The organism is Phycisphaerae bacterium (assembly GCA_024102815.1).
GTDB lineage: Bacteria > Planctomycetota > Phycisphaerae > UBA1845 > UBA1845 > JAGFJJ01.
The window spans coordinates 1-115,343 of sequence record JAGFJJ010000069.1 but is presented as its reverse complement, the minus strand read 5'-3'; the positions used below and the strand labels follow the sequence as shown (position 1 = coordinate 115,343).

The following is a 115,343-nucleotide window of genomic DNA, read 5'->3' as shown; positions in this document are numbered from 1 at the left end:
TGGGATGCACGGGTTATCCGGAATGTTCGACGACGATCCCCGCTGACGAAGACGGCCGACCGCTGCGCCGCGTGAAGCCCGAGGACATCAAGGAGCAGTGCCCGGAGTGCGGCGCACCGATGAACGTGAAGTTCGCACGAGGCCGCGCCTTTCTGGGGTGTTCAACCTATCCAAAGTGCAAGGCGACCAAACCCTTGCCGGCGGGCGTCTACGTGGAAAAACCCAAGCCGGCGGAGGCTGGCGCACGATGTGACAAGTGCGGCAGACCGATGGTCATCCGCAGTAGCAAGCGGGGCCCGTTCCTGAGCTGCTCGGGGTTTCCGCGTTGTCGTAACGCCATGCCACTGGACAAGCTCGAAGAGCTTCGCGCCAAAGAAGAGGCAGGCGAGATTCCCGAAGCGCCTCCCGAATCCGCAAACGGCAACGGCAAGGGGCGGAACGGCAATAATGTCCCGCGGAAGCCGGACGGAAAGATTGACATCGCCGCACTTGGTCCACCCCCGCCCGGGTTCGCCTGGACGCGCACCGGAAAGCCCGTCGTTGAGACGTGGCCGGACGAGCCGCTGACCTGCCCAGACTGTGGTCGTGAGGTCACCCTCAAGAGCGGTCGCTTCGGACCGTACTATTCGTGCTCGAATTACCCAAAGTGCAAATTCACGGCCAACTTGCGCGGGGATGCGAAGAAGAAGGCCGAGGCGGAGATGCCCGCGCCGAGCAAACCGAAGCCCATCCCGACGGACGTCGCGTGCAGCGAATGCGGCGCCAACATGGTGATCCGGCACGGCCGCACGGGACCCTTCCTGGGTTGCAGCAAGTACCCGAAGTGCCGCAACAGCCAGCCGCTTCCCGAAGGCGAGACGGTGGAGTCACTCGCGACCGCTGAAGCGTAAGCCCGCGCGCTGCTTATCGGACAGGCCCCCCGCGATAAGCCAATTCCACAACTGCCTCGCTTTTCGCTACAATCGCCGCGATCGGGCCGACGCCGACGCCAGACGCCGGCGATTTCCACGAGCAGGAGAAAACTGTCATGTTGAGCATTCCCTACGCTGCGCGGAAACTGCGCGCCGCCGCATCGGCATTGCTGCTGATCGTCCTTGCCGCCGGTTGCAGCGTGCGCCTTCCGACATCCAACGACAATGCTGAAACCGACAATGGGAACGCGAATGACAACGTCAACGATAACGGCGATGGAACGCGCGGACCTGCCGCAGCGAATATCGCCAACCCGCAAGACGTGCCCGGGTTCTTCGCAGCAGATGAACAATGGACATTGGCCGGGGCGGATACGGCCGAAACGGTCGGCGTTCTGGTCGTCGGCGTGGGCGATCTGGTCGAGTTCGCCGTGAATTTCCCCAACAGCGGTTGCTTTGCCATCCGTCCGCAGTCCTCGATTTCCTTCGACGGCGCCACGTTCTCATTCTCGACGGACTACTCAACTCGTCTGACCGGCTCGGACTGCCGTTTCTCCGTAACGGCGCCCGCGGCGCAGTGCGGTCCGGATTCGCCCCGCGATGGTGAGTCCTGCGAGCTGCCCAACGGCCAGTACACGATTGTTGACCAGGGAACCAATCGTCCGGCGATGACCGCCGGCTTCGCGTTCCCACAGGCGTGCGACGCTTTACCGCCGATTCTCGACTCCTTTGGTGACTGGTCACTCACCTCCATGCACCCCGTTGCCCTGCCGTTCGCCGCAGCAGCGGGCGATCTTGGCGAGGTGTTCGTCGCCATTGCCGGGAACGGCGGACGCCTGCTCAACGGCGGGCTTTGCGTGGATGCGGATGCATCGGGCTGTCCGGGTTGCCTGGATGTACCGGTGATCGGCACGGTCCGTCTGAACGGGACGTCACTGGAAGTGAGCGTCACTTTCTCAGATAGCGAAGACGCCTGCGGGATCCTTTTCAACGGCGAGTTGACCTCGTGCGCCGTGTTAGCCGAGCCGGGTGTAGACGGGATGCCAATTGCGCGCTTTACAGGGACGGGGATGTATTCGCTCAACGACGAGACCGGGCCGATCGAGGTGCTTTATCTTACCGGCGATCCAGATGGGAGCATCAGGCGGTAGCCCGGCGAGCAGCACTCCACCCAGGTTCATTGAAACCCCCTTGGTCGGTGGAGGTTTAATACCCCACCGCCTGGCCGTCCTTTCGGGATTCTGAAGCCGCGAAATAAACATCGCGCTCTGCGTCGTACAAGATGGCCTGGTATCCGCCGAAACCGTCGGTCTCGACGCGAACGTCGTGGCCCATTCGGGCGAGTTGGCGCTGGACGTCGGCCGAGATCCCCGATTCGAAAGCTACGTAGCCGCCGTTAACCATCCGCTCGCCAGTGGGCTCCGATGAACCAAGATGATGGAATCGGGCGGCGTCACCGGCTTCCTGGATGTTCATGCCGAAGTCGATGAGATTGCAGAGCACCTGCACCTGTCCCTGCGGCTGCATGTCGCCGCCCATCACGCCGAAGCTGAGCCAGGGACGGCCGTTCCTGGTAACAAAGCCGGGGATGATCGTGTGGAAGGGGCGCTTGTGCGGGGCGTAGACGTTGGGGTGTCCCGGCTCGAGCGCGAAGAGCTCCCCGCGATCCTGAAAAACGAATCCGAGTCCATCGGGGACTAAGCCGGAGCCGAAGCCGCGATAGTTACTTTGGATCAATGAGACCATGTTGCGGTCGGCATCGGCCACCGTGAGATAGACCGTTTCACCGGTGGAGAGGCGGGGGTCGCCCGGCCCGATATCGCGGTTGGAATGGTCCGGCTTGATCAGCTTCGCACGCTGGGCGGCATAGTCCTTGGAGATCAGGCCCACAATGGGAACATCGGCGAAATCCGGATCGGCGTAGTAGCGTGCCCGGTCTTCAAAGGCCAGCTTCTTCGCTTCAATGAGATGATGAAGGTATCGCGCAGAGTTGTGCCCCATGGAACGCAGGTCGAAGCGTTCCAGGATATTGAGCATCTGCAACACGGCCAATCCCTGCGTATTCGGGGGAAGCTGCCACACATCATAGCCGCGATAATTGGTGGATACGGGCTCAACCCATGTGGAGGAGTGATCTTCAAAATCGCGCCGCGACAGGAAACAACCCTCGCGCTTGCAGAAGCGGACCATAATGTCCGTCAGCGGACCGCGATAGAAAGCGTCGCGCCCGTCGCGAGCAAGGATTTCGAGTGTGCGGGTGAGAGCGGGATTGCGGAAGATATCGCCCTTGTCGGGTGCCTTGCCGCCAGGAAGGAACGTCTCCGCAAAGTTGGGATAGTCCTTCAGCACGCGTCCGCCCCGGGCCCAATAATGTGCAATGAGCTCGGAAACGGGAAAGCCCTCCTTCGCGTAGTCGATCGCCGGGGCCAGGATTTCGCTTATGGGCAACCGGCCAAATCGAGCGTGCAGTTCAAACCAGCCGTCAACGCACCCCGGAACGGTCATGGGCAACGGTCCAAACGGTGGGATGTGCTCCAAGCCGAGTGAATGGAGATGGTCGAGAGACAACTCATACGGACTTCGGCCGCTCGCGTTAAGGCCGTAGAGCTTCTTCGATTTGGCATCCCAGACAATCGCGAAGAGATCGCCGCCCAGACCGGAGCCGGTAGGCTCCATCAGTGCCAACGTCGCGTTGGCGGCAATGGCGGCGTCCACCGCGTTCCCGCCACGTTTGAGAATGTCGACGGCGACTTGTGTGGCCAGCGGCTGACTGGTTGCCGCCACGCCACGTCGAGCAATAACCTCGGATCGGGTGGCGAATGGCCTTCCGGTGATTCGATCGCCCCGACCGCTTTCGTCGGCGACCGCCGGTTGGCCGAACACCGCCAGGCACCATCCGATAACCACTCCGCCGATGCCGATCTTCCTGAGTGTCCCCATAGGTCCCATCACCATTCCCCTGTCGTTCGTCCGGAAGGCGCATCTTGCGACCGGTAGGCCATCGTATCGATGGAAAGAGTCGGGCGATATGCGCCGCACGGGAAATCCCCGAGTTTCTGCTATACTGAGGGCGACGGATGGGGATGGAGGCGGTGCGTGCCGGCCAATGAGATCATCGCCTGGTTTTTCAGTGCCGTGCTGGGCGGCATTCTCGTCGGAGCGCTCACCACGCTGGGCCTGGTGACGCTCGCACGGCGGACTCGATCTTCGCGCCTGCGTCGGGAAGCGATTGAGGCGGCGTGGACCTCCTGGCTTGCGGCTCATCGCACCCTGCATCGTTCCGCGCGATCCCTGGTCTGGGCGTACCGCGGCCTGCCCCTGCGGTCGGCCACCGGCGAATCCGACCAGGTCCGCGCCTGGGACTGCCTGCGCGTAAGGGAGCGATTCTTTGATGCCTGCCAGGAACTCGACCGCGCGGAGGCTGAACTCTGGCGTCACGGGCAGCTTGCGCACCATGAAGAGGGCGCGGCCCGGAATTGCGCATGCCAGGCGACGGCCCTGCGCATGGCCATAGAAGGCGATTCGAACGAGCTGGCAGGATGGTCCCGCAACGTGCAGCGTTGCGAAACACGTATGGAAGCCATGGCGCGGGAATCCCTTTCTCGCATCGAGCCGTGGCGCTGGAGGCGGAGCCGCCTGACGCGGCTGGTTCATGCTACGGGCGAAGCGCTGAACGGACTCGTGGAGCGATGGTCCGGCCGCCCCTGACCCGCGCCCGGGGTCCGCATCCTGCACTCTTGCAAAATTCGCTCTACAATGATGGCATGACGAATCACGAGGTCGGTTTGCGGGGGCTCTTTGATCTTTCCGAGGATCAACTGCGCGCTCTGCTGGAGGAATGGAATCAGCCCCGGTTTCGGGCGAAGCAACTCCTTGAGGGCATCTACACCCAAGGACATCGGACCTACGAGTCCTTATCCACGCTTCCCAAGGCCCTGCGCGGGCGGCTCGCGAAGGACCTACCTCTTCTGACCTCGACCATCGTCCAGCGCCAGGAATCCCCTGACGGTACGACGAAGCTGCTGCTCCGCTGGGCGGACGGTGCCACGTCGGAATGCGTGCTGATTCCCGATGCCGAACGCCGGACGGCGTGCATCTCCACGCAGGTGGGATGTCCGGTAGGATGCGTGTTCTGCGCAAGCGGAATCGGCGGGCTCCAACGACAGCTCCTCGCCGGTGAAATCGTCGAGCAGGTCGTCCGTGTGCGCGATCAGTGTGAAGGCGACGATCGCCTGTCCAACATCGTGTTCATGGGGCTGGGCGAGCCCCTGGCGAACTACGACGCCACCCTCCGGGCGATTCGCACGATCAACGCCGACTGGGGATTGGGCATTGGGGCACGCAAGATCACCGTCAGCACCGTGGGGCTTCCCGCACCGATGCGGCGACTGGCAGACGAAGGTCTGCAGGTCACGCTCGCGCTGTCGCTGCATGCACCGAACGACGATCTTCGGCGCAGGATCATCCCTTGGGCCGAGCGGGTCGCCATCGATACATTGGTGGATTCCTGCCGATACTATTTCGATCGCACGGGGAGGGAAGTGACGCTCGAATATATCCTGCTCGGGGGGCTGAATGATCAGCCTCAGCATGCGCGCGAGCTTGCCCAGGTCGCGAGACAGATGCGTAGCAACGTCAATCTGATTGCGTACAATCCCGTAGCAGGACTTCCCTATCTGCGTCCAACGCAGGAAGACGTCGTTCGGTTCCTTGCCTTGCTCCGTGATCGAGGCATCAATGCACATGTACGTCGCAGCCGCGGGTTGGACATCGACGCAGCCTGCGGCCAACTGCGGCGCCGTGCGGCGGAAGCGGACAAGTACGAAACCTTAAGCGAAGGAGCCGATCGATGAGCCCCGAGGACGTCGGCGTCGTCACGTGGTCAATTGATCGTCACGATGCGATTCGAGCGATGCACGTTGCTGCACGAGAGCTCGGGGCCGGCGTCGTCCAAGTGGGCTTTTTCACCGAGCATGCCGCTCAGTCCGCGGATGCGTCCGAGATCCGCGGCGCCGCGGAGTCCCTCGGCCTTCGCATTGCCGCCACGTTCGCCGCATTCGAGAACGAAGACTACGCTTCCATTGAGCGAATCGCCGAGACCGGCGGATACTTGCCGGACGCGCACTGGGAAAGTCGCTTGGCGACCACGCGCCGGGTAGCCGAAATCACCGCGGAAATCGGCGCACCCACTATGGCCGTACACATCGGCACTGTTCCGAAGGACCGCGCAAGCAAGGCATGGTCGACTTTGGTGGAACGCGGGCGCTTTGTGGCGGACATATTGGCCGATCGGGGATTATCATTGCTTCTTGAGACCGGCCGCGAGCCGGCGGAGACGTTACGTTCGTTTATCGATGAGCTGGACCGGCCGAATATCGGCGTGAACTTCGACCCGGCCAACTTCGTCGTCTATGGAACGGATGAACCGGTGTCGGCGCTGAGACCATTAAAAGGGCGGATCGGGCTCGTTCATATCAAGGATGGATTGCGATCAAGTGAGCCGGGAGAGATTTTCGGCAAGCCGGCGATGCCGGGTACGGGTGACGCAAATATACCGCGGATCGTCAGTAAACTGCGACATTCCGGCTATTCCGGTCCGCTCTTGCTTGAATACGGAGGAGGCGGAGCGGACACGGCAACGATCGCAGCAGGAATTCAGTACCTCAGGTCCATGCTGGACACGACGCATCCCTGACTTGAAGCGTCTTTCGGAAGAACGTCCTCCATCAGAGCCTATCAATCACTTTCCTGGGCTACGCCGCTCCCAACGCCGCGCTTAGACTGCAACCGCTGGAAGTACTGCACCGTCTGAACGAGGCGGTCGATGACACGCCGACCCTCCTGTGTCGTCTCAAGTCCGACGAATTGCAGGCCCAGCGAGATGCGCCCGTTGGCATTGGGCTCGTGATGGCGGAGGATGGCGTCCAGCACGACCGCCGGCGAGCCGGAGCGGGGAGTAAACACGCACTGGTAGCTGGCCTCACGCTGAACCTCACTCAGGTCCGAGACCTGCACGCGCATGCCACCCACCGAGAGGTCTTCTAGTTGTCCATGTCGCATGACGCGACGCTGGTCAGTGCTCCCGTTCACTTCCCTCCAGAAGCGAACCGGGATGACCGCGCCAGGCGGCACGTCGGCCCGCTCGAACAATCGTCGCTGAACCTGCTGAATGCGATCGGGCCATGTGAGTTCGATCAGCATACGATCGGACTCGACACGAGCGTTTTTCACGGAGCTGCAGAACATGCACTTCTTGTGTCCGAACCGAAACGCGCAGCCTACGCTGACGTCGCCGGCCGCAAACTGTGCATCGCGCGCCTCCGGCCACTCCAGCAGGCTGATGCTCACGGACTCGTTCTCTTCGCCACAAGCGCAGAATCGCCCTTTGAGCGTCTTCCAGCCGGAATCGGTTCGAAAACTGAGCGCTGCGTGCAGACGACGGCGGACCGCCTCGAGAATGATCCTGTCGCGCTGCTGATCGGTCAGGTTCTGCGTCTTGCTCATGATGCTTTCCCCTCTGGTGTACCGAGTGAGGCATCGCATGTCAGTGCGGCCCGGAGCCGCTGCCGTTCGGGGCTGGCATCGGCGCCCTCGGGAAAGGCCAGATTGACAACCAGGAAGTTCTCGTCGGCAGCCGGCGTGATCGCGGCAACCTGGGCGTCGAGGCGAAAGGCGAAGTGGTCTTCGAGATCGAAATCAGCGAAAACCTTGCCGCCCTCCGCGTGGTGTGGAACATCGAACCGACTCACCCGACAGGCCAGTCCGTCGGCGCTGACATTGAGAAGCGAGCCCGCACAGGTCCAGGTTCCATTCACCGCGGAAAGACAGACGCGGGCCGACCGGCGTAGGGCTCGCCGTGAGCTTCGACGGCGATCAACAAGGAAGATCACGCTGGGAACGCTCAGGCGAATCCAGCAGAACTGGTCGTCCACCTCTGTCACGGTCGCATGGAATCCGCAGGAAGCGCCTCGCAGAACGAGGGTGACGTCAACGCTGGCGGCCACGGGAGGAAGTACGACACCGCGTGCGTTCTCCGCTGGACGCGCCTCGAAGATCTCCTCGCCAATGGCGGCGGCGGTGAGAACGCAGACACCGGGACTGGTGACATCGTCCTGTCGTTCACCGGCATCCTCGCCGCGCGCGTTGGTGACCTCCGTACGGAGAACGGCGCGCTGCTCAACCGCGCTGTGGAGGAGCGCGGCCGCCTCCGCCCCGCGAATCAACCGAATGCCCGGGTGTTGTTTCAGCTCATGAATGGTCACGGCGCTCGATCCGTGTCAAGCAGCGGGAACAGTTTGCGACTGGTCCGGGAACCAACGGCCCGCCGATCTCGTTGGATCACCCTCCAAGCGTACAATTCGCGTGAAGGACGCGGGCCGGTTTGACCAGAATCGAGCTATGGGACGGGGTGCATTCGACTTGGACGTTCAACCGCGCGCGACCACTGCTGACTCGGGATTCGAGCTTTGTGCCGGCGACGTTGGCGCAGCGGCGGTGGTTGCCGGCGCGCCCTGCGTGTTATCGCCCTCAGCCTGGGAGGGCCGGTAAGAGCCTGTCAAAGCGACGAATAGTCCGGGAAGGGCGCACAACAGGACCATCAGGCGAATGGCGAAGGCAACGCAGACGATTTGGGCGGGACTTCCGAACGGCGCCAGAAAGAACTTGAAAGTGAGTTCAACGGTGCCCAGCCCTTGCGGCGGGCCGGGCAGCGACTGCACCAGAACGCCGGTGCTGAAATAGGTGTAATACTCCGGAAACTCGGGAAGACCCCCACGCATACCGAGCGACTTCGCCACCGTGAAATAGGCCGTGACCGCCATGGCCTGCAGAATGGCTGTCAGAACCACCGCACCAATCAGGATCGGCTTGTGACCGGCAAGCTTATGGGCGCTGCGATCGATTCGCTGGAGGTGGTCATACGCCGGCAAGCGCTGGATCCATCGGCGGGGCACGACCCAGCGGCGAAGCGGCGGTGAGAAGTAGGCGAAGATGAGCACGATGCCCAAACCAACGGCGAACAACAGGTAGGGCCGGACAATGGCCAGGCGGCTGTCCGACGGGCTGACCAGCGTGATGACGGCTACCACCGAGAGCAATGTCGCCAGGCCGATCACGCGATCCAGGAATACCGTCGTTACCGCTTCCGTCTTGCGGTCGGTGTGCAGTGAGAGGAAATACGCCTTGAACACGTCACCGGCGTTCGAACCCAGAGGCGTGGCGAAGTTGAGGAAATTTCCCGCGATGGAGAGCTTCACGGCCTGCCAGTAACGCAGGCCTATATCCTGCGCCCGCAGCACCCACTGGAATCGCCACGCCTGAAGGAAAATGATCGGGAAGTAAATTCCTACCGCCAGGAGGAACAGCCAGCCGTTCATGTCGCGCACGGCGGTGCGAAGCCCGTAAGTAATGCGCAGATCGCCCTGCTCGTCCCTGGCAACGTCTTCCAGCGGAATAGCGACAACTTCTTCGGGAGCGACGCGCACCCTGATCGGCCCGGAATCGTCCAGCACGATTCCCGCCTGCTCCCCTCCGCCGACCAGGTGGACGCGGTCATTCAGCGTTACGCCCTGTACCACGATCCACAGGGCCGCTGCGCAAAGGGTGATTCGAAGGACGTTGAATATGCGCTGTCGTGTTCGCGGCGCCATGGGCGATTTCCAATTCCAACAGGCAATCGCTATCGGCAAAGCCCGTGCCGACCCATCTGCATCCTGTCATCGGACCTAACGGGAGCGGGACTGCATCATTCTCGCGGGACCGCCCAGCCGTCGCGAACTGCCGAGCGCCACGCGGATTCCAGGTCGCCAATCGTCCATCCAGAATAGCTTTCCGCAAGCGATTCGGCGATAGTTCGGCCTTCTTTGAGCGCTCGGACAAGATCGCTCAGGGATCGTCGTCCCCGTGACTCCAGAAACGCAACGACACTGTGGACAAGAGGATATTGATGGACCTCAATCGGACCGGCATTCTTCAGCATACCCCCAAGTGACCAGTCGTAACGGGCGTATTGTCGCGCCAGCAGGTCGGCCTTGGCGGCGGCAGGACATCGTCGGCCGAGTACCCGCTGTGCAATCAACTCGGCCAGACCTTCGTTGATCCAATGGGGAATCAGCCGGTCGGAATGATAGTGGTGCATGAACGCGTGCGTGCCCTCGTGCACCAGCGTCCATGCAAACCGGTCATAGGCTCGCTGCGTCTGCCCCTGGCGAGCGATGACCACATGAACGTGTCCCTTGCCAGGAATGGAGCGCGTATATCCCAGGGCATCACCGGCATCGTAGTCATCGAACAGCCGCGCGAAGCGCTTCAGCATCACGCGCGACCGCCAGCAGAAAACCGGGCATTTGGCCGGGAAAACATTCTCGTGCGGGTCGAAATCCAACTGCGCACAAAGCGCCGCGTACATCGCCTCGCACCATGAAGCCAGGCGCGGATGGCTGGGGGGCTCCCAATCGGTCCAGATCAGGAAGTGCTCCGTCTCGACGAGTCGAACATCCCTGCCAAGCGCCTTCTGGACGCTCTCACCAAACTTACGGTAGGCGGTGAGTATCCGTCGCCGATCTTCAGGCGAGATCGCCCGCGAATGCTGATCCTTATCGGCGAACTCGATCTCGGGGAAACGACCCGGCGCCTCGCCCTCGCCGTCTGCGGCGATCGAAGGCTCGCCGGATTCCGGTTCATCCAGGGCCGGCACGGGGATCGGGGATGCACGAGACCCTGCGTTTTCGCGCTCATCCCGGTACGCGTCGAGTAACGCTCGAACGTGGGGTTCCACGCCGGGATCCAAATCCGACGCTTGGCGGAACGACCGAGTGGCCAAATCCGTTCGGCCGTTATTCAGGCAGAATTTGCCGAGATGAATGAAGTCATCAGCCTGAAGTCGGTCTGCCCCGCCACGACGCATGGCAAGCAAATCGCGCATGGCAACGAATGCGGAACCGGGGTCGATCTCATCCCACGCGAGCACTTGGGGCGTGCCGTCCGATACGAACACAATGGCCTCGTCATTGAAATCGACGACAAGTCCGGAGGCGCGTCCCCCAACTTCCAGGGAGAGATCGACGGAGGTCGTTATGGTATCGGCTTGTTGATTTGAATCGGCTGCTTCGACATCTTTCGATTGTTGCTGCAACCCCGCCGGCCGGGCCGGCTGCGCTGAACCAATCAGGACAGCACCCATAACCAACACAGGAATCGCAATGGACACGCAGCGCCTCACGGCGATGCCGATCCATCCGGAGGATTAGGCCCATCGCATTCTTGCGAAGCGGCTCGATCACCAACCTGCCCTTCAGCGCGAACCTCCTTGGCGACAAGATCATGGTAGCGGGCCCGAAGCTGCGCAAACTGATCGCGATTGATGCGAAGATCGACCTCTACCATGTCTTCAAGATAGCGACGCTCCCCAACCTCGCCGTAGCGCTGCAATTCAGCCAGCAGCTTGCCGGACGTGCTGTAGGGCATCTGCACGACCGCCGTTAGCTCGCGCCCCTGCATCCGCTGAAGGACTTCTTGCCGAAGTTCGTCCATTCCTTGCCCGGTCAAGGCCGAGATGCGCAGGCAGCATTCGCGACGATGGCGGGCAAGGAGCTCCGCCATCGACGCGTCGTCCATACAATCAACCTTGTTCAGCAAGGTAATCTGCGGGATGGTGTCGCAGCCGATGCTCTTGAGTACCTCGTCAACGGCTTGCATCTGCGCAAAAGCCACCGGCGACGAAATGTCAACGACATGAAGCAGAAGATCGGCGTGGATAGCCTCCTCGAGCGTCGCTCTGAATGACGCCACCAGCGTCGGCGGCAGATCTCGAATAAAACCGACCGTGTCGCTGAGCAGCGCGGACCGACCGTCGCCGAGATCCCACTTGGCGGTCTTGGTGTCGAGTGTCGCGAATAGCCGATCGGCGGCATAGACCCCGGCCGGCGTCAGGCGATTCATCAACGTGCTCTTACCCGCGTTCGTATATCCAACGACGGAAACGGTGTACTGATCCCGACGGGCACGCACCTCCCTGATCTTGCGCTGATCGATCTCCGCGAGCTGTTCCCGCAGATGAGAGATGCGCTTACGCACGAGCCGGCGGTCGATCTCGATCTGCCGCTCACCCGGACCACGTGTACCCACACCGCCCACCGCCCCGGCCGCCGTTCCTCCGCCGGCGCCGGCCACCCGCTCCAGGTGCTGCCACATGCCCCGCAGCCGCGGCGCCGTGTATTCAAGTTGGGCAAGTTCGACCTGCAATTGTGCCTGCCGGGATCGAGCATGGGTGGCAAAAATGTCCAGGATCAGTTCCGTACGATCGATGACCTTGACGCGCCAGGCTTCCTCCAGATTCCGAATCTGGCGGGGAAGAAGGTCATTGTCGAAAATGACCAAATTTGCCCCAACGGCCTGGATTAACTCCGCGACTTCCTCGATTTTCCCCTTGCCGATCGCGTGTCCGGCTGCGTAGGCCGTTCGCTTCTGGATGGTCTGTCCGGCGATCGCGACACCCGCGGATTCCGCAAGTGCCTTGAGCTCGCCAAGCGGGTCCCGCAGATCGGCCTTGGTGTCCGGGAGCAGTATGCCGACGAGGATCGCTCGTTCCTGGTCGCGCACATCGGGCGTGCCGGCGTTGGTCGCGGCCGGACGCGGGTCACGGTGGCCCGCGGACGCGGCGTTCGGAGTGTTCGAGCGTATGGAATGGCGCATAACCGTTCAGTCGACCCGCAAGGATCATACTTCGTGTTGTACAATCCGGTCAACGAAGGCCCCAGCCGGATCGACCGGACGCCTCCGTCTCTCGACATTCCCGCTCTGGTTCTCTACGCTCCGGGCATGGGAAACCTCCCAAGGATCGGCTCATCGAAGGACTCGGGACCGCCTCCGTTCGGCATCGATGCAGGAAACGGCCGTTCGGACCAAGAGAAGCTTGCCGCATTGACCGATATGGTCCGGGAAATGAGCCTCCAAGAGGACCCGCAGCAACTGGTGGGGGTTTTTCGGCGCGCGGCCGCGGAACTCTACCCCGGCGGCGACATGGTGGCCATCAGCCGTCGCGATGTTCAACCCCCCTACTACCGCATCACGCGCAGCACGCGTTGGAACGAGGATATCAACCCCTGGCTGCAACCGGACCGATTGCCGCTCCTTTGTGGCGGTCTCCTGGGCCATTTCCTCGAAAACGCCAGGCCCGAACGCTTGCGCGACATCTGCGTCCCTCCCGATGACCCGGCCTATGCCTACGTCGGGGATGCGCGCGCCGCGGTGGCCCTTCCCATTTACGAGCGCGGTGAGGCGCTCAACATGGTGGTGCGGACGTCACCGGACCCCGCCCATTTCGATGATCTTCGCTTGGCGGATGCGCTGCTCCAAGCCAATCTTTTCGGCCGGGCCACCAGCTCGCTCATTCTTTCGAGAAAACTGCAGGACGCCTACACCGCGCTCGATCGCGAACTCAAGCAGGTGGGCCGAATCCAACGGGCATTGCTTCCGCCCGTGCTTCCACGAATACCGGGTTTGGAGATGGCCGTCTCGTACGTGACCGCCGCCCGAGCGGGAGGCGACTACTACGACTTTTTCAATCTCGGCGGCAACCGATGGGGCTTGCTCATCGCCGACGTCAGCGGTCATGGGACGCCGGCTGCGGTGGTCATGTCAATGATTCGAACGATCCTCCATTCGTCCTGCATGTCCGACCGGACTCCGGCTGACATGCTCCGGCATGTCAACGGACAGCTCATGGCCCACGGCATGGGAGACGACGGCGCGTTCGTCACCGCGTTCTACGGCATTTACCGATCCGGCGATCGTGGTCTCACCTACGCCTCCGCGGGGCACAACCCCCCGTTGGTCGTCGATCGCCGGATCCGGGTCCGCGAGCTTGATGAAGCCCAAGCGCTGCCGCTTGGCGTTGACGCCGACCACGAGTACGTCCAGCGCGATACAACTTTGCAGCATGGCGACACCATGCTTCTCTATACCGACGGGATCACTGAAGCGATGAACGACCGGCGCGAAATGTACGGCCGGGACCGCCTCCTGAGCTGTGTCCGTGAGGACGTACCCAACGCCCAGCACATCATCGACTGCGTGACCAACAAGCTGATCGGATTTACCGGCGACGCCCAACCCGCCGACGATCAGACGCTACTGGCAGTTCGGGTAAAGTCCTAGCTTACCCACATCGACCGGGGAGGCGCCGGACAGGCACGAAGGGGCCACTTCGACGCGGTTTCCTACGTCCCCGACTGCCTCCGCACGATCATGTCGAAGTTGCGCACCAGGCCGCTGTAGACGCTCCAGACAACGAATGCGTATAGCCCGAAGGCGATAGCGCTCCCGATGACGGCCGCGGTCCGCGCCGCATGGGCGCGCTTGGCAAGCTCACTTGCTGAATCAAACAAGCCCGAAGGATCGGTCACGTACCAGAGTGAAGTAAAAGGAGTGAACGGGGCGAGAAAGGCGCCGAATTCGCCGCCGGAGTTGCGGACGATCTGGTTCCCGAGTGCCCACGAGGCACCGCACAGGAGCACGATGGCGCCGACACTGTACATCACCGCCGTGACATTCTTGCGGCTGACCAGCGAAATGCGCAGGCCGATCACGCAAGCACAGGCGGTATAGATCACCATCATGGCGGCCATGAGGGGCGCGACCTCAATCCAGGCGGCGGGGCTGGAGGTCGCTGATTCGGATTGGAACAGCCCGTAGACTCCGAACAGCATCACCACAACAACGGGCCCCAGAAGCAACGGTGCGGCGAAGCTCACCAGCCCGCGAAGCTTGCCCCACAGGATATAGCGACTCGTCACCGGCGTGGTCAGCAGAATGTCCATCGTCTTCGATTCGCGCTCCTTGGTCATGGAAGTCGCCGCGGTGTTCGTGGCAATGATAAGCGCGATGGCGAACTGGCTGACCATGAGTTTGGCGAGCCAACCGCGCACCTCATCGGCCGTGAGACTGCCGTTGACGTACATCACAAAAAGCATCAGCGACCCGCCGATACCGCCGAGAATGATGGCCCAGCGGAGCACCGCCCCCCCGCCCGCCCGGGTTCGCGCCTCCCGCCACGCCACCGGATTGGACCATACCGAACGCGGGGCGCGCTTCCGTTCGCCGTCTCCCGCGACCCGTGTGAACCGGCCCAAGATCCGATTCATCAGGGTCATCTCTCCCACCTTCGCTCCACGACGAACGAAGTACAGGCTTGCGAAATAGAGCAGTGACGCCGCCATGAGCGTCCAGGTCACATAGGCCGCCGCAGGGAACGCCAGAGCCCATGTTGCCCATCGGGGGTAATCGCCCAAATGGGCGAGCGGCGGAGCGTAGACGCGGTTGAGCGAAACGTCCAAGGCGAGAAACGGGTGCAGCGGCGTTAGCCAACTCATCCGCCGCCCATCCAGATTCGCCGCCGACTCCTCCATCCATGAGGGCTGCCAGTAGTACCCCAGCAGATACACGCTGACGAGATAGAGCGCAATGAGCAGGTAGAATGAGAAAATCGTACTCCGCGTGCCGACGCGCATCATGGCCACGAAGATCGCCAGGGATCCGGTGAGAATGGCGGTCGCGCCGGACAATGCAAAGCTCTCGATCACCTGCGAGGTCGTAACGCCACCGTAAACCATGGTGATGAGAAAAATCGGAAGCCCGGCGAGCAGCAGCACGATCACGAAGAAAAGACGGCTCATCAATGAGCCCAGCACGATTTGTCCGTTCGTAAGCGGCGTGGACAGCAGGATATTGTATGTCTGGGCGTCCCGTTCCTGCGTAATTGCCGCCGCGGTGAATACCGGGGCAAGAAAGCACATCAGCGCCAGTTGCGCCATGGATGCGAATTCGAACGTACGCGAAGCACCCTTCGCCAGTTCACTCAGTGACCCGGTTCGACCACTCATCGACGAGACCAGTGAGAACAAGACCACCACGAGCAAGGCTGCCAGATAGGCCGCTCGCAGCCAGAGATGTCGTGGGCGACGCGATGCACCGTGTACCACGCGCACCAGAATGGGATTCGCGGGCAGCAGATGCCACAACCAGACCGAGAGACGATGGAAAACGGCGTTCATTGCGGATTGCGAAAATTCAACTTCAATCCGTAAATCAGGCAGACTCTTGCCGCCGCGCGATCGACGGTCACATGGGGAAGCCAATCAATTTGAAGCTTCCCTCTCCCATCCGTTCCACATGTTCATTGCACCATGCCCTTGGTCAACCGCATGAAGGCTGTCTCGAGATTGACCTCCTCCTCCTTGATTTCCCGCACCCGGAAATTGTTCTGGACCAGCAGCTTGATCAGGGGCGTGAAGTCATGCGTTTGTCGCTCGAGTTCGACAAGTATTTGGCCATTGAGCTGCTCGACCGACTTGATCCCCCTTGTCTTCTGCAGCAATTGTGCCGCGAGGTCCTGCTGCTCGGTCACGCGGACGTGCACCTTGGTCGCCGTCCTTGCGCGATGGATGATTTCCTCCAGCGTTCCGTGGAACAGCAGCTTCCCCTGTTCGATGATGCCGACGGTCGTGCATAGCTCCGCCAATTCGTGAAGAATGTGAGAGCTGATGATGATCGTCTTGCCCATGCGGCGGAGTTCTTTAAGGAGTTCCCGAATCTCGATTCGCGCGCGGGGATCCAGTCCGCTGGCAGGCTCGTCCAGCAGCAGCACCTTCGGATCATGAAGGAGCACGCGGGCGATGCTGAGGCGCTGCTGCATTCCGCGGGAAAGTGAATCGACCAGCGCGTCCCGCTTGTACACGAGGTCGGTCAGTTCGAGTACATCGTTGACCACCTGGGTCCGCTGCTTGCCGATGATGTTGTACGCGCTGGCGAAGAACTCGAGGTATTCCTGGACGACCATGTCCTCGTAGGCACCGAAGAAGTCCGGCACATAACCGATCAGCGGGCGGATCTTTCGGGATTCATATCCGATCACATGACCGCAGATGCGGGCCTCGCCCCAGGTCGGCTGGAGCAGCGTCGCCAGAATCTTGATCGTGGTCGTCTTGCCCGCACCGTTGGGCCCGATATAGCCAAAACACTCCCCGTCCTCGATCTGCAGGTGCAGATTGTCCAGTGCGGTGAGCTTACCGTAGCGTTTGGTCAGATTGATGGTCTGTACGATCACGGTTTCGATTCCGCCGGTTTTCCGCTTAGACGATCAATGAGCGAGTCGACATCTTCGTCCGACTTGTCCTCCTCAGGCAAGGGGCCGGTACCCAGATTGTTGACGGGAATGCGAATGCGATAGGCCGTGAGCGTCTTCCGCGGGTCGGGCCCGACCGGGCGATACGGACGCCGGCCTTCGCGCATGAAGAGCCGCGCCGGACCCGGATCGTCGGCGAATCCAATCAGGTAAACCGAGTCGACATCCAGCCGATCCGAAAGATCGAGCCAGCGCAGACGGTCCCGCGAAATGGTCGCCGTACCGCCCCAATCCAGCGCGCCCTTGAAATGCACCGGGTCAAACTCACCGACGGTAGAAAGCAGCAGCAGCGCCTTGCGTTCTTCGCCGACCAGGAATGGCCGGGCACCCCGCGCCGCAGAGCCCATCCCGCCCAGCAGTCCCGTGAAGCTACGACTCCATTCGGCGTGGTAATCGTGCAACATGGAGCGGCGCAGGAAGGCGCGGAGCGTTTCGGTTGGTTTGGGCCGGTACGCGCGTTCGCTGAGTGAGACCTGCTGCGGCCCCGAGGGCAGGTCACCAATCTCGAAGACCTGGATCATCGTATCCCGGATGGCGCGGGTCCTGTTCGGCGGGACGCGCGCCTGGAGCAGGAGACACTGCGACAAGTCGACACCGAGTTGATTGACGATGTAGCTGTCTGGCGTGATCTGTCCGCGCTGGATCGTAACGTTTCCCCCCACCTTTCCGGGCAGGAATCCGGTCCATCGCCCTTCAAACTGTTTGAGCGTAGCGCGAATACGTACATCTTCCATGGAAGCCGATGCCGGAAGCACCCGGTACTCGTCCGGGTCGGCGAAGCGCGAAAGCGTCGCCAGCGGATCTCCCGTTGCGGGCATGGGCCTCAGAAAACAATCCGTCCGTTCCGGCTCGCGGGCACCCAGCACGTCCGAGGGAAGCCACACGTCCACGCGTTTATCCGTGCTGGTCTTCAGCCCAAACAGGACGGTGGCAAAAGCGCGTCCGCCATCCGCATTCGCATCTACGACGGTCACTTGGTGCAATCGCTCGCCGAAACCGCGCATCCCGTTGACCACGACAATGGCCAGCACGCTTGCCGCCACGGCAACCATGGCAAAGACCGTCCAGCTGTGCCGCTGCCAGCCGCGGCGCAGAAGTAGCGTCCAGGATCCGAATGTTGCGGCCAGGACGTAGGCCGCCGACGCCATGCCCGCCAGCAACAGGTACGCGCTCGCCCGGGTGGCGAAGGAGACGTATCCGGCCACACGATCAAAGAGCGAAGCGGTCGCCGGGTGAACTTCGTCACTGCTCCCCAGTTCTCGAAATTGGAATATCCGGGCGAAGAAGTCGATGGGCTCGCCCTCGCCGGAAAAGAGATCGCTCAGGGCCACCGCACTGAGCACAATTCGCCCGCGGCCGAGCTCTCGCTCCGTGAGTACATCCGATTGAACAAGTCGTTGCCCCTCGAGCGCCGCCGAACCTGACTCGGCGGCAACCACGAACGCCCCGCTGCGCACGGTACATCGCACAACCGGAATCGGTCTGGGAAACGGGTTGTTGTACCACTCGCCCGGATCGACGGCTTGCTCACCGAGCCGCGGTGCTCCGACGAGTTGGAGTCGCACGTCCGGCAAATTATCCACGACCACGACGTCGCCGATATCCGCCGGAAGGATCTCGGCAAGCCGGTCACTCAGCACGAGCGAACCGGCCGTGCGCGACGCTGCGATCAACAGCGTGCCCCCCTGCCGGATCCATTCGATCAGCGCCAGCAACTGCCGGTCGGAGAGGTCCTCCGGCCTGGCATCGTCCCAGACGATGCAGTCCACGGCTTCCAGACCGATCCACAGATCCGGCATTTCCTGCGGGCTGACGTGCCCGATGAATGGCGCCTGATCGAAAAACCGACTCTTGTCCGGGTCAACGAAATCGCGGACCCGGCCGATGGCCTCGCGCGAGACGGACAGGACGACCACATCATTGTCGTCCACGATTGCGGGTTGCTGGGCGGGTGTCGCACGCATGGTCAGAACACCCTGCGAGACGAACTGCTCCGCCTTGCCGTCCTGGTCATAGAGTTCCACGCTGAAGCGTGCCTCGCCTCGTCGTGGCTGGGCGAACATATACAGCTCATACCGCTGGGCACTGCCCGATTCGTTGCGCAGGTGGACCTCGACGGCGTCATATGCCGCGTCGCCGTCGGCATCCAATTGGCGCACGCGGAGGGTACCGTCGAATGTCGGTTGGTCGAGAAGGGACACCGTGACGACGACCGGCGTCCAGGTGCCGGTCCGGACGGCGTCGCCCAGGCGCATCAGCGGCCAGCCCACGCGGTCGACATTGACCTCGACGCGCGCCAAGGCGGGCGCGGGAAAGATCCCGGAAGTCAGGACTGCTCCCAGGATCATTGCGGTGACGCTGTGATGACTGCCGGACTGGAGGATGCAATTGCAGAATCGCAGAGGCAGAAATCCCGCCCTATTCGCGCGGAAGACCGGGCCGCTTTTTTGACAGCCTGCACCGGTGACCCGCTCTTTGTGAAAGCCATGTATCACGGACGCATCCCCAGGGAATGGACGCGTAACGGATGGACTGCCCGATTGTAGCCGCGTATCAGCGTTGAAACAACTACAGCGCGTGCGACTGCATTGTTCCTGTCCGCCCCTCCAGCAATGGGGGAATTACCTATGACGGTCAAGGCGGCAGATTGTTAATGTTCCAGAGCGTCGTTGCCAATGCGCCTGCCATCGAAAGCCCTCGATTGTTCTGTGGATAGTTGTCGAGCCGCCGCCCGGGACTTGTTCAAACAGCGCTGAAAAAAGGGGGCCCGAAATGCGGGCCCCCTGGGCAGGCAAAAAGTCGTCCTTCGGGAACTCGATTCCCCATGCTCCCCTGAGCTGGGGGGCCGACCTACGTACCTTCACCGTGACCGGCGCCGACGGGCTCGCCCTGCGACGTATCCGCGGCAATTCCCTCCAGCTTGAGCGTCGGTTTTTGCCCTTCCTCGCTCGGCGGCTGGAGTGTAACCAACACACGGTTCTTGCCGGCGAATTCACCGCGGAGCATGGCCTCGGACAGGGCGTCCTCCAGGTGGTGCTCGATCGCGCGGCGGAGCGGTCGGGCACCGAACTTCTCGTCCGTGCCGATGTCGATCAGGTGGTCCTTCGCCTCCGGCGTGACCTCCAGCGACACATTCTGCTCGGCCAGACGCTTGGCCAGCTTGTCCAGTTCCAGATCGAGAATATGGACCATGTCTTCGTGATTTAGCTTGTGGAACACGATGACCTCGTCCAGGCGATTGAGGAACTCCGGACGGAAGTAGTTGTCGAGCTCTGTCTTAAGAGTTTCCTTCATCTTGCCGTACGAAATCTCCTCAGTCCGCTTCTGAAAGCCGAACTCCTCCTGGTGCGTGATGCGGTGCGCGCCCACGTTGCTGGTCATAATCAGGATGGTGTTCTTGAAGTCCACGTGCCGGCCGAACGAATCCGTCAATCGGCCCTCCTCCATGATCTGAAGCAGCATGTTGAAAACGTCCGGGTGAGCCTTCTCGATCTCGTCGAGCAGGATCACCGAGTATGGACGGCGGCGGATACGTTCCGTGAGCTGCCCGCCCTCTTCGTACCCGACATACCCCGGCGGCGCACCGATCAGGCGGGAGACGTTGTGCTTCTCCATGTACTCCGACATGTCGATGACGAACAACGCATCCGGATCGCCGAACATGAACTCGGCCAGGCATTTAGCCAGGTACGTCTTACCGACGCCCGACGGACCGACGAAAATGAAGCTGCCCATCGGCCGGTTGGGGTCCTTGAGCCCACTGCGGCTACGCCGCACGGCGCGCGAGACGGCCGCGACAGCCTCCTGCTGGCTCACAATGCGCTTGTGGAGTTCGGTTTCGAGGCTCAGCAATCGGTCGGCCTCATCGCGGCCCAATCGCTTGAGCGGAATGCCCGTCATGGAGCTCACCACTTCGGCGATGACCTCGTCGTCCACGACGCCCTCAATTTCCTTGCTGCGGTCGCGCCACTCGCGCTGGAGCGTCCGCTTCTTGAGCTTGATGGAATCGATCTGGTCGCGAATCTGCGCCGCCCGTTCATAGTCGGCGTTCTTGACTGCCTCGTCCTTCTCCGCCGAGAGCTTGTCCACTTCGCGCTCGAGGTCGGTCAAGTCCGGCGGTTTGGTCATGGTCTTGAGGCGCACGCGGGCACCGGCTTCGTCCATCACGTCGATGGCCTTGTCCGGCTGAACACGCGTGATGTACCGGTTGGAGAGCTCGACGGCCGAGTCGATGGCGGTATCGGTAATCTGAACGCGATGGTGCGCCTCGTAGCGGTCTCGCAGGCCCTTGAGAATCTCGACGGTTTCACCCTTGCTGGGCGGCTCGACAATGATCTGCTGGAAGCGGCGCTCCAGGGCGCTGTCCTTTTCAATGTACTTCCGGTACTCGTCCAGCGTCGTCGCACCGATGCACTGGATTTCACCGCGAGATAGGGCAGGCTTGAGCACGTTGGAGGCATCGATCGCCCCCTCCGCTCCACCGGCGCCGACCAGCGTGTGCAGCTCGTCGATGAAAAGGATGACATTGCCCGCTCGGCGAACCTCGTTCATCACCGCCTTGATCCGCTCCTCGAATTGCCCGCGGTACTTCGTCCCGGCCACCATCATGGCCAGGTCCAGGACGACGATGCGATATTCGGCGAGAAGCTCGGGGACATCACCGGCGACAATTCGAGACGCCAGTCCCTCGACGATGGCCGTCTTACCCACGCCGGCCTCACCGAGTAGAACGGGGTTGTTCTTCTGGCGACGGCAGAGAATCTGGATGATTCGCTCGATCTCCTTGGCTCGGCCGATGACCGGATCGAGCTTGCCCTGGCGGGCGATTTCCGTGAGATCGCGTCCGAAGGAGTCCAGCGCCGGGGTCTTGCTCTTGGTTTTCTTGGTTTCGCCGCCGGGCACGGCTCCGGCCTCTTCCGCCTCTTCGCTGGCGCCGAGCAGATTGAGCACCTCCTCGCGCACATCCTCCAGACGGAGATTGAGATTCATGAGCACCTGCGCCGCAACGCCGTCTGTTTCCCGCAGAAGGCCCAGGAGCAGGTGTTCCGTGCCGACGTAGTTGTGATTCAGGTTTCGCGCTTCCTCGATGGCGTACTCGATAACCTTCTTGGCCCGCGGCGTCTGCGGAAGCTTGCCCATGGTTACGGTCTCGGGACCGCTCTTGACGAGCTTCTCCACTTCGAGGCGGACTTTACGGAGGTCGACGTCGAGGTTCTTGAGCACGTTGGCCCCGACGCCCGATCCCTCCTTGACCAAGCCGAGGAGGATGTGTTCCGTCCCGATATACTCGTGGTTGAAGCGCTGCGCTTCCTGATTCGCCAGCGCCATCACCTTGCGAGCCCGGTCGGTGAAACGTTCAAACATAGCGTCGATTCTCCCTCGGGGTCCTTGATCAACCGGGACCTCGCGGGTCCCACCCCGTTCATCGTATAATTCGCCCCTTCAACCGAGGTTTATGGGGCCGGCAACCCGGCAGGAACTGCGGCAGAAAATGCCCGCCCTGATCAGCGCGCCCGTCCCGCCAGACCCGACCTACGCGACAAAACGGCTGCAGCCCCGATAAAATTGCTTCCCGGCGCGTTTCCCGCCGGATTTTAGTCGTGTCCTCCCGCACCATCAACTTGCGTGGATCTTGCGGAAATCGACGTTTCGATTATCGACAGGCTCGCGGCATGGCATCAACCCGAGAAGTCCGAAGAAGATGAGGCTAAAGTAACGCCGCGACCCTGATGCCCGAGCCGCGGCGGGGCTGAAACGAACCGCCTGCATTGCCCTCGGAAGGAAAAGTGAAACGAACCGACACAACCTCGCGTCTCCATCCTCTTCCCGGGGACGAGCTTCGTTTGCTCTCTTCGGCTGGTGGGACACTCCGCACCGAGCGGCGATTCGATTGGCCTGAGCCCATCGTGCAGGCCGTTCACCGGATCCTGCTGGAGGACTCCTCGACGGCGCTTCCGCGTGTCGTGGCGCTGGTGGGCGGCGCGTCATCGGGCAAGAGCACGATTTTCAACAACCTGCTCGACGGCCACCTCGCGAGCCGAATTGCGGCGCGTGGGCACACGACATTCGGCCTGATCCTCGCTGTGCACGACGACGATCTCGAGCAGCTGACTCATTTGCTCACCGAACGTCGGCTGTTTCCGGAGCTTGGGCAAGCTACGGCCGGGCTGGACGGGGACGTTGCGGGGAGTCCGGACACAGTCACTGTTGTCCGCCACAGCGTGAGCGATCTCAGAGGGGTACTCCTGCTGGATACGCCTGATTTCACGTCAGACGCGGCCCGCCGGGAAGGCGACCTTACGCTGAGCCTGCTTCCTTGGTTCGACCAGTTGCTGGTCGTCATCGACCATGAACGCTGGTTCGATCGCCAGGCATTCGGTCCGCTTCGTGATGCATCCGCACAATTCGGCCAGCGACGTCTGGTTCTGTTCAACCGCTCCCGAGAGGAATCGATGGGGGCGGAGGATACCAACGCCCTCCGCGAACGGGCCGAAAGACTTGGGGCCGACGACATGGTGGTTCTGGAGTTTCGCCGGGGGCGCGGTTTCTGCCGATTTCCCCCCGATGTGCTCGATGGCGTCCGTACTTGGCTGAGGGGATCTCTCGACTCCCGCCGGAGTTCCCTGCTCACGCAGATTGCCCGCGCCGCGGAGCACGTGCTCAACCAGAATGACGAGCGCCGACATCGTCTGACACAGATGCGAGAGGCGGTGGAAGGAGCCGTCGCCCGAACAACGCCCTCGCAATGGGACACACTGACGGCCCTCCTGACGCCCGAGGAACGCACGCAATTCGATGTCGTTGCACGTGTCTTGCGCGTCCGCCAGGCGTCGGCCTGGCTCGGCGATCAGGGTCGCAGGCTGCGTTCGGCGCTTGCCGCACTGCCCGGAATTGGCTCCCTCTGGACTACAACGCGTGGGCCCGATCGCCCGCCTCAACCGTCCCATCGTTCCCGGGCCGAACTCGCCGCGAATCACGCCGGCGAAGTGCTTCGAAGGGTCGAAACAGAATTGCGCCGCGTCCACGCGTCCTCATCGTTCTGGAGCGAAATCCGCCGATGGAGCGGCACGGAGCCGCCTCCACTTGAATTTGAGAGTGCCGGAGACCATGCCGATCGTCTCCGCGAAGCCGCCACCGAATTCGATCGCGCCGTCGCCACTTGGACGCAGAAAGTCGACAAGGAATGCAGCAATGTCGGAGCCAATCTCCAGGGCGCACTGGGCGTGGGCGCGATCGGGCTGGCAGCCGTCCTGATTGCCGTGCCTGGACCGCTTGCCGTCCTTTCCCTCGCCGCGGCCAAGGGGGCTGTCGCGGGAGCGCTGGGACACCTGGCCGCCGCCAGTGGCGCGGGCTTTCTCTTGGGCCGGCCGTTGGGACGGCTCGCTTCCGTCGTCCAGGAGAAGCTTGTCGGCAGCACCGAGTTGAACGCCGTTCGTACGGCGGCCGAGGCCATTCAGCGCTTGATTGCCGCCGAAATCGCCGATCGAAAAGACCAGGTTCTTGTATTGGCTGAGTCAATGGTCCTGGCGGAAGGCGACCCCCTCCACGCCGCGCTCGAATCGGTACAGCGCATCGGAGCTTCGGGGCATGACTAGCGGAACGCTCCCGTCACTATCGCAATCTCCCTTGGCAGGGCTGAACCGGGAGTTCGCGCGCCTATTCAAGACAGAGCCATTATCGCTGGAACTTGGCGCCGATCGCAATCTCCAGGATGAACTCGTCATATGTGGGGTGATGGGGGGAAAGGATGTCGGCAAGTCCACGCTGATCAACGCACTAGCCCGGGAACGCATCGCGGTCGATCGCCAGGAGGTCGGCCGAGGAACCCACCGGCCGCTGGCATACGTGCACCGGGAGCGTGAGGTGGCGGTTCGAAATCGCCTTTCGGGCATCGCGAGCGATCTTGAGGTAGCACCACACACCGCCGACGAAATCCGCGATCTGGTCCTGGTTGACCTTCCCGACTTCGACAGCGACTTCCTGGATCACCTCACCGTGGTTCGACGAATCGTCCCCGCGCTCGACCGGGTCATCTGGGTACAGACGCCGCGAAAGATCGGCGATCGCGCCTGGGTGAGCATGTTCCGGGATTCTGTCAAAGACCCCGCCAATGTGCTGCACGTACTAAACAAGACCGACGAGCTCCTGGCGGACGCCTTTCCCGCAGCAGCCTCCACGAACCCGACAGCACGCGATTCCGCCGCCGCCTTCTGGGAATCGCAGCGACAATGGTTCCGGGAGACGCTCCAGAACGTCGTGGAGCCCGTCCCCGACGAACGGCTCTTCCTTGTGGCCGCCGTCTGCCCCGATGCCCGCTGCTTTGCGGGGCGCATCGCCCAGCGGTGGGGTGATCCGACGTGGGAGAAATTCAACGGTGATCGCGCCATGGTCGAGGGGATCGCCGCTCGCGCCGAGGCGAACCTTGACCGGCTCCGCAGCGCCGTTCTTTCCCCCCTTGACGAGCTTCGCGTGCGCCAACTCAAGGAGAGCAACCGTAGCCAGGAACACGCGGTCTGGTGCGATCGCATGAGGCGCCACTTCGACGTGGACGAAACGCTGGAGCGGCTTCGCGCGGCGACGGATGGGCAGTACTGGCAGAGCGCCGTGGAGCAATCCTTGGCGGGCGACCTGTACGAATCCCTCGTGGTCCGGACGGCATCGCGATTTCGCCGCGATACACAACTGGCCGACGAACTTCTGGAGCAACAGGTCGATCGCTGGCCGCTGCTCCGCCTGGTGTATTGGCCGCTCGGGTGGCTCTCGCGCACCGTCGGGCGGCAACTGGCTCCGTCCTCAGGTCCGTCCACGACCCAGTCCCTGCAAAACGACGAGACGGTCGTAACAAGAATCCGAATGCGAGCCGACATGCTGCGAAGCGGGGTCCTGGCCGAGCATAACGCCGTCATCGAACGGCTCGGTTTGGGCGACGAGATCCCCCAGGCAGAGTCATTGGCCGGCAGCCTCGTGGACGCACTGGATCGATCGGCGACGACATTGGAAGAAGAGCTCCTCGAACAGGTCGGTTCTCGCCGGAAGCGAGGGAACCTCTTCGGCAGACTGGGGCTCCTCTTCATCCTGCTGTGGTTTCCGATCATTCAGCCGGTCGCGGCGGGGCTTCTGGAAATCGCCGGCGAGGAGGGTGCGTGGCACACGACACGAGGCCTGTATCGCGTCGTCTCCGCTCTGAGCGCCACTCATTTGCTGGCGGGGTTCGGGGTCGTTGCCGGCGTTTACCTCGCGATTCTGAGCATCATGCACGCGCGGTGCCTGCGACGTATTCGCCGCGTCCTGGCCCCCTCCGGCGGATCGGTGCTGGCCGAAAGGGCCGTCGACATGTCCATCGCGGAAGCCTGGGTAACGCCGCTTCGCCGTCCGTTCGTGGAGCAGTTGCGTCGACTTGAAGCGCTGGAGCGGCGGCTCGCCAATGGCGAACCCTCAGGTCAGAAAAAAAGGGAGCGACAATGAAGTCGCTCCCCTTCCACCTGTCACCACGCTACCGGGGACCGCAGGCCGGCTAGGCCGCCAGATAACGGTCCTCGAGCGCGTGGCGGATTTTCTTCAGGGCGTTGTTCTGAATCTGCCGGACGCGTTCCTTGGTGACGCCGATGATGTTACCCACCTGCTCCAGCGTTTTCGGCGTTCGCGACAGACCATTGTCCGCCCGACCGATCGCGAAGCGCTCGTCGATGACCGTGCGCTCCACTTCACTCAGGCCGGCGAGATTGCTGATCAGGATTTCTTTGAGCTCGTCGACACAATCGACCTCGACATCGTCGCGACGGCGATCGACGAAATCGCTGCGCTCCATGGCCGGGTCGAATTCCGTCGGAAACGTGCCCCGGTAACGACTGGCCCGGATGGCGACCCGCGAAAAGCTCTTTAGGATCGCCCGACACGAATACGTGCTGAACTTGAACCCCCGAGAGCAGTCGAACTTCTCGACGCTGCGGAGCAGGGCCATGTTGCCTTCGCTGACCAGCTCGTTGAAATCGATATTGGCCAGTCGCGTGCGCTTGGCCATCGCCAGCACCAGCGGCATGTTCTGTCGGACAATCGCTCCCCGGGCGGAAATGACCCGCCGTCCCCACGCCAAAGCCAGACGCAGTGCGGATCGTGACAAGGTCTGCCCCGCGTTATCCAGGAGGATCTCCGTCAGCTTCATCCTCGCATAGTTGAAACGCATGAACAGATGCTGCTCGGCCTGCTGCGGCAAGGCCGGCACACGCTCGCCCGTCTTCAACGAGTCGACAATCTCGTCCTCGTACTCAACGAACCGCGTCGACGTGCGATCAAAGAACTTCGCCGGACCGCCGAACAGACGCTGCTCGCTGCCGGGCTTGTGGAAATCGGGATGGTCCACGAATTCCGCAGGCTCGGTCAGGATCTTCGTCAGCAGAACCTGATCGTCGTCCGAGAGGGATCGGATGACCGCTTCCGATGGCGGCTGTACGTTGGGCAGGGTCGCCGGTGCGTTCATCACCGCGATTTCTTTAGTTGCCGTGCCCATGATTTCCCTCCTTCCTGTTCGTTTCTTTGACGCAGACGCCCGGTCGAATGCGCGTCTCCAACGGCATCGACCCGTAATAATACGATGCGCGTCACTGTCCGGTGGCGCATCGGGCGCACAACTTCTTACAACGCAGGACGAATCGTCCAGCGCCGGACCGTTCGCTCGGCTGCGAAACCAGCCTGTTACAGGGGATTCAACTTGGGCGGGGGAACCAACTGCAAACGAAGTATACCACAAACCGGCCCGATGAACAACTGAACCGCTCTTGACCGCGCCGGACAACGCAGAATTGAGCATTCTGCGTTCTGCTCAAGCCAAGATTGACTTTATCACACCAAGTGTCCGGTCGGACCAGGCAATCGAAGTAGATTGGGGAAAACCGGGCGGAATTACTCATGGCGAAGCGCTTCGATCGGATCGAGGCGCGCGGCCGACATTGCCGGATACATGCCGAACAAAATTCCCACCAGCACCGAAAGGCTGAAGCTTACCGCCACCGACCACCCACTGACGATCGTCTGCCAGCCGGCAATGCCGGAGACGATGTGTGAGCCGCCCACGCCCAACGCAACGCCCAGCAATCCGCCCCCGGTGGACAGTACGACCGTCTCCACGAGGAACTGGACCGTAATGTCGCGTTGCTTGGCGCCCAGCGCCCGGCGGATCCCAATCTCGCGCGTCCGCTCCGTCACTGTGGCCAGCATGATGTTCATGATGCCGATGCCACCCACCAGCAGGGAGATCCCGGCGATGAACCCGAGGACGATCTGATTGTTCCGTTTCTTCCGCTTGGCCTGCTCCAGACGTTCCAGGGGAACCTTGATCTCGTAGTCGGCTTTGTCGTGGGCATGTTCGAATACGCGCTGGACCATCCGCGAAACGGGCAATACATGTTCGATCTTGTCCGCCGCCACATACACACCGGAAAACTGCATCTTGATGAATTCGCGGGAACCGGAACCGACCCGCCGAGTCGTGTCGCTGAACTGGGCGCGGGCGGTCGTGAGCGGAACAAGGACATCCCGGTTGAGGTTGCGATCCTCCACGCCCTTGGCGGGAGTTCCCGCGGTGAGGACTGAATTCAACACGCCCACGACGACGAACGGCACGGCCGACGGAAACTGATCGGCCAGGATCGTCTCGCCCAGAGGATCGCTGAAGGGGAAAAGCTCTCGGGCGATCTCTTCCCCGATGACACAGACATTCTTCTTCTCGAGCATGTCCTCGTCGGTAATCGCCCGTCCGCGGTTCACCGAGACGTTGATGGTGCCGAAAAACTCCGGCGTGGTGCCCACGACGTCGATCGGGGCCTGCCGCTCTCCGCGACGGACGCGGTACGAAACGGTCTTGAGAGGCACGACGGCAGCCACGTGGGGAACCGTTGCCTCGATGATGTCCAGATCGGCCGTGGTAATCCCATATTCGACGAGGTTGGTGTTGCCCTGGGCAACCTCGCGGGTCTGCGGCGGCTTGACCGAGTTGACAATGATGTTCTTCGTACCGAGCAGCTCGAGCATGCGGAGTTCGTCGGCCGACGCCCCCTCGCTGATCGACAACATGCAGATCACCGCGGCCACACCGAAAATGATGCCCAACGAGGTAAGAAACGAGCGCAGCTTGTGCAGCCGCAGGTTGTGCAGCCCGAGCTTGAAGGTTTCGACGGAGAGAAGACGCATGATGATCTACCGCCGCAATCTTAAGCCGGCATCCCTCTCGCCCACCAGCATCCTGTTTGCCAGAAGTTGTCGTCAGGTTATCGCGACGGTAACTATCCGACGCGTTTGAGTCGCCGCCCGTTCTTGGTTTTTGGGGCGCTTTCCACGGGATTGGCCGGCCCCTTCAGGGCATCGCCGGGCTTGATTTGAGCAAGCCGGGCTCGAGCCAGCTTGGCGTACGACTGCGATATTTCGAATCCGGCGTACCTCCGGTTGAGCTTCTTGGCAACCGCCAACGTCGTACCACTTCCCACAAACGGATCGAGCACCAGATCCCCCTCGTTCGAGCACGCCCGGATGATCCGGCCGAGGAGCTGCTCGGGCATCTGGCAGCCGTGCCAGCCGCGGCGCTCGTTAAACGTGCCTGCCACCCGGGAAAAGTACCAGGTGTCGCTTTCCGGCGGGAAGCGCTCGGGGATGTCCTGCGGGCGGAGCACAAAGCCATCCTTGGTGGGCACCTCCGGCGGGAGCACCGGGGCCATCATCCAGGTGTCGTCGGGGCTGCGGCCGCCCTCCACGGCCCGCTTGTCGCCGTAAACCAGCTCCCGCGCCGACGGCACGCGCACGTCCTTGGCGTTGAAGGTGAACTTCTTGCGATCCTTCACGAAGTGAAACAGGTGGGCGTGGCTGCGGGTGAACTTGGTCTTGCAGTGCACGCCGAAGGTATAGAACCACACGACCCAGCTTCGGCAATGAAGGCCCAAGTCGCGGGTGCAAAGCACCTTGAGCTCGGCTGCGAATTCGTCGCCGATGGCCAGCCAGAACGTGCCATTGGGCTTGAGTACGCGCTTGACACCTTCGATCCACTGCCGCGACCAGTCGAGGTATTCCTCGGCCGCGCGGCGATCGTCGTAGACGTCGTACTTGTACCCGATGTTGAACGGCGGATCGGCAAAGACGAGATCGACGCTACCCTCTTCGAGGTCGGCCATTCCCTTGATGCAGTCGCCTTGGATGATCTCGCCCGAGGAACTCATGCCTTTTGAATCCTCTCTGTTCGCTGCACCGGGGCTCGAGAGTCCGCGCCGGTCGAAGCCCCCGGCTCGCATCGCTGGCTCAATCTCCAAACTTGATGCCCTGCGCCAGGGGCAGCTCTGCGGAGTAATTGATCGTGTTTGTCTGGCGGCGCATGTAGGCCTTCCAGGAATCGGAGCCGCTCTCGCGTCCGCCGCCCGTTTCCTTTTCGCCGCCGAACGCCCCGCCGATTTCCGCGCCGCTTGTGCCGATGTTGACGTTGGCGATGCCGCAGTCGCTGCCGGCCGCGCTGAGGAAACGCTCCGCCTCCAGCAGATCGCGGGTGAAGATCGCCGAGCTTAAGCCCTGCGGAACGCCGTTGTGCAATGCGACGGCTTCGTTAATGTCGCGGTAGGGAATGATGTACAGAATTGGGGCGAAAGTCTCCTCCTGCACGATCTTGAACTCGTTCTTTGCCGCGGCGATGCAGGGCGTGACGTAGCATCCGCCGGGATACTTGTCGCCGGAGAGTTCCTCGCCGCCGTAGAGCACCTCGCCGCCCTCTTCTTTGAGCCGAACGAGAGCATTCATCATGTCGTCGACCGCCTTCTTGTTGATGAGCGGCCCCATCAGCGTGCCTTCGTCGAGCGGATTTCCGATCGGCACCTGCTTGTAGGCGGCGACCAGGCGATTCACCAGATCGTCCCGCACGGACTCATGAACAATGATACGCCGTGTTGATGTACAGCGCTGCCCCGCGGTTCCGACGGCACCGAAGAGAATCGCCCGCACAGCCATGTCCATGTCGGCCTTGGAAGAGACGATGATGGCGTTGTTGCCGCCAAGTTCGAGAATCGTCCGGCCGAGGCGCTTTCCGACCACCTCGCCGACCCGATATCCCATGCTGCAACTGCCCGTGGCCGAGACGAGCGGGATGCGGCGATCGTTGAGAAGCATTTCTCCGACCGACCGGCCCGGACCGATGGTGAGCGAGAACAAAGCCGGGTCGGCACCGGTATCCCGGCACACGCTTTCCGCGATCTTCGTACAAGCGATGGCCGTGAGAGGGGTCTGCGAGGACGGTTTCCAGATGACCGAATCGCCGCATACCGCGGCCAGCGCCGTGTTCCACGACCAGACCGCCACGGGGAAATTGAATGCGCTGATCACGCCCACCACGCCGAGCGGATGCCATTGCTCAAACATGCGGTGGAGAGGCCGTTCGGATTGCATGGTGAGCCCGTAGAGCTGCCGCGACAGCCCCACGGCAAAATCGCAAATGTCAATCATCTCCTGGACTTCGCCTTCGCCCTCAGCCCGGATCTTGCCCATCTCCAACGTGACCAACGCGCCGAGTTCCTTCTTGACATCCCGAAGAGCGTTTCCCAGTCGGCGGATGGTTTCACCGCGAACCGGGGCCGGGACAGTCCGCCACTTCAAGAAGGCCTCATGTGCCCGGGAGACGATGCGCTCAAAATCGGCCGCCGTGCATTGCCGAACGCCCCCGAGAATTGACCCGTCAATCGGGGAAGCGACCTCAAGTCGATCGCCGCTTCCGCACCACTCGCCACAGAAGCCGCCGGAATTGATATCCTCGATGCCCAGTTTTTTCAGCAGATCTTTCATGACTACCTCTCAACCATGAACGCAGAACGATGGCGCTTCCAGTCGGGCGCAAGGATAGGATGGCACGATCGGGCGTCAAGTTGCGGGTCGTGCGGACCCCTGCCTGAGGCGTCAGTGGACCGCGCGGCGCACGCTCCGGCGTCCCGGGCGGGCGAACGGTGTTCCGCATTCCGAGCAACGTCCGCTGCGGTTGCCGTACAGGTTGTAGCCACATTCGATGCAGCATCCCCGCCGAACGCGGATGAATCGCAGCACGGGACCGTAGGCCAGCGGCACCGAGCCCAACAGCGCCAGCGTCGCGGTAACGAGCCAGAGCGGGAACACGATCCATGTCGTTCGATAGGGCCCATGACGCCGCGACGTCATCAGGATGCTGGCCTTGATCGGCCGTGGATCGCGTGTCAGTGGCGCAGCGAACTCGCTCTTGCCCGCGATCGACGTGGGCATGTCCAGAATCTCGATCGTGCAGATGCCGTTGTTGAGGTAGACCCACATCGACTTGTACGGCGTGACATCCGAGCGCGACCAGGTGGGCGTGTGGCTTCGGTACCAGAGGGAGCCCGCCAGCGGCAGGAGAATCAGGCTGAGAATCGCGATCGCCTTGCCGACCCGTCCCGTCATGCCCGCCCCCTCGACCTGTGATTACCGCCCTGCTCACGCTCCCGCAGGCTGCTCGCTCAATCGCGATTCTACTGAATACCACCCTTAGAACATACCAGATGGGGCATTATTCCCGCTCGGGGCGAGGCAGTGGCGTCGGGGAGCTCATTGCAAGAGAGGCCGTATCCTGCTCCGGCGTGACCAGGGCCGCCTGCTCGGACTCGATCCAGCCACGATTACCGTCCGCAAGCTCGACGTTCCACCAGCCGGCACGGCGCTCACGCACGGTGAACTCCACACCTGGCTGCAATGGCTGCTCAAACTGGCGCTGGTAGGTCTTCCCTGGGCCCTTGTATACGGTCACGTCGTGATCGAGCACGACCCCTGCCGGGGCATGCCGATTTTCCCAGCGTGTCGCGGCGGCCGATCCCAGACTTACCAGGCAAACGAATCCGAGGATCCCGGCCGCCACCACGGTCCATCGCCACGGCACCAGTACGCGCAATGCCAGCAGGAACCAGAGGCCGACCCAGCAGAACGCCCCCGCCATCAGGCGCTCGCCGGCGCTCGTCTGGTAGTGCCAGAAGAAGATGCTGTGCAGCATCGCTGAACGCGAGGAGGGCCGGATCGTGGTCAGGCTGCGGGATTGCGCCTCGCGGAGATTCTCCATAATCAGCGGATCGCGAGGGCGGTATTCCTGCGCACGGCGGTAATGGAGAATCGCCCGGCCGATGTCCCCTGCCTGAAAATAGGCGTTCCCGAGATTGTATTCGATTCGCCCGTTATGAACCCCGGCAGCGACGATGGCCTCGAATGCCTGCGCTGCGGAGCGGAAGAGCTGGCGAGCGCGCTCCGGGTTGTCATCCTGCTCTGCCTGTGCTTGTTCGAACGCGGTGACGGCCCGGTTGAGCATGGCTTGAAGATCCGTCGAGGCGGTCGCGAGCGGCTGGGGTTCGGCGCAGGAGAACCCACCCCAAAGCAGGCTCACCAGAAGCCCGGCAACCAGCTTCCGCGGAACGTCCCCGATTGTTCCAACGTGCATCATGCCGTAGCTCGCTCGATTCGATCCACCCAGGTCCGAACCCGTTTGGCGGCGTCGGAAGGACTGGTGGAGGTCTGTCCGGGCGCGTAACGCGCCGCGTCGCACAGCTCAAGAAACCCACTGACTTCGTCAACCAGCTGCAGATCGACGCCATGTTCGACCATCGCGCAGCGCACATCTCCAGGCGTAACCTCGCCCGGCGGAAGATCCAGGCGATCGGTCACGAATCCGGTCAGCGCACCCGCCAGTCTCTGGAGTTGCTCACCGGCATGGCCGTTGTGCAAAGCCGCCTGCATGCGGCGCATCGCCGCACGCCGCGCTCGCTTCCGCCGGGCCAGTCCCGCATCCGCTTCGAGGCGCCGACGCCTTCTCACGACGAGCGCCAGACCCATCCATAACGCGGGCGGGATGATCACGCTCCCCGTCCAGACGGGCGTCCATGCGACGTCATTACTTTCGAGAAGCTCTTCCGGATCGACGTAGTTGGGAGCGATGCCGCCGGAGAGCGGCTTGAGTTCCGTCGATCCGGAATCCCGCGATGCGGGGACGGTCATCGGGGCAAGCGCTGTTGCGGACGATGCCGTCGAAGGATCCACCGTAATCGGGATCGGATCGCTTTGCAGGACCGTGTAGGTTTGAGCATCCGGGTTGAAGAACGACCAGGTTATCGACGGGATTGTCTGCTCTCCCACCTGCCTCGGAAAAACCGCCCGGCGAAAGACCTTCTGACCGGATTCGATGTCTCCGATGAGCTCGTCGCCGGTGAAGTCGAACCGGCTGGCGAGTTCAGGCTGCGATGCCAGATCGGGACCGGCAACGGATTCCAGAGGGTTCCCTTGGATTGTGATCGTGAGGGTCACGGGCTGGCCCAGTTCCACATGGGTCGGCTTCGCGTCGACCTGCATCGTGTACACGCCGATGGCGCCGTTGAACGAATCCGGACGCCCTTCATCCGGCGGCGCAAGCACCGTGACGGTCACGGCATCGGCCCGGGCTGTCTCACGCTGACTGGAAGCGACTTCCAGTCGCCCGAACCAGTCTCGCGACAGTTGTGTCGGATAGTCGGCCTTGAGGAATACCGGTCCGACCTGAAGCTCCCCGACCCGGTCGGCCGTGATCTCCTTGCGAATCCGGAATATCTCGTAGAGGCGGAGTTGCCCTTGGGAATCGCGGATTCGTGTCTCCGATTTCGTGTAGCTGCCATCCGCGAAAACACCAAGCTGCGATTCGCGCAAGGAAAGCACGTTGCGAATCAGATCCAGCGGGTAGGTGCGCCCGCCGATTTCCACCTTGCGCATGCCGATGGTCAGGGACGCTGTCACCGTCTGGGAGATGTAAACAGTCCTGGGGTGGATCGTAATGTCCGCAAACATGAAGCGATCACCGCGCATTCCCGGATCGCTTTCCGACGCCTGGACCACCACGCGTACCCGATCCGACTGGTAAGAAGCGCCCCCGGCCTGGACCTCCACCGGACCAAGCTCGTACGTGCCCTCCTTCAGCGCCGTCAGCCGCATCGCATAGGTATACGTGACTGTCGATGTCTGTCGCCCGTTCACGAAGCTCATCGACTGAAACACGGAAGGCGTGGGATTGGTCAATTCCAGGCGTAGTCCGTCTGGGACATTGGCTTTCGGGGCGGCATCGGGCTGCCCGGTGTTGCGGCAGATGAGTTGCACATCCACGGCCTCGCCCGGCTCGAGTGTCGTGGCGCCCAGACGGAGTTCAACCCCCGCCTCCTGTGCGCGAACGGTCGCCGCCCCCGCCAACGCCGTCAGGACGCAAATCGCGAAAACTCTCGACCAGCGACCGATCACCAGTCTTTCTCCACCGGACTAATCGGGACCTGCGACGGCGGCTGTCGGCGGCGCTCCTGGCGCTCCCGCTGCGCCTGCATCATCTCACGAAGCCGTCGCTCCGCCTGCTCTCGGGTAGCCTGTTCCGACTTCTCCTGCTCCGTTGCCTTCGCGGCCTGCGACTCCCGCGGCATATCCTGCTGCGCGCTCGATTCTTCTGACTGCTGCTGCGACTCCGGCGAGGGCTCTTCCTGCTGCTCCTCCCGCGATGCGGACTGCTGCTGAGATTCACTTTGCTCTTGGGAGTCCTGGGGCTGCGACTGCTGCTGTTGCTCGGACTGCTCCTCCTGCTCGGATGACTGCCCCTGTTCTTGCTCTTGCTCCTTCTGCTTCTTCTCTTGCGATTGATCGCTTTGCGCCGATTGCTGCTGCTGCTGTTCCTGCGACTCCGATTCCTGCGAATCGGAATTCTGCTGCTGTTGCTGCGGTTGTTCAAGGAGCTGTTCGCGGATCATCCGGCGGAGCTGCGCGGCCTTGCGATCCGCGTCCCGCGCCGGCTCAAAGTCCGGCCGATCCTTCAAAACCGCGCGATAACGCCGCATCGCCTCCTCTAGCTTCTCCACCGCCGCCTTGGGGTCGACCTGTGGCGCCAGGGCTTCTGCATGATAGGTCGTGCCCAGACTGTACAGCGCATCGAGGGCCACGTCCGCGTCGCTGCCCGCCGCGGCCGTTTCAAATTGCTGCCTGGCGTCTTCGTAATCGCCCTCAGCGTAATATCCCAGCCCTTTCACGAAAGGCACCTGCGGAGCATCTGGCTCCAATTCCCCGGCACGATCGTAGTATTCGAGCGCCTGAGGGGCCTCGCCCTTCTTGAGCAACTGGTTGCCTTGGCGAACGGCCTCCCGAGCAGTCAGTTCATCGGGGGGCGGCAGTGCGCCAACGCCGCCGGAAGTTGTTGAACCCGTTGCTTCAGGACCCGATGGCACCGACACGCTGCCCGGCGAGGCGGCAGGCCCCGGCTGAGCGACCGCCGCGCCCGCTCCAAGAGCCGGCAGAATCAAGCTGATCAAAGCCATTCGAAGGGTCATGCCGTACCCTCCTGCATCCAGGATCGTCGGGGCAAAGGCGCACGACCCCGGCGATGGTCGGCCATGAACGCCTCGATCACCAGGAGCAACATGGCTGCTGACAGGAAATACTGGTACCGCGGGAGATGGATGCGGCGCTCCTCCGTGGAAAGTTGCGCGGTCCAGAGGTTGGCGATCTCGCTGACCAGTCGGTAAAGCCCCTGTACGGGTGCGTAGTCCCCCCCGCCCGCCGAAGCAATTCTGCGCAGACCGTCCACGTCGAGTTTCGAGAACACGATCTGGCCGTCGTACAACAGGGGCTTGGACGATGCTCCCGGCTGCGCCGGCACTTGCGCCCCCGAGACGGATGCCGGATCGCCAATACCCACGGTGAATACCCGAATGCCGTCGTCGTCGTACGCGGCCTTGGCGGCGGCAACCGCATCGCCCTCGTGATCCTCTCCATCGGTGAACAGCAGAATGGCGCGCGTCGCCTCCGGCGGCGAAGCACGGAACAGGTCTTGCGCGGCCGTGATCGCCGTGGTAATATCAGTCCCACCTCGAGGCACGTCCCCGTAGCGAACCTGTTCGAGCTTCTCCCGAAACGCCAGGTGATCGGTCGTCAGCGGAATCCGCAGCGACGCCGTACCGGCAAAGACCACCAGGGCCAGTCGATTCGCCCTTCGAAAGATCGGACGCTCCGTCAATTGCTGACGAATCGCCTGTCGTGCATATTCGAGGCGATTCGGACTCAGATCTTCTGCGAGCATGGAGCGGGACAGATCGAGCGCCACAACAATATCGACCCCGTGTACCTGGCGCTTCTCAACGGACTCTCCCCAACGCGGCCCCAGTATCGCCGCAACCAACAGCAGCAAGGCCGTGAGAAACAGACCCGCCCGCACGGCCTGGCGTCCGGGGCTGACCCGTGCCGCAAGCAGTTCCGCCAACTCGGCCTGGCTGAAGCGCCTCAGGGCCCGGGCGCGCCGATACACCCCGAAAAGAACGAGCAGAGAACCAAGCGGAACGGCGCCACCCAGCCACCACAGACCGGGATGATCGAACGGCACATTCCCCAGGTCTGTCGACGCAACGACCACAATGGCCAGCGCCATCAGCAGCAGCGGCAACCCGAGCGCCCAGAAAACCCAGGTCCAAAAAGGATAGAGTCCCGTCCGTTTCATGGCAGTCTTCGAAAGCGCGTTTGGCTCAGGAGCAATTCAAGCAGCAACAGCGATAACCCGGTCAACATGGCGACGTTCGCGGCGAATACGTCGTCCTGGTACACACGCTCCCCGGTCTGGACGCGTTCCAGCCGATCGATTTCGTCGTAGATGGTCACCAGCGACTCCGTATCGGTGGCACGGAAATACTTGCCGCCCGTCGCATCGGCGATTCGTTGCAGCGTTACCTCGTCAACCTCGGCGGCACGCATGAACAGGCCGCGCCGCTGCGGAGCGTTGCCCGCTGCCCCGATGGTGTAAATCCGAATGCCCAACGTCGCGGCGACCCGCGCCGCCTCCACCGGATCGGGCGATGTCTCCGCGAATTGCTTGGCCGGGTTGTCCTGACCGTCCGTCAGGAGAATCATGATGCGGCTCTTGGCCGGTTCCGCGCCGGGTACGCCGGCGGCGGCCAGCTCTCCTGCACGGCGGAGATCGTCGGTCGCCTTGACAATTGCATCGCCCAGCGCCGTGTTCTCCGCCTCGGGGTCGTCCCGAACCTGTCGCCCGTTCACCCATCCGGGAATCTCCGTGGCATGCAGCAAGTCGATGAGGCTGCCGTGGTCGAGCGTGAGCGGGCATCGCGTGTCGGCGTACATCGCGAAGGTGGTCATGCCGATGAGATCATTCTCGCGCCCGGGCAGAGGCCCTCGACCCAGGACAAAATCTTCGAATACGCGTTTGACCGCGTCGAGCCGCCGCACGCGACGCTGGTCGATGACGAAGTCCTCCGTAGCCATGCTGCCCGACACATCAAGCACCATCTGGATCGCGATGCCCTCGCGCGTGGCACGATACTCTCCTCCTGCCTGAGGGCGGGCGAGAGCGACAACCAATGCGACGATTGCCAAAGTCCTCAAGAGCAGCGGCAGGCTTCGCAGACGGGTGATCCAGGTCGATCCAATCGTGCGCAGGAAGGGCGTTCCGCTGTATCGCATCGTCGCCCGCGTACGCAACCACCGGGCGCGCAGCCAGATCAGCGGGATAGCCACGAGGAACCCCACGCACAACCAGGCGAACAACGGTCCCGGTGCGAAGCGATCCTGAAGAAACTCAATCACCCTCGACCACATATCCGGTCTTTGGCCTCATCGCGCCGCCGCGATATCACGGTGTGGAGCGCGGCCGTTTCCTTCTGCAATTGGCTGGACTGCCGTTGTACGATCAACAAACTCATTCGCTGCAGAGACCAGTGCCTCGGCCTGCGCCCGACCCGGGCGATAGGCGGCATATTTCACCAGATCGCACGCTTCGAGAAACCGTCCCAACTCGTCGGAAAGCTCCATTCCGAAGCGGCCGTCCATTGCGGCCGCGGCAAGGAACTCCTCCGTGGTCATTTCCGGAGCGCTGACGTGGAACCGCCGTTCGATATACCCGCGGACGATATCGCTGAGCTCGTAGTGAAATTCGCGGAACATCTCGCGCGTGAGGTAATCGCGGGCGAGCAACTCAGCCAGCCTCTGACGTGCCCAGACGTGCGCGGGTGGAGCCGGCTCGGCGGGCGCGGCCACGCCGGTCACGCGCGTTCGCATGCCCTCCAGCCACCGCCGCAGCGCCGGAAGCCATCGCGAGAGCAGGAAAATAAGCGCTCCGCTGATCGCAACGGCACCGATCGCCAGCAACGGCCCAAGCCACCACCACCGGCTCCATCGCGGGGGTAGCTCCACGGGGTCGAGCACGAGGATCTTGCGGAGTTCAGCCTCGGCGGTTGCCGTGCCGCCGGCATCAACCACGGTGACATCGGCCGCCCCCGTCTTCAGCGTCTGCAACTCACCTTCCTCGCCCTTGCCGATCGGAGGCGCATAGTACAGCGTGGCCGCGGGCAATTCGTATTCGCCGGGCAGCAGGAATTCGATCTGGTACGTTTGTCGCCACGCAAGCCGGTCCTCTCCGACCGGCAGACTGGATTGCCGCTCCTGCCGTGTAACCCGCCAATCGTAGGCGTGCTCGCTCTGCCCCAGCGCAACGGCGTAGTCAGATAGCGTCACGACATACCGCGCGTCGGCCACAGCTTCGACCGTTACGGTTGCCGACTGTCCCGCCGTCAGCTCGGCCGGTGAAACCGTCAGGCGGAGTTCCACGGCGCCGTCCGTTGATTTCGCCGCGAGTTCCAGCGGCTTCGATTCGTTCTCAGCCGCCGGCTGCTTTCCACCGCATCCACCAATGATTGCCAGCGAACCCGCGAAACATGCCGCGAGGACCATGCGTAACCGCCAATCGGCAGGTAGACGCCCTGAATTCGGCTTGGGGCGCCGGCTGATTTGACGTGGTTGCGGCCGCACCATCATTGCACACCACCTCTACCGGCGTCGCTCTCGATCGCGGAAGAACCGAACGAGTGGTTCGACATAAGGCTGATCCGTACGAATAGGAATGGCCGTTGTGTCCATGCGTCGAAACATCGTGTCCCGTGCAGCACTGAGCCGTCTCATGCGCTCCGCGAATCGAGCGCGAACGCGCCGGCTCGACGTATCGGCCAGCAGGACTTCCCCGGACTCCGGATCCTCCAATTCAATCAGCCCGACGTTCGGAAGCTCCCACTCCCGCGGATCGCTCATGACCAATGGAATGAGATCATGGCGCCGGGCAGCGACGCGCAACGTCTGCTCATATCCGCCTGCCAGGAAGTCGCTGATCAGGAAGCACACCGACTTCCGTACCGTCACCCTGTTCAGAAACGCCATCGCTTCGGCAATATCCGTCCCACGGCCCTGGGGTTTGTGATAGAGCAGCTCGCGGATGATGCGGAGCACATGGCGTGTGCCCTTCTTCGCCGGTACGTACTGCTCAACGCGGTCGGTAAAGAGGATCAGGCCCACCTTGTCGTTGCTGCGAATGGCCGAGAACGCCAGCACGGCTCCCAGCTCCGCCGCCACATCGAGTTTGAATTGCCGCCCGCTGCCGAAAAGTCCCGAGGGACTCGCGTCGACCACGAGCATGACCGTCAACTCCCGTTCTTCACGGAATTTCTTGATGAACGGTTCGCCGTAGCGCGCCGAGACGTTCCAGTCGATGAGGCGCACGTCGTCACCGTACTGGTATGGGCTGACCTCCTCGAACTCCATCCCCCGGCCTCGAAATGCCGAGTGATACCGCCCCGCCAATACATCATTCACCGTCCGCGAGGTGCGGATCTGAATCTGGCGCACCTTCTTGAGAACTTCGCGCGGAATCATGGGACGGGAACATTTTCCAGGATGGTGCGGACCACGTCGTCCGAGGACTTCTCTTCGGCTTCGGCCTCGTAGGTCAGAATGACCCGGTGGCGAAGGACATCCATGGCCACGGTCTTGACGTCCTGCGGGGTCACGTACCCGCGACCGGACAGGAACGCCGTCGCCTTGGCACCGAGCGTCAGCGCCAGCGTCGCCCGCGGCGACGCCCCGAACTGGATCCAATCCTTGATGGAAAGCCCGAATGACTTCGGGTCGCGCGTCGCATGCACGAGATCGACCACGTAGTCCTTGATCTTGTCATCAATGTAAATCTCGTCCACCACGGCGCGGGCGTCGGCGATGTCGGAGGGGGCCATGACCGGCTCGATGTCCAGGTCCGGCGCCGTCGTGGCCATGCGGTCCAGAATCATCCGCTCTTCGTCGCGGTTCGGATAATTCACCACGACCTTCATCATGAAGCGGTCAACCTGCGCCTCCGGAAGCGGATACGTTCCTTCCTGCTCGATGGGGTTTTGTGTCGCCAGGACCAGGAAAGGCTCGTCGAGCGTGAACGTCTCTTTCCCAATCGTAACCTGCCGTTCCTGCATGGCCTCCAGCAGCGCCGACTGCACTTTCGCCGGAGCGCGGTTGATCTCGTCCGCGAGGATCAGATTCGCGAAGATCGGCCCCTTCTGCACCACGAAGTCGCCCACGTTCGGGCGATAGATCATCGTGCCGATCAGGTCCGCCGGAAGAAGGTCCGGAGTGAACTGCAATCGCTGGAAGCTCGTCCGGATTCCGCGCGCCAGGCACGCCACTGCGGTCGTTTTCGCCAGGCCCGGCACACCCTCGATCAGTAGATGACCATTGGATAGCAACCCAACGAACATGCGGTGCAATAGCTGATCCTGACCGACGATCACGCGATGCATCTGTTCGAGGAGCAACCGAAACGGCTGGCTGCGCTCCGCCACCTGAGCGCCGATCTGCTTCACATCCACTTGCGCGGTGATCATGAACCTTCGACTCCTTCGTAAGTCACGGCGACTGCCCTACGCTGCGGCGCCCCTTCGGCAGCCTGCGCAGTTCATGCATAGACCACCCTCCGATGGTAGAAGAGTCAACCCTTCACACATCACGTGATACGCAGGTGTTTCGTTAAACACTCCGGCAAATCAGCACGATCTTGAAGACGACTTACTCTAACACGAACTGTCGGCACATCCCGCGAATGTGACAGGAGCGTGACGATCATGCGCTCAGCTGCCTCGATGCGGGCGACACCTCGCGACAAGCTTCGACATCCCTTCAGGAACCGGAGAATCGACAACGCTGCTCATCGCTCCCCCCGGGAGCCGCTTGTCCGATAACGCAGTATCGCTAATTGTGTGACGCGGCCCCGTTTTGGTTTCCAGAGTGCGATCCTGCCGCCGGACCGCGACCTTGGAGTCTCCCCAGATCTTTAGCCGCGCCATTCTTGCGATGGACGCGCCTCAGCCGATACACTGGTAACCGAGGCACGGGAGCAACTGGATATGAAATTTCACAGATTCATCGGGCTCACGGCACTTGCGGTAATCGTCTGGTCGACCGCGCCCGCGCGTGCCGGCGCGGTTCGAGAAACCGCCGGCGTTCTTCGCTATTTCAACTACAGCCTCGCGGGCCGCCACAATCGCCTGAGTGGCGGGTACGATTTCCTGATCAACAACCAGTTCCAGGGCAACACGATCAGCTACGGCATCGGAAAATTCACACTCGAGGGTCCTGTCTCGCTTCAAGTCAACACGGGCACGCGCGGGCTCCGCACCCTGGACGTCTCCTTCCGCACCGCACTCAATGGCCAGCTCCCTGCCTCGCCAATCGACTACCTCATCACGAACGACGTTGGCGCGCAGGCTTCCGCAACCACCGGATCCCTGCTGATCGACGCCAACTTTTCGATCAACCAGCTCGGCTACTACGATCTCGACCTGACCTGGTCGTCTCGGCAGGACACGGCCGCGCAAGGCATACTCACGGACGCGGGAAGCATGAGCGATTTTGACCTGGGTCCGATCCGCGCGCGGGGCAATATCTACTTCGATGTCCTCGGCGTGCTGACCGATCCCTTCTTCGAGGCGGCAGGAATCGCCAATCCCTTCGAAGCGCTCTCCGGAAGGCAGACGCTCTCGTCCGTTTTTCAGAGCCTCAGCGATAGAGCGGCGAACCAACTCTCCGAGGCGGCCGCGGCGGCGTCTTCGCTGACCTCTCGAACGGCCCCTGCCGGCAACTCTCCGGCGGCGGTCGGCCCGGTGGGTGCGCGGACCGTCGTGCCGGAGCCCGCAACGATGTTACTCCTCGTACCTGGGCTGGCTTTGGTCGGCTTTGCTTACCGGAGGATAAGAGCGGCCTAGGTCGACCGCGAACGCACCTTTCCAATCAGGCTGGTGTGGGCGGCCTTGATACCCTTCACTGCGGAAGCCAGCGATTCCCTGCTCGGGGCATAGTCCATCGCCGTGTCGTAATGGACGAGCTCTTTTTCCACGAGTTCACATAGCGACAGCGTGAAATTGTGCATGCCGTCGTCCACGCTCTGGGCGATGATGGCGGGCAGGTCTCCGTCTTCCTCACGAACGATCTTGTCTTTCACGATGGGGTTGCTCAACAGCACCTCGGTCGCCGGGAATCGCGTTCCCTTGTCGATACCCGGAAGGAGGCGCTGGCAGAAGATCGCCTTGAGACTGTTGGCCAGTGAAGACCGGATGAAGTGGTGCTCTTCACGGGGAAAGAACTCCAGGATGCGGGCGAACGTCTGCTGCACATCGGAAACGTGCAACGAGCCCAGCACGAGGTGTCCCGTTTCCGCAGCCTGGAGCGCCGCGCGCATGGTGTTCTTGTCTCGCAGCTCGCCGATCAGAATGCAGTCCGGATCCTGCCGCACGACAAAGCGCATCGCTTCCTCGTAGTTGGGCACGTCAATGCCGATTTCGCGCTGGGCGATGATGGACTTTCGCGGCGTGAAGGCATACTCGATCGGGTCTTCCACCGTAATCACGTGCATCGCCCGATGCTGATTGATGTACTCGAGCATGGCCGCAAGCGTGCTGCTCTTGCCCGAGCCGGTCACGCCGCTGACCAGGATCAGCCCCTCGAAGCACTTCGTGATCGTGTCGTAATAGACCTTGGGCAGGTGCAGGTCTTCAAACGAGGGAATGTTGCTCTGCACACGGCGCACCGCTGCATGCAGCTCGCCCATCGAGCGGTAGACATTGATCCGGAAACGATCCCCTGTCGGGCCGCGCGTGGAAAAGTCCAGGTCACCGGCGGCAAATTCCTCCCGACGGGATTCGGGTACCAGTTCGAGAAACATCTCCTCGACGAAGCGGGTATCCGGCAGCGGCGCCATGTCCACCTTGCGCAGGTGCCCGGCGATGCGGTAATAAGGCGCGTAGCGGACTTTGACGTGAAGATCGGAAGCACCGAGCTGGCCCATGCCGCCCAGCAGCTTCTCCATCGTCTCCTTCGGAGAGGTCGGTTGTTCGCTCAAGGAAGATACTCCACGTCGCCCTGCGGGAATGCAGTGCATTGGGCGATCACGTACTCGAGTGCCCCAATTCTATGCGGCGTTATTTGGGCGATCAAATTCGCCCATTGACCACGCCGCCCGCCCCCTCCTACAGTGCGGCCGCTGACCGCCGTTGCTTTGGACGGGCATTGCGACGTTGCGGTTCCTTCTCTTGATTCGGAAATTCTGATGCCCAGACGTGATCAACTCGAGAAAATGCTCCAGGCCGAACCGGGGGACGTCTTTCTGAACTTCGCCCTGGCCATGGAACTGCTCAAGAATGGGGAAACCGACACGGCCCTTCACCAGTTCGACCGCGTCATCGAGCTGGATCGAAACTACGTAGCCGCGTACTTCCAGAAAGCCCAGCTTCTGTCCGAATTGGGCCGAACGGCGGATGCCCGCGCGGTACTCGAATCCGGCTTGCATGCCGCCCGGAACGTCGGAGACTCGCACGCCGAAATGGAACTCGGTGATTTTCTCGCCCAGCTCGATGAATGATGGCCGGAGGACGGCTCAGCTCCGAATCAGCTCCGCCCCGACGGCAGCGCTTCCGGCCGGCGCCGCGGGAATCCACCGCGCCCGTCTGCCGCTACGTTCTTCGTAGGCTCCCAGCACCGACCTGGCGGCCTCCTTCGAATCCGCATCGTCTTTCATCAGAACGCATACCAGTCCGCCGCAGCCTTGCCCGCTGACCTTGGCCCCATGGACTACCTGACGCAAACGCGATTCGCGGAGCAGCCGCACCAAGAGGTCCGTCTCCACGGAACCCAGGGCGCATCGCTGGCCGTAGCTCCAGTGCGATGCCGCACATAGTTCCGCCAATTTCTTTGTCCAGAGGCCGCGATCGCCGTCACGTGGAGAACGCATACCCTCGGCAAACTCGACGGCGCGGGCATGCTCATAGATGTGGTGCTCGGTCCGCGAACGGACCTTGTACACCGTATTCTCCGCAATCACCGCGAGAACATCGTCAAGCGGGCCAAATTTGTCCAGATAATCTCGCCCACGAAGCTTCGTGGGAAGGCGGTCACGGAATCGCGCCACGTAATCGCCAACGCTGACCCGGCTCAGTGCCCCGTTACTCCCCAGGGGTTCACCATCTTCGTGCGTGACAATGCGATCGATCAGCACGCGCCCCATGACGCTGGCCGCCCGCACTTGCATGCAGCGCGCCGACCAGTCGCTGTCGAAGGCGCCGCCCTGAACTCCGACGACGGAAAGTCCGTCAGGAAGCGGAATGGTATCGACCGGCTTGCACGGCTCGCCGCGCAACGCCACGACCGACCCGCTCTTTCCGCACAGCACAGCGCCCGCCGACGAACTCCCGATGGGAAAGGCCAACCAGTCGGTAACGACCCGATGGCATGCCGCGGCGATTTCCTCGCGCGACCCCACGCCACCTTGGATGCGCGACATCGCCAAAATCGTGGCGCCGGCAACTGCGGCCAGCCGGCCTCCGCATGGCCCGCCTCGATCCGACTCCGCGGCCCCCAGGATCAGCCCGCCTGGAACCGGCGCGACAATCCCGCTGCGAACGCCTTCGACCACCGCGCCGATCATCGCCGTGAGCACCGCGTCGGCGTGCTCGCCGACCAGCGCCCGCCCCCGGACGGCATCCACGACCGCCCCGCCGGGAAACAACGACTCCATCCGCAGATCGATGCTCAAACGCTCGCCACCGTTCCGCGCCGCGGAACGCACCGTCAGCGTGCCGCCGTCATGACACTCCCCGGCCACGCAGGCATGGTCCGCCAGAGGAGTCAGCAGAACCAGTGAGCCTGCGAAATCGGCAGCGCCGCCAAAAATGTCGATAGTGACCGGGCAGCGCGCTACCGCGCAGTCAGACCTTCGAGGGAGCAGTGAAAGCGCTTCCGCGGCAAGCGGAGAGATGGGATGCTTGGGCGATCCTTCGCCGATCAGTGTCGCGGGCTCTTCCGGGGTCTGGCGACGTAGCTGGGTTGGCTGTTCGACCTTCATGCCCCACGTACCACCAGTTGAAGTTCAGCATACTTCGCGAAGAACCGACTCGTCGACGTAGATCGGAGCGTCCGTGCCCACGCCGACCGCAATGGCGTCGGACGGCCGAGAGTCGACCTCCAGCAGTTCACCATCACGGCGGATGACCAGCTTGGCATAAAACGTGGAGTCCCGCAACTCGTGAATGACGACATGCTCGAGTTGACAGTCCATTTCATCAACAAGGTTCTCGATCAGATCATGCGTCATGGGACGCGGGGGCACGGCACCACGACTGCGCCGGTCGATGGCGTAGGCCTCGTGAACCCCGATCAGGATGGGAAATGCGCGCTCCCCGTCCACCTCGCGGAGCACGATCATCGACATCTTTTCCTCTTCCGAGTCAACGATGACGATGCGCGCCAACTGCATTCGCACAAGCATAAGTTCACTCGCCGACAAGGCGAAAGCTATTCTCCCAGCCGCTCTTGTCAATCGCTGAATGCGTCGCTGCTGTCCAAAAGCGACTGAAAGCGCTCCAGTTCCTGAGGATCCATATGCACGCCGGATTCCACGGTCGGGAAAATTCCGTCACGAACCTCGCCCGCATACGACCGGAATGCGTCCACCAGAACCTGATGCAGCTGCGCATAAACCTTCACCGAACGCGGGGGGTGCCCCTCGCCGTAACCGAGCATATCGTGCAAGACCATCACCTGGGCGTCGCAGTACGGACCGGATGCAATCCCGACCACCGGTAGTACGGTTCCCTCGGAAATGATCTTCGCAAGTTCGACCGGCACCGCCTCAAGCAGTAGGGCGACTGCCCCGGCCGACTCCATCATCTTGGCGTCCTCAGCGATACGCGCCGCGTCCTCCGCCTCGCGCCCCTGAACGCGGTATCCGCCAAGCGATTGGATGGACTGCGGACGAAGTCCCAGATGGGCCATCACCGGAATCGACGCACCCGACAACGCTTCCACCGTCCGCAAGTGGCGACGATCGACCTCCAGTTTGACGCAGTCGCACCCCGCACGGGCCATGAATTTCCCCGCGTTGCGAACCGCATCTTCAATGCTCACCTGATAACTCAGGAAAGGCATGTCCCCGACAAGATAGGCAGACGGCGCGCCCCGGCGAACGGCCTCGGCAATCGTAACCATGTGGTCCAGCTCTGCCGGAAGCGTAGTCGGGTGGCCGAGGCACACCTCGGCGTACGTATCTCCGACCAGCAGCGACTCCACCCCGGCCTCTTCCATGAGCTTGGCCGTGGCGTGGTCGTAGCAGGTCAGCATCGCGAAGCGCCGACCCTCGCGCTTCCGCGCTCGCAACTGGCTGATCGTGATCCGCTGAAGCTTTGCCATCGACTTGAAGGATACGGACGCCCGATGGACCTGACAAGGATGCCCGCGAGCCGCCGAACCGAAAAACCGCCTCAGCCGCCTCCGAAACGGCGACTTCGCACCATTTCGGCGTATCGGATCGACAGAGCCGGCCGCGCGACTTACGATCGTACCATGCCCACGCCCACGAAGGAAAAGCAGGCTGACTCCAAATCGCGTGCCCTGATCCGCAGCGCGAACGTCCTCGCCAACCGCACCGCGGAGTCGTCCACGGGGGGTGTTCAGGAACCGGTTCTCGCCCGCGGCGCAGGCGCAACCGTCACCGATGTCGATGGTCGTGAATACGTCGACTTCGACGGCTGCGGCGGTGATCTGATCCTGGGGCACGCCGACGAGCGCCTCGTTGTCGCCGTGGATAAGGCCGTCGCCCGAGGCGTCCGCTTGCCTTCCATGACGGAAGCCCATATCCGGCTCGCGGAACTGATTGCCAGCCGATTCGCATCGATTGACACGCTGGCATTTTCAACGACCGCCCGTTCCGCCTGCCGGCACGCCGTCCAAGCCGTGAAGGCGTTCACCAAGCGTGACCGCGTCGTTGTGGTCGGCGGGTCGGCGCATTTCGAGAAGCTGAAACTTGGTGACACAGGCGTGGAACTTGCCCCGGCCGGCTTGGAAGCCGTAATCAACCGGCTCGCGAATACCGATGAATTCGCCGCCGTCTTCGTCGATCCGATCACCACGTCGAAAGGCCTGGCTTTCGTCGACGCGGCTTTCCTCGCTGAACTTCGCGCCGAATGCGATAAGACCGGGACGCTCGTCATCCTCGATGAAACGAAGACCGGCGTTCGGGCGGGCATTGGTGGTGCCTCCTCGCATCTCGGCTTTCGTCCCGATCTGACCGTCCTGGGCCCGTCGCTTGCCGGAGGGTTGCCCATGGGCGTCGTCGGCGGACGACGCGACATCGTACAATCGGTGCCCTTCGGCGAATGTCCCGAGAACGAATGGCCCAGCCTCCTGTCCTGTGCGGCCGCCGGCGTCGTACTCCAGGCTGTCGCCGAACCCGACTTCTTCAAGAACCTTGAACAAGTCAGTGCGTCATTGGAAACCGGACTCCGTCAGATTCTCGAGGATTCGAAGATCCCGCTTGTGGTCAGCCGGATCGACAGCCTCCTTCAGGTTCATTCCCCGGAAGGCTCCTCCGATGGCGAGACGCAAGCGGCATGGGTTCGGTTTCGAAGGGCCGCACTTGCCGCCGGCATGTTCTGGCCTTGCAGCCCCCGCAGTCCCGCGTCTGTTTCCTCGGCGCACGCCGGCGAACACATCGAACGCTCACTTGGCGCCTTGCGTCAAACCGTTTCGAATCCAGACGCGACCCCATGATGGCCTTGTGACGCGCTTGTGCGCCTGCGGTCCGGAAGTTCCGCCGGAAAATCGATGAATCCGGCGGCTATCGCCGACGAGGCCCGTGCCTCGTATCATGCCCTCCGGTCTCGCGCGGCCGCCCGCCGTCCCAACGGCTGAGGCGCACGCCGCCGCAAATTGGAGTTTGTACGGAACAAGAAGAGAAGAACTGATGCGCCGGACCTTTTCCATCATCGCGGCTTTCCTTGCGCTCATTGCCGCCTGGATCTCGTTTGAACTGCTCGTCAAACACGTCAGCGGGCACGAGGGAGCGCCCTGGTTCGCGGCACTTTGTACGGATCAGCCCAACAGCCGCATGAACTGCGACGCCGTGCTGCGCAGCCCGTACAGCGTGTTCCCGCCTCAGAGACCCGGTGAACCCGTCACCAATTCAATCCCGGTCGCGTTCCTTGGCCTGGCCTACTACTCCGTACTGGCTTGTTGGCTCATCGCCGTCGGGCCTGTCTCGCATCGACGATGGTATTACCACCTGTTGCCCGTGGGACTGGTATCGCTCGGGCTGCTCGGCTCGGCCTACTACATGTGGGTCATGTTCACGAAGCTGAACGAATGGTGTCCCTGGTGCGCCATTACGCACGGAATGAACCTGCTGATCGCCCTCGGGGTGTTTGCCGTCTGGCCCCGCCGGACCGCAGCGGGAGAGGACGGCGCATCGTCAGCGAAGCCGGATCGTCGTCCCGCAATGGCACCCTATCCAACCCACCAGTTGGCCCTGGTCACCGTAGCCCTGATGATCGCCGTATTCTATGCCCAGGTCTACATCTTCAAGAGCGCCGTCCGAGCCCAGTCGGCGACCGTTCACAAAATCAATTTCGATGGGTGCATGGCCGAGCTCAATCGCGTGATCGCCGACGGCAATGCGCTCGTGTTTCTTTGGATGCAATCCCCCAAGCAGGAACTCCCCATCCGCCCCGACGATGCGATTCGAATCCATGCCGAGCAAGTCGAGTATCTGGTCCCGGCGATGATCTTCAGCGATTTCCAATGTTCGAGCTGTCGCAGGGCCGGCAAGTTCCTCGATGAGCAGGTCCAACCGCTTTTCGGTGGCCACCTCGCCGTCGTTTACCGCCATTACCCGCTCGACAAGTCCTGCAACCCGTACGTCCAGAACAATATGCATCCGCACGCCTGCGAGGGCTCAAGGTGGGCCGAAGCGGCCCGCGTCGTGGTTGGCCTCCCCGCATTCTGGAAGGCCCACGACTACATCTACGAACATCAGGATGAACTCGCGGCGGGAACCATGACTGCCGAGCACGTTGCCAAGGCCGTTGGCGCGGATCCCGAGGCCTTTGTGGCCGCCGCCAACTCGGAGGAAGTCAAGCAGCGGATCCGTGCAGACATCGAATTGGGAGCTAGGCTCCAGCTCGGCGCAACGCCCACCGTCTATTTCCAAGGCCGGAGAATCGACAAGCTTGCCGTAAAAAGCCTCGGCTTCTGGGACAGACTCGCCGAGCAATACTGGATTCAGCGGGATGTGCCCCGCCCGGAGAGTGCGATGCTGAAAAAGGATGAAGCTACTGAAGGTAGCCCAGGTCCGTCAGGCGCTCCGTCACCTGGCGAAGCTCCTCCTCATTGAACACGGCTTTGGCCACGGGAACCCTCGCCGCGGACGACGCCGCCTCCTTCTCCACAACCGGGGCCTCGCTGAACAGTTCCGTCAGCACGCGACCCTGCATATCACTCGGAACGCGCTGCCCGAGCATCGTGAGAATCGTCGGCGCGCAATCCGCAAGATGGGCACGAACGCCCTTCGCATGACGGACGCCCGGTCCGCCGGCGATAAGAACACCTTCCGACCGATGCGTACCCTCCAGCTTTCGATACGGTAGCCACCGGACCGGCGCCCGACCTCGAATCTTCCGCACCACGGCCAGCGACTCGTGCGGCGTCAACATCAAATCCGGCATCCACGGCTGCTCCTCCCGGCTGCAACCGTAGAGATCCTCGGGCTTGTGCACGGCGCGGAACAGCTTGATGCGGCGCCCTTGCGGATCGACCGCTTCGCAATCACGGCCCAGGAACCGTTCACACAACTCTTCACGCAGCGATTCGTACTCCGAAGGTGGAACGACCCCCGTCGGCTGTCGACCCTCCAGATTGATGTACAAGAAACCGGCCATGCCCGCGTGCATCACGCATGCTTGAGTCTGCGTGAAGTCCACCGCCAGGTCCCTCGCCAGATCGTCATGCGCTTCGAATTTCCGGCGTCGCCGCAGCAGCCGATCCGCCAGCGAACGCACGCGCGTCACTTCCTGCGCCCCTCCGCCGCGCAATCGCAGATAGCCCCATCGTTCCAGAAGCAGGTTGGGCTGGACCTTTCCCTCCAGGCTCCCGTGACCATGATCGGAGACGATCATCACGGCCGCATCGTGCTCCGCGGCGTAGTCGAGCAACCGCCCCACCGCCTCGTCCATCCGTCCGAAGCAGGCCTTCACCGCGTCGCGCCGTTGCGGCTTCCCATCCGCCCAGCGCGGATCGATGTACTTCCACGTCTTGTGCTGAAGGTTGTCCACCAGCTTGAGCACCACCATCAACACGTCCCAGCCAAATCGGTCCCCCAGGTAGAAGGACATCTCCGCCCCTTGATCGAAGCTCCGGCTGATGTAATCCAGGTTGGTCCTGAACTGATCGTCGCCGCCCAGCGTGCTCCGCCGCCACTTGGCTCGAAGCGTGGGATCAGGCCAACGGGAGAGAATGTCCTCGCGAATCTCGGCCGGGTAGGCAAACGGACTGTCCGGACCGGGCGTCTCGAATCCGCTCACCACGAAGCCGTTCACCGGCATCGGCGGGTACGTCATCGGAACGTTCACGCTTCCGACACGGAATCCTGCCTCGCTGAGAATCGCCCAAAGGTGCCGGACATGCCCCAGCGAAATCGTGCTGTTGAAGATCAGACGGTGAGTCGGCGGATCGTAACGCTCGAAGTCGAGAATGCCGTGCAACCCCGGCTGCTTCCCGGTCAGAAACGTCGTCCACGCGGCCGGCGTAATCGGCGGCGTCGTGGACTCCAGAATCCCCGATGCTCCCGTCCGGACCAACTCCGCCAGACGAGGCAAGCGCCCCTCCTCGATCAACGGGCCCAGCACGTCGAACGTCGCCCCGTCCAGCCCGATGATCATCACCTTCGGCGCCGTACCGGGCAGCGGACGATTCGGCGAGGTCGGGTACTTCGACGTTGAATCCGGCGGGCTGTTCGATTCGGCAGGCATCCGCCCAAGGCTATCGACGCGCGCCCTCCCTTGCAACGAAGCTCGCATGACGCCGATCGTCCCCTCCGCTAGAATCGCCTCCCCGACTTCGTCAGGACCGGAGTCACGCAATCACGGAAAACGTTCAGGAGGCCGCCGCCATGAAGATCCATCGTCGCCCCACCGCCTACCTCGTCGGCCGACCCTCCCTGAACGACACGGAACTCAAGAGCTTCCTCGATGCTCACGAGGTCTCCGACTGGTCCACGGACACCGATCGCGCCGGACAACTCCTGCCCGAAGTCGCCGGCCGACTCTGCTACATGAGCTTCGCCAAGCCTCGCCCCGGCGGGAACTCGGCCTACCTCGACCACATCCGCGAGGTCCGCCACGGCAGCGTGCTCGAGCACAGCAACTGGAGCTTCATCTTCACCGGTGTTTCGAGATCGCTCACCCACGAACTTGTCCGCCACCGGGCCGGTTTCGCCTACTCCCAATTGTCCCAGCGCTACGTCGACGAATCCGTCGCCGAGTTCGTCGAGCCCGCCTGCATCGCCGGAGACCCCGAGCTCCACCAGACCTGGCTTACCGCCGTCGAACGGGCCCAGGAAGCCTACGTCAAGCTGGTTAACGGCTTACACGAGAAGTTCTCGGACGTGGAAGACCGCACCCTCCGCCGCAAAATGGCCCGCCAGGCCGCAAGATCCGTGCTCCCCAACGCGACCGAGACCAAGATCTTCGTCACCGCCAACGCCCGCGCCTGGCGGCACTTCATCGAGCTGCGCTGCAACGAGCACGCCGAGACGGAAATCCGCACCCTCGCGGCCGAGGTCGTGCGCATCCTCCAGAAAGAAGCCCCGAACATCTTCGGTGATTACGAACTCGTTGACCTCCCCGACGGCACACAAGCCGCTCGGACCCCCAACGCCAAGGTCTGACGACCCCGCGATTCGTCGCGGCACGACGGTTGCAGGACGTTCCTCACCGTTTCGATGGATACCCGGGACGGACTTCGACAAACATCGCATTCCAGCCATTCTGTCGATAAGATGGGTGGATTCGCCGGTCCAACAGGAGATTGCCTATGCTGAGCGTTAAGCCCGACCACATGCCGGAAAAAGACAAGTCGTCAGCCCACTGGATCGGCCCCGCGCCCGCGATCGAATCCGCCCTGCCCGGACCGACCGCCGGTGAATTCGTCCGCCGGGACCAGACCGTGAGCTCCCCTTCCAACACACGGGACTATCCGCTCGTGGTCAAGCGCGCCTCAGGATCGGTCATCGAGGACACCGACGGCAACCGCTTCCTCGACTTCGCCGCGGGAATCGCCGTCTGCTCCACCGGCCACTGCCACCCCAAAGTCGTTGAGGCCATCGAGCGCCAGGCCCGCTCCCTCATCCATATCTGCGGCAGCGACTTCTACTACCCCGTCATGGTCGAGCTCATGGAGAAGCTCGCCGCCATCACCCCCGGCTCACACAAAAAGCGCGTGCTGCTCACCAACAGCGGAGCCGAGGCGGTCGAGGCAACCATCAAGCTCACCCGACACAATACACGCCGCAAGTACATCATCGCCTTCCACGGCGCGTTCCACGGCCGGACCATGGGCGCCCTGTCGCTCACCTGCTCCAAGGCCCGTCAGAAGGAGTTCTTCGGCCCCCTCGTCCCCATGACCGACCACGTCGCCTACGGCGATGTCGACGCCATCGAGAACGTCCTCTTCAAATACAAGATGAACCCCGAGGAAGTCGCCGCAATCTTCGTCGAAGCGCTTCAGGGCGAAGGCGGCTACCACGTCGCCCCGCCGGGATTCCTCGCCCGCCTCCGCGAGCTCTGCGACAAGCACGGCATACTTCTCGTCTGCGACGAGATTCAGTCCGGCGCCGGCCGGACCGGCAAGTGGTTCGCCTTTCAGCACTTCGACGTCGTCCCCGACGTCGTCCTTATGGCCAAGGGCATGGCCAGCGGAATGCCCATCGGTGCCGTCATCACCAGCGATAAGATCATGGCCTGGCCGCCCGGAGCCCAGGGCAGCACCTTCGGCGGAAACCCCGTCTGCTGCGCGGCCGCCGTCGCCACGCTGGAACTCATCGAGAAGGAGTTCATGGCCAACGCCGTCCAGCGCGGCCCGCAACTGATGAACGGCCTGAAAGCCATCGCCGAGAAACGCAAGTCCATTGCCAACGTGCGCGGACTGGGACTGATGATCGGTGTCGATGTGGTGAACACCCGCACCGGCAAGTTCGATCCCAAACTCCGCGCCAAGATTCTCCAAGGCGCATTCAACCGCGGCCTGGTCCTGCTCGGCTGCGGCGAGACGGCCATCCGCTTCGCCCCGCCACTGTGCATCAACGACGCCCAGATCGACGTAGGCCTGCGCATCCTCGACGAAACTCTGGCGGCGGAGGGGTAGAAGCAAGAGATGGACGAAGCCCAAAAGACAATCCCAATCTATTGACTTCTGGCATTGCGTTCAGTCCACTTCGACTGTTAAAATAGGGGAGTGTCCCTGTTCGACTGTCCGGGATCGCCACCCGGCTACCCAAGACCAGAGGATTCCCCATGCCCCCGTGCCCCCTATTCCATGTGGTCCCATGTGCCCTCAGTATCCTAACCTTCGCCCTTCCCGCCCTGGCAGCCGACACGCGGACGTTTGACCCTATCGATCCGTTCATCGTCGAGCAACTCCGTTCCTCGATCACCGGTCGAACCATCATCGTCGACTGGAACGGAACCTGGGATTTTGCCACCATACAGGAAGCGCTCGACGCCGCAGTGGATGGTGACACGATCATCGTGCTCCCGTCGACCGGCTCTCCGGCAGGTGCGTACGTCGAGAATATCCTCTTTCCCGCGAAGTCCATTACTCTGCGCAGTATTAAGCCCGATGATCCGGTCATCGTCGCCGCGACGGTCATCGATGGCAATCAAGCGGGCACCGTCGTCACCTTCGACGATTTGACACCAGAAGACGCTACATTCGAGGGCTTCACTGTTCGCAACGGTGGCGCGCTGGTCGGCGGCGGGATGTATCTCAACAATGCCTTCCTCAGGATTACGAAGTGCACAATCTCGGACAACTTTGCGTACGTTCTCGGCGGTGGCATCTATATCACTGACGGCGCGCCTGTCCTCGAAAGCGTCGAAGTCCTGCGTAACTCGAGTGACCGCGGCGGTGGAATCATGGTCTTTTCCGCCGACCTTGTCGCTTCGGATATCACGCTTGCGTACAACCACGCTGGCGGCGGTGGCGGTCTCTACCTTTCCGACTGCGATACCACGTTGTCCAACTTCATGATTACGAGGAATACTGCATCCAACGATGGGGCCGGGTTGTACGTTTATGACTGTAATCCCACGCTATTGGGCTTTACGACCCGGCACAACTATGCCCGGTACGATGGTGGCGGAATATTCTTAGACAGTGCGTCTCCCCAGCTCGCCAACAGCGTCATACTGGAGAACTCCGCTGGCATGAACGGCGGCGGAATGTATTTGGATGGCTCATCCCCGACACTTGCAAACAACACGATTGCGAGCAACACGGCGCAGGTTGGTGCTGGCATCTACCTCGCGGACCGGTCCTCTCCAACGGTTACAAATACGATCGTTGCCCACAACTTGACGGGCATCTACATGGACCCCGACAGGCCCGGATCGCCGGTTTTTCGTTCCAACTGCTTCTTTGGCGAGGCCTCCTTCTCCGGCGCGATCCCTGACCCCACGGGAATGGACGACAACATCTCAGTTGATCCCAAGTTCGGCGACCTTGGTTGCGGAAACGTGCATCTCCAGTTTGATTCGCCCTGCAAACACGCCGGCGACAACGCGTTCGCGATCGGCGACCACGACATCGACGGACAACCTCGCGTTCTTCCGGAAGGTGGAAAGGTGGATATTGGCGCCGACGAATGGGACCGCGAAGTCTGGCCGGCCGGCCCGACCCTGGTCGTGCGCGTCAGCCCTGACGGCGACGATGCATACGACGGCTCCTCGTGGAGTGCCGCCAAGCGCACTGTACAAGCCGGCATTGACGCAGCCGCCGCAACCTGCGGCGAAGTCTGGGTGCAGGGCGGCACTTATCATGAGCGCGTTAATCTTCCGCCTTATGTGTATCTCTATGGCGGCTTTAACGGCTCGGAAACAGCACGCACCGAGCGTGACTGGAAGGCCAATATCACGACCCTCGATGGCGACGACCTTGGTTCGGTGGTCGTTGCCGAAATTGGCCATCACACAAGCCGGATCGATGGCTTCACGCTGACGCATGGCCATGCGACTTGGGGAGGCGGCATGCGGATTTGGTCGGCCTCTCCGGCCGTAGCGAACATGACGGTCACTTCCAATCACGCCGAGAGCGCTGGCGGAATTTCTCTGTACAGATCCTACTCAGACGTCGTGAACAGCATCTTCTCCAACAATTCTGCTGATAACTGCGCTGGTGTTTCGGTCTCGCAATCGCCTATCGGCTTCGTTTCTTGCACTATCTCGGGTAACACCGCTGGTCAATTGGGCGGTGGCATTTGTTTGGGGGGGCCTGCTGTGCGACTAAAAAACTGCAGCATTCGCGACAATACGGCTGATAAAGGGGGTGGGATCTACGTTACATCCTCAACGCCTCAGATTGTAAGCACAATCATTCACGGCAACACTGCGGAAACGAACGGCGGCGGCGTGTACGTTTCCGCAGCCTCTCCAGGAATTTCGAACAGCACGATTAGCAGCAATCGTGCCAAGATCGAAGGCGGGGGTCTCTACTTCGACCTCGCTGACGCAGAGATGGCCAACTGCACCGTCGTGGCCAATAACTCGTACCTGCTGCGGGGTGGAGCCATCTCCTTTCACAATTCGTCACCGACAATCGCGAATTCCGTGTTTGCATTCAACTACTCGGGAATCTACCGACAGGTTCCTGATTCTGCGCCTCTTTTCCGAAATAACTCCATTGGTCGCAATATGTGGTATGATTACTCTGGGCTCTCCGACCAGACCGGAATCGACGGAAACATCTCGGCGGAAACACTCTTCTTGAAGCCACCGGGCGTGGGTCACGATGGTTTATGGGGAACAAGCGACGACGACCTCGGCGACTTGCGCCTGATTCCCGGTTCGCCCTGCATCGATGCCGGAGACAACTCCGCCGTACCGGCCGATGTTGCTGATCTCGATGGCGATGGCGACACAACTGAACCTCTCCCGCTGGACCTCGCCGGGATGCCACGCTTCACTGACGACCTCATCACACCCGACACCGGTGGTTCTCCCCCGCCTGTCGTCGATATGGGTGCCTACGAAACGCCATCCCGCGGAGACTGCGACGGCAGCGCCTCAATTAACCTGAGCGACTTCGCCCTCGTAGCCAATTGCCTGGCCGGACCAGGCATGACGAAAGGTGCGACTTGCACGTGCTCAGACGTCGATCTCGACGGCGACACCGATTTACTTGATTTCAGTTTTCTGCAACTTGCAATTCCTTGATAATTCATCGCGCGAAAGCGTTGACGTCCGAGTGTCCGCAAGTGGCTCCCGCCAAACCCTATATCTGTCAGCTCGACCACGCCCTTCCTGCAGGCGCCCCACCTTGATACAACCAGGCTCCGCTTGGCCTCCCAATCGAAAAAGCAACACGGATAAAGCGTCACTATTGCTTACATTTTAAGTTGAACGTTCAACTTAGGAATGCGCCACATAACGGGGCGCTCACTTTTTTCGCACTCCCGACTGAGCGCCCTTGCGCGTTATTACTTGTGGAGGAGACGCACGTCCACCGCCCGTTCGCCGGCTGCGGGCGCGATCGATCCCGAAGGAGCGACGATCCCGTCCACTTCGAATCAACCAAGCGAAAGGAGCTTCATGTCCCCCGCAAGAGCAATGCCTCTCACCCCGGGCCGATGCACCTGACTTGCCCCTGTCCCCTGCTCCCTCGAAGATAGCCTCCGTTCGAGCCGGGCGGGCATTTGGCCGATCAATACGTTTTGCCGATTCTTCGCTTAGGGACCGGAGAACTAAGCCAATGAAGCTTTCCGCACGTACGTTGAACCTGGAGGAATCCGCCACGCTGGCGGTCTCGGCCAAGGCCTCGCGGATGAAGGCCGAGGGCATCGATGTCATTACCTTCGGCGCCGGCGAGCCGGAATTCCACACCCCGGACCACATCAAGCAGGCCGCTATCGCCGCCCTGCTGGAAGGCGCCACGGGCTACTCCAAGCCCGCATCCGGGCTGAAGTTCGCCAAGGAGGCCGTCTGTACCAAGCTCGCTCGCGACGCCGGGCTGAACTACACCCCGGAGCAGGTCATCATCACCCCCGGCGGGAAAATGGCTGTCTTCCAGGCCATCCACGCCGTCATCGATCCCGGCGACGAGGTCGTCATCCCCGTCCCCTACTGGGTCAGCTATCCGGAGATGGTCCGACTCGCGGGCGGCGTTCCGGTTTTCGTCACCGGCCGGCGCGAAAACGACTACAAACTCACGCCGGACGAGCTGGCCGCCGTCCTCACGCCGCGAACCCGCATGGTCATCATGAACTCCCCGTGCAACCCCAGCGGCGTGACCTACAACCCCGACGAAACCCGGGCACTGGCCAACGTGCTCGCCGAACGCGACCTCCTCGTGCTCTCCGACGAGATCTACGACCAGCTCCTTTACCACGGCCAACAGGCGTTGAGCTTCGCGGCCGTGAGCGAACCCGCGTTCGCCCGGACGATCACGGTGAACGCTCCGTCCAAGACCTATGCCATGACCGGCTGGCGGCTCGGGTACGCCGCCGGGCCGGCCGAGATCATCAAGGCGATGGACAAGCTCCAGTCGCAGACCACCAGCGGGGCCTGCACGTTCAACCAGTACGCCCTGGCCGAGGCCCTTGCCGGCGATCAGACCGTCGTGGAGGAAATGCGGCGGGAGTTCGAGGCGCGGGGCAACTACATGTATCCGCGCCTGGCGTCGATGCGCGGCGTCTGGTGCCCCAAGCCCACGGGTGCATTCTTCTGCTTTCCCAATGTTGGCGCGACATACGCGAATCTGGGGGTTTCGGGTTCCGTGGAATTCGCCGACCTGCTGCTGGAGCGCGCCCGCGTGGCCGTCGTGCCGGGGCTGGCATTCGGCATGGACGACCACATTCGCCTGTCTTTCGGGGCAACCTTGGCCCACATCGACGAAGGCCTCAACCGCCTCGAGCAGTTCCTGGCGTCCTGACGGCTCCCGGGAGCCCCTGTCGGCAACTCCGCCCTCCCGTCACCCGCGTGGCATGAGCCTTGCAGGCTTTCCGCTGATGGTCTCGCCCGCGTTCGGCCGCCCGCGCAGATGAGCGCCCATGGGCGCATCGGGCAAGTTTCCGCCGGCCGCGGGCCTGCGTTGTTTAACGGGCGCAACGTAACCTGAAGCAACCCCTGACGAGAACCACGATGAGTCTCAGCCAGATCGCACGTTCCATCGGGCAGTCGGCAACGCTCAAGCTCAACGAGACGGCCGCGCTGCTACGCGAAAAGGGCGAACCGGTCATTCACCTAGGCGGCGGCGAACCCAAGAGCAAACCGCCGATGGACGCGATCGTCGCGGCCGCGGCCCTGCTCGGCACAGGTGAAATCCGCTACACACCGGCCGACGGTATACCCGCGCTGAAAAAGGCGATCATCCGCAACACGGAAGAATGCTACGCCCGGAAGGTCGCGCCGGAGCATGTCATGGCTTCCGGCGGGGCGAAGCAGGCGATCATGGTCTGCCTTCAGGCCATTCTGAACCCGCAGGACGAAGTCGTCTTCCCCTGTCCCTACTGGGTGAGCTATCCGGAAATGGTGAAGCTTTGCGGCGCGGTCCCCGTTCCGGTCATTCCCGAAGACGGCAGCTTCTATCCCACGCTGCGCGACATCGAGCAGAAGGTCGGCAGCTACACGAAAGCCGTCATCATCAATAGCCCGAACAACCCGACGGGCGCGGCCTATTCCGAGTCGTTCATCAGCGACATCGTCCAGTTCTGCGAGAAGCGCGGGCTGTACCTCATCATGGACGACATCTACCAGCGCCTGCTCTTCGACGGGCGCAAGCCGCTCAACTGCTACAACTACGCCAAGGACCTGGGCGAGAGTTCCAAGCTCGTGGTCATCAACGGGGTATCCAAGCAGTACGCCATGACCGGTTTCCGCATCGGCTGGGCGGTCGCCAACAAGAAACTCATCGAGACGATGACCAACATCCAGGGCCACCAGACGTCAGGACCTTCGGTTCTGCTCCAGCACGCCGCGGCGGCGGCGCTCAACGGCGTACAGTCCAGCGTGGAAAGTCTCCGCCTGACGCTGGAGAACAACCGCAACGTCCTGGTGAGCCTGCTCAAGTCCTTTGAAGGCGTGCGCTGTCATACGCCTGACGGAACCTTCTATTGCTTCGCGGATTTCAGCTACTACGACAAGAACTCATCCAAGCTCGCCCAGATGCTCGTGGACAAGGTCCGCGTGCTTACCGTGCCGGGGATCGAATTCGGATTGGACGGCCACCTGCGGCTTTCCACCTGCGGGGCGATCAAGGACATCACCGAGGGCATCGAGCGGATGAAGTGGGCGCTGGATCCCAACGCGCCGAACGAGCTCTACATCGGTAACCGCAAGCTCGTACGCGACTGGATGTAGGGAGTGAATGTTGAATTGTGAATGCGGAATGCGGAATGAGAAAGCAGAACTGCTCAGTGGGTTACTGGGCGATTGCCATCGAAGTCGTTAACCTGAAATAATCGCAGAGTGCTCCCATGCCGAAATACCTCGAATTCGCTACGCCTGCGGCAAAGCAAGCCAGGGATCTGGCCAGTGACTTCGGCCTGAAGAACCACGGGCTCGCTCATCTGGACCAGGTGTTCTGGAACCTGCCCACGTCCTCCCTGGTGGAGGAGGCGGTGTTCCGTGGCGAGGGACATCTTACCCACGGCGGCGCCTTCGTGGTGCACACCGGCAAGCACACGGCACGCGCCGCGGCGGACAAGTACATTGTCCACGAGGCCTCGACGGAAGAAAAAATCTGGTGGGGTAACTACAACCGCCCCTTCAGCACGGACAAGTTCAACGCCCTCCTGCAACGCTTGCAGGCTTTTCTCCAGGGCGAGGAGCTGTTCGTTCAGGACTGCTACGTCGGGGCCGACCCCGAGTACCGCATGCCCATCCGCATCATCACGGACACGGCCTGGCAGAGCCACTTCGCCCGCAACATGTTCATCCCCCTCGACAGCATCGAGGCCTGCAAGAAGCACGTGCCCGAATTCACGGTCATCGCCGTCCCCAGCTTCAAGTGCGATCCCACGATCGACGGCACGCGCGGCGAGACCGGCATCGTACTTAACTTCGCCCAGCGCATGGCGCTGATCACCGACACCAGCTACGGCGGCGAGATCAAGAAGACCATTTTCACCGTGATGAACTTTCTGCTGCCGCTCAAGGGCGTCATGGCCATGCACTGCTCGGCCAACGTCGGCCGGGACGGCGACGTCGCCCTGTTCTTCGGCCTTTCCGGAACGGGCAAAACCACGCTCTCGGCCGACCCCCACCGCGCCCTCATCGGCGACGACGAGCACGGCTGGAGCGACAACGGTGTGTTCAACTTCGAGGGCGGCTGCTATGCGAAGGTGATCCGCCTCTCTCCACAACACGAGCCGCAGATCTACGCCACAACGCGCCGCTTCGGCACGATCCTGGAGAACGTGGCCTACGATCCGACCTCGCGCTGCATCGATCTGGACGAGGATCGCCTCACCGAGAACACGCGCTGTTCGTATCCCCTGGAGTTCATCGAGAACACCATTCCGGATCGCATGGCCCGCTCGCACCCGAAGAATGTGATCTTCCTGACCTGCGATGCTTCCGGCGTGCTGCCGCCCATTGCCCGGCTGAACCCACAGCAGGCCATGTACCACTTTATCAGCGGCTACACCTCGAAGATCGCGGGCACGGAGATCGGGCTGGGCACCGAGCCGCAGATCACCTTCAGCGCCTGCTTCGGTGCTCCGTTCATGGTCCACCACCCCTTTGAGTACGCTCGCCTGCTCCAGGAGAAGATGAGCCGCCACGGCGCGGCCTGCTGGCTGGTCAACACCGGCTGGTCCGGCGGCCCCTTCGGCGTGGGCAAGCGCATGAGCATTCACCACACCCGCGCCCTGCTCAACGCCGCCCTGGACGGCAAGCTCAAGGAGGCCGAGTTCCGCAAGGACAAACTCTTCGGCTTCGAAGTTCCCAAGAGCTGCCCGGAAGTCCCGGCCGACGTGCTCGACCCCTCCAATACCTGGGGCAACAAGGACGAGTACTGGAAGAAGTACGACGCCCTGGCCGCCCGCTACCTGGAGAACTTCAAGCTCTTCTCCGACGGTTGCGCGGAAGACGTCCGCAAGGCGGGGCCGAAGAGGTTGTAATTTGCGAGGCACCGTGGGCCTGGTGACGATGCTGGTAAGAGAGCTTTGCCGAAATCGACTCGCCATAGAATGCAGACTGCTTCGCCTTGCTGTATCGACGGAAAGGGCCATGGTTGCAGGTCGAATCCGCTGAAATTCCCGGTGAAGGAGCGGGCAATGACACCAACCAACGGGATACTTCGCTTCATCGCGGTCACATTTGTGGTTGTTGGAGGTTGGCATGAGGCAAGCGCTGGCAAAGTCTATTGGAGCAACGGTCACGCCGTCCGCCGGGCCGATTTCGATGGATCGAATATCGAAGACGTGATCGCATCCATCGATACGGGCTCCGGAGTTGCTGTTGATGTTGATGGTGGCTACGTTTACTGGACGGATGGAGGTGACATTAAGCGAGCTTACCTTGATGGGAGTACCGCGGAAACTCTCGTAAGCGGCCTGCCTGGCAATCTCCATGACATCGCACTTGACCTCATCGGCGGGAAGATGTACTGGTCTGACGGCGGTGGTGACATACAACGGGCTAATCTCGATGGGTCTCAAGTAGAGCTTGTCCTCGACTTCGTTGAGGGTTCGGGCCCCGGGTGGATTGACCTCGATGTCTGCGCAGGGCAATTGTATTTCACGCACGCCGGCGAGGTTAGGCGCGTCAACTTCGACGGTATGGGAATCGCGTTGCTGGTAACAGGCCTTGTCGCAGAGCGCGACGTGGCTCTGGATATTCACCGCGGAAAGCTGTATTGGACTGATCAGGGTGTTGGCACTACGCAGCAGGGGAAACTCCAGCGGGCTGACTTTGATGGTTCGAATGTTGAGGATCTGATTCGTCCCGGTACCGGGTTCACGAATCCATACGCCCTTGCGATCGACTCAACCCGTGGTGTCTTGTACTTCTCTGACGCACTCCAATACGGTCTCCACAAGGCGCCGCTTGAAATACCAGAGGGACAAACACCGGACAACCGCACGGACATCGAGACACTCGTGACAGGCGAATTTGTGGCCACGATCAAGGTAGACGATGCGGTTGTTCGATCTTGTGGGGACGTTCCAGCCAACTCTGAATGGGGGCTCGCCGCCATGGCCCTACTCATCGTCGGAGCCGGCATTGCGGTATACAGACTCCACCGGTCAGCTCCAGCTTAGTGCCGGGTGCTATGCCCACGGTTCGCAACGAAGCGTGGGCATACTCGGGCCAGGTTCCGCGGTGCGGACCATCTCCTGAGCCGCCGATTCCAGTCCGCGCGGCTGCAGCAGATCAGTGCGGCTTGGCGATTCCCTGCGAAGTCATGACCGTGGCGGCGGGTTGAGGATTGCTGCCGGACTTCTGCACGAGGTTCTCCGCAATGCTACGTGTCAGGGCCCGCAGGTCCACGCCGAGCACCGACTCGAGCGTTGCCAGTGATTCCGCGAGCATTTTTGCCGGCTTTCAGAGCCACGACAATAACGTATGAATTGAAGCCGCCCTTGCCGCGCCTTTCATTGCTTTGTGTTCGATTTCGGGTCGGTTAAGATGGAAAACCCAGCCCGGGTAGCCGCCGGGAAGTGACTGGGAGGCGATGGTGCAGAGACACACACAACTTTTGTTTGCGGCGATCGGGCTGGTTGTCATCGCAGCGGCGATCATCGCCCCCGCGCCCGATTTCCTTGTTCCGGACACCACCTCTCCGAACCGCGCTTCCGTTCAACCGGCGCCGGCCCCCGACCCGGTTCGAGGCCCGTCCGTCGGCAAGCCTGAACGCGCCACTCATCCAGATGAGGCCATGCGTTGGCGCCGCCTGCGCTGGAGGGACGAGAATGGGGAGATTGCCAAGGACGCGTTGCGTATTGCCCTTGCGCAGCGAGAGGCCAACGCGGATTTCTGGCTGGCGCAACCCGACAAGACGCTGGCCGGCATCGATCCCGACAAGTGGATGGAGCGCGGCCCCAACAACGTCGGCGGGCGGACACGTTCGCTTGTTATTCATCCCCTTGATCCAAACACGCTCTGGGCCGGGGCGGTCAGCGGGGGCATCTGGCAGAGTGTTGACCGCGGAGCGACCTGGGCTCCGGTGAATGACTGGCTCCCGAATCTGGCCATCTGCTCGATGGCCATCAGCCCGCTGGATCCGGACTTGCTCTACGCCGGAACCGGTGAGGGGTTCTTTAACGGGGACGCATTGGGCGGTGCCGGCGTGTACCGATCAACGGACGGCGGGGTCAATTGGTTTCCATTGCTCAGCACGGCCAATTGGGAAAACGTCAACCGGATCGCGGTTTCTCCGGATGTCCCCGACACGTTGCTCGCGGCCACACTCTACGGCGGCATTCGACGAAGTACCGATCGCGGCCGGACGTGGACGAATCCGCTTCCGGCCCAGGGTTCGTACTACGTGGCCTACGACCCCACCAACGGGAACAACGCGGTGGGCCATATCCTCGACTACGACTGGGATGTGGGAGACTAGTTTCACCGCGCGGTCTATTCGACCGACGGAGGGCTCTCATGGAACACGTGCGCCGGCGGACTCAGCCGCGTATACGGATTCTACTCTCGCATTGAGCTCGCCTATGCGCCGAGCCAGCCGGATATCGTCTACGCGTCCGCCGCGGCAGACGGTGGTAAGATCTGGCGATCGATCGATGGCGGACAGAGCTACGAACTTCGCACCGTTGCGTCGCAGAGCAGCGGCGTGAGCTGGTATGCCAACCCGTTGTGGGTCGATCCTACGAATCCCGATTTCCTGGTGACCGGCGGATACAACTTCTACAAGAGCACGGACGGCGGCGCGCACCTGACGCAGATCAGCGCCGGGTACATCATGAGCCAGCAGCCGCACGTGGACAATCACGTCATCACGGGCGACCCGGGGTTCGACGGCATCAACAACAAGGCGGTGTACGTCGGCACGGATGGAGGCGTCTGGCGTACGGAAGACATCTACACCGCCTCGACCACGTCCGGCTGGGCGAAGCTCGACGCATCCTACCGCACGGTGCAGTTCTACGCCGCCGCCGGCGACGGACCAAGCGGGCGAATCCTGGGCGGAACCCAGGACAACGGAACATTGCGGCTTGCCGCCGGCAACGACCAAGCCCATTTGACATTCGGGGGAGACGGCGGGTTCTGCGCCATCGACGCAACGAACGCGAATTACTGCTACGGCGAATATGTCAATTTGAGAATCCACCGTTCGACCGACGGCGGGCTCTCGGCACAGTACATTTACAGTGGCATCGCCGACGCCGGTGCCAGCGCGAACTTCGTCGCCCCCTTTGTCCTCGACCCCAACAACGCGAACACGATGCTGGCCGGCGGCGCAAGCCTCTGGAGGAGCAATAACGTCAAGGCATCCACGCCCGCGTGGCAGTCCATTCGCGGGCCCGGTTCGGACTACATCAGCGCCATCGCCGTGGCACCGGGATCCTCGAACGTCATCTGGATCGGCCAGAACAACGGCGAGGTCCATCGAACGGCGAACGGAACGGCCGGCACCCCAACATGGTCGGCCGTCGATAACAACGGCAGTGCCAACCCCCTGCCCAATCGGTACGTCGAGCGGATCCTGATCGACCCGGATGATCCCGACGTGGTCTACGTCAGCTTCGGAGGGTTTTCCGAAGACAACCTCTGGAAAACGGAAGACCACGGCGTCACGTGGGCGGACATCACGGGAGACGGTCCGACGGGACTGCCCGACGCGCCGATCAATGGACTCGCCCGCCATCCCAACCGATCGGATTGGCTGTATGCGGGTACGGAAGTGGGCGTCTTTGCCTCGGCCGACGGCGGGGCAACCTGGTCCACCCAGAACGAAGGTCCGGCCAACGCCAGCGTCGATGACCTGCTGTTCATGCATCACTCGCATACGCTGCTTGCGGTAACGCACGGACGCGGAATTTTCACGGTCGACATTCCCGCGGACATCCCGTTCAACTTTGATGGAGACGGTGTCGTCGACGAGGAGGACTTTGTCGCTTTCGGAGACTGCTTCACCGGACCGGAGGGAGACCCGCTCCCACCGGAATGTACGCCGGGCGACGTTGATGGGGATGGAGACATCGACTGCGATGATTGGAGCCGCTTCGTCGACATGTGGGGCGGCGCAGGCGATCCGCCGTCGTTCGTCCCCTGTTTGTTCGAAGTCCCGGCATTGGGCGATTGGGGCTTGGTTGCGTCGGTGCTGCTGCTGCTTACTGCTGCCAGCGTGCTCATCCGGAAGCATGCCAAGGCTTCTTCGGGATCGGCCTACGGGCGGCCGTGACAAACCGGGATTCGCTCCGTGAACTGGCAAGCCTTCTTTGAACTGCACCGCGATCTCCCCCGCGAGGGACCGGGCAGCGACTTGGCCACGCTCGAAGCGCTGAATCGTGCGCGGGCAGCGGCAGGCAGATCGCGGCTCGGAACCGAAAGCCGGGAACCCGCATTCGACTTGTGTGTGTTCGACGTCGGGTGCGGGCCGGGCAAGCAGACCCTTGTGCTCGCACGCGAACTGCGCCGCAAGATCGTCGCCGTCGACATTCACGAGCCCTTCCTCGGCCAGCTTCGCCGGGCTGCCTTCGACGCGGGTCTTGCCGACCTGGTGGAAACGCGCCTCGGAAGGATGGAGGAGCTCGACCAGCCGCCCGGGAGCATCGACCTGATCTGGTGCGAGGGAGCAATCTACAACGTCGGCTTTGGGGAAGGCCTGCGACTCTGGCGGCCGATGCTCCGGGACGGCGGCATCGTCGTTGCGAGCGAGGCCACGTGGCTCGTGGACGATCCTCCCTCGGCGTGTCGGACCTTCTGGAATGTGGAATATCCGCCCATGACCGGTATTGCCGGCAACGAAACTCGCGCCGTCGCGGCGGGATTCGACCTGATCGATCATTTTGTGCTGCCCCGCGCCGCCTGGTGGGACGAGTACCTGACACCGATCGAACGACGCATTGCCCGGTTTCGACCCAAGGCCGCACGCGACGCCGACCTCGCGCAAGTGCTCAAGGACCACGAGCGCGAGATCGACATCTGCCACCGCTTCGGTGACACGTTCGGCTATGTGTTTTATATCATGCGGAAGAACTGACGGGCCCCTTGGGTCGCGTGGGCCCGAAGCTGAACGCGGGCGCAGCGAACTAATGCGGCTTGGCGGCACCTTGTGTCGTCATAACCGTGGCGGCGGGTTGAGGCTTGCCGTCGGACTTCTGCACCAAGTTCTCCGCGACGTTGCGCGTCAGGGCCCGCAGGTCGACGCCGAGCACCGACTCGAGCGTCGCCAGTGATTCCGCGAGCATTCTTGCCCGGCCGAGGGCGGCGCCGCTGATCGCCCGCCCGTCGCCGCCGTCGATCACGGTGACGGCGCTGAGGTCGACGTTGGCGATGGTCTTGGTCAATTCCTGCACGACGCCCGGCATCATCTCGACAAGGAGCACCTTGAGAGCATCGGGGTGACGCTGAATGGCCGCGCCGATCTGCTCGATGGCCTGAGCGCGAGCCTTGCCCTCTTCGAGGATGGTCGAAGCGGCGCCCTCGGCCTGGGCCTTGGCCGTGTCGCGGTCGGCGTTGGCCTGTTTCACCTGCGTGGCCAACAGCCGGGCCTCTTCCGCTTGGGCGGCGGCCTCCTGAGCTTCGGCTTCCTTGATGGCCGCCTCGCGGGCGAGCTCGGCCTGGCGGATGCGCAGGGCGTTGTTGGCTTCGGCGATGGCCTTTTCCGCGCCGAGCCGGGCGGACTCGGCTTTCTGATGTCCCGCGGCTTCGGCCGAGCGAGCTTCGGCGTCGCGTTCCGCGCGCGCCTTGCGTGCCTGGGACTCAGCCTCGGCCTCTTTCACGTCGGCATCGGCCTTGCGCTGAGCCTCGAACTGGCGGGCGCTGGCGCGAACATCGGCCGAGGCCTTGCGAGCGATGGACTCCAGGTACTGATCGTCGTCGTGGACGTTCTGGATGTTCACGCTGTCGATGACCATGCCCAGCTTGCGGAAGTCGTCGTTGACCTCGTTCATCACCGTGGCCACGAACTTGTCGCGGTCTTCGACGATTTCCTCGGGCGTGATCTTGCCGATGACGGCCCGCAGGCCGCCTTCCAGCGTTTCGCGGGCGACACGCTCCATGACCTCCTGGTGTTGCCCCAGGAAGCGCTCGATCGCGTTTCCGCGAATCTCCGGCTCGGAAGAGACCTTGACGTTGGCAACGCCGGTTACGGTGATGGGGATCATCTTCCCGCCGCCGGACTGCGCCTTGACTTCCAGCGCCACCTGCATGTTCCGCAAGCTGACGCGATCGACTTTTTCGATAATGGGGATGACGATCGTTCGCCCGCCGATGAGCGTGCGGTAGCCGAGTTGGTCGGCCGAGCGCCGTCCGCTGATAACCAGCACCTCGCTGGGGTTCCCCACGACCGTGAACTTGGCCACCAGCGAGATGAACGCGACGACCACGACCAACAGGCCGAAACCAATGAGGATCGCAGCTCCCGCCGCATCGGATTGTGCCAATGTGACCCAGTTCATGTGTTCTGCTCCGTCGATTGACCGGTTACGAAAGCGAACTCTTCCCGCGTGGTGACGACGGCCACGCCGGCTTGAAATCCCACGACGATGACGCGATCCCCCGTGCGAAACCGGTCGTCCGGCCGGCGGGCGACGGCGGCGACGAATCGCTCTCCGCCGCGCAGCGCCACGGCTACTTCACCCCGCCGGCCGGGATCGATGGGTACGCTTACCCGGGCGGGTTGGTGGAGGAAATCACGACTGGTGATTTCGCTGCTGATACCCGAGCGCTTCAGGGCCCGCATGGCCTGGTGAACCCCCTGGCCGAGCAGGAGCCCGACCGCCGCGGCGACGACAAGCACGGTGAATGGCGGAACACTGGTCAGGTAGGTGAGCGTCGTTCCAATCAGGCCGAACACGGCGAGGGCATAGACCACGAACTGCACGGAAAACCAACTGGCCAGAGATAGTGCAGATGAAGACACGTGGTCGGCGACAGCGGCTTGGCCGTCGGCGCTGCCGAGGTCGGCGGCGTGACCGGCATCCAGGTCGCCATGTCCCCCGAAGTCGTGCCCCACGTCCATACCCGCATCGGGAGCAATGGCCACGTCGCCGCCCACGTCACCAGTAAGATCGGCGTTGGCGGCGTGCTCCGAACCTCCCCCTGCCAGGAGGGACACGAGGAGCAATCCTCCGCCGACGATCAGGCAGACGATGTAGACGGCCGGAAGGGCGGAGAGGCTCGCTTCGGCCGCGGCGAGAATCGTGACGATTGATGCGATCACCAACATGGGACGCCTCCCGTGGGCAACGACACGCCTTCGATCCTCAAGCCCCGACCACGTATAGCCTACCACCGGCGGCGGCAACCGCCACTAGAAAACGGGTGTCTTGTTTTGAATCGAGGGTTGAGTGAACGCCCCCTCAGCACTGGGGGAAGGCTGAAGCTCACCGGGCCGGTCGTTTTGCAGGTAAACAAACGGGGTAGAGCGTGCGGGTTGAGTTAAGGGTGTTGGGGGTGTTTGGGAGTACCGAATGGAAGGACGCCGAATGCGGTTTCGCGTCGGGCGCCAGGCAACGCCACTCGCCCATCGCGAAGTGGCAGAGCCGTGTACGTTACGAATTACCCGGGATCTCCGTCCACCTCAAGAATTCGCGCGCGGAGGCGCAGATGCATTTGCCCCACTGCCTCAAAGTAGCGCAGCGAACTCCTCCACGGTCAGTCCGGCCTGTCGAATGATCGCCCGCAACGTTCCCTTGGCCAATTCGCGGTGGTTCGGAATAGTCAGGCGCCGATGTGGCGGATCCTGATGGCGCAATATGACGTGCCCACCGGTTTGGTGGTCCATCACATAGCCGAGCTGCTGGAGCGCCCGGACCGCTTCCCGACCGGAGATGGTCGGCAGGCGGGTCAATCCGGCAGCTCCACCGTCTCTTCCCATATCGACGGCGGGATCGGCTCGCCGTGCTTGCGAAGGCTTTCAAGGTAGCCGTTCATCGCGTCCTTTATGTTGGCCAGGGCCTCATCGCGCGTTGCTCCCTGACTGACGCAACCCGGCAGAGTGGGGCATTCGGCAACGAACTGCCCGTCCTCGTCTTGTTCGATGATTACTCGGTATCGCAGCATGCGAGCCTCCCGGCCTACGGGCCGTACTGGTAATCGGACAGGAATTGCTTCATCGCTAATAACTCGACCGAGGGAAAAGCAAACCCCATTTCCCCTCGTACTGTTTGCTACCTATCCGATCCTCCAAGTATTGGAAGGACTGAACCAACGACCTGATTGCTTCAACAAAGGGACCAAATTGCCTGAGTGCAACCTTCTTGTTTCGAGCGTGTCGCAACTCGTCCCAGTCTCTTATCTTGCCGGATTTGATTGCTCGATGGACCACGTCCTGGGGAGCACAGTCTCCTTCCCAATGATATCGCTTGACGGCGACTTCAAGCTCGCTTTCGTCACGCTGCAGCTTGATCAGCGCATTCTCTGGCTCGCCGCAGCAATCGACTTCGGCCTTGCCGTGTGAATCTCCGAGGAGTTGCACGAAGGCCCTCGCGAGTTGGCCGATACGGTCACCCCCAAGGTCAGAACAGCGAATGTTGAGTCCGCGATCTTCAGTGTCCAGGTGAACCGTGGCCCATCCAGCGCGGGAAACATGAACCTGAATTCCGAAACGGATCATCCATGCCGACCTAACTGGTGCAGCCGGGCGGCCCGACTTCATCCACTCCGAATATCATGCGGCATCGAAGCAGGAACCGTCTCCGCGGGCGCCTGCTGAGCAACTATAACCTAGCCAAGCAACACGCGTCCACGTCGCGCGGGGTGACAAATCTGGCGGCGAAATCGAAGCTGCTATTGATTCTCCCCCCCCGCCGCGCTCTTCGCGCCCGCATCCCCCGACGCGGAGAACATCACTTCGCCCACCGGTGCCACCTGGAGGGAGTCGAGGAACTTGAGCAGATCGGCCTGGTCCTCGGGAGAAAGCGCCGCGTAGGCCTCGGCCGATGCTTGGCCCTCGCCCCCGTGGCGGAGAATGGAATCGTGGATCGTCGGCGAGCTGCCGTCATGCCACCAAGGGCCGGTATCGCGGACGCCCCAGAGCTCGGTCGTCATCATCAGCTCGCGCGGAATCGGCGGCAGCGTCTCGGCGATGTGCGCCGCAAAGGAATCCGGCTCGTAGTCCGGCATGCTGAGATCGACGGGCTGATCCAGCGGCTCGTGGGACTCCGGCCCGAGGTCGTGTCGTTTCAGGTCCCCCCACAGCCCGACCTCGACCGTCCCGTCGGCCTCGCGCTGCGGACGGCCCGCACCCAGTTGGGCGTTGTCGGTAATGTCAACCTCCAGCATCACGCCGGCCGAGCTCGTGGAGCGCCATGTCGGATCATCGAGCGTCAGAGACGGAACGTGGCAAGCCGTGCAGCCGATCGTGTCCATGAGTGCCCGGCCGCGGGCGATCGACGCATTGTCCTGGTCCACTTCCTGCGGGATCGGCAGGCAAATCTGGAACAGCGTCATGGCGGTCAGCTCGCCTTCGGTAAGCTCATTGACCACGCCGTCGCTGTCCTCGTCCCAGGCCTCGGGGTCGTTGGCGGCGTCCTTGAACAGCAGGAATTCAGTGGACTGAATGCCGTGGTGTCGATTGAGCGCGTTCCGCGTGAAGATGCGAATGGTGGCCTCCTGCCCCTTGGCGTGGAACGGCCGCAGGCGCAGGTCGGCGTCGATCCCCACGATTCCGCTCGTGTCCACGGTACCGTCAGCACGGGCCGTGATCGTGCCGTAGTTGATGCCCTTCGTGGTCAACGCGGCGGCTACGTCACTGCCGCTGTCCGCGGCTTCGGCCAGGGCGCCGTCGCGGATGGCCTGAAGCTCCTGGCTCATCTCCCGACCGAGGAGTTCGAGAAGGGACAGGCCGTGCTCAGTCGGCGTATTACGCTCGTTCGAGCCGCTGATCGTCGGGTTCACCGGATCATCCAGCGCTACGAGCACGTTGCCGGCGTTGTTGCCCCAGCCGAGGATCACGCCGTTGCCCAGCCCGTGGCAACTAATGCACGACGTGGAGTCCGGGCCGGGGAGCCGGTCGATGTTGGGGGCCGATCGCGTGCGGGCGTTGCCGAATCCGTCCTCGACCCGCCAGTTGCGGATGGAGAGATTGCGGCCGATAAACATCAGCTCCGGCAGCGTGTAGTCGCCCGCATCAATCTCGGCCTGCGTCACGCGCTTCCTCGCGGTGTCGTCGGCATTGCCTGTGGGCATCACGTTTGGACAGCCTGTCGCAAGCGCGAGCATCAGCGAACCGGCAGAAAAAGTGAAGTACCTGCGCATCATTTCAACCAACCTTTCGGCCGCAATTGGCGCAGCGCGCGACCGGCCTCGAGCTCGGCGCTGCCTGGAAAATAACCTGGAAGATCGGCCCGCATCCTGGCGAGGTGAATTCGCAGTCCTGTTATGCTGGGTCGTCCAGAAGGGGACCAGAATAGCAAGCTAGCGAAAAAACCACAAACTCGTACAGGGAGTCATCGTCAGCCAGCACCCTGCCACCTGAGATCGGTCAAGTCGCGGTCGCGCGGAATGATGTTGTCGGGCGGCCATCAGTCCGATAAACCTATTCGACAGGAATCCGGAATGAATCCATCTTGACTCCAAAAGGAGCCTTGCTAGACTCCAATTGGAGCCTTTCGACGGAGCGGCATGATGAGCACCGCCAAGGGGCCAAAGGACAAAGGGCGGGTGACGATCAAGATTCCCGCCGAGTTGTATGAGAACCTCTCTCGCATCATCGAGAACACCGGCTTCCGCAGCGTGACGGAGTTCGCCGTTCATGTCTTGCGGGACGTCGCCAGCGGGGGAAAGTTCGAACACAAATCGGGCGCGGCGCCTTCCCTTTCGGAATCGGAAATCGAGGCCGTGCGCCGGCGACTCCGGGCGTTGGGCTATATCGAGTAGACCACCGATAGTTCCCGCCCGAGGCGCATCGAGAGACGGAATCGACTCTCGCGGCACACCATTCAGGGGGGATCGTCATGGAAGCAACGTCCGTCGGAACATCCGGTGTCGGGTACTATGTCCGCCATAGCCGACGACTTCGCATGTGGGCGCTGGCGGTTCTTGGGGTTGTTGCGGCGTTCGTGATTCAGGCCGCAATTCCGGAGTGGACGCCGCTGCCGGCTGTCAGCGGCGAACTGGCCGCGCTCACGCTGATCATCGTGTTCCTGACCGCGCTGAGTTGTGAGTACATCGACTCCGCTCTGGGCATGGGTTATGGAACCACGCTCACGCCCCTGCTGCTGCTCGCGGGGTTCGAGCCGCTCCAGATCGTTCCCGCGATTCTCTTCAGCGAGTGCCTCACCGGGCTGGCGGCCGGGCTGCTTCACCATCGCGATGGCAACGTTGATTTCCTTCGTGATCGCCGCGCGATCCATACGGTCGTACTCCTGTCCATTTTGAGCGCGGCCGGCGCGATCGCCGCCGTCACTGTCGCGCTCAAGATTCCCAAGGTGTGGCTCAGCGGGATCATCGCCGTGATCATTCTCTCCGTGGGGGTGGTCATTCTGGCCACCGTTCGACGCCAGCTTCGCTATCGCCGCGGCCACATCATCGCGGTCGGAGCTATTGCGGCATTCAACAAGGGTCTCAGCGGTGGCGGCTACGGACCGCTGGTCACCGGGGGGCAGGTCGTCTCCGGTCTGCCGGCCAAGCACGCGGTGGCCATCACGTCGCTGGCGGAATCGCTGACGTGCTTCGTGGCCCTGGTAGCGTATTTCGTGGGACTGAAGGGCGGGCCGATCTACTGGCCGTTGGCTGTGCCGCTGACCCTGGGGGCACTGCTCAGCGTACCGCTGGCCACGGTCACGGTTCGGTTCCTGCCTGAATCCGTCATGCGTGGAAGTGTAGGTATCCTGACATGCATTCTCGGCATTGTTACGATGATCAAGGTCGTTTTCTGAGGGCGTCGGCCGCATAGGCCGAATACTGTATTCGCGGCAGTCCGAATCAGCGTCGTTTGTGCGGATGCGGGACGCCACGAGTAGAAAGGCGCGAGACTTATGAAGCGAGTGGAGTTGAACGTGAGGCGGAAAAGTGATGCGAAGATCGGGATGGCCGTGATCCAGGTGAGCCAGCGCCACTCCGCAATATTGGTCCTGGGTCTCCTCGTCATGTTCTCAAGCGGGTGCGCTTTGAAGGAAGTGCGGGGCCGCAGCTCCTTCGGGCCGGAATACCGCAACCATAGCCAGGCCCAAACCAACGACATCCGATTTGAAGCTAAGCAAGGCATCGAGTTTCGCTGGGACAAGGGCATCACGACGGGCGTTTCCTACCGGCGCCGGGATATCGACGACGGTAACGGAGATAACGAGAACCTCATCCTCTTCGAGATCGGTTATCCCATCTGGTCGGCGCCGAAGTCCGAGGACAAACTCGCCCAGCGGGTGGCCGAATTGGAGCGGCAACTGGCGGAAATGCGGTCGCGTTCAACTGAGCGGTCCGGTATTGCTGACCACTCAGACCAAGAACCATCTCCGCACGTTGTCCCGATGCGTTAGTGTCCTGCCTCCTCGTGCTCCTTCTTTGCCGCGTCGACGATCTGCTGCTGGACGTTGCCGGGCACGACTTCGTAGTGCGAGAAATCCATGGAATAACTGCCCTGGCCGCCGGTGATGCTGGACAGGCGCGAGTTGTAGTCGGCCACTTCCGACAGAGGAATCTGGGCCTTGATGACCGCCATGTTGCCCGGAAGCATCTCCTGTCCTTGAGGGCGGCCACGGCGCGAGGCAAGGTCGCCCTGAATGTCGCCCAGATTTTCCGCCGGGCACGTCACCTCGATGTGCACGATGGGCTCGAGCAGAACGGGCTTGGCCTTCATGAATCCTTCCTTGAAAGCCCCGCGACCGGCGATCTGGAAGGCAATGTCCTTGCTGTCGACGGGGTGCGTCTTGCCGTCGGTCAACTCCACCTTGACATCGACGATGGGATAGCCGGCGAGGACGCCCTCGGCCATGACCGCCCGGATGCCCTTGTCCACGCTGGGACGGAAGGACTGGTCGATCGCCCCGCCGAAGATCTTGTCGACGAACTCGTAACCCTCGCCGCGCTGGGCGGGAAGGACGTTGATGACGACCTTGCCGTATTGACCCGCGCCGCCGGTCTGCTTCTTGTGCGTGTATTCAATGTCTTTGGCCGTTCCCGTAATGGTCTCGCGGTAGGGAATGCGGGGCGGTTTGGTGTCCACGTGCAACTTGTACTGGCCGGCCATGCGGTTGAGCATGGTTCGCACGTGGAGGTCGCCCATGCCGTTGACCACGAGCTCGCCGCCGGTTCCCCGCTCGGAGGTGAAACAGGGATCCTCCTCCTCGAATCGCCGCAGGGCCACGCCGATCTTGTCCTCGTCACCTCGGCTCTTCGACTCGATGGCCAGGGAGAACATCGGCTTGGGGAACGCCGGCATATCGACCGTGCCCGTTTCCTTGGAGGTCAGCACATCGCCGATTCGGTAGTCGAGCTTTGCCAAGGCGACGACGTCGCCGGCCATACCGCTTTCCAGGTCCCTATGTTCCCCGCCGAAGAATCGCATGGTATGGCCCGGACGAGCCCCTTTCGTGGCGTCGGCCGTATGGATGCTCATGTCGCTGGTCAGCGTGCCCGAGAAGATTCGCACACCCAGGTACTTGATGTGGCTCTTGGGGTCGGTCGTGACCTTGAAGACCTGCCCGACGAACGGGCCGTCCGGAGCGGCCTTGAGCTCGATTTCCTCCTCCTCCGTCTTGAGGACGCGGTGCTTGCCGGTCACCGGGCTGGGGCAAAGCGCTACCATGGCGTCCAGGAATTCGGCGACACCGACGCCGTCCACCGCGTCGGTAAACAGGATGGGGCAAAGTGCTCCCTGGGCGACGGCCCGCGGAGCATGGGACCGGGCTTCTTCGTCAGCCAGTTCGCCGCCCAGGAATCGCTCCATGAGCTCGTCGTCCACGCCGACGATCGCATCGATCAAGGCTGAATGGGCGTCCGCAACGCTCGAGAAATCCGCGTCACCGGAATCGCCGGCGAGGCAGTCGGCAACCTGCTTTCCGCCGCCGGTCGGGAGGTTCACGGGCAGGCACTCGGCTCCGAACGACTCCTGGATAGCGGCCACCAGGGCAGGCAGGTCGACGTTTGCGGAGTTTATATGGTTAATGACGAACCAGATCGCCAAGCCGTACGACTTCGCCTTCTCGTACATCTTTCGCGTATTGACTTGAATCCCGGCCGAAGCAGAGATGACGATCACCGCGCACTCGGCCGCCGCCAGCGACGCAATCGCCGGCCCGCAGAACACGCTGATCCCGGGGGTATCGATCAGATTTACGTGGCAGTCCTTGTGATTCAGGAAGGCAACGGACGAGTCCAGCGAGCTCTTCTTCTCCCGGGATTCCTCGGTGAAATCGAGAATGGATGTCCCATCGGTCACGCTGCCCTGGCGCGTGGTCATTCCGGCCTTGAACAGGAGCGCTTCGGCGAGCGTGGTCTTACCAGCTCCGGTGTGTCCCACGAGAACGACATTTCGGTACTGATCGGGTTGGAAAACAGCCATCGGTGACTCCGCTCGAACGAATTTTGCACACCGCCGCATCGAACCCCGTACCCGCGACGGGACCGTCGATGCTGCGAAACGGGCATCCTAACCAGTGGGTCGCCCTTATGCCAAGCGCCGGCGTTGGGCAAGGGGCCCGCCGCACGGACGGCGAGAATTCTCGGGGGGGAATCACCCTGGACGCCCCCGACTTCCGCGCGGGGCGCGAGCCAACAACCGGAAGCAATCACTCGGACGGTGAACGTCCACTGGCGGCGCATGATCGGTGATGGTCCGATTCCCTCTCGCGCCTATTTGTGCAATCTTGTCCGCGTCAATTGCTCGGCATCCGCGTTCCTCGCCATACATGCGAATCAGCCGACTCCACTTGCCCGCGCCAGTCCTGGACCCTTGACACCCGCCCCGCACGCAACGCATGATTCGCCTGCATGAACGCCGATCTTCGCTCCGCAACCCCCCAGCCGAGTTCCGCCTGCGTCATACTTGTTTGTCTGGTCTGCGTCGTATCCATTGTTGGATGCCACGATGCCGTCACCCACTGGACCGACCGCTCGGTGTACAAGGCCATTCGCGACGGTCAACAGGCGGCCCTGGGCGAGACATCCAACGCCTACATCGGTGATCCGCATGAGCCGGTGCGGCCTTCCGGGGCCATGTACGATTTCGAGCCCCATCCGGTGACGCCGGAGATTCCCTCCGAGTTTCGCACGGGAGCCCCTTCCCAGCCCGAAGCGGCGGCACAGCCGACGGCGTCAAGCCCGGTCCCCGGGGAAGAGTCGCCGATTGCCTCGCCCCCCCCACCGGCATCGCCCGTATCGCCGGAAGACGCTTCGCCGCCCGTTCCCTCCGCGGACGACACGTCGCAAATACCAACGCCCGCTGCCGAGTCCGCTGAAGCCGCGCAGTTAAGCAACACGGCCGAGGAGAGTGCTCAGCCGGTTCTCACGCCGGACATTTACCCCCCGGATGTCCGCGAGCATGTCGAGGTGTTTACCTTGAGGGATGCGATCGCCGCCGGGATCGAGAGCGCCCGCACTCTTCAGGACGCCCGCGAGGATCTCTACCTTGCGGCCCTGGACCTGACCCTCGAACGACATCTCTGGACACCGCAGTTCGTGGCCAATTTCTCGGCGGATTACGCCAACGAGGGGGAGGCCGCGCTGTTTGCCCAGACGCTGAACGCGACGAGCGACGTGGGATTCTCTCAGCGCCTTCCTTACGGCGGGACGGTCACGGCCCGGGTCATCAGCAACCTGGTTCGCGATCTTCACGAACGGGTCACCACCGCGGAAACGGGCTCGGTGATTCTCGAAGCCGCGATCCCCCTGCTGCGGGGATCGGGTCGCGTGGCGTATGAGTCCCGCTACCAGGCGGAACGAAACCTCATCTACGCGGTACGCAACTACGAGCGTTTCCGGCGATCGTTCATCGTCGATGTCGCCGCCCGTTATTTCGACCTTCAACAGAACAAGGCGGCGATCAACAACACCTACAAGAGCTACGTGAGCCGCCTCAAAGACTGGCAGCGGGCCGAGTTCATCAACCGACTGGGGCAATCTCGTTCGGTCTTCGAGGCCCCCCGCGCCAAGTCCATTCTTCGGCAGGCGGAAGCCCAACTGGTCAGCGCCAAGGAGCGCTACGAATCGGCCCTGGACCAGTTCAAGATCTTTCTCGGCCTGCCCGTCTCCAAGCTGCTCAACGTGGTCAGCCAGGACGAGGATGAGCAGAGCCAGTCCCTCGACTTGATGCTCCCCGATGTGGAGCTCGACACGGCGGAGGAAGTGGCGATACGCCTGCGCTTGGATTTGCTCAATGAAGCTGACAGCGTCAATGACGTTCGTCGCGCCGTCGTCGTGGCCCGAAACCAGATTCTTCCCGATCTGGACGTGAGGGGTTCGGCCGATCTTGGCACACCACCCGACCGTTACAACGTCGTGGGATTCAACACCGACCAGACCCGCTGGGAAGCCGGTGTCGAACTGCGACTTGACGATCGCAAGACCGAGCGGAATTCGTACCGCGCCGCACTCATCAACCTGCGACGGAGTGAGCGGCGCTTCGACGAAGCTCGTGACAGGGTCCGTGCCGACGTGCGCAGCGCCGTCCGGCAAATCGGTCAACAGGCTGAGGTCCGCAATATTCAGGCGCTTAACGTCGAGGAGAACCAATACCGACTCGACGCCGCCCGTGCTCAATTCGAGCTGGGAAAGACCACCAACCAGGACGTCGTCGACGCCGAAAATGATCTGCTCACCGCTCGAAACAGCCTGGCCTCGGCCGTCGCCGCCTACCGGAACGCCATTCTGCTTTTCCGTCTTGATACGGGTACGTTACGGATCGCCGATGACGGCACGTTCTCTCCGGAGATGTTCGTGTTGCCGGCCGAACCGGCCGGTCCGTAGGGGATTTCCGCGCGACGACGCACTAACATTTTCCGTCGCGAAGCGACTTATTCGTGCCAGACCTCGCTTTCGCGGCGACGCCCCGTCGCGCCGCACGTACAAGTTCGTACGGCGGCCGCATTTGTAGCGGGCCGACGGTGGTATTATGTTGGGACTGTAGTAGCGCCGCGAAACTGCGCCGAGTGGTTTCGATGAATCACGACTCCTAGCCGGACAAACCGACCATGACCAGCTCACCATCGACCGCAGCGCCCGCCGGCAGCCGATCCGTTATCGCCGCTGAAAGCAGAAAGGCGAAGCGTCGAACCGCCCGCCCTGTCCTCATTGTCGCCCTTTCGATCCTCCTCGCCGGAATTCTGGGCGGCGCCGGGTGGGCGGCATGGTCCCTGCGCGAACAGCAGGCCACCATCGCCTCCGCTGACAAGTTCACCGTCATTCCACGGACATTTGACGTCGTCCTCAAAGAGAAGGGCGAGCTCAAGGCGGCCAAGTCCACCGACATCATCTGCGAGGTCGAGGGACGCACGACGATCATCAGCCTCATCGAGGAAGGCGCCTATGTCGAACCGGGTGACGTGCTCGTGCGGCTTGCCAGCGACGCCATCGAACAGCGCATCCAGGAGGAGGAATTAAAGGAAGCCAACGCCGTCACGGCTTACGAAGCGGCCAAGACCGAGCTCGACATTCAGCGCGACAAGAACGCCAGCGACATCCGCAAGGCGCTTCTGGATATTCAGCTCAAGGAGCTCGAGCTCGACAAGTATCTCAAAGGTGAGTGGGTGCAGCAGCGACGCGACGCCGACATCGCCATCGAACAGGCCGAGATCACGCTGAAGAACGCCGACGAGGACTATCAGGCCTCGCAGCAGTTGTACGATCGGGATTTCACCACGAAAACGGACTACCAGCAGGCCGAGTTCGCCTACAAGAAGGCCGGATGGGATCTTCAGAAAGCGCAGCTCGCCAAGACTGTTCTCACGGACTACACCCACGTCGCCCAGCTCACGAAGTTGCAGTCTGACCTGGAAGAGGCGCGCAAGGAACACGACCGCGTGGATAAGAACGCCAAGGCCGAGGAGACCAAGAAGCAGCGCGATATGGAGGGCAAGAAACGCGAACTCGAGCTCATCCAATCGCAGCTCGCCAAGCTTCGCACGCAGTTGTCCAAGACCACGATCGTCGCTCCCACGGCCGGGTTCGTCGTCTATGGATCGGGCGACAGCGGTTTCCGCTGGGGAAATAACGATCAGATTCGCGAGGGCGCCGAGGTCTACGAGCGGCAGGTGCTCATGCAGGTGCCGGACACCTCGCGCATGCTTGTTGTTGTTCGTGTGCACGAATCCAAGACGGACCGGCTCGCCCTTGGACAGCCGGCGCGCGTCACGGTGGAAGGTGTTCCCAACCGCGAGTTCACGGGAACCGTCACCAAGATTGGTGTCGTCGCCGCAACCCAATCCCGCTGGCTGAACCCCGACCTCAAGGAGTACGAAACGGAGATTTCCCTCGATCCGTCCGAGGTGCCGCTGAAGCCCGGCAACACGGCCCTGGCGACGATTCTTGTCGAGACGGTGACGGACAAGCTGGCCGTCCCCGTTCAGGCCATTTACAACCGAGGACGGCAGCGCTACGTGTTCAAACAGGACGGAGCCGACATCGAGCCGACGAGCATCACGCTCGGTGCAACGGGGACCGAGTTTGCGGAAGTCTCAGCCGGACTGCAACCGGGGGACCAGGTACTGCTCGCATTCGGCGACAACCTCAAGCGGATGATCCCTGAAACCGGACCCGAGAACGGCCGACCCGGCGGACCACCGGCGGGTGCCGGTGGGTCGCGCCGCGGACGACCGTCCGGCGCCCCGGCGCAGGCTCCTCGAGGAGGTGCCCAGGGGCGACCCACCCGTCCTGCCGGCGTCGCACCTGCGGAAAAGGCCACCCAGAAGCCCGAATCGGATTCCGAGAAGAACGCCGATGCCACCGCTCCGAAGGGCGACGACGACAAGGCGACCATTACGGTGAAACCGAAAGGGACGGAAGGCGAGGCCACCGCGCCCCAGCCCAACGCCACGCATTGAGACCGCATGATTGCTTCCGTCAGAAAGCTCACGAAGGTCTACGGCACACCCGGCGGCAAGGTCAGCGTCCATGCCCTGCGCGGCATCGACATCGATTTCGTGGAGGGCGAGTCGGTGGCCATCTGTGGACAGAGCGGCTCCGGCAAGAGCACGCTGCTGAATCTGCTCGGATGTCTCGACCGCCCCACTTCCGGCCAGTACTTTCTTGGCGACACCGACGTCTCGCAGCTTGACGATGACGAGCTCTCAGACATTCGTGGCCGGCATATCGGCTTCGTATTCCAGAACTTCAATCTCATTCCGCAGTTGACGGTCCTGGAGAATCTGGAAGTTCCGCTGTTTTACCAGGGTTCACCGCCGGCTGTACGTCGCCAGAAGGCAGAAGAGCTTATCGAGATGGTCGGACTCGGGGAGCGAGGCCACCATCGCCCGATGGAGCTGTCCGGAGGACAGCAGCAGCGTGCGGCCATCGCTCGGTCGCTCATCAACGATCCGCTGATCATTCTCGCCGATGAGCCGACCGGGAACCTCGATTCCCAGACGGGAGAGATGATCCTCTCCGTCTTCGACCGCCTCCATGCCGAGGGACGAACCGTCATCATGGTGACACACGAGCCGGATGTGGCCGCCCGTTGCGACCGAACCATCTGGTTCCGCGACGGCTCGGTTTTGAGCGACGAACGTCGATCCGGCCAACAAGCCCCGCAGGTTTCTGCCGCGACCGCCTGAGTCCAAAGCCTCCTTGCCCTCCCCAGGGACTGATAACCAAAAGCCGCCACCGCCGGCCCACCGACTGGGGCTCGCTCAGCCTTCGTGCGCGGCCGAAACTGCGCTTCTGCGCCCAATTTCGATCCAGTCGAGATGCCGGGAGCGGAAATATGGGAAAAATCATATTGACATAATGGGTAGACTGGAGAAAATGGATAACTAAGGACGATACGTGTCCTGCTGCCTGAATTCAGATGCTTTTCGGGCGGCGTGTCGTCGAGCACGTTGTCCAGCGGATGGGGAAGCGGTCACCCCAATCGTCGAAACTGGCTGATCCTGTTCAATTCGGAGGACGAGCGAATGCTCAAGGCAGAGATGTCGGTGGAAATGCTCTGGAAGAAGTACCTCAAGGATCGGGATGTCGAACTCCGCAATCAACTCGTCGTCTATTACAGCCACCTGGTTCATACGCATGCCGCCCGGCTGGCCCGCAAGCTTCCCGCACAAGTGTCCTACGACGAAATTTGCAGTGCCGCTTTCGACGGATTGATCGAGGCGGTCGAAGCCTACGATCCGGAGCGTAAGGCCAAGTTCGAGACATTCTGCCAGCAGCGTATATCCGGAGCCGTGATGGACTGGCTTCGCAGCCTGGACCCGCAAAGCCGGACCGTCCGCACGTTCGAAAAGCGACGCCTCATGGTCAAGGAAGCGCTTGGAACGGACCTGGATCACGCCCCGTCGCAGGCGGACCTCGCCGCCCGCATGCGGATGACCGTCGATCGATTCGATTATCTCTGCCGCCTGTCCCAACTGGGCAAGGAAGTTCATTTCAGCGCCATGGAACCCAGTGACGACCATCGTCACGAGGGAACCGGCCACTCCTGGGACACGCGCGATCCACGCAGCGAAGACCCGGCGTCGCCCGTCACCCGGGAGATCCTCGCCGACCATCTCACTCGCGGTCTGGCGCGGGAAGAACGGCTCGTGCTGATCCTCTACTACTTCGAAGACATGACCATGGCCGAGATCGGCGCGGTGCTGAACCTCTCGGAGTCCCGCGTCAGCCAGATCCACAAGGAGATCCTCACCAGGCTCCGCCACCGGTTCGGCGGATCCCTCTGCGAGGAGCTGGTCGCCTGATATTGCGAATCGGCCACGACCGAACCCGGGGCTGATTTCAGTACTGGAACATGCCGCCTTGCGAAGCAGGCGAAGCGCGGCGTACCATCGGCCGGATGAGAAATTCCGGGGCGCGCAATATCTGCCTCTGGGTAGCCTACGACGGAACTGATTTCCACGGCTGGCAGCATCAGGACGGGCAGCGCACCGTGCAGGCGGAACTGCAATCTGCCGCACAGTCGGTCGTCCGTCACCCGGTGACCCTGATCGGTAGCGGACGCACGGACGCTGGCGTTCACGCCCTCGGGCACGTCGATAGTTTTCTGACGACCAGCACGATCGATTGCGAGCGCCTCCGCCGGGCGATGCAGAGCCGACTACCCCCTGACGTTACCGTCCTGGACGCACTCGAGGTCTCCCCGGCATTTCACCCTGGATTCGCCGCGATTTCCAAACTCTACCGTTACCGGATTCTGCCCGCGGATCGAAAGCCCTCCGGCCGGGACAACCAACGGTTCGTGACCGTGATCTGGCACCCCGTGGACGTGGGACGCATGGCCGGCGCGGCCCGTCAGTTCGTGGGCACCCACGATTTCAGTGCCATGACCCCGCTCAGCACTGTTCGCCAGACGATGGTGCGCACGGTTTTTCGCTGCGAGATCGAGCAGCATCGTGACGAAATCCGGGTTAGTGTCGAAGGCGACGGATTCCTCTATAAGCAGGTCCGGACCATGGTCGGAACGCTGCTCGAGGTAGCGCGTGGCCGGTGGGACGCCGACGACGTATCGCAGATTCTCTCCAGCCGGGATCGGACGAAGGCGGGAGCAACGGCCCCGCCACAGGGACTGGGTTTGATGTGGGTCCGGTATCCGGCTGAAGTACTGCGTCCGGCGGGATTGGGTGGCGCGTCGGAGCCGGCCTCGGTTGAACTCCAATCCGGAACGCCGGGCGCCGCGGGCGCGGCAAATCCCCCCGAGAACAATCCGGTCGACGAATGAAGATCTGTCACATCATCACGCGAATGATCGTCGGCGGCGCCCAGGAGAACACCCTGCTGACCTGTCGTGGACTCCACGAGCGCGGCCACGAGGTCATTCTGTTATCGGGGCCGGAGACCGGACCGGAAGGATCGCTTTGGGAGCAAGCCCAAGCGGTGGGGTTCCGAACGGTGATTCTAGGCAGTCTTCGCCGCGCCGTTCGACCGCTCCGCGATTGGCGAGCACGAAGCGACATCCGGCGACTTCTAAAGGGCATCAACCCGGATGTCGTGCACACACACAGCAGCAAGGCCGGCATACTCGGTCGCGACGCGGCTCACGGCGCGGGCGTTCCGCTTGTCCTGCACACGATTCATGGAATGAGCTTCAATCGGACGCAATCGCCCCTGGTTCAGCGTTTCTACCGCATGCTGGAGAAACGTGCGGCGCGGAAAACCGACGTGTTTATCTGCGTGGCGGATGCCATGAGGCAACAGGCGGTGGCCGCCGGACTCGGCCCGGCCGAGAAGTTCATTACCGTGCGATCCGGAATCGAAACCGAACGATACATGCCGAGCGAAGAAACCCGGCGCCACGTTCGGGCTTCCTGGGGGCTCGTCGAAGAAGCCACTGTCATCGGCACCGTTGCCCGCCTGTTCGACAACAAGGGCTATGAGGAGTTGATCGAGGCGATGCCGAGCATTGTCGCCCGACATCCGGCGGCCCGATTCGTCTGGGTCGGGGATGGGCGGAACCGGCCCGTCTATGAGCGCCGGCTTGCGGATCTCGGCCTACGGGATCGGGTCCGCATCCTGGGGCTGGTCCGCCCTGAGGAGATCCCAGGGCTGATAGCCGGTTTTGATCTGCTCGTTCATGCCTCCCGTTGGGAAGGACTTCCCCGGGCGGTGGTCCAGGCTCTGTTGCTTGAAGTACCCGCCGTTGCGTTCGATATCGACGGTGCGCCCGAGGTCATCCGCGAGGGCGAGACCGGGTGGGTCGTTCCGCTGGGCGATGTCTCAGCGCTGGCCGATGCGGTCGTTCGACTTGCCGATAACCCGCAGCGGCGCCGCGAGTTCGGACGGCGCGGCCGTTCGCTTTGCCTCCACGAGTTCGACTGGCGAAGAATGGTGGAGCAGCTGGAAAAGGCCTATTCCCGGTCCCAGGGAGGCGGCGCTCCAATGTCCGAAATCGGGTCGAACAGTACATTGAGAACCGAAAAGATTTCTCCGAGTCATCAATGAAATATCCGAAAAACGGGCGCCGGCGCTGGCGGGGACATCCCGGGCGGGCTATAATGCGCGGGAAGGGGTAGTCTATCTACAACGCGGGCGGACTGTAGTTTTGGGGTGTCCGCCCCGTACTAATGGGGGTTCCCGGAGGTAGGAATAGCATGCTGTACCGGAAGATCAGCAATTGTGTATTGGCCCTGTGTTTCCTGGGCGTGATGAGCTCGAGCGCGGCCGCGGTTGATTTCTTGTCTTTCAACTACGGCAATCTGGATGGCGGCTTCAATTCCGGATCGCTGCTCTTCACGGCCGTGGATGACGCGGATGCCAACGGAAACGTTTCGCGCATCATCGCACCGTCGGGCAACGCCTTGTTCGCCGGAACGGTGCCTGCTTCCGGTTTCCCGGGGGCGGCGGCGTTTGGTCTGAGCATGAACCTTTCCGCCGTTACGAGCATGAGTGCCAACGGCAGCGGCTCACTGACGCTGACGGATATTGACGGTGATACGTTCACCGCCACGATCATGGGCACGTGGACGAACACGGGCGGATCAGCGACCTTCAACGGCCTGCTGACCAATGTGATACCGACGAACTCGTCGACCGACGGCACGTTCGACGGAAACTCGGGTGCGGGATTCTCGATGACTTTCCCGTCGGCGCCTCCCTATATGGGGGCGAGCGTCGTACTGGGCTTCGGCAACTGGTTCACGGATGGCCAGGGCGTGGCGCAGAGCTTCAGTGGTGCCACGACGTTGGCTTCGGGAGCCATCGTTCCCGAGCCGGCGACGCTCGGTCTGCTGGGCGTCGGAGCGCTGGCTCTGGTAGTTCGTTCGCGGAATCGCAAGAAGTAGTCCGCGACAGGATTCGACTTTCGAATGACTGCGGGCAATCCCTCCATCGGGGTTGCCCGTTTTTTTGCGCGCATGGACACGGCTCGCAACGCCCACTCCTGGCAACTCGGTTCGAATTACGGCGCCTTCTGGTACGCCCCCTGCCGAGCGATTATTATTAAGGACAAAAACCGAATTGACTCTTGGCAGACCCACGGCAGGAGGTGGAGACATGGGCATCGATTTCACGCTTTCGGACGAACAGCGCGAGATGCAGCGCGTTGCGCGACTGTTCGCAGAGAAGGAGCTGCGGCCGGTCGTGGAACAGGCCGACCGATTGGCGAACCCCTGGGAGGGGTTCCTGGCGACGAAGCCCGTGTACAAGCGGGCGTACGAACTGGGGCTGGCGATGGCGTTCGTGCCGCGCGCGTACGGGGGCATCGGGGCCTCGAACGTCGACTACCAGATCGTGGCCGAGGAAATCTGCGCGGTCGATCCTGGATTCGGATGCACGCTGCTGGTCAACGGGCTGACCCTGCTTCCCATCCTCTGGTACGGCAGCGACGAGCAGCGGGATCAGTGGCTGCGGGCTGCAACAAGTGATCCGGAGAAGACGTTCATCGGCGGGTGGATCGTGAGTGAACCCTCCGGGACGGCCAATTTCGACGGCGATGGGCCCCTGCCGGCCGGCATCAACGTTACCGCGACTTACGACAAGGCCAACGACGAGTACGTCCTGAACGGTCGGAAGATGTGGAACACCAACGGGTGCGGCTGGGATCGGCGCGGAGCCGATGTCTGCGTGGTGATCGCGCGGACGGATCCCGAGTCTGGGGGGACGCGCGGACTCTCCGCGTTCATTGTCCCGCGTGGCACGAAGGGATTCGAGACCACCGGCATCCTTGACACGCTGGGCCACCGCACAACAGTTCAGCCCGAACTGCTTTTCGACCATTGCCGGATTCCGGCCTGTAACCTCCTCCCGGGCAGCAAGGGGAACGGCGACCTCTGCCTCACCAAGGCATTCACGTGGAGCGGTCCGGTGGCGGGAATTGCCGCCGTCGGAGTCATGCGGGCGGCGTTCCAATACGTGCTCGAGTGGTCGCGAAACTACACCGGCGGCGGAACCCACCCGATCATCCATCATCAGAATGTGGGCTACATGTTGGCCAACATCAAGATGAAGATCGAAGCCGCTCGGTATCTTTCCTGGAGAGCGGCCCATTACCTTGATTGCCATGACGGTGAAGGCCAGGAAGCCGCGGCGCTGTCCAAGATTTTCAACGGGGAATTGGCCGTCTCGGCCCTGAACGATGCCATGCGGCTCATGGGTGTCAACAGTTATCTGCGCGATTACCCCTTGGAGCGGCACATGCGTGATGCGTTGTGTTTTCCGATCTATGACGCGGGGAACATGGGAATGCAGCGGCGCAGGCTTCACGGGATCATCGCGGATTCCAGCTACAATCCGATGGCTCTGGCTGAGAACCTTGCGATGCGATTCCGCAAGTCGATGCTCGGTCTTGACTCCCGGGCGGGACATCACGTCTCATAAAAGCAGCGGTTTCCGGAAACCATGCCGGCGCCTGCTACAATCATGCAGCAGGGGAAGATTCGATCGATAAACGTGGATCGAGTCGTCCGATGTCGCGCCAGTAAGCAAGTGGTGCATGTCCGTGCCGAATTCAAACACCGGAGCTGTCGCCCCGCCGCTTCCGCCTTGGGTATTCGAACTGGGTCTGAGCGAGCTGCGGCCGCAGTTCGGCACCGGCTCCGACATCGAGGTGTCCATTGGCACGGCCGCCCGGGCGACGCTGCAGAAGGCGATCATCCGTGGCGCCCGATCGCTGCCGGGAAATGCGTTCCGCGATGCGACACGGCGTGCCTACGAAACGCTGCTGGAACGCGTTTCGCGTTTTCCCGCAAAGCACCCCGTACGGTTCTGGGCGTTTCTTCCGGGCATTTTCGATCCTGTGGGCGAATTCGCGACACGGTACGCGGCGTTCAATTCGGGACGGCATCAGGCGTTCTTGAGTCACTTCGGAACCGCGGAGTCGTTCGCATCGCAGGTGCCGACTTCGACCGGTGTCGGGCACTTTGGCGATGAACTGGTCTTGGCTCTCCTCGCTCGCGACCGGCCGGGAGTCCATTTTGGCAACGTTCGCCAGAAAGACTCCTGGCACTATTCATCGCGATTCGGCGATCGGCCGCCCTGTTTTGCGCGGGGAACGCTGGTTGAGGAATCGGGTGGCGGGCCGCATCCATTGCTGATTGGCGGCACGGCCAGTGTCATCGGAGAGGAGACCCGGCACGCGGGGAATGCCGTCGCGCAGGCTGCGGAGTCGGTGCGCAATCTGGGCGCCGTGATCGAGGCGGCCCGAGCGCGCCTCGCCATCGGCGCGCTTCCTCCCACGAGTATCATTGCCGAACGCGCGGGCGACGATGTCGACTTCATTCCCCCGGAGATTACGCACTTGCGGGTATACGTGGCCCCCCAAGCCGATTTTCAAGTCGTCCAGGATTGGTGCGGCGAGCATGCAGGCTCCACGGTATCCATCGAGTGGATTGCTGCCGAAATGTGCCGGCCGGACCTGCTTGTGGAGATGGAGGCGTTGGCCGAGCTCCGAGACGACTGATGAGAATCAAGCCCTCGCGAAAAAAGAACGGAGGGCGCACGACACACCCGGAATCAGGCCGGCAACGGCTCGCGCAGGCAGGCGTGGATCAACTTGATGGCTGATTCGATGTCGGCCGAAGACACGTCGAGATGGGTCACCGCACGCACGCGCTGCGGCGCAACGGGCAGCAGCCATACTCCGGCAGCCTTGAAAGACTCGCAAACCGACTTGGCCGTACCGTAATCGGGATCGACATTGAAGTAGACGATGTTGGTTTCGACCGCGTCCAGGTCGCATTTCAAATGTCGCATTTCGGCCAGTGCTTCGGCCAAGCGGCGGGCGTTGGCGTGGTCTTCGGCGAGGCGCTCGATGTTATTCTGCAAGGCATAGAGCGCGCCCGCGGCGATAATTCCCGCCTGGCGCATGCCGCCCCCGAACATTTTCCGGAAGCGGTGAATACGGCGAACGACCTCACTGGAACCAGCTATAACGGAGCCGACCGGGGCGCCGAGCCCCTTGGAAAAACAGGTAGAAACCGTGTCGAAATAGCGGGTGTACTCGGTCGGCTTCACCCCGCGGACGACGCACGCATTCATCAGGCGCGCTCCGTCGAGATGCATGCGAAGATCGTTTTCGTCGGCGACCGCGCGAATTCGAGCGATTTCCTCGATCGACCAGATGCTTCCGCCCCCCCGGTTGTGCGTGTTCTCAACAACGATGAGGGCGGACCGCGGATAGTGGGAATCCGGCGGACGCACCGCGGCGCGCACGTCATCGGCCGTGAATAGACCTCGATCGCCGTTCAGCAGTCGCAGCGAGCAGCCGGAAAGACCCGATGGCGCCCCAGCCTCGTAATGGTAGATATGACTGTCCTGGTGGGCGACGATCTCGTCACCGGGCTGCGTTTGAGCACGGATCGCCGACTGGTTCGCCATCGAACCAGAAGGGACGTACAGGGCCGCCTCTTTGCCGAGCAGCGATGCGGCCATGTCCTGAAGCCGATTGACGGTGGGATCGTCGCCGAAGACGTCGTCCCCCACTTCGGCTTCCGCCATGGCACGGCGCATGGCCGCGGACGGACGGGTGACGGTGTCGCTGCGCAGGTCAATCGGCTGGTTCATGATGATTGCTCTCTGCCATTGCTGACTATCGCGCGACGGCCGCTACTTGCCGGCCTGCATCTGATGGAACACGCGCGTCTCGACGAGCAGGATGTTCGGACCGGCAAGCTTCACGAGATCGAGCAATTCCGTCATGCTGGCCACTTCCTCGACCTGCTCGTCGACGAACCAGTGGAGAAAGCTACGCGTGGCGAAATCCTTCTCCGACTCAGCCTGAGCGACGATCTCGTTGATGCTGCGCGTGACTTCAAGCTCACTTTCGAGAGCCGTCTTCACAATCTGCTCAACGGACTCGTACTTCCCCGACGGCTTGGGAACCTGCTCGAGATCGGCCCGGCCGTTGACTTCCAGCACGTAATCGAGAATCTTCATGGCGTGGTCGCGTTCCTCGTCAGCCTGAAGGCGGAAGCGCTTGGAGAGAATCTTGAATCCCATGGCATCGAACGCGCAGGCCATGGCCAGATACTTGTGCGAAGCTGCAAATTCCATGCTGACTTGACGGTTAAGTCGGGCGTTCATCGCCTCGGAGATCATCATTACGCTCACCTTTCCTTCCTGAATACACCTGAATACCCGCGTGAAGATGGTAAGAAGTCGTCCGGTAACCGTCAATGAAAAGACGGGGCGGATGGCGGTCCCGCGGAGCGAAGCGGGAGCATCCGCGGACGGCGCCTTTTGTGCGAGGGAACCTTCCGCGTGGCACTCCCGCGGAATCCGGCCCCCCGGGCTGCTCGTGGTCCGCAAAATGGTCGAAAGAGGATTGACGCTTCGATTGGTCGGGGCAAGACTGGTATCGGATTCCGCACCACAGCGACGGCATGTCTCGGATGAAAGCGACCCGCGGCGAGACAATTTCAGACGAATCGCTGCTGAGTGACTGCAGCGACGTACTGGCGCACGTCATTGCAGCAATCCCGGCAGCGCTCTGGGTGCATCGGGAGGGGCGCATCGTCTATGCCAGCGAACAGACCTGCGAACTAACCGGTTACCCGATGGAAGAGATGGTCGGCCTGGAGCTCCGGGCGCTTCTCCATCCGGACGCTCGGACCATTGCACAGGCCTGGGGTCCGGGCCAGTCCATCGACCGTCCCAGCATTTCCCGCTACGAAATTCGGATCCTCCGCAAGGATGGGCGTACACTCTGGCTGGACTACGTTACGTCACCCGTCCGCTATCGCGGCGAAGCGGCCTTCCTCGGCATCGGCTCGGATATGACGGAGCGGAAACTGACGTCCGATCGCCTGCGGGAAAGCGAGCGGGCACTGTCCACATTGCTGAGCAACCTGCCCGGTATGGCGTACCGCTGCCGCAATGACGCCGACTGGACGATGGAGTTCGTCAGCGAAGGCTGTGCGGAACTGACCGGATACGCCGCGGAGGCAATCGTTGAGAATCGGCTCGTTGCCTACGCGGACGTTATTCATGAGGAGGACCGGCAGCTTGTCTGGAACGCCGTCCAGCAAGGCGTCGATCGGCGACAGCCCTTTCGCATGACCTACCGGATCAGGACGGCCGAGGGCGTCGAGAAAGTCGTCTGGGAACAGGGACGAGGGGTCTTCGACGCGGCGGGGAACTTGCAGGCGCTTGAAGGATTCATCACCGACATTACGGACTGGCACCGCGCGGAGCAGGAGCTGAGGGAGGCGCGGGAATCGCTTGAGCGGCGGGTGGAGGAGCGGACGCGAGCCCTGTCTGACTCATACGAACAGGTCAGGCGGGCGGTCGAGGAACGGGTGCAGGCGGTCACGGCGCTGGACGAGAGCGAGAAACGAATCCAGACGATCGTGGACAATTCCCCGGCGGTTATCTACGCGAAGGCCGCAGACGGGCGGTATATCCTGACGAACCGGGTCTTTGAACAGATGTTCCACTTTACGCGCGATCAGATTGTGGGACACACCGATGTCGAGCTGTTTACGCCGAACTACGCTGAAGCCTTCCAGGCCAACGACCGCCGCGTGCGCGACACCGGCGTTCCCATTGAGTTTGAAGAACGGGTGCCGCAGGACGACGGCGAGCACATTTACCTTTCCGTGAAGTTTCCTCTCCATGACCTGGACGGCCGGGTTTATGCGGTCTGCGGCGTCTCCACGGACATTACGGAGAAAAAGCGCGCCGAAGTGGAATTACGCCGGGCGAAAGCGGCGGCGGAGGCGGCATCGCAGGCCAAGAGTCGCTTTCTGGCCAACATCAGCCACGAGATTCGAACACCGATCACGGCCATGCTCGGCGCCGCGGAGCTGGTGAATCGCGAATCCTCCAAGAACCTGCCACGGCGGCTGGAGACCATTGTCCGAAACGGGGAGTACCTTCTTTCGCTGATCAACGACCTCCTGGACGCGGCGCGGATCGAAGCCGGAAAACTGCAGGTCGATTGCGCGGACGTATCGCTCGTTTCCGTCATCGCGGATTGTTGTGCCATCGTGGAGTCGCTGGGTCGCTCACCCGACGTGGAGTTTCGTGTAGAGGTTGTTGATGCGATTCCGGCGGTGATCCATACGGATGCCACGCGACTCAAACAGGCCATCGTCAATCTCCTGAACAACGCCTTCAAGTTTACGCATGCGGGCCATATTCTCCTTCAAGTCCGAACAGGAGAGGACAAGAGGCACGTTGTCTTCGCCGTCGCGGATACCGGCGTCGGGATCCCGTCTTCGCGCCTGGAGGGCATCTTCGAAGCTTTTGCGCAACTGGATCGCCAGCCCATTGCGGGGAAGGTCGGCGCGGGGCTCGGGCTTTCGTTGACCCGTTGGATCGCTGAACAACTGGGCGGCGACATTCATGTCACGAGCGTTGAAGAACAGGGAAGCACGTTCACCCTGCGCGTCGCGATCGGAAACTGCGCGGACGAATCCCGTTTGACTCCTGAAGATGCCTATGCGGAGCTCCACCGATTGCGTTCGGGGGCGAGCGCAACGTCCCGTCGGTTGAAAGGTCGCGTGCTGATCGCAGACGATTTCCCGGACGCGCGGGAGTTGCTGGGACTGGCCCTGCGTGGTGCGGGCGCGGAGGTCGTGCTCGTCGGCGACGGGCACGAAGCGGTTTGCGAGGCCGTGGCGCAGCCCTTCGACCTCATTCTGCTGGACATTCGCATGCCGGGCATGGATGGGAACGCGGCCGGTCGCGAGCTGAGGCGTCGGGGATGTCTGGCACCGATCATCGCCTTGACGGCGTCCGTGTCCGGAGCCAACAACCTTCACGTCGTTGATCCGTGCTTTGATGATTTCTGGAGTAAGCCCATACCGCTTGATACGCTGATCGAGCGTTCAGCGGCCTATCTGCAAAGCGCCGATGTGGAAACCCGGGAATCGCAACCTCCGCCCGACAACACTGCCCAAATGGACGAGGTACGCCATCGATACGCGAGAGAACTTCCCCGCCGGGCGGAGACGCTGCAAGAAGCCATCGAACGCGGCGCATTCGCGGAAGCTCGGGAGATACTCCACCAGATGGTGGGCACGAGCGGAATCGTGGGATTCTCCGAGGTATCGGAGGCGGCTGTGCCGGTGCTGGAGGCGGTGCGCAGCGGTAACACCGACGAGGCCCAGCGGCTTCTCGCGCGCCTTCGGGAAATCATCGACTCCGCGACAACCGGCCTGCCATGACGCAGACATCATTGGTCGTGCAGATTGAAGTCCGCTGCCGGACCAGGGTTCGGCGCGCCGTTTTCCGCGGGCATCACGACCACAAATCCCGCGTCGTTCACGACGATCGTGTTCTGCATCGAGCCGCTGCACGCACCCGCGAGCCATTGGAGGGCCTCGGCGCGATCCGCAAACGCTCGCAGACCGGCGCGGCGTGCCAACTCATCGGAAAGGTTTGCCGAAACGACCGCAACCCTGACACCCCGCATCAGTGGATCGGTCAGGTGACGCAGTTTGACAGCTTTGTGATCTCCGAGGCGATAGCCCTCCTGTTCGACAAGGCGACAGGCCGAGGCGTAGTCAGGAGCGCGATCCAGCAGTCCCAGGAAGGCATCGTCCCCGACACCGTCGGGACAGTCGGCTTCGAGAAGAATCGCCCCGCCATCGCGAACGGCGCGATGGTTGTTCTTGAGGGCTTTGTCCGCCTGGTAGAGGCTGCGGCCAAGCGGCATGGGAACATGGAGCAGAAGCAGGTCGGCCGGTCCAGGAACGGCGTGAACGTAGACCGAGCGGACCTGGGGAAGCAACAACTCCAGGGTTGAAAGCGGATCGCCCACGGCGAGTTCGAGGATATGCCGCTCGGCCACGATTTCATTGATCGCCAGAAGGTGTTTCCCGCACGCCGAGAATTCTCGGAGAACCTGCGCAATGCCCTCATGCACGGGATTGCCATGCAAACAGAGCACGTCCGACCCCGGATGGAGCGCGCCGCGATGATTCGATTCGATGTCCGCCTTGGACATGCAACCGATCGTCGCCGTCTTGTGGGCGCCGGTCAGACCGGCGAAATAATGAGGCTCGACGCTGCCGACGGCCAGCCAGCAATCAAGTTCCACAAGCCAGGGATGAACGCGGACGCCGGCGAATGGCGCGAGGCACTCGCTGCGGGCATCGTGCCAGACGACGGCTGAAATCCGCAAGCCGCAATCGAGAATTGTTCGGGACTCGAAGTGCCTCTGTTCGGCGTTGGAAATGCGATGCGTGCCGGTGGCGACCAGTACGCGAAAGGACGGACTCGCTGACTGCCGCCCCAGCAACGTTGCCAGCGCGGTGAGCACCTCGCGCGTGCACGTGCTGCGGTGAGAATCGTTGATGACCAACAGGGCCTCGGGAGCGGCTTCACAGCACGAGACCCAAGTCGCAAGTTCGGTGGATGATTCCAGCCGCCGCGCGACCTGCGATTCGTCCAGCGGCTGGGCGGCAGCGACTCGCGGACCGAAAACCGCTGAAGGATGTTGGGCCAATTGCGCGATCGTCAAGCTTGAGTCCCCAGCAGCCTGAGAGAACTTCCGCCCAAAGGGTGGCAGGATCAGCCGGCGGCGCGGTGAGATTCGGTCCACGCCCGAAGACGGGTGAAGATCGCTGCCGCCCGATCGCGAATGGCATCGAAACGCCGGTGGGCAATGTCATCCGGTCGGAAGAGCGTCGCGACAAACCCTGCGCCCACGCAACCCGCGTCGAGGAACTCGGTGAAGTTCTCCGGCGTGACGCCGGCTGTTGGGAATATCGGCAGATCGGGGAGCGGGCCGCGAATCGCCCGAACGTAGTCCGCACCGCCCGGCGGGGCGGGGAAGAGCTTCACGAAATCGGCGCCGAGGCGCCATGCGGCGAGCATTTCCGTCGGCGTATACGCCCCCGGAATGGTCGGCACATCCAATCGAGCGGCTTCGGCAAGAACGGGCGGATCGCAAACGGGCGAAACCAGGAAACGCGCACCGGCCTGAACCGCCTGGCGGGCGGCCTCGGGACTGAGCACCGTGCCCGCCCCCACGAGGAGCCCGTCCCGGCGGGCAAACTCCGCAACCAGCTCCAACGCGGACGGCGTCGTCAGCGTGAATTCGACCATGCGGAAACCCCCTTCGACAGCGGCGTCGATGGCTCGTGCGGCGGAATCCCGGCTGTTGGTGCGGATAATCGCGCTGACTCGGGCACCCCGAATGATCTCGACGATTCGTGCTCTCTGGTTTGTTGACACCTGTTAATCTCCGATGGAATCACTTCGTAAACGACGACATCAGCTCATGGACAGCAGCACGGAAAGGAGCCGATCTTCATCAAGATTAGGCTCCGATTCGTCTGTCACAAGCGGCGCGTCAATGACATAGAGCCCCAGCGACTGGATCGCCTCCATATCCACCGCCGCGGCGTAGGCACTGGTCCGGCTGTCCACGAGCACGTGCGTCAGAAGCGTGTCCACCTTCGCTTTGGCGCCGCAATCAGCCGCCAGCGTTCGTACAAGAATGGCCGCGCAATCTGCGACGGAATGCCCGAACTGCTCCGGATCGGTTCCCGTGTTCGGGATATAGACTTTCGGGCAAGGGTTGGCTGCCACAGCGGCGCCGACACCGGCTGGAAGCAGGTTGGCCACGACGCTGGAGAAGAAACTGCCCATCGGAAAGCAGATGAGATCGGCTTGTCCGATGAGTCGGCGGACACGCTCGTCGATGGATACGCGACAGGGTGTCTTGGCTTCAAGATCCTTGACCAGGAACAGCTCGCGTATCGGACTGCCGATCGGGGGATATTCCTTACCGGCCATGCGGTGCTGGCCAACCACAAGATTGCCGTCCCCAAGCCGTGCCGCAAGGTGCAGGTCACCCGTGACGGTGGGAACGACGGTTCCCTTTACTTCGACAAGCCGAGAGAAAAGAAACACGACGGGATCAATCTCGTGGCGGTTGTTGAGGTATCCGCCGACGAGAACGAGATTCCCGATGCTCGCCCCGCGAAGGTCAAAGTCGGCCGGCATCCCCTCGTAAAAGTGCCGCAAGTGATTGCGGATCAGCTTGCGCATGGGGTCCATGATGGCGGAAACCAGGGGATCATTGCCGTCGATCATCGCCTCAAGCCGGCGACGCAATTCCTCGGCCGAGGCCTTCTGGGAAAGCCGATGGGCGAAGAGATTGAAAATGTCGGATTGTCCGCGCACGCTGCGGTCCGCCAGGGCCATGAGTCGGCTGCGCAAGTCCCCCACACCGGGGACGTCAAAAGCGCCCCGCAACTTCCCCGAGCTTCCGCCGGAATCAAAGGGTGTCGTCAGGTGGATGGAATTGTGCGTGTATTCGACGAGGGCCCGGCTGAGGGGATTGAGCGCCGTGCCTCCGCTGAAGAAGAGCACGCGCGGACCGTATTCCGGCGCCTTGCGGAAGCGCATGAGGCGGAGGCGGTCGGGAACGCGGTGCGTCCGGTGTATGGGAACGCGGACGGGGGCCGGAACGTCGCTGGGACTCATGGCTGTCCCCCACCCGGGATGGTTTTCGGAGTGTTCATCAATGACATCACGTTTTCGCACGCCCAGTCGAAGTCTGCCCCGCCCCCCAATTCGTATGCCGGGCAGCCGTCCAGCGCAGCAAGATACGCCTGGGGACGAGGCCGACGGACATCGGGATTGATCGACCCGCCGACCATGACGCCGACGGATTTCATCAGTGCGGCAAGCAGGTCGGACCGGGACGCCAGATTCACCCGATTCAATCGCGGCGGACCTTCACCCCGTTTCCAACTCAAGACGACGACACACCGAAGCGGGCTGGACAGCACGCGTTTACCTTCGCCGAAGCAAGCCTCGATGTCCACATCGTACTTGTCCTCAAGCCGCCAGAGTTCATCGGGAGAAAGCTCTGAAAGCGCATTGCGGCGCGATTCCGGGATCAGACTGCGCAGGATCGGGTTGGTGACGATGGTGCCGGGGTTTACCCGGGGCTGCTTGGGCAATCCGTACATGATCAAGCCGTCGCTGCTCTTTTGCGCAACGACGCGATCATTGCTGATGAAATCCAACCCCGCCCCGACGAGTCGCAGCGCAAGCGTTGATTTTCCGCGGTTGGAAAGCCCGGCGATGACCACCCCACCGCCAGGCCCGCGCACGCCGGCGGCGTGAAGCAGCACGCCGCCTCGATCCAGACGCCAGCGCAGGTAACGGCTGTCGATGAAATTGATGATCTGATTCGTGTTGCGAAGGGCCGGTCCGACGGCCACTGCCGACGATGGACCCATCAAGAACAACATGCCCGTCCGCACCTTGAGGACCACGCGCCCGTCGGCGAGGTCGGCCACCGCTTCCTTGCGTCGCGTCTTGCCTGGATCGAGGGGAACGTCCTGAAGCGGGATGCCCACGACGGGCGCGTCGCCGTCCACCACCGAAACACTATCATCGGGTCGTTGCTCGGTGAACGGTTCCCCTTGCTGCACAAAGGGGCGATAGTAATGCACAAGCTCATTGCGCAACTGCCCGGAGTTGGTGCGGACAGCAATCGAAAAATCTTCGAACTTCAGGCGCAGGGACGTGCCGCAGACCTGACCGGCCAGCAACGACTTCTCCAGCGCGGCGATGGTGGTCAAGTTATTGCTCACGGCTGATTCGCGAAAGGACGTGCCGGGCGTAGGCATCGGCCGCATTCACTCCTTCCGCTTCCCACAGGCCGCGGAATCCGCCAAAGGCCGAGACCTCGAACACGACCGGTCCAATCTCGCTTTCAGCAATATCCACGCAGGTGAAATCCAGGCCGAATACAGCCTGCGCCTTGTGGGCCAGGGCGACGATGTCGTCGCCGGGCTCGGCCCGCGCGTACTTCCCGCCGGAGGCGGTCGTCGTATTCCATGAATCCGCCTTCCCGACGCGGGCGTAGCTGCCCAGATACCGCCCTCCGCAGAATACCAAGCCGAGATCGCGACCGGGAAGCTTGAGCAGCTTCTGCACGTACACAAGGGCGTGGCCTTCATCGCGGAACTCCTCGATCGCGGAGCGAGCGGCCAGACCGGAATCGACCACGCGCATGCCGCGGGCCTTGGAGGTATACACGGGCTTGAGCACGGCCCGCCCGAATGTCTCAACGGCCCGGACCGCTGCATCGATGTCCTCTGTCACAACGGTGGGCGGCATGGGTATATCCGCCAAGGACAGCTCGACCGTGCAGCTCAGGCGGTCCAGCACCCGCTTGAGATTGGCTGGTCGGGAAAAAATGGGTGTACCGCGCTGCGCAAGCCAGTTCAGGACGCTAAGCCGATCCAGCATGCGCGGAGCATAGGTCCGGCCGATCTTCTTGAGAACGACGGCATCGACCAGAATACGTTCGGCGCCGCCCCAGACCCTCCCCTGGTCTAGGTCGAGCGTGAGTCCTCGGGCGTCCCACAAGGCGGTCTCGCAGCCGCAGCGCTTGAAGGCTTCGACGAGCATCTTCGTCGACCAGCCTCCCGGCAGGCCGATGACCGCAATCGACGGGGGTTCCGCTTCCACCCTGTTCACACCTTTCCCGGCGCTGCTCCGCGCATCCATCCTCAATAAAGCAGCACGTCCGTGCTCAATTCGAACTCTTCCCAGGAGCGCGGGGCGTGATCCACCACGCGTTCCAGCAGATAGACCGCCCTGAGGTACATCATCTTCGCAAAGTCGCCATCCACTTCGAATCGCGTGGATGTCAGGAAGGATCGCGCCAGCCCCAAAGCCAGTCGTGCGGGAAACGTGCCGTCCTTTTGGCGTTCGGCGAAGCCTCGAGCAAATTCAAAGAAGGACGACGCCACACCGTTGAGTGTGTCGCGCACACCGCCATGAAAAACCGGCATGCGGAAATTGGAGACCAGGAACACGGAGACATCCTGTACGTAGTCCGATTCCCGCGAGCGGTGCAGGTCGATGAAGTGAATGGTCCCCTCGCGGTGGTTGAAAATGATATTGTCCGTATTCAAGTCGCCATGGATCAGAACACTGAATGGGGCGCCCAGCGTGCGCTCGACCTCCGTACTCCGCTTCAGGAGATCCTCCAGAGACGACACCGCCAACGTCCCGACGCGGTACCCGCCGGCGGCAAACTCGGGATGCAGACGGTAGACGTCGTCCAGCCTTGTAGTTGCCTGCTTGACGAACTCCGCGTTGCAGGCCTCATTCCGGCGCGTCCGCTCCCAGGCAAGATCGAGGACCCGCTCCAGCTCCGACTGGGCCTGCCGGACCATCCGCTTTTCGGCATTGAGAACAAGATCACGGAACGTGAACCCGTCCAGAAACTCCAGGAGAAGCGCGGCGTCCTCTTCGCCCTCACGAAACTGGAGGATCTGCGGTGGGACGCCTGGCAGGATCTTCTCCCATCGACGGATATTGCCCTCTTCCTTCTTGAGCTTGTCCAGGTGCCCTTTCTTGAAGATCGCCTCCAGATCGTTTCCGTCCTCGCCCTTCTCTTCGACTTTCGCGATCCGACAGCCGGAGCGCGTTTCCCAACTGAATTCGATGGAGTAGTTGCCCATCGACGTATCCGGCTGGAATGACTGAAGGGCCTCGCGCAGGCGGACGTAATCGTGCAGCTTCAGCTTTTCACCGGTGGCCGCGAAAAGGACCGCCTCGCCGATATTCAGCAGGGAATCTCCCATGCGCTCCAGGTAGTGGAAGATGTAGAGCGCGGTGAGCAGATTGTCGGTATCGCCTCCGCCGCGCAGCGCGCTGCGAATCTGCTCGAAATCGCGCTCGTAAAGCTGGTTGAGCGTGGATTCGGCCCGGCAGAGCCGTAGCGCCAGGGCGGTATCGCGCGAGGAAAGGGAATCGTTGACCAGCGCTACCGCTTCAAGCAACTCCGTGAAATAGGTTTGGTAGGCGAAGCGCACCAGGAACTCCGGGTCGGTCAACCGTTGTACGTGCAGACCCACGTTGACGCAGAAGTCGGCGATGCGCTCCAGGTTGGAGGCCGCGACATTGATGGCCGTCACCAGGTTCGCGGAGAACTTGTCGATCGTCGGGTTGTTTCGGAAGTACGAAATGCACTTGCGCTCGATCAGGCTCTTGAGCGTGTCGATGTAGTTGTCCCGGGAGAGGACGGTGCGGATCAGATCGTTATTGGGTTGCTGAACGAAACGGTACACGGTTTCGAGCTGCTTCCGCACCTCGAGCACCATGAAGCCGAAATTGCGATCAATCCCTTCATAGGTAATCATGGAAGATCAGGTCTCGGTGTCCGCGTCAGCGTCGAGAGATTCCACGCGCAGGGGCCGGCCCTTGCGCGGATGATCCTTCCAGCTGAGCTTGAGCACGATTTCCGCGCGCGTGCGTTTCTGCTTGGCGCGGACATCGAACTTGACCAGCGCCGGCGGCTGAAGGACGAACTGGTCGCCGTCGCTGGCGAGCAGTAGTTTTCCCTGCTGGATGCCCTCCCCCAGCGCAGTCAGGTAGCGCACGATGGATGCCCGATCCTGCAACGACTCGTGTGCGAATTCCTTTCCGTCGTCAGCCATGCTGTTCCCCCGTTGTTACTCGCGCAGCCTCGCCCGGTACTCTTCGATGACCCGCCGCCGGTCGGTGTTGGTCGCGATCAGGCTCTTGCGGATGAAGAGATCATCCCATGCGGGCTGAACCCCGATCTCGCGCCCTGCCTTCTCCGGATCCTGGAATCGCGGATCCTTCGCCTTCTCCCCCAGATGACAATCGTCTCCCATGAAGATGAGCAGCCGTCGGTCGCCGTGCTTGCGGCTTCGGTTCATCCGCGCGACCACGTGGACCAGGAAGTCGGTATATTGCTGCGACTGGGGATTCCACACTTCGTACCCGTCCACGTCGTATTCGGCAAGAAGGATGGGCCAGAACTGCTCGGGGTGGGGAATGACGATTCCTCCGCCGATCGACCGGACCTCCTCGATGATCTCCTCCGTTCGATAGAAGTACTCCGGGCTGAAGTACTCCTTCACCACCTGCTTGACCGAGCGTAGCAGGCGCTCCGCATCGTGAACCAGATGCGCGTCGAATCGGTCCCGCAGCGTTTCGAAGTAGTTCATCAGGAGCTTGTTGCGGACCATCTCGGCCGGTATGCGATCCTCGTATTGGTCGTAGAGGGTCTTCAGGTTCCGCGTATGGTCGCGCACGAAGGCGATGACGTCCTCATCGGCACCCGCATTGTCTGCTGCCCGGGCAAACCGCCCCTCGAGGGTCGGGTTGAGAATCGTGTCTATGAACTCCAGCAACTGCTGCGACCGGTATCGAAACGTGTGCGCCAGCATAGCCTTGAACACGTCCGCCCGCCCGATCCGCGATCGCTCGAAGTGCACCAGCAGTTGGACTTTTCGATTGAATCCCCGCGAAAAGCAGTCCACCTCGACACCGGCATGCTCCCCGAATTCCATCAGGACGTTGTGCTGCGTGGGGATGATCAGGGCATGCTCCCGCGCCGGGAACATGGCATCGATCCGCGCCTGGACGATCTCCAATGGAACGAACTCCGGATGCCAGTGGACGGCGATGACGTCCGCCTGCCGGGGGAAGACCACTCCGGGCTCCCTGATGCGGTCACGCTGTTCGTTGGTAAGCTCGTTGGATGTCAGCCGCAGAAACACCTGCTCGTCGGCTTCGCAGGGCCCGCCGGGTGCGGATCGGGATGGAGACGGAAGGGTCTCGTCGTGGGTGGCGCGAACGGCCATAAGTCCTGTATTCCTTGCATGAGGGCGGGGCAAACACGGCGGCTGACCCAACATCAATATGGTATCGGGATCTTGGGGCAACGGCAACGGAACGTGCCGACCGGGCGCATGCACGCTCGACCGCGGAAGCACCTCGGTGTCGATCCCCTTCTCGGAAGAGAAAGCGCGGGCTTCTCAGGCGGACTTGCTCCGCACTTCTTCCAGGCTCGTATTTGTGGGTGTATCGTCCGGGCTGATGTGAAGATCCCCCTGGGTCGTTTCCTCCTCCTCCTGCTTCCGCCAGGCAATGCGCAGGGAGATTGACTCCCGATCGTCCTTCTGGCTGGCCTCGAGTTCAAGCCTGACCATTGCCTCGGGCGTCAACGTGAGCGACTTCTCACAATTCGTAATGCAAACCCGACCGGCCTTGAGCGACTTCACCACATCCTCGAGGTAGCCGATCGCCTTGGGGAGATCGAGATTCGCCTTCATCTTCGCTTCGGATTTCATGACGTGCTCCCTGCAGGAATTGCCACGGACGCCGGAACCGCTCGAGCTCGCGCCCACTGGTGGCCGTCCTTCAATTTGTCGTCAATACCTGGTTGGCCGGTCGGCGGATTATATCAGGATTCGACTTGCGCCCAATGGCGCAAGAGCGGCAGAATTCGCGGGAAGATTCCAAAAGGGCATTGTGGCTTTACGGCATGCCGGCAGACCACTCAGATGACCGGCTGTGCCCGGTTTCGCACCCCTTCCGGGGATGAGCGGCGCGGCGGATGCACGCAAACGTACCCGACTCCGCGAACCGTCTGAATCCACGGCGCCAGATTCGCCAGCTTCTTGCGCAGTGCCGTCATGTGCACGTCGATGCGGCGATCGTCATTTCCACCACCAAAAACGGACTTGATCAATTGCGACCGCCGGACGACCCGTCCCTGGGCTGAAATGATCAAACGGGCAAGTTCAAATTCGGTGGGCGTAAGCTGGATCTCCCGCCCCTCGCCGCGGAGTTCGTGCAGCGACTGGATAAGGGTGAATGGCCCGTATTCGATTCGCCCCCCTCTCGCGCCCTGCGAGTCTTTTCGAGCGGAAAGTGCTCGAATTCGGGCAAGCATGACACGAATGGAGAAGGGCCAGGTGATGTAATCGTCGGCCCCCAGGGCGAAGGCCACCAAGGCATCGGCTTCGTCCTGACCCTCGGCCACAACCATGATCGGGATGCTGGACGTAGCAGAGTCTGACTTGAGCCGAGTCAGTGCCGGATCGACCGAGGAGCCGCCGGCGGAGCGGTCCAGAAGGATTATGTCGGGACGGCGCTCGCGACAGAAGCGAACGGCACCCTCCACGTCCGACGCACGGTGAAGATCGAGATTCCGCGGGCGCGGAGCGCTGCTGAGGGTCGAATGCAGGGTACTTCCCGCTTCGACCAGCAGGACGACCCGCTCAGGCTGCTCCCACTGCTGGCTGGTGGAGCCCACGCACTACCTCTTCAGTGTCGGGACGCGACCGCTACGTCGCTCGAACGCGAAGCAAGGCTCACCGATCGAACCAAGCCTAGCCCATGAATGTTAAGAATCCTCGGGGACCAGATTAGAATCGCGCTTAGAGATTGAAAAGCCCCTTTCTTATTGGAATACGGTTTCCCGGCCTCCGGGAGCCTGTCCGGCTCGATCCACCTCCTTGTGATTCCGATAACCACTCTATGCGAAACGGACCTTCGGGAAATGGCATCCTCACCGAAGTGCCCCCGCAGCCGGAGATTATGCCGCGACCGGGGCGAATGGGCCCGACTACCCGAGCATGTCCGAAGGAGGCTGGGTTTCGTTCGTCGGCGGGACCCTGCGGAGAACTCGCCGGGCACAAGGGACGGTCGGCCGTACGGGGGTGGGCCATCGTCTTCCTGATCATCCTGGCTGCGGTGCCGAGGTTGCCCGGCATTACCAGCGTTGGTATTCGCTTCGACGACGAAAGCGCCTATGCCCTTGATGCCCGCCTCTGGCATCGCTGTGCCAAGGCGGTCATCGACCGTCCGTTTCTTGCGGCCTTAGCACAGGGAGACAAAGCCGCCGCCCAGGGGAGGCTCGCCGAACTGGGAATCGACTTCAGGGATCGGTACATGAAGCCGTCGCAAGGCTTCACCTTCCTGGCGGCCGGCCTGATGTTCTTTACCGGCGACGGACCCGGAGCGTTGCTTCTTCTCAATGCCCTCGCCGGAATTGCCTCGGTGGTGGTGCTCTACCTGCTCGTCGCTCCCATTTTCGGTTTCCCGACGGGGATGCTCGCCGCCGGGCTCCTGGCGGTGTCCCCGTACCACGTTTTCTACAGCCGGTCAGCCTTCACGGAGGCGACATCGGGCCTGTTCGTGCTGATGGGGTTTCTCTTCTGGTCGCAGGCTCGATTGAAGTGCTCATCAGCTTCACGGCGGTGGATGTTCCTGGCCGGGCTGTCCATGGGCTACGCAGCGATCTGCCATTATCGGGCGGCTTTCTTCTTGCCCGTTCTCGCAGCTTACGAAGGGATTGGCGCCGTCGCAGCGGCTCGCGACGAAGCAGCAGCGAACCGTGGCAAACTGATTCGCGAGTGGCTGATCGCCCTGGCGGGAGCGATCTGCCCCATATTGGCACTTGACCTTTTTTTCCGCGGAGGAATCCTGATCGCCCGACTGACAGACAGTTATCTGCCGCTCCTGTCGCTGACGGAAGCGTGCTGGCGCTGGGGGAAAGTGGTGGCGGTAGATCCTGGCCTGAACGAACCCGGTCTGTTTCACCCCGGCGTCCTGGCGGCGTACGGTGCGTACTACACGCACTGGCACGGCGTTTTCGCAACGGTCATGGCAAGCTTGGGGCTGATTGCGATGTTCCGATATCGGTCGCTTTCCCGGGCGCTGGCAGTGGTCTGCATCGCATTCCTGTTTGTGCTGCTGCTGCAAGGCCTCGTCGTGGCCCGGACGCTTTCGAGCGTGTTGCCCTTCCTCTGTTTGAGCTCGTCCGTCGCGGTCGTTTTCGTTGTTGGAAAGGTGGGACTCGTCCATCGCCGACTCGCCGGAATCATCGCTACGACCATGGTTGCCGCCCTGGCGCTGCCGTCCCTGCTGCAGATTGCCGCACTGATACCCAAGCGAAGCATGTTTGAGGACGCAGCGTCATTTCTGCGCAACCACAGCGGCGAAGTCGCCACACATCAGGCGGGCAAGTTCAAGCTCTACCTGGACGACACTGACCGGATCGTCGACGGTGCCCGCTTCCACCGCATGGGCTCACCGGAAGAAGTACTCGGCCGATTGCGTGCCGATGGCGTTCGCTGGGTCATCGCCGATCCGCAGTACTGGCACTATCGGACGTTTCCACATGTCTTCGACTGGTGGTCGGAACTCAACACCCTTTTGAACCGGAAAGCCCATCTGGCCCTGGAGCTGCCCCACTGCCGCGATTTTCGCTGGGAGTTTCTCGCCGAAGGACCGGGTCTCGCTGCTCTCGACGAAATGGCCGCAGTCGACGGCGGCGGGCTGAAAATCTACGACATTCAAGGCATCGAATCCGCCGTCGCAACGGTCTCCCGACGTGATCCGGCCGTGAAGTGACGTGCAAGTGCTGCTGCACGATCGGCTTCGCGCTCGCTACGAGTGCGAAGGTAATCGGGCAAGTTACGGCGTATTCCCGCGCCGATCTGGTCGACCAGAATGGCTTCGGCTTCGGGCTTGAGATGACAGATGTCATACATGGTCTGATTGTCGCCTCGTATCACCGCGGCCGCATCGACCAGGTCAACCTGGTCAGACTCGGCTGCGAGTGAGCGGGTAATCTCGTTGGCGTCATCCATGGCGGCCAGCAACCCCTTGATTTCCGTCTCTCGATTTCCGGTCTGCGTAACGAGGATCGTGGGAATCTGCCACTGCCGCGTGATGGCGAGGATGTTGGTCATGTGCCGGCGGAAAGCGTCCATGCCATGGTACGGATCCTGCTCGAAGTCGGGGACGTAGCGCATGATGGCATTGACCCACGTCCATTCCTGGTGCGGCTGGTAGAACCACGCTCGAATTTGCACATACACGGCAACGTGGTCCAGCAAGCGGGGCATGGAATCCCAGAAGACAGGCTCGGGGCGCGCCAGCCGCGCGCGCCAATGGGCATAATCCTGCCTGTAATCCCGGCCAAATGCGGGCCAGCCGTCGTTCGTGGCATGCAGCACGATGACCAGATCGGGATCGAGTGGGAGGCAACGCATGGTCAGGTTGATAAGCGATTCCGCGCTCGTCCAACTGATGCAGGCCGCGTTCACGACTTCGAGACGCAACCCCCGCTCCTCAAAGAGCGCCCGAAGCGCGTCTTCCAGCTTCGCCGGGTAGCCCAGGAAAGTCGTCGAACCCCCTAGGCACACGACACGAAATACATCGTCCGGCTTCTTCTCGCCCGGCGCGGAAAGTCGAAGGCCCTTCATCTCGATATCCGGTGATGACACGCGCGGAACGAAAGGCAAGTAGGGATACTCGCGATCATACTTGGTGTACAAACCCTCGCTGCGCTGAGTCCTCCCCGAGTCGAAGTGGCGGCGCACCTCCTGGATGGAATAGCCCCGCATACGGATGTAGAGCCGTGCGGCGAGCTCGGCCGTGGCCGCCATGCCGGTCCAGAGCAATAGGACGAATAGCAACCGGGTGCGAATCGAGACGCGCGTGGGCCTTGTCCCCGCGAGGTGTGCGGTGTCGTTCAAGCGGGTCCTCCGAATGGGCTCGTCCTTGAGGATCTGATTGAACTATCGGACGTTCGCACTGACCGCCGCAGATTACCCGTCTCTTGAAGGAGTACTTTCTCAAACGTGCTCACAATCCGGCCGATAGAACCGAAAGAGGTCCGGTAAGCTTCCGTCCAATCACGGGGGATGAAGCACGAGTGCAAGGATGGTCCGAGAAGGCGAGATCGAACACGGACGAATGATCGCGGGCACGGCGGAGTCGATCTGGAACTGGTCGAGCCCGGCTGGCCGCCGCCGCGCGGAGCGCCGCGCGGAGCTGATCATTTCCGGTGCAGAGCTAACGCCCGGCATGCGCGTGCTGGAACTGGGCTGCGGCACGGGCTTGTTCACGGAGAAGTTCGTCCGCAGCGGCGCGGCCGTAACCGCAATCGATGTTTCGCCGGATCTGCTCGATCTTGCCCGCCAGCGCACGGCCTGGCCCATGGGTGTCATCTTTCGGCTGGCCGATGCCGAAAACCTGCCGTTTGAGGCCGAGACTTTTGATGCAGTGGTCGGATCAAGCGTTCTGCATCATCTGCGCATCGAGCGAGCGGCTGCCGAGGTTTTTCGCGTTCTCAAGCCTCATGGACGCATCGCTTTCGCCGAACCCAACATGCTCAATCCGCAGATCGCCTTGCAGCGCAACGTGCCCATGTTGCGGCGCCTCGCCGGCGAAAGCCCGGAAGAGACGGCCTTCGTCCGGTGGTCGCTGGCTCGACTGCTTCGCGAGCAAGGATTCGCGGAAGTGCAGATCAAACCCTACGACTTCCTGCACCCCGCCACCCCGCGCGTTATGATTCCCCTGGTGCAGCGCATCGGGCGAATCGTGGAGGCGTTGCCAGTACTTCGCGAAGTCGCGGGCTCGCTGATTATTCAGGGTCGAAAGAGCGCTGTCGTGAGCGTCCGCAGTCGTCGCAAGGAAGGCCTGCTCATGGAGTGGCAAGAACGTGCTCGCAACGCTCTTGCTCCGCAGGATGCTCCCCTGCCGGCCTGAACCGGCTCTGCTTCTCAACTACAATCGTCTGAAACATCCCGAGGTGATTGTTCCAAGGGGCGAGGAACCGCTCAAGCCTGCCGACGGAACCATTCCATCGCTCGGGGATCATGGGCCGGCCGCTGAGCCCACCGCTGAGAAGATAGCGAAACGGGGAATGCGGCTCCACTCTCACAAGGCAGAGTTCGGGGAATTCAGCACCAAGAACCTCGCGGTCGCGCGAGAACACGATCCAGGGCAGTGCCGTATTGGCGACGGACATCGGTCGCCCGTTTCCGCCGAGCGACCAGCCCGCTTTGGGCCGATACGGCTCGTGATGAAGGAAACGGTAGACGAACCGCGCCAGCGGCGTGCGCGCCGGCTCGATCATGACCAACCGTCCGCCGTCACAAAGACAGCGGCTTGCCTCGGAAAGGAACCTACGAACATCGGGCAGGTGATGAAACACGGCCAGCATGAAGAAGACGGAAACCGTACCGTCAGAAAACGGCATGTCTTGCGCAGAGCAAACGCGATCCACGCCGACGTCGGGAAAGACATCGGACGTGACGATATCGTCTGCGAACTCCTTGATGAACCCGCCGCCACTGCCCAACTCAACGCGGAGCGATCCAGATTGAACCGGCCCGGCCGCGGCAAGCAGACGTCCGTAGAAGTCTTCGTATACCGCTCGGAGCAAAGGGCGCTGAGCGATGATCCGCCGATGGTGCTCAATCCGTTCCGGCGCATCGAGGTCATCCGGCAACTGCGGACGGCGCAGCCCGATTCTCGAAAGGGCCCGGTCCCAGGGGCTCTCGGTAACACGGAATGCATCGTTGGCGGAAAACGAATCGCCCATCTTGATCCTCAGACGAAACGGAGCTTTCGAGCGGCGACCCCGCACATCTGGAGAAGCATCCAACCGTGGCGGAATCGGGAAATGTTCGTCTCGCCGTACGTTCGCGCCTTGTAGTGAACCGGCAGGTCGGTGATTTTCAGCCCCAGCCGGGCGGCGCCGAAGAGCAGATCGAAGTCGCCGAAAGGATCGAGCGAACCCAGAAAGCCCCGCCGGGCCGCGATCCGCTCGTAATCTCGCCGGAGTAATACTTTCGTTCCGCAAAGCGTGTCGCGGAAGCGTTGCCCGAGGAGGTACGTAAACACCAGCCCGAAGAGCTTGTTGCCGAGCAGGTTCAGGAAGCGCATGGCCCGTCGATCCATCAAGTAGACCATCCGCGAGCCGTTCATCAGCTCACCCTGGCCTCGACACAACGCTTCGTAAAACGAAGGGAGTTCTTCCGGCGGGACGCTCAGGTCCGCGTCGAGGATCATCAGAACGTCGCCGCGCGCCGACGCGAAGCCGGATCGAACAGCGTCCCCTTTTCCCCGACCCGGTTGTTGCATGGCGCGAACCGTCATGGGTCCTTCATACGCTTCGACGGCACGGCAAATGGCCGCCCATGTGTCATCCCGGCTGCCGCCTTCGACGAAGATGAGTTCCTGGCGATCGCACAACTGGGGAATGCGCTGGATAATCCGCTGGATATTGCCCGCTTCGTTGCGCGCTGGAACGACGATGGAAACGGACGGCTTGGGCTCGTCATCACGCACCGGCGCCGCCTCCAGCGACCGCGCCACGATGACGTAGTTTAGCCCGAGGTGCTCCAGAATGGGGAGATTCCCGACCAGGCGATTGATGATGCCGGAAAGCGGTGGAACCCTGACGGGAACTGGCGTCATGCCGGTACAGGAAATCGTCTCGAATCCACCCAATCGCAAAAGGTGGCGCACCTCGTCCGCCGGCAACCAGTTCTGCTCCGGTGAGGCCGATTTGATCTTGAGCCGTTCCGCAAGACGGAGAATCGGCTGCCAGGTACGATTGTAGTGAACGATGACGAGCCGCGTGCGGGCGTGGCATACACGCTGGACGGATCGGAGCAGGCACGACACGTCGTAGGCTTCGCCGAGGACTTGGGACAGGATCACGTAGTCGAAACAATCGCCGAGCGAATCGACGCGCTCGCCAGGAAGGCGCAGGAAGCGCAGCTGCGGATGCCGCGCCCGGGCTCCGGCGATCATGCGGCCGCTGACGTCCACCCCCACCCCCACCGCGGGGCGGAGGCACGCGAGCAAATCTCCATGTCCGCAACCGATCTCGAGCACACGTGATCCGGGTTCGACCAATCTCGCCAGCCGGTCCCGAATCCGAGCGTGATAATAGGGAATTTGCGCCGACCGCGCAGGACGCTGCTCCCGGGCGTCGTAGAACGAGGACACTGCACGGAGCCACTCCTCGGGGGCATCGTAGACGCCAGATCCCTCACGTACCGCGTGTGTTCCGCAGGCGCCATCTGCGCCGCCGCGATACGCGCCGTCATGCAGATCCCCCGATGGGAGAAGCTCTAATGTTGGTGCATGAGCGTCCAAAACGACCGATCCCGAGGCGCGGGAGCATCCCGTCGCGTCGCAGGTATATCGGTCTTTCCGGCGCGTGCCTTGGACGAAGGTGTCCCTTGGGGGCCCGCTTCAGCCCGTCTGTTACGGACAATCCTCGGGTTGAGCAAACGGGTACGGGACCCCGCGAAACGCGTTCACAACCTGAAGAATGTCCGTCCCGTTGACCACTCGGTCGGGCACTTGCGGGTGGACGTCGACCCAGGAAATGGGCGGTGCGGCCGGGTCGCCGACCGACGCCCGCAAGGTCGCAACGATATCCAGTCCGGTGACCGCCCCATCCGGCCAAAGCCACTGCCCGGTTTCGCTGTCAAAGACGCCCACGGTATCACCCCAGAGCCGACCGTCGGAAGGCTGGGGCACCGTTGTGACGGCAAGTCCGCCCGAGTATTCCACGAAGTCAGGGGTCGCACTGATGACATATTGGTGGTTGGGCACGATCGGGCAACCCGTCACGCCAACGATCGGTTCGGTCCACACACGCGGTGCAGTTGCGGTGGTCTGTACGAGGGACAATCCGGATCCGTTCGGGTCGCCCACCCAACCGACCAAGATCCGGTTTCCACTGCCATCCAGCCGCTCAACGCGATAACTCACCGGTAAACTGCCCGGTTCAGGCACGAACGTCACGTATCGCGTCTTGGGTCCGTTTTGCGGATAGGCGGCCTGTACCGCCCGACCGAATCCGCACTCAACGCCACGGATTGAAAATGCATCGATGGCTGCGCCCGTGGTCGGTGCGGTTCCGCCGTGGTTGATGCTGAATCGAATCCGTACCTTTGATTTACCGGGAAGGATGGAGGCCAGCGAGAATTCCTTCTGCACCCATCCCCCGAGTACGTCTTCCCCGCTGGGCCCTACTGTCTCCAAAGGAATCCACGTGGAACCGCCGTCACCGGAGACGTCGACCTGAAGAACGTCGCTGCCCCCGGGGCTTCCCCCGTTGTTCACGAACGCGCGGGCATAGCGCAAACGAGGTGATGCCGCCGGGATCAGATCGAAGTCCGGAGAAATCAGCTCAGTGGAGCCGAGGGTGACCGGATCGCCCCCTCCGGTGATAAAGCACTTGCCGGAACCGTCAAAGTCGGACGTCGGCAGCCCGAATCCGCTCAGTTCAGGAGGCGTCGCCAGCTCCCAAGCGCCGGTCGCCGCCGCACCGCCAACGGACCACTCCGGTGCAACCTCGAAATCCTCCTGGGCGACGGTTTCCAGGCTCTGGGCGATGTCGGCCTTGTACGGCAGCGCCGCCCCACCGGGCGGATCCGTAACCGGACCTCCGTTGGTGTCCACCGTGACGAAAAACTCGACGACGTCGCCGCATACGGCTCCGGGGATGTTGACCTCGTATTGGCCCGGAGAAATCTCGTCCATGGGGATCACGCTGTAGGTTCCGCCGTTTACCCGATAGCTAAGCGAACCGGATGCTGCGACGGGTGCAAATGCCGACTGCTGGACATTGACGTGCAACGTCGTACCCGATTGCGGCTGGACGAACTGCGGAACGCCCTGGGGATAGTCAAACCGGATCAGCACGCGCGGCGGACAATCCATGTTGTGGGCCGCAAAGCCGGCGCAAACCGGTTCATACAGCGGCGTGCCGTTCTCCAGATCCGCATCGTCGTCATCCAACGTCAGGTAATCGATCGCAATCTGAGGAGTGATCAGGTTCCCCTGGTGCAGCAGGATGCTGTTGACGGCCAGGTTCGACAGCATGGACAAGTAGTCATCCGGATAGAGCGCCGCAAGCTCGTCGCGGGTGCTCCACACCGCGCCGGAAATCAGTCGGCCGCAGGAGTGAATCTCCCCGTCACAGGGATACTGCATCGAGTTGTCCGCGCTACGCAGCGGCGACGAGCAGTTCCCGGAAAAGCCGTAACCCGTCCCGGCTTCGTCCGTAATCAGCATGCCAACCGTGTCGCCCATGCCTTCGCCGTATTGGCCTTGGCCGCTGCCGCCGACCTGCACGAGATGATGACCGTACTCGTGGTAAACGACGGTCGAGAACGCTGTATTGGGGCTGAAGCTGCCCGCAGAGCAGAAATTGATGGATGAACCGTCGTACCAGGCGTTTCCGGGACAATAGCCGTCGTTCCGGTTCACCCAGACCGGCATTTCGGTCTGCGCGGCGATGTACGGATAGGCCGGGTTCACTCCGAGAATAAAATCCCGGACAGTATTGGCGCTGATATAGCCGTTGACCTCCGCCCGTGTAAATTCCTGATTCGACATGTTGTGCTGGAAGGTGGCCGGACCGGGAGGCGTGACGTTTCCGAAGAATTCCGACGAAGCCCCCTGGTAATTCTGGGTCACGAACCAGTGACCGCGGACCGCGGAGTAGATCTTGACCGGGCTCGTTCCGGGCGTCGGAAACACGAAACTCCCGTCTGCTTCCCCGAATACCAAATCGGTGGCCGAGCGGATCTTGGGATACGGCAGAGGCATCGATACTTCCGGGCCACAGATGTCCGCCCCGGTTCCCTGGGTAGCCAGGCCGCTGACGGTTCCCAGAATGTCCGCGTGATGGATGAGGTTCTCATCGGAGAGAATTCGTCCGGTCGCGGCGTCGATCACGAAGCTGCGTTTCTTCGGATGTGTCACATAGTCAATGCCGTTGTCGGCCTGGAATCGCAGGCCAAGCGCCGGCGTTGGGTAATCTTCGTTCTCACCCGCCCAGATCACATCTTCGGCCGCCGTGAAACTGGTCAGGTCGGGATAGCGCGCCACGACGGCGGCCTTCGCCTCGGTTATCGATACCTTACCCTGGCGGTCGGGGTGAAAATCGCCCAGGTCCCGCAGACTCGAGCGGGCGAGAACCACCGGGCTTCCCGGCTCATTTCGAACCAGCAGGCGCAAGTCGGCCTGGTGTACGGGCAAGCCATCACGAGACTGCGAATAGTAAACCAGCGTGAACTTGTACTTGCCCGTGGCCGGGTCATACATGAGCGGTTGCTCGAGTCGACCGGCCACCGGACCGCCCGGCTTCAGTTCAGCCGCGGGGACGCCAAAAACGGCGGCGTGATCACGAATGAACGCAGCGGCCGAGTCGGCGGGGGTCTGACCGGTTGTCATGGCTCGGCCGTAAACCGTCTGGGCGTTCGACTTGACCTCGTACGCCGTCGCGCCGGGAAAGGCTGCCTTAAGCGAGGCCATCGCTTCGGCCCGCTGCCGCGCCTCCATCACGCGGTCACCCGCAAGCGCGGTCGAGGAAAACAGAATCGCCGCCGTCATCATGCTCGCCGTTGCGCGCATCATCACTCACTCCGTTAACGCCTTGTCTGGGATTGGCTTAGACGCCCCTTGCCTATGTTATACCGGATCAGGTTCTCAAAGGGAACCCGGAATTGTGGACCGGACCCGGCCGTCCAGGGGTTTTGTATTGAAACCGGCCGCCTGACGCAACAACCGCTGCCGCAATTCTCAAACTGGAACCTGACGCACGGCGTCGATGACCGTGCCGTCAACCCAGTTAATGGCCGCGACGATGCGATCGCCGAGTTGTGGCGGAGCGGGGGCTCCACCACACAAATCGTAGACCTCTGATTTAATTTCTTCAATTGACCGGATCGGGAGGCGAGAGCTGCGTGTTGCATCGAGCAGGTCGGTTCGCCGCGGGTTGATGGCGATTCCCCGCTCGGTAACGATCACATCCACCAACTCACCGGGTCCGCAGAGCGTGGTTACACGATCCACGACGACAGGGATGCGGTCTCGAACCGACGGGATGGGCAGAATGACACATTGCCCAAACAGGCAGTTCTGCCAGCCGCCGATCCCGTGCAACAGGCGTCCGTCAGAGTGGGTCACGACGTTGGCGTTGAAGTCCACGTCGACTTCCGTGGCGCCGAGTACCGCCACATCCACCAGCGAATTGAAGAAGCCCTTGCCGTGGTAGTTGTAGCTGGTGAAAGGGCTGGTGGGTTGATGGCGCGGGTTGTCGCGCATCGACCGAACGCCGTCGAGGTCGAAGGTCTGGCCGTCGAGGATGTAATCGGTCAATCCCTCCTCGAGAAGCTCGACGAGGTACTTGGTGCTGCCGCCGCGAACGAACCTCGCCCGGACGCCCGCGTCCTTCATGAATTGCTTGAGGTAAGGAATGAAGGCCAATGCGGTGCCGCCCGCGCCCGCCTGGAACGAGAAGCCATCGCGCATCAATCCCGCTTCGCGGATAAATCGCGCGGTGTACTCGGCAATGAGAAGACGATCGGGGCTCTTGGTGATCTCCGTCGTACCCGAAACGATTTTGCTCGGGTCGCCGACTGAATCCAGGACCACGACTTGATCCACGTTGTTGCCCTGAATCTGCCATGGGATGCATGGAAATGGAATGAGGTTGTCGGTGACCACGATCACGTGATCGGCGTAGATCGAGTCAGCCAGACCGAAGTTGACGGAACCGCAAGCGGAGGGCCCCATCACGCCGTTGCCGTTGCCGAATGGATCGGCGGTCGGCACCGCGAGGACCGCAATATCGATGTGCACGTCGCCGTCCTGAATGGCCTGCCATCGCCCGCCGTGGGAGCGCAACACGGCCGTGCCGCGCATCTTGCCCGTGGAACAATAGTCTCCGAGCGGGCCATTCATGCTGCCCTCGATATGATGGATAACCCCGCTCTCGAGGTGCTCGATCATCGGCGCGTGGCAGGGGAACGCGGCACTGGGAAACCAGCGCAAATCGCGGACGCCGAGTTTGGCGGCGGCATCGAACACGGCGTTGGCCACCTTGTCGCCGTTGCGGAAATGGTGGTGGCTGGAAATGGTCATGCCGTTGCGCAGGCCGGCATTTTTCAAGGCCGTGAGGAGGTCGGGCACAACCTTGTTGCCGTCGGCGGGATAGTCACTCGCGGAGCGAATGGGGGGCGCGGCCTTGCGCCCTGTCGGACGATGCTTGCCGATTCCCTTGAAGGGCACGACGGGGCGGCCGTTGATTTCCTGGGGAACTGGGCGGCCGAGCGCATTTGCGACGAGTTCTTCGAC

Annotated in this window: 89 protein-coding genes (1 of these 89 running past the window's edge); 37 read left to right on the top strand and 52 right to left on the bottom strand. The window is 62.3% G+C overall.

Going from position 1 to position 115,343, the window contains the following annotated elements:
- Positions 1-890, top strand: partial view of a type I DNA topoisomerase gene (gene topA, locus J5J06_16690; protein ID MCO6438733.1) — the end only. It extends 2,194 nt beyond the left edge of the window; the window shows 890 of its 3,084 coding nt (coding positions 2,195-3,084); its start codon lies beyond the left edge, outside the window; the stop codon is at positions 888-890.
- 137 nt (positions 891-1,027) lie between these two features.
- The gene (locus tag J5J06_16685; GenBank protein ID MCO6438732.1) at positions 1,028-2,062 is read left to right on the top strand and encodes a hypothetical protein; all 1,035 of its coding nucleotides are present in this window, start codon (positions 1,028-1,030) and stop codon (positions 2,060-2,062) included.
- A 55-nt stretch (positions 2,063-2,117) separates the two neighbouring features.
- On the opposite strand, the gene ggt is transcribed toward J5J06_16685, so the two are convergent.
- Complete coding sequence (gene ggt / locus J5J06_16680) at positions 2,118-3,851, bottom strand: gamma-glutamyltransferase (GenBank protein MCO6438731.1); 1,734 nt, start codon at positions 3,849-3,851, stop codon at positions 2,118-2,120.
- A 156-nt stretch (positions 3,852-4,007) separates the two neighbouring features.
- On the opposite strand from ggt, the gene J5J06_16675 reads away from it, so the two are divergent.
- The 3 genes from J5J06_16675 to J5J06_16665 are packed head-to-tail and all read left to right on the top strand — an operon-like array spanning position 4,008 to position 6,606.
- Positions 4,008-4,619, top strand: a complete 612-nt coding sequence (locus tag J5J06_16675) for a hypothetical protein (protein MCO6438730.1) — start codon at positions 4,008-4,010, stop codon at positions 4,617-4,619.
- A gap of 56 nt (positions 4,620-4,675) precedes the next feature.
- A complete protein-coding gene (gene rlmN, locus J5J06_16670) occupies positions 4,676-5,764 on the top strand; it encodes a 23S rRNA (adenine(2503)-C(2))-methyltransferase RlmN (GenBank protein ID MCO6438729.1) in 1,089 nt (362 codons plus the stop codon).
- Complete coding sequence (locus tag J5J06_16665; GenBank protein ID MCO6438728.1) at positions 5,761-6,606, top strand: sugar phosphate isomerase/epimerase; 846 nt, start codon at positions 5,761-5,763, stop codon at positions 6,604-6,606. The genes rlmN and J5J06_16665 overlap by 4 nt, the downstream gene beginning before the upstream one ends.
- Positions 6,607-6,647: 41 nt before the next feature.
- Here J5J06_16665 and J5J06_16660 read toward each other — a convergent pair whose 3' ends face one another.
- From J5J06_16660 to hflX, 5 genes are all read right to left on the bottom strand, one after another.
- Entirely contained in the window at positions 6,648-7,415 is a 768-nt protein-coding gene (locus J5J06_16660; GenBank protein MCO6438727.1) for a PilZ domain-containing protein, read from the bottom strand.
- Positions 7,412-8,173 (bottom strand): PilZ domain-containing protein, encoded by a 762-nt coding sequence (locus J5J06_16655; protein ID MCO6438726.1) that lies wholly within the window; start codon positions 8,171-8,173, stop codon positions 7,412-7,414. The genes J5J06_16660 and J5J06_16655 overlap by 4 nt, the downstream gene beginning before the upstream one ends.
- 165 nt (positions 8,174-8,338) lie before the next feature.
- Positions 8,339-9,559, bottom strand: a complete 1,221-nt coding sequence (locus J5J06_16650; GenBank protein MCO6438725.1) for a flippase-like domain-containing protein — start codon at positions 9,557-9,559, stop codon at positions 8,339-8,341.
- A gap of 95 nt (positions 9,560-9,654) precedes the next feature.
- Entirely contained in the window at positions 9,655-11,118 is a 1,464-nt protein-coding gene (locus J5J06_16645; protein ID MCO6438724.1) for a hypothetical protein, read from the bottom strand.
- An 8-nt stretch (positions 11,119-11,126) separates the two neighbouring features.
- Positions 11,127-12,602 (bottom strand): GTPase HflX, encoded by a 1,476-nt coding sequence (gene hflX / locus J5J06_16640; GenBank protein MCO6438723.1) that lies wholly within the window; start codon positions 12,600-12,602, stop codon positions 11,127-11,129.
- Positions 12,603-12,635: 33 nt separating this feature from the next.
- On the opposite strand from hflX, the gene J5J06_16635 reads away from it, so the two are divergent.
- A complete protein-coding gene (locus J5J06_16635; GenBank protein MCO6438722.1) occupies positions 12,636-14,066 on the top strand; it encodes a serine/threonine-protein phosphatase in 1,431 nt (476 codons plus the stop codon).
- A 62-nt stretch (positions 14,067-14,128) separates the two neighbouring features.
- Here the strand turns inward: J5J06_16635 and J5J06_16630 are convergent, their stop codons facing one another.
- The 4 genes from J5J06_16630 to J5J06_16615 form a co-directional block, all read right to left on the bottom strand.
- Positions 14,129-15,961 (bottom strand): ABC transporter permease subunit, encoded by a 1,833-nt coding sequence (locus J5J06_16630; GenBank protein MCO6438721.1) that lies wholly within the window; start codon positions 15,959-15,961, stop codon positions 14,129-14,131.
- Positions 15,962-16,083: 122 nt separating this feature from the next.
- Positions 16,084-17,010, bottom strand: coding sequence for an ABC transporter ATP-binding protein (locus tag J5J06_16625; protein MCO6438720.1), 927 nt, complete (start codon positions 17,008-17,010; stop codon positions 16,084-16,086).
- Positions 17,010-19,586: a hypothetical protein gene (locus J5J06_16620; GenBank protein ID MCO6438719.1), complete on the bottom strand. Its 2,577-nt coding sequence runs from the start codon at positions 19,584-19,586 to the stop codon at positions 17,010-17,012. Before J5J06_16620 ends, J5J06_16625 begins: the two co-directional genes overlap by 1 nt.
- Positions 19,587-19,941: 355 nt before the next feature.
- Complete coding sequence (locus tag J5J06_16615; protein ID MCO6438718.1) at positions 19,942-22,455, bottom strand: ATP-dependent Clp protease ATP-binding subunit; 2,514 nt, start codon at positions 22,453-22,455, stop codon at positions 19,942-19,944.
- Positions 22,456-22,877: 422 nt separating this feature from the next.
- Between J5J06_16615 and J5J06_16610 the strand changes: the two genes are divergently transcribed.
- Entirely contained in the window at positions 22,878-24,686 is a 1,809-nt protein-coding gene (locus J5J06_16610; protein MCO6438717.1) for a GTPase domain-containing protein, read from the top strand.
- Complete coding sequence (locus J5J06_16605) at positions 24,679-26,556, top strand: GTPase domain-containing protein (protein ID MCO6438716.1); 1,878 nt, start codon at positions 24,679-24,681, stop codon at positions 26,554-26,556. Before J5J06_16610 ends, J5J06_16605 begins: the two co-directional genes overlap by 8 nt.
- Positions 26,557-26,605: 49 nt before the next feature.
- On the opposite strand, the gene J5J06_16600 is transcribed toward J5J06_16605, so the two are convergent.
- The 13 genes from J5J06_16600 to J5J06_16540 form a co-directional block, all read right to left on the bottom strand.
- A complete protein-coding gene (locus tag J5J06_16600; protein MCO6438715.1) occupies positions 26,606-27,598 on the bottom strand; it encodes a sigma-70 family RNA polymerase sigma factor in 993 nt (330 codons plus the stop codon).
- 392 nt (positions 27,599-27,990) lie between these two features.
- The gene (locus J5J06_16595) at positions 27,991-29,277 is read right to left on the bottom strand and encodes an ABC transporter permease (GenBank protein MCO6438714.1); all 1,287 of its coding nucleotides are present in this window, start codon (positions 29,275-29,277) and stop codon (positions 27,991-27,993) included.
- 92 nt (positions 29,278-29,369) lie between these two features.
- Positions 29,370-30,293, bottom strand: coding sequence for a site-specific DNA-methyltransferase (locus J5J06_16590; GenBank protein MCO6438713.1), 924 nt, complete (start codon positions 30,291-30,293; stop codon positions 29,370-29,372).
- 79 nt (positions 30,294-30,372) lie between these two features.
- Positions 30,373-31,896, bottom strand: a complete 1,524-nt coding sequence (locus J5J06_16585) for an aldehyde dehydrogenase family protein (protein ID MCO6438712.1) — start codon at positions 31,894-31,896, stop codon at positions 30,373-30,375.
- Between the two features lie 111 nt (positions 31,897-32,007).
- Positions 32,008-32,517: a hypothetical protein gene (locus J5J06_16580; protein ID MCO6438711.1), complete on the bottom strand. Its 510-nt coding sequence runs from the start codon at positions 32,515-32,517 to the stop codon at positions 32,008-32,010.
- A gap of 106 nt (positions 32,518-32,623) precedes the next feature.
- Positions 32,624-33,541, bottom strand: a complete 918-nt coding sequence (locus tag J5J06_16575) for a hypothetical protein (GenBank protein ID MCO6438710.1) — start codon at positions 33,539-33,541, stop codon at positions 32,624-32,626.
- Entirely contained in the window at positions 33,538-35,355 is a 1,818-nt protein-coding gene (locus tag J5J06_16570) for a BatD family protein (GenBank protein MCO6438709.1), read from the bottom strand. Before J5J06_16570 ends, J5J06_16575 begins: the two co-directional genes overlap by 4 nt.
- Positions 35,352-36,422, bottom strand: a complete 1,071-nt coding sequence (locus J5J06_16565) for a hypothetical protein (GenBank protein ID MCO6438708.1) — start codon at positions 36,420-36,422, stop codon at positions 35,352-35,354. The genes J5J06_16570 and J5J06_16565 overlap by 4 nt, the downstream gene beginning before the upstream one ends.
- A complete protein-coding gene (locus tag J5J06_16560; GenBank protein ID MCO6438707.1) occupies positions 36,419-37,585 on the bottom strand; it encodes a VWA domain-containing protein in 1,167 nt (388 codons plus the stop codon). Before J5J06_16560 ends, J5J06_16565 begins: the two co-directional genes overlap by 4 nt.
- Positions 37,582-38,685, bottom strand: coding sequence for a VWA domain-containing protein (locus J5J06_16555; GenBank protein MCO6438706.1), 1,104 nt, complete (start codon positions 38,683-38,685; stop codon positions 37,582-37,584). The genes J5J06_16560 and J5J06_16555 overlap by 4 nt, the downstream gene beginning before the upstream one ends.
- Before the next feature lie 27 nt (positions 38,686-38,712).
- Positions 38,713-39,828, bottom strand: a complete 1,116-nt coding sequence (locus J5J06_16550; GenBank protein ID MCO6438705.1) for a hypothetical protein — start codon at positions 39,826-39,828, stop codon at positions 38,713-38,715.
- A gap of 96 nt (positions 39,829-39,924) precedes the next feature.
- Positions 39,925-40,800 carry a DUF58 domain-containing protein gene (locus tag J5J06_16545; protein MCO6438704.1) on the bottom strand — a complete coding sequence of 292 codons (876 nt, stop codon included), beginning with the start codon at positions 40,798-40,800 and terminating at the stop codon, positions 39,925-39,927.
- Positions 40,797-41,795, bottom strand: a complete 999-nt coding sequence (locus tag J5J06_16540) for a MoxR family ATPase (GenBank protein ID MCO6438703.1) — start codon at positions 41,793-41,795, stop codon at positions 40,797-40,799. The genes J5J06_16545 and J5J06_16540 overlap by 4 nt, the downstream gene beginning before the upstream one ends.
- A gap of 519 nt (positions 41,796-42,314) precedes the next feature.
- Between J5J06_16540 and J5J06_16535 the strand changes: the two genes are divergently transcribed.
- Positions 42,315-43,172 (top strand): PEP-CTERM sorting domain-containing protein, encoded by an 858-nt coding sequence (locus J5J06_16535; GenBank protein ID MCO6438702.1) that lies wholly within the window; start codon positions 42,315-42,317, stop codon positions 43,170-43,172.
- Here the strand turns inward: J5J06_16535 and J5J06_16530 are convergent.
- Complete coding sequence (locus J5J06_16530; GenBank protein ID MCO6438701.1) at positions 43,169-44,305, bottom strand: PilT/PilU family type 4a pilus ATPase; 1,137 nt, start codon at positions 44,303-44,305, stop codon at positions 43,169-43,171. The genes J5J06_16535 and J5J06_16530 overlap by 4 nt on opposite strands.
- A 207-nt stretch (positions 44,306-44,512) precedes the next feature.
- On the opposite strand from J5J06_16530, the gene J5J06_16525 reads away from it, so the two are divergent.
- Positions 44,513-44,824: a tetratricopeptide repeat protein gene (locus tag J5J06_16525; GenBank protein MCO6438700.1), complete on the top strand. Its 312-nt coding sequence runs from the start codon at positions 44,513-44,515 to the stop codon at positions 44,822-44,824.
- 15 nt (positions 44,825-44,839) lie between these two features.
- Here J5J06_16525 and J5J06_16520 read toward each other — a convergent pair whose 3' ends face one another.
- From J5J06_16520 to panB, 3 genes are read right to left on the bottom strand one after another with little or no spacing between them, the layout of a single operon-like run.
- Positions 44,840-46,303, bottom strand: coding sequence for a hypothetical protein (locus tag J5J06_16520; GenBank protein MCO6438699.1), 1,464 nt, complete (start codon positions 46,301-46,303; stop codon positions 44,840-44,842).
- 24 nt (positions 46,304-46,327) lie between these two features.
- Complete coding sequence (locus tag J5J06_16515) at positions 46,328-46,726, bottom strand: bifunctional nuclease family protein (GenBank protein ID MCO6438698.1); 399 nt, start codon at positions 46,724-46,726, stop codon at positions 46,328-46,330.
- Positions 46,727-46,773: 47 nt separating this feature from the next.
- On the bottom strand, positions 46,774-47,646 hold the full coding sequence (panB, locus tag J5J06_16510) for a 3-methyl-2-oxobutanoate hydroxymethyltransferase (GenBank protein MCO6438697.1): 873 nt from the start codon (positions 47,644-47,646) through the stop codon (positions 46,774-46,776).
- Between the two features lie 153 nt (positions 47,647-47,799).
- Here panB and J5J06_16505 point away from each other — a divergent pair, with 153 nt between their 5' ends.
- Together J5J06_16505 and J5J06_16500 are read left to right on the top strand one after the other, a co-directional pair.
- A complete protein-coding gene (locus tag J5J06_16505; GenBank protein ID MCO6438696.1) occupies positions 47,800-49,005 on the top strand; it encodes an aminotransferase class III-fold pyridoxal phosphate-dependent enzyme in 1,206 nt (401 codons plus the stop codon).
- Between the two features lie 193 nt (positions 49,006-49,198).
- Entirely contained in the window at positions 49,199-50,623 is a 1,425-nt protein-coding gene (locus tag J5J06_16500; GenBank protein MCO6438695.1) for a thioredoxin domain-containing protein, read from the top strand.
- Here J5J06_16500 and J5J06_16495 read toward each other — a convergent pair.
- Entirely contained in the window at positions 50,562-52,256 is a 1,695-nt protein-coding gene (locus tag J5J06_16495; GenBank protein MCO6438694.1) for an alkaline phosphatase family protein, read from the bottom strand. The two genes, J5J06_16500 and J5J06_16495, sit on opposite strands and share 62 nt — an antisense overlap.
- Positions 52,257-52,396: 140 nt before the next feature.
- Here J5J06_16495 and thyX point away from each other — a divergent pair, with 140 nt between their 5' ends.
- From thyX to J5J06_16460, 7 genes are all read left to right on the top strand, one after another.
- A complete protein-coding gene (thyX, locus tag J5J06_16490) occupies positions 52,397-53,173 on the top strand; it encodes an FAD-dependent thymidylate synthase (GenBank protein ID MCO6438693.1) in 777 nt (258 codons plus the stop codon).
- A gap of 146 nt (positions 53,174-53,319) precedes the next feature.
- Positions 53,320-54,648 (top strand): aminotransferase class III-fold pyridoxal phosphate-dependent enzyme, encoded by a 1,329-nt coding sequence (locus tag J5J06_16485; GenBank protein MCO6438692.1) that lies wholly within the window; start codon positions 53,320-53,322, stop codon positions 54,646-54,648.
- A 149-nt stretch (positions 54,649-54,797) separates the two neighbouring features.
- The gene (locus tag J5J06_16480) at positions 54,798-57,713 is read left to right on the top strand and encodes a DUF1565 domain-containing protein (GenBank protein MCO6438691.1); all 2,916 of its coding nucleotides are present in this window, start codon (positions 54,798-54,800) and stop codon (positions 57,711-57,713) included.
- 535 nt (positions 57,714-58,248) lie between these two features.
- On the top strand, positions 58,249-59,427 hold the full coding sequence (locus tag J5J06_16475) for a pyridoxal phosphate-dependent aminotransferase (protein ID MCO6438690.1): 1,179 nt from the start codon (positions 58,249-58,251) through the stop codon (positions 59,425-59,427).
- 209 nt (positions 59,428-59,636) lie between these two features.
- The gene (locus J5J06_16470) at positions 59,637-60,854 is read left to right on the top strand and encodes an aminotransferase class I/II-fold pyridoxal phosphate-dependent enzyme (GenBank protein ID MCO6438689.1); all 1,218 of its coding nucleotides are present in this window, start codon (positions 59,637-59,639) and stop codon (positions 60,852-60,854) included.
- A gap of 116 nt (positions 60,855-60,970) precedes the next feature.
- Complete coding sequence (gene pckA / locus J5J06_16465) at positions 60,971-62,617, top strand: phosphoenolpyruvate carboxykinase (ATP) (protein MCO6438688.1); 1,647 nt, start codon at positions 60,971-60,973, stop codon at positions 62,615-62,617.
- A gap of 156 nt (positions 62,618-62,773) precedes the next feature.
- Positions 62,774-63,760, top strand: a complete 987-nt coding sequence (locus J5J06_16460) for a hypothetical protein (protein ID MCO6438687.1) — start codon at positions 62,774-62,776, stop codon at positions 63,758-63,760.
- Positions 63,761-63,872: 112 nt separating this feature from the next.
- On the opposite strand, the gene J5J06_16455 is transcribed toward J5J06_16460, so the two are convergent.
- Positions 63,873-64,031, bottom strand: a complete 159-nt coding sequence (locus J5J06_16455; protein MCO6438686.1) for a hypothetical protein — start codon at positions 64,029-64,031, stop codon at positions 63,873-63,875.
- A gap of 142 nt (positions 64,032-64,173) precedes the next feature.
- Between J5J06_16455 and J5J06_16450 the strand changes: the two genes are divergently transcribed.
- The 3 genes from J5J06_16450 (at position 64,174) to J5J06_16440 (ending at position 67,659) form a co-directional block, all read left to right on the top strand.
- Positions 64,174-65,061, top strand: a complete 888-nt coding sequence (locus J5J06_16450; GenBank protein ID MCO6438685.1) for a hypothetical protein — start codon at positions 64,174-64,176, stop codon at positions 65,059-65,061.
- Between the two features lie 225 nt (positions 65,062-65,286).
- Positions 65,287-66,858: a hypothetical protein gene (locus J5J06_16445; GenBank protein ID MCO6438684.1), complete on the top strand. Its 1,572-nt coding sequence runs from the start codon at positions 65,287-65,289 to the stop codon at positions 66,856-66,858.
- A gap of 18 nt (positions 66,859-66,876) precedes the next feature.
- Entirely contained in the window at positions 66,877-67,659 is a 783-nt protein-coding gene (locus J5J06_16440; protein ID MCO6438683.1) for a class I SAM-dependent methyltransferase, read from the top strand.
- A gap of 49 nt (positions 67,660-67,708) precedes the next feature.
- Here the strand turns inward: J5J06_16440 and J5J06_16435 are convergent, their stop codons facing one another.
- The 5 genes from J5J06_16435 to J5J06_16415 form a co-directional block, all read right to left on the bottom strand.
- Positions 67,709-69,079: a hypothetical protein gene (locus tag J5J06_16435; GenBank protein MCO6438682.1), complete on the bottom strand. Its 1,371-nt coding sequence runs from the start codon at positions 69,077-69,079 to the stop codon at positions 67,709-67,711.
- The gene (locus tag J5J06_16430) at positions 69,076-69,849 is read right to left on the bottom strand and encodes a hypothetical protein (protein ID MCO6438681.1); all 774 of its coding nucleotides are present in this window, start codon (positions 69,847-69,849) and stop codon (positions 69,076-69,078) included. The genes J5J06_16435 and J5J06_16430 overlap by 4 nt, the downstream gene beginning before the upstream one ends.
- Positions 69,850-70,248: 399 nt before the next feature.
- Positions 70,249-70,473: a type II toxin-antitoxin system HicA family toxin gene (locus tag J5J06_16425; protein MCO6438680.1), complete on the bottom strand. Its 225-nt coding sequence runs from the start codon at positions 70,471-70,473 to the stop codon at positions 70,249-70,251.
- Positions 70,470-70,682, bottom strand: coding sequence for a type II toxin-antitoxin system HicB family antitoxin (locus J5J06_16420; protein ID MCO6438679.1), 213 nt, complete (start codon positions 70,680-70,682; stop codon positions 70,470-70,472). The genes J5J06_16425 and J5J06_16420 overlap by 4 nt, the downstream gene beginning before the upstream one ends.
- 729 nt (positions 70,683-71,411) lie before the next feature.
- Entirely contained in the window at positions 71,412-72,884 is a 1,473-nt protein-coding gene (locus J5J06_16415; protein ID MCO6438678.1) for a hypothetical protein, read from the bottom strand.
- Positions 72,885-73,247: 363 nt separating this feature from the next.
- On the opposite strand from J5J06_16415, the gene J5J06_16410 reads away from it, so the two are divergent.
- The 3 genes from J5J06_16410 (at position 73,248) to J5J06_16400 (ending at position 75,100) form a co-directional block, all read left to right on the top strand.
- A complete protein-coding gene (locus tag J5J06_16410; protein MCO6438677.1) occupies positions 73,248-73,502 on the top strand; it encodes a CopG family transcriptional regulator in 255 nt (84 codons plus the stop codon).
- 77 nt (positions 73,503-73,579) lie between these two features.
- Entirely contained in the window at positions 73,580-74,503 is a 924-nt protein-coding gene (locus tag J5J06_16405; protein MCO6438676.1) for a sulfite exporter TauE/SafE family protein, read from the top strand.
- 120 nt (positions 74,504-74,623) lie between these two features.
- Positions 74,624-75,100 carry a hypothetical protein gene (locus J5J06_16400; GenBank protein MCO6438675.1) on the top strand — a complete coding sequence of 159 codons (477 nt, stop codon included), beginning with the start codon at positions 74,624-74,626 and terminating at the stop codon, positions 75,098-75,100.
- Here J5J06_16400 and J5J06_16395 read toward each other — a convergent pair.
- Positions 75,097-77,124 carry an elongation factor G gene (locus tag J5J06_16395; GenBank protein MCO6438674.1) on the bottom strand — a complete coding sequence of 676 codons (2,028 nt, stop codon included), beginning with the start codon at positions 77,122-77,124 and terminating at the stop codon, positions 75,097-75,099. The genes J5J06_16400 and J5J06_16395 overlap by 4 nt on opposite strands.
- Before the next feature lie 428 nt (positions 77,125-77,552).
- Between J5J06_16395 and J5J06_16390 the strand changes: the two genes are divergently transcribed.
- The 9 genes from J5J06_16390 (at position 77,553) to J5J06_16350 (ending at position 89,097) form a co-directional block, all read left to right on the top strand.
- Entirely contained in the window at positions 77,553-79,526 is a 1,974-nt protein-coding gene (locus J5J06_16390; GenBank protein ID MCO6438673.1) for a TolC family protein, read from the top strand.
- Between the two features lie 224 nt (positions 79,527-79,750).
- The gene (locus tag J5J06_16385) at positions 79,751-81,598 is read left to right on the top strand and encodes an efflux RND transporter periplasmic adaptor subunit (GenBank protein ID MCO6438672.1); all 1,848 of its coding nucleotides are present in this window, start codon (positions 79,751-79,753) and stop codon (positions 81,596-81,598) included.
- 6 nt (positions 81,599-81,604) lie between these two features.
- Complete coding sequence (locus J5J06_16380) at positions 81,605-82,327, top strand: ABC transporter ATP-binding protein (GenBank protein MCO6438671.1); 723 nt, start codon at positions 81,605-81,607, stop codon at positions 82,325-82,327.
- A 339-nt stretch (positions 82,328-82,666) separates the two neighbouring features.
- Entirely contained in the window at positions 82,667-83,446 is a 780-nt protein-coding gene (locus J5J06_16375; protein ID MCO6438670.1) for a sigma-70 family RNA polymerase sigma factor, read from the top strand.
- A 95-nt stretch (positions 83,447-83,541) separates the two neighbouring features.
- Complete coding sequence (truA, locus tag J5J06_16370; GenBank protein ID MCO6438669.1) at positions 83,542-84,423, top strand: tRNA pseudouridine(38-40) synthase TruA; 882 nt, start codon at positions 83,542-83,544, stop codon at positions 84,421-84,423.
- Positions 84,420-85,643: a glycosyltransferase family 4 protein gene (locus J5J06_16365; GenBank protein MCO6438668.1), complete on the top strand. Its 1,224-nt coding sequence runs from the start codon at positions 84,420-84,422 to the stop codon at positions 85,641-85,643. The genes truA and J5J06_16365 overlap by 4 nt, the downstream gene beginning before the upstream one ends.
- Before the next feature lie 149 nt (positions 85,644-85,792).
- Positions 85,793-86,482 (top strand): PEP-CTERM sorting domain-containing protein, encoded by a 690-nt coding sequence (locus J5J06_16360; GenBank protein ID MCO6438667.1) that lies wholly within the window; start codon positions 85,793-85,795, stop codon positions 86,480-86,482.
- Positions 86,483-86,693: 211 nt separating this feature from the next.
- Entirely contained in the window at positions 86,694-88,016 is a 1,323-nt protein-coding gene (locus J5J06_16355; protein MCO6438666.1) for an acyl-CoA/acyl-ACP dehydrogenase, read from the top strand.
- 121 nt (positions 88,017-88,137) lie between these two features.
- Positions 88,138-89,097: a hypothetical protein gene (locus J5J06_16350; protein ID MCO6438665.1), complete on the top strand. Its 960-nt coding sequence runs from the start codon at positions 88,138-88,140 to the stop codon at positions 89,095-89,097.
- A gap of 53 nt (positions 89,098-89,150) precedes the next feature.
- Here the strand turns inward: J5J06_16350 and J5J06_16345 are convergent, their stop codons facing one another.
- Positions 89,151-90,200 carry an aminotransferase class I/II-fold pyridoxal phosphate-dependent enzyme gene (locus J5J06_16345; GenBank protein ID MCO6438664.1) on the bottom strand — a complete coding sequence of 350 codons (1,050 nt, stop codon included), beginning with the start codon at positions 90,198-90,200 and terminating at the stop codon, positions 89,151-89,153.
- 42 nt (positions 90,201-90,242) lie between these two features.
- Complete coding sequence (locus tag J5J06_16340) at positions 90,243-90,737, bottom strand: ferritin (protein MCO6438663.1); 495 nt, start codon at positions 90,735-90,737, stop codon at positions 90,243-90,245.
- A 290-nt stretch (positions 90,738-91,027) separates the two neighbouring features.
- Here J5J06_16340 and J5J06_16335 point away from each other — a divergent pair, with 290 nt between their 5' ends.
- Positions 91,028-93,805 (top strand): PAS domain S-box protein, encoded by a 2,778-nt coding sequence (locus J5J06_16335; GenBank protein ID MCO6438662.1) that lies wholly within the window; start codon positions 91,028-91,030, stop codon positions 93,803-93,805.
- Between the two features lie 8 nt (positions 93,806-93,813).
- Here J5J06_16335 and J5J06_16330 read toward each other — a convergent pair whose 3' ends face one another.
- From J5J06_16330 to J5J06_16285, 10 genes are all read right to left on the bottom strand, one after another.
- Positions 93,814-95,103 (bottom strand): DUF2088 domain-containing protein, encoded by a 1,290-nt coding sequence (locus J5J06_16330; GenBank protein MCO6438661.1) that lies wholly within the window; start codon positions 95,101-95,103, stop codon positions 93,814-93,816.
- Between the two features lie 50 nt (positions 95,104-95,153).
- Positions 95,154-95,819, bottom strand: coding sequence for a bifunctional 4-hydroxy-2-oxoglutarate aldolase/2-dehydro-3-deoxy-phosphogluconate aldolase (locus tag J5J06_16325; protein ID MCO6438660.1), 666 nt, complete (start codon positions 95,817-95,819; stop codon positions 95,154-95,156).
- A gap of 39 nt (positions 95,820-95,858) precedes the next feature.
- Positions 95,859-97,076 (bottom strand): GAK system CofD-like protein, encoded by a 1,218-nt coding sequence (locus J5J06_16320; protein ID MCO6438659.1) that lies wholly within the window; start codon positions 97,074-97,076, stop codon positions 95,859-95,861.
- The gene (locus J5J06_16315) at positions 97,073-98,233 is read right to left on the bottom strand and encodes an HprK-related kinase B (protein ID MCO6438658.1); all 1,161 of its coding nucleotides are present in this window, start codon (positions 98,231-98,233) and stop codon (positions 97,073-97,075) included. Before J5J06_16315 ends, J5J06_16320 begins: the two co-directional genes overlap by 4 nt.
- On the bottom strand, positions 98,187-99,119 hold the full coding sequence (locus J5J06_16310; GenBank protein ID MCO6438657.1) for a GAK system ATP-grasp enzyme: 933 nt from the start codon (positions 99,117-99,119) through the stop codon (positions 98,187-98,189). Before J5J06_16310 ends, J5J06_16315 begins: the two co-directional genes overlap by 47 nt.
- A 2-nt stretch (positions 99,120-99,121) precedes the next feature.
- Positions 99,122-100,762 (bottom strand): phosphotransferase, encoded by a 1,641-nt coding sequence (locus J5J06_16305; protein MCO6438656.1) that lies wholly within the window; start codon positions 100,760-100,762, stop codon positions 99,122-99,124.
- A gap of 6 nt (positions 100,763-100,768) precedes the next feature.
- On the bottom strand, positions 100,769-101,059 hold the full coding sequence (locus J5J06_16300) for an amphi-Trp domain-containing protein (GenBank protein MCO6438655.1): 291 nt from the start codon (positions 101,057-101,059) through the stop codon (positions 100,769-100,771).
- Positions 101,060-101,074: 15 nt separating this feature from the next.
- The gene (locus tag J5J06_16295; protein MCO6438654.1) at positions 101,075-102,235 is read right to left on the bottom strand and encodes a hypothetical protein; all 1,161 of its coding nucleotides are present in this window, start codon (positions 102,233-102,235) and stop codon (positions 101,075-101,077) included.
- Positions 102,236-102,409: 174 nt separating this feature from the next.
- A complete protein-coding gene (locus tag J5J06_16290) occupies positions 102,410-102,724 on the bottom strand; it encodes an amphi-Trp domain-containing protein (protein ID MCO6438653.1) in 315 nt (104 codons plus the stop codon).
- A gap of 209 nt (positions 102,725-102,933) precedes the next feature.
- Positions 102,934-103,692, bottom strand: coding sequence for a response regulator transcription factor (locus J5J06_16285; protein MCO6438652.1), 759 nt, complete (start codon positions 103,690-103,692; stop codon positions 102,934-102,936).
- A 302-nt stretch (positions 103,693-103,994) separates the two neighbouring features.
- Between J5J06_16285 and J5J06_16280 the strand changes: the two genes are divergently transcribed.
- Entirely contained in the window at positions 103,995-105,794 is a 1,800-nt protein-coding gene (locus tag J5J06_16280) for a glycosyltransferase family 39 protein (GenBank protein MCO6438651.1), read from the top strand.
- Here the strand turns inward: J5J06_16280 and J5J06_16275 are convergent.
- Positions 105,737-106,924 (bottom strand): hypothetical protein, encoded by a 1,188-nt coding sequence (locus tag J5J06_16275; protein MCO6438650.1) that lies wholly within the window; start codon positions 106,922-106,924, stop codon positions 105,737-105,739. The two genes, J5J06_16280 and J5J06_16275, sit on opposite strands and share 58 nt — an antisense overlap.
- Positions 106,925-107,111: 187 nt before the next feature.
- Here J5J06_16275 and J5J06_16270 point away from each other — a divergent pair, with 187 nt between their 5' ends.
- Entirely contained in the window at positions 107,112-107,939 is an 828-nt protein-coding gene (locus J5J06_16270; GenBank protein MCO6438649.1) for a class I SAM-dependent methyltransferase, read from the top strand.
- Here J5J06_16270 and J5J06_16265 read toward each other — a convergent pair.
- From J5J06_16265 to J5J06_16250, 4 genes are all read right to left on the bottom strand, one after another.
- Complete coding sequence (locus J5J06_16265) at positions 107,875-108,777, bottom strand: class I SAM-dependent methyltransferase (protein ID MCO6438648.1); 903 nt, start codon at positions 108,775-108,777, stop codon at positions 107,875-107,877. The genes J5J06_16270 and J5J06_16265 overlap by 65 nt on opposite strands.
- 8 nt (positions 108,778-108,785) lie before the next feature.
- Positions 108,786-110,192, bottom strand: coding sequence for a glycosyltransferase (locus J5J06_16260; GenBank protein ID MCO6438647.1), 1,407 nt, complete (start codon positions 110,190-110,192; stop codon positions 108,786-108,788).
- A 261-nt stretch (positions 110,193-110,453) separates the two neighbouring features.
- Positions 110,454-113,621, bottom strand: a complete 3,168-nt coding sequence (locus tag J5J06_16255; protein ID MCO6438646.1) for a hypothetical protein — start codon at positions 113,619-113,621, stop codon at positions 110,454-110,456.
- Between the two features lie 165 nt (positions 113,622-113,786).
- The gene (locus tag J5J06_16250; protein ID MCO6438645.1) at positions 113,787-115,295 is read right to left on the bottom strand and encodes a citrate lyase subunit alpha; all 1,509 of its coding nucleotides are present in this window, start codon (positions 115,293-115,295) and stop codon (positions 113,787-113,789) included.
- Between the last annotated feature and the right edge of the window lie 48 nt (positions 115,296-115,343).

What these genes read in the sequence shown, in the direction of transcription:
- J5J06_16295 (MCO6438654.1), bottom strand. Translation starts at nt 102,235, where the DNA reads ATGGCCGTTCGCGCCACCCACGACGAGACCCTTCCGTCTCCATCCCGA.
- J5J06_16280 (MCO6438651.1), top strand. Translation starts at nt 103,995, where the DNA reads ATGGGCCCGACTACCCGAGCATGTCCGAAGGAGGCTGGGTTTCGTTCG.
- J5J06_16685 (MCO6438732.1), top strand. Translation starts at nt 1,028, where the DNA reads ATGTTGAGCATTCCCTACGCTGCGCGGAAACTGCGCGCCGCCGCATCG.
- J5J06_16585 (MCO6438712.1), bottom strand. Translation starts at nt 31,896, where the DNA reads ATGAAAGATCTGCTGAAAAAACTGGGCATCGAGGATATCAATTCCGGC.
- J5J06_16485 (MCO6438692.1), top strand. Translation starts at nt 53,320, where the DNA reads ATGCTGAGCGTTAAGCCCGACCACATGCCGGAAAAAGACAAGTCGTCA.
- panB (MCO6438697.1), bottom strand. Translation starts at nt 47,646, where the DNA reads ATGGCAAAGCTTCAGCGGATCACGATCAGCCAGTTGCGAGCGCGGAAG.
- J5J06_16430 (MCO6438681.1), bottom strand. Translation starts at nt 69,849, where the DNA reads ATGTTGGTGATCGCATCAATCGTCACGATTCTCGCCGCGGCCGAAGCG.
- J5J06_16460 (MCO6438687.1), top strand. Translation starts at nt 62,774, where the DNA reads ATGACACCAACCAACGGGATACTTCGCTTCATCGCGGTCACATTTGTG.
- J5J06_16270 (MCO6438649.1), top strand. Translation starts at nt 107,112, where the DNA reads ATGGTCCGAGAAGGCGAGATCGAACACGGACGAATGATCGCGGGCACG.
- J5J06_16405 (MCO6438676.1), top strand. Translation starts at nt 73,580, where the DNA reads ATGGAAGCAACGTCCGTCGGAACATCCGGTGTCGGGTACTATGTCCGC.
- J5J06_16500 (MCO6438695.1), top strand. Translation starts at nt 49,199, where the DNA reads ATGCGCCGGACCTTTTCCATCATCGCGGCTTTCCTTGCGCTCATTGCC.
- J5J06_16550 (MCO6438705.1), bottom strand. Translation starts at nt 39,828, where the DNA reads ATGGTCCTCGCGGCATGTTTCGCGGGTTCGCTGGCAATCATTGGTGGA.
- hflX (MCO6438723.1), bottom strand. Translation starts at nt 12,602, where the DNA reads ATGCGCCATTCCATACGCTCGAACACTCCGAACGCCGCGTCCGCGGGC.
- J5J06_16540 (MCO6438703.1), bottom strand. Translation starts at nt 41,795, where the DNA reads ATGATCACCGCGCAAGTGGATGTGAAGCAGATCGGCGCTCAGGTGGCG.
- J5J06_16650 (MCO6438725.1), bottom strand. Translation starts at nt 9,559, where the DNA reads ATGGCGCCGCGAACACGACAGCGCATATTCAACGTCCTTCGAATCACC.
- J5J06_16515 (MCO6438698.1), bottom strand. Translation starts at nt 46,726, where the DNA reads ATGCTTGTGCGAATGCAGTTGGCGCGCATCGTCATCGTTGACTCGGAA.
- J5J06_16520 (MCO6438699.1), bottom strand. Translation starts at nt 46,303, where the DNA reads ATGAAGGTCGAACAGCCAACCCAGCTACGTCGCCAGACCCCGGAAGAG.
- rlmN (MCO6438729.1), top strand. Translation starts at nt 4,676, where the DNA reads ATGACGAATCACGAGGTCGGTTTGCGGGGGCTCTTTGATCTTTCCGAG.
- J5J06_16600 (MCO6438715.1), bottom strand. Translation starts at nt 27,598, where the DNA reads ATGGGCACGGCAACTAAAGAAATCGCGGTGATGAACGCACCGGCGACC.
- J5J06_16505 (MCO6438696.1), top strand. Translation starts at nt 47,800, where the DNA reads ATGCCCACGCCCACGAAGGAAAAGCAGGCTGACTCCAAATCGCGTGCC.
- J5J06_16355 (MCO6438666.1), top strand. Translation starts at nt 86,694, where the DNA reads ATGGGCATCGATTTCACGCTTTCGGACGAACAGCGCGAGATGCAGCGC.
- J5J06_16590 (MCO6438713.1), bottom strand. Translation starts at nt 30,293, where the DNA reads ATGAGTTCCTCGGGCGAGATCATCCAAGGCGACTGCATCAAGGGAATG.
- J5J06_16340 (MCO6438663.1), bottom strand. Translation starts at nt 90,737, where the DNA reads ATGATGATCTCCGAGGCGATGAACGCCCGACTTAACCGTCAAGTCAGC.
- J5J06_16615 (MCO6438718.1), bottom strand. Translation starts at nt 22,455, where the DNA reads ATGTTTGAACGTTTCACCGACCGGGCTCGCAAGGTGATGGCGCTGGCG.
- J5J06_16415 (MCO6438678.1), bottom strand. Translation starts at nt 72,884, where the DNA reads ATGATGCGCAGGTACTTCACTTTTTCTGCCGGTTCGCTGATGCTCGCG.
- J5J06_16305 (MCO6438656.1), bottom strand. Translation starts at nt 100,762, where the DNA reads ATGATTACCTATGAAGGGATTGATCGCAATTTCGGCTTCATGGTGCTC.
- J5J06_16665 (MCO6438728.1), top strand. Translation starts at nt 5,761, where the DNA reads ATGAGCCCCGAGGACGTCGGCGTCGTCACGTGGTCAATTGATCGTCAC.
- J5J06_16435 (MCO6438682.1), bottom strand. Translation starts at nt 69,079, where the DNA reads ATGAACTGGGTCACATTGGCACAATCCGATGCGGCGGGAGCTGCGATC.
- J5J06_16360 (MCO6438667.1), top strand. Translation starts at nt 85,793, where the DNA reads ATGCTGTACCGGAAGATCAGCAATTGTGTATTGGCCCTGTGTTTCCTG.
- J5J06_16630 (MCO6438721.1), bottom strand. Translation starts at nt 15,961, where the DNA reads ATGAACGCCGTTTTCCATCGTCTCTCGGTCTGGTTGTGGCATCTGCTG.
- J5J06_16595 (MCO6438714.1), bottom strand. Translation starts at nt 29,277, where the DNA reads ATGCGTCTTCTCTCCGTCGAAACCTTCAAGCTCGGGCTGCACAACCTG.
- J5J06_16390 (MCO6438673.1), top strand. Translation starts at nt 77,553, where the DNA reads ATGAACGCCGATCTTCGCTCCGCAACCCCCCAGCCGAGTTCCGCCTGC.
- J5J06_16455 (MCO6438686.1), bottom strand. Translation starts at nt 64,031, where the DNA reads ATGCTCGCGGAATCACTGGCAACGCTCGAGTCGGTGCTCGGCGTGGAC.
- J5J06_16560 (MCO6438707.1), bottom strand. Translation starts at nt 37,585, where the DNA reads ATGAAACGGACGGGACTCTATCCTTTTTGGACCTGGGTTTTCTGGGCG.
- J5J06_16660 (MCO6438727.1), bottom strand. Translation starts at nt 7,415, where the DNA reads ATGAGCAAGACGCAGAACCTGACCGATCAGCAGCGCGACAGGATCATT.
- J5J06_16395 (MCO6438674.1), bottom strand. Translation starts at nt 77,124, where the DNA reads ATGGCTGTTTTCCAACCCGATCAGTACCGAAATGTCGTTCTCGTGGGA.
- J5J06_16410 (MCO6438677.1), top strand. Translation starts at nt 73,248, where the DNA reads ATGATGAGCACCGCCAAGGGGCCAAAGGACAAAGGGCGGGTGACGATC.
- J5J06_16475 (MCO6438690.1), top strand. Translation starts at nt 58,249, where the DNA reads ATGAAGCTTTCCGCACGTACGTTGAACCTGGAGGAATCCGCCACGCTG.
- J5J06_16525 (MCO6438700.1), top strand. Translation starts at nt 44,513, where the DNA reads ATGCCCAGACGTGATCAACTCGAGAAAATGCTCCAGGCCGAACCGGGG.
- J5J06_16375 (MCO6438670.1), top strand. Translation starts at nt 82,667, where the DNA reads ATGCTCAAGGCAGAGATGTCGGTGGAAATGCTCTGGAAGAAGTACCTC.
- J5J06_16480 (MCO6438691.1), top strand. Translation starts at nt 54,798, where the DNA reads ATGCCCCCGTGCCCCCTATTCCATGTGGTCCCATGTGCCCTCAGTATC.
- J5J06_16580 (MCO6438711.1), bottom strand. Translation starts at nt 32,517, where the DNA reads ATGACGGGACGGGTCGGCAAGGCGATCGCGATTCTCAGCCTGATTCTC.
- pckA (MCO6438688.1), top strand. Translation starts at nt 60,971, where the DNA reads ATGCCGAAATACCTCGAATTCGCTACGCCTGCGGCAAAGCAAGCCAGG.
- J5J06_16495 (MCO6438694.1), bottom strand. Translation starts at nt 52,256, where the DNA reads ATGCCTGCCGAATCGAACAGCCCGCCGGATTCAACGTCGAAGTACCCG.
- J5J06_16470 (MCO6438689.1), top strand. Translation starts at nt 59,637, where the DNA reads ATGAGTCTCAGCCAGATCGCACGTTCCATCGGGCAGTCGGCAACGCTC.
- J5J06_16310 (MCO6438657.1), bottom strand. Translation starts at nt 99,119, where the DNA reads ATGGATGCGCGGAGCAGCGCCGGGAAAGGTGTGAACAGGGTGGAAGCG.
- thyX (MCO6438693.1), top strand. Translation starts at nt 52,397, where the DNA reads ATGAAGATCCATCGTCGCCCCACCGCCTACCTCGTCGGCCGACCCTCC.
- J5J06_16335 (MCO6438662.1), top strand. Translation starts at nt 91,028, where the DNA reads ATGAAAGCGACCCGCGGCGAGACAATTTCAGACGAATCGCTGCTGAGT.
- ggt (MCO6438731.1), bottom strand. Translation starts at nt 3,851, where the DNA reads ATGGGGACACTCAGGAAGATCGGCATCGGCGGAGTGGTTATCGGATGG.
- J5J06_16605 (MCO6438716.1), top strand. Translation starts at nt 24,679, where the DNA reads ATGACTAGCGGAACGCTCCCGTCACTATCGCAATCTCCCTTGGCAGGG.
- J5J06_16565 (MCO6438708.1), bottom strand. Translation starts at nt 36,422, where the DNA reads ATGACCCTTCGAATGGCTTTGATCAGCTTGATTCTGCCGGCTCTTGGA.
- J5J06_16380 (MCO6438671.1), top strand. Translation starts at nt 81,605, where the DNA reads ATGATTGCTTCCGTCAGAAAGCTCACGAAGGTCTACGGCACACCCGGC.
- J5J06_16345 (MCO6438664.1), bottom strand. Translation starts at nt 90,200, where the DNA reads ATGAACCAGCCGATTGACCTGCGCAGCGACACCGTCACCCGTCCGTCC.
- J5J06_16265 (MCO6438648.1), bottom strand. Translation starts at nt 108,777, where the DNA reads ATGGGCGATTCGTTTTCCGCCAACGATGCATTCCGTGTTACCGAGAGC.
- J5J06_16300 (MCO6438655.1), bottom strand. Translation starts at nt 101,059, where the DNA reads ATGGCTGACGACGGAAAGGAATTCGCACACGAGTCGTTGCAGGATCGG.
- J5J06_16535 (MCO6438702.1), top strand. Translation starts at nt 42,315, where the DNA reads ATGAAATTTCACAGATTCATCGGGCTCACGGCACTTGCGGTAATCGTC.
- J5J06_16575 (MCO6438710.1), bottom strand. Translation starts at nt 33,541, where the DNA reads ATGATGCACGTTGGAACAATCGGGGACGTTCCGCGGAAGCTGGTTGCC.
- J5J06_16385 (MCO6438672.1), top strand. Translation starts at nt 79,751, where the DNA reads ATGACCAGCTCACCATCGACCGCAGCGCCCGCCGGCAGCCGATCCGTT.
- J5J06_16290 (MCO6438653.1), bottom strand. Translation starts at nt 102,724, where the DNA reads ATGAAATCCGAAGCGAAGATGAAGGCGAATCTCGATCTCCCCAAGGCG.
- J5J06_16320 (MCO6438659.1), bottom strand. Translation starts at nt 97,076, where the DNA reads ATGAGTCCCAGCGACGTTCCGGCCCCCGTCCGCGTTCCCATACACCGG.
- J5J06_16545 (MCO6438704.1), bottom strand. Translation starts at nt 40,800, where the DNA reads ATGATTCCGCGCGAAGTTCTCAAGAAGGTGCGCCAGATTCAGATCCGC.
- J5J06_16365 (MCO6438668.1), top strand. Translation starts at nt 84,420, where the DNA reads ATGAAGATCTGTCACATCATCACGCGAATGATCGTCGGCGGCGCCCAG.
- J5J06_16255 (MCO6438646.1), bottom strand. Translation starts at nt 113,621, where the DNA reads ATGATGCGCGCAACGGCGAGCATGATGACGGCGGCGATTCTGTTTTCC.
- J5J06_16450 (MCO6438685.1), top strand. Translation starts at nt 64,174, where the DNA reads ATGGTGCAGAGACACACACAACTTTTGTTTGCGGCGATCGGGCTGGTT.
- J5J06_16315 (MCO6438658.1), bottom strand. Translation starts at nt 98,233, where the DNA reads ATGCCTACGCCCGGCACGTCCTTTCGCGAATCAGCCGTGAGCAATAAC.
- truA (MCO6438669.1), top strand. Translation starts at nt 83,542, where the DNA reads ATGAGAAATTCCGGGGCGCGCAATATCTGCCTCTGGGTAGCCTACGAC.